General features: G+C 35.2%; 103 protein-coding genes and 1 riboswitch (1 of these 104 running past the window's edge). Of the genes, 30 read left to right on the forward strand and 73 right to left on the reverse strand.

Going from position 1 to position 115,343, the window contains the following annotated elements:
• Positions 1-567: 567 nt before the first annotated feature.
• The gene (locus PSU83_RS12430; RefSeq protein ID WP_300589825.1) at positions 568-1,800 is read right to left on the reverse strand and encodes an FtsX-like permease family protein; all 1,233 of its coding nucleotides are present in this window, start codon (positions 1,798-1,800) and stop codon (positions 568-570) included.
• A gap of 83 nt (positions 1,801-1,883) precedes the next feature.
• Between PSU83_RS12430 and PSU83_RS12435 the strand changes: the two genes are divergently transcribed.
• On the forward strand, positions 1,884-3,164 hold the full coding sequence (locus PSU83_RS12435; protein WP_300589827.1) for a DUF1343 domain-containing protein: 1,281 nt from the start codon (positions 1,884-1,886) through the stop codon (positions 3,162-3,164).
• On the opposite strand, the gene PSU83_RS12440 is transcribed toward PSU83_RS12435, so the two are convergent.
• The gene (locus PSU83_RS12440; protein WP_300589828.1) at positions 3,155-3,565 is read right to left on the reverse strand and encodes a PH domain-containing protein; all 411 of its coding nucleotides are present in this window, start codon (positions 3,563-3,565) and stop codon (positions 3,155-3,157) included. The genes PSU83_RS12435 and PSU83_RS12440 overlap by 10 nt on opposite strands.
• Before the next feature lie 2 nt (positions 3,566-3,567).
• Positions 3,568-4,065: a YkgJ family cysteine cluster protein gene (locus PSU83_RS12445; RefSeq protein ID WP_300589829.1), complete on the reverse strand. Its 498-nt coding sequence runs from the start codon at positions 4,063-4,065 to the stop codon at positions 3,568-3,570.
• Positions 4,066-4,140: 75 nt separating this feature from the next.
• Here PSU83_RS12445 and PSU83_RS12450 point away from each other — a divergent pair, with 75 nt between their 5' ends.
• On the forward strand, positions 4,141-4,839 hold the full coding sequence (locus PSU83_RS12450) for a class I SAM-dependent methyltransferase (protein WP_300589831.1): 699 nt from the start codon (positions 4,141-4,143) through the stop codon (positions 4,837-4,839).
• On the opposite strand, the gene PSU83_RS12455 is transcribed toward PSU83_RS12450, so the two are convergent.
• The 9 genes from PSU83_RS12455 to PSU83_RS12500 form a co-directional block, all read right to left on the reverse strand.
• A complete protein-coding gene (locus PSU83_RS12455) occupies positions 4,840-5,901 on the reverse strand; it encodes a T9SS type A sorting domain-containing protein (protein ID WP_300589832.1) in 1,062 nt (353 codons plus the stop codon).
• Positions 5,902-6,067: 166 nt separating this feature from the next.
• Complete coding sequence (locus PSU83_RS12460) at positions 6,068-6,814, reverse strand: energy transducer TonB (RefSeq protein ID WP_300589833.1); 747 nt, start codon at positions 6,812-6,814, stop codon at positions 6,068-6,070.
• Between the two features lie 5 nt (positions 6,815-6,819).
• Positions 6,820-7,452, reverse strand: a complete 633-nt coding sequence (locus PSU83_RS12465) for a 7-carboxy-7-deazaguanine synthase QueE (protein WP_300589834.1) — start codon at positions 7,450-7,452, stop codon at positions 6,820-6,822.
• Positions 7,453-7,598: 146 nt separating this feature from the next.
• On the reverse strand, positions 7,599-9,356 hold the full coding sequence (locus tag PSU83_RS12470) for a hypothetical protein (RefSeq protein ID WP_363319896.1): 1,758 nt from the start codon (positions 9,354-9,356) through the stop codon (positions 7,599-7,601).
• 5 nt (positions 9,357-9,361) lie between these two features.
• Positions 9,362-10,279, reverse strand: a complete 918-nt coding sequence (locus PSU83_RS12475) for a substrate-binding domain-containing protein (protein WP_300589836.1) — start codon at positions 10,277-10,279, stop codon at positions 9,362-9,364.
• A gap of 233 nt (positions 10,280-10,512) precedes the next feature.
• Entirely contained in the window at positions 10,513-11,304 is a 792-nt protein-coding gene (locus tag PSU83_RS12485; RefSeq protein ID WP_300589838.1) for an energy transducer TonB, read from the reverse strand.
• Between the two features lie 32 nt (positions 11,305-11,336).
• Complete coding sequence (locus tag PSU83_RS12490) at positions 11,337-11,909, reverse strand: biopolymer transporter ExbD (protein ID WP_300589839.1); 573 nt, start codon at positions 11,907-11,909, stop codon at positions 11,337-11,339.
• A gap of 20 nt (positions 11,910-11,929) precedes the next feature.
• Entirely contained in the window at positions 11,930-12,565 is a 636-nt protein-coding gene (locus PSU83_RS12495) for a biopolymer transporter ExbD (RefSeq protein WP_300589840.1), read from the reverse strand.
• 45 nt (positions 12,566-12,610) lie between these two features.
• Positions 12,611-13,432, reverse strand: a complete 822-nt coding sequence (locus PSU83_RS12500; RefSeq protein WP_300589841.1) for a MotA/TolQ/ExbB proton channel family protein — start codon at positions 13,430-13,432, stop codon at positions 12,611-12,613.
• A gap of 578 nt (positions 13,433-14,010) precedes the next feature.
• Here PSU83_RS12500 and PSU83_RS12505 point away from each other — a divergent pair.
• Entirely contained in the window at positions 14,011-15,528 is a 1,518-nt protein-coding gene (locus PSU83_RS12505; RefSeq protein WP_300589842.1) for a helicase HerA-like domain-containing protein, read from the forward strand.
• Between the two features lie 2 nt (positions 15,529-15,530).
• Positions 15,531-15,893 carry a cupin domain-containing protein gene (locus PSU83_RS12510; protein ID WP_300589844.1) on the forward strand — a complete coding sequence of 121 codons (363 nt, stop codon included), beginning with the start codon at positions 15,531-15,533 and terminating at the stop codon, positions 15,891-15,893.
• An 87-nt stretch (positions 15,894-15,980) separates the two neighbouring features.
• On the opposite strand, the gene PSU83_RS12515 is transcribed toward PSU83_RS12510, so the two are convergent.
• Both PSU83_RS12515 and PSU83_RS12520 read right to left on the reverse strand, forming a co-directional pair.
• Positions 15,981-17,321, reverse strand: coding sequence for an NAD(P)/FAD-dependent oxidoreductase (locus PSU83_RS12515; protein WP_300589845.1), 1,341 nt, complete (start codon positions 17,319-17,321; stop codon positions 15,981-15,983).
• Positions 17,322-17,511: 190 nt separating this feature from the next.
• Positions 17,512-19,899 carry a penicillin acylase family protein gene (locus PSU83_RS12520; protein ID WP_300589846.1) on the reverse strand — a complete coding sequence of 796 codons (2,388 nt, stop codon included), beginning with the start codon at positions 19,897-19,899 and terminating at the stop codon, positions 17,512-17,514.
• Between the two features lie 161 nt (positions 19,900-20,060).
• Between PSU83_RS12520 and PSU83_RS12525 the strand changes: the two genes are divergently transcribed.
• Positions 20,061-21,686, forward strand: coding sequence for an amidase (locus PSU83_RS12525; RefSeq protein WP_300589847.1), 1,626 nt, complete (start codon positions 20,061-20,063; stop codon positions 21,684-21,686).
• 52 nt (positions 21,687-21,738) lie between these two features.
• Here PSU83_RS12525 and PSU83_RS12530 read toward each other — a convergent pair whose 3' ends face one another.
• Entirely contained in the window at positions 21,739-22,191 is a 453-nt protein-coding gene (locus PSU83_RS12530; RefSeq protein WP_300589848.1) for an Lrp/AsnC family transcriptional regulator, read from the reverse strand.
• Between the two features lie 384 nt (positions 22,192-22,575).
• Between PSU83_RS12530 and PSU83_RS12535 the strand changes: the two genes are divergently transcribed.
• Positions 22,576-23,778 (forward strand): aminotransferase class I/II-fold pyridoxal phosphate-dependent enzyme, encoded by a 1,203-nt coding sequence (locus PSU83_RS12535; protein ID WP_300589850.1) that lies wholly within the window; start codon positions 22,576-22,578, stop codon positions 23,776-23,778.
• Between the two features lie 79 nt (positions 23,779-23,857).
• Here PSU83_RS12535 and PSU83_RS12540 read toward each other — a convergent pair whose 3' ends face one another.
• The 16 genes from PSU83_RS12540 to PSU83_RS12615 form a co-directional block, all read right to left on the reverse strand.
• Positions 23,858-24,265 (reverse strand): glycine zipper family protein, encoded by a 408-nt coding sequence (locus PSU83_RS12540; RefSeq protein ID WP_300589851.1) that lies wholly within the window; start codon positions 24,263-24,265, stop codon positions 23,858-23,860.
• Between the two features lie 134 nt (positions 24,266-24,399).
• On the reverse strand, positions 24,400-25,488 hold the full coding sequence (locus PSU83_RS12545) for an agmatinase family protein (RefSeq protein ID WP_300589852.1): 1,089 nt from the start codon (positions 25,486-25,488) through the stop codon (positions 24,400-24,402).
• Between the two features lie 285 nt (positions 25,489-25,773).
• Positions 25,774-27,063 carry a kynureninase gene (gene kynU / locus PSU83_RS12550; RefSeq protein ID WP_300589853.1) on the reverse strand — a complete coding sequence of 430 codons (1,290 nt, stop codon included), beginning with the start codon at positions 27,061-27,063 and terminating at the stop codon, positions 25,774-25,776.
• A 300-nt stretch (positions 27,064-27,363) separates the two neighbouring features.
• Positions 27,364-28,413: a tRNA preQ1(34) S-adenosylmethionine ribosyltransferase-isomerase QueA gene (gene queA, locus PSU83_RS12555; RefSeq protein ID WP_300589854.1), complete on the reverse strand. Its 1,050-nt coding sequence runs from the start codon at positions 28,411-28,413 to the stop codon at positions 27,364-27,366.
• A 166-nt stretch (positions 28,414-28,579) separates the two neighbouring features.
• Entirely contained in the window at positions 28,580-29,830 is a 1,251-nt protein-coding gene (gene aroA, locus PSU83_RS12560) for a 3-phosphoshikimate 1-carboxyvinyltransferase (protein WP_300589855.1), read from the reverse strand.
• Positions 29,827-30,153 carry a multidrug efflux SMR transporter gene (locus PSU83_RS12565; RefSeq protein WP_300589856.1) on the reverse strand — a complete coding sequence of 109 codons (327 nt, stop codon included), beginning with the start codon at positions 30,151-30,153 and terminating at the stop codon, positions 29,827-29,829. The genes aroA and PSU83_RS12565 overlap by 4 nt, the downstream gene beginning before the upstream one ends.
• A 51-nt stretch (positions 30,154-30,204) precedes the next feature.
• Entirely contained in the window at positions 30,205-30,567 is a 363-nt protein-coding gene (locus PSU83_RS12570) for a four helix bundle protein (RefSeq protein WP_300589857.1), read from the reverse strand.
• Between the two features lie 58 nt (positions 30,568-30,625).
• Positions 30,626-30,952, reverse strand: coding sequence for a nucleotide pyrophosphohydrolase (locus tag PSU83_RS12575; protein WP_091475526.1), 327 nt, complete (start codon positions 30,950-30,952; stop codon positions 30,626-30,628).
• Between the two features lie 60 nt (positions 30,953-31,012).
• A complete protein-coding gene (locus PSU83_RS12580) occupies positions 31,013-33,001 on the reverse strand; it encodes a DUF3857 domain-containing protein (protein ID WP_300589858.1) in 1,989 nt (662 codons plus the stop codon).
• A 4-nt stretch (positions 33,002-33,005) separates the two neighbouring features.
• Positions 33,006-35,015 carry a DUF3857 domain-containing protein gene (locus tag PSU83_RS12585; RefSeq protein ID WP_300589859.1) on the reverse strand — a complete coding sequence of 670 codons (2,010 nt, stop codon included), beginning with the start codon at positions 35,013-35,015 and terminating at the stop codon, positions 33,006-33,008.
• A 4-nt stretch (positions 35,016-35,019) separates the two neighbouring features.
• Positions 35,020-36,930, reverse strand: a complete 1,911-nt coding sequence (locus tag PSU83_RS12590; RefSeq protein ID WP_300589870.1) for a DUF3857 domain-containing transglutaminase family protein — start codon at positions 36,928-36,930, stop codon at positions 35,020-35,022.
• A gap of 48 nt (positions 36,931-36,978) precedes the next feature.
• Positions 36,979-37,431 carry a D-aminoacyl-tRNA deacylase gene (gene dtd, locus PSU83_RS12595; RefSeq protein ID WP_300589871.1) on the reverse strand — a complete coding sequence of 151 codons (453 nt, stop codon included), beginning with the start codon at positions 37,429-37,431 and terminating at the stop codon, positions 36,979-36,981.
• A gap of 71 nt (positions 37,432-37,502) precedes the next feature.
• The gene (rsgA, locus tag PSU83_RS12600) at positions 37,503-38,480 is read right to left on the reverse strand and encodes a ribosome small subunit-dependent GTPase A (RefSeq protein ID WP_300589872.1); all 978 of its coding nucleotides are present in this window, start codon (positions 38,478-38,480) and stop codon (positions 37,503-37,505) included.
• A 115-nt stretch (positions 38,481-38,595) separates the two neighbouring features.
• The gene (locus PSU83_RS12605; RefSeq protein ID WP_300589873.1) at positions 38,596-39,096 is read right to left on the reverse strand and encodes a hypothetical protein; all 501 of its coding nucleotides are present in this window, start codon (positions 39,094-39,096) and stop codon (positions 38,596-38,598) included.
• A gap of 128 nt (positions 39,097-39,224) precedes the next feature.
• Entirely contained in the window at positions 39,225-40,307 is a 1,083-nt protein-coding gene (locus tag PSU83_RS12610; protein ID WP_300589875.1) for a bifunctional 3-deoxy-7-phosphoheptulonate synthase/chorismate mutase type II, read from the reverse strand.
• A 195-nt stretch (positions 40,308-40,502) separates the two neighbouring features.
• Positions 40,503-41,426, reverse strand: a complete 924-nt coding sequence (locus PSU83_RS12615; RefSeq protein ID WP_300589876.1) for a M20/M25/M40 family metallo-hydrolase — start codon at positions 41,424-41,426, stop codon at positions 40,503-40,505.
• A 119-nt stretch (positions 41,427-41,545) separates the two neighbouring features.
• Here PSU83_RS12615 and gldA point away from each other — a divergent pair, with 119 nt between their 5' ends.
• Positions 41,546-42,448, forward strand: a complete 903-nt coding sequence (gene gldA / locus PSU83_RS12620) for a gliding motility-associated ABC transporter ATP-binding subunit GldA (RefSeq protein ID WP_300589877.1) — start codon at positions 41,546-41,548, stop codon at positions 42,446-42,448.
• 95 nt (positions 42,449-42,543) lie between these two features.
• Here gldA and PSU83_RS12625 read toward each other — a convergent pair whose 3' ends face one another.
• The 5 genes from PSU83_RS12625 to PSU83_RS12645 all read right to left on the reverse strand — a co-directional run bounded on the left by PSU83_RS12625 (position 42,544) and on the right by PSU83_RS12645 (position 49,826).
• Positions 42,544-43,293: a head GIN domain-containing protein gene (locus PSU83_RS12625; RefSeq protein WP_300589879.1), complete on the reverse strand. Its 750-nt coding sequence runs from the start codon at positions 43,291-43,293 to the stop codon at positions 42,544-42,546.
• A gap of 8 nt (positions 43,294-43,301) precedes the next feature.
• Complete coding sequence (locus tag PSU83_RS12630; protein ID WP_300589880.1) at positions 43,302-44,393, reverse strand: acyloxyacyl hydrolase; 1,092 nt, start codon at positions 44,391-44,393, stop codon at positions 43,302-43,304.
• Between the two features lie 240 nt (positions 44,394-44,633).
• The gene (metF, locus tag PSU83_RS12635) at positions 44,634-45,590 is read right to left on the reverse strand and encodes a methylenetetrahydrofolate reductase [NAD(P)H] (RefSeq protein ID WP_300589881.1); all 957 of its coding nucleotides are present in this window, start codon (positions 45,588-45,590) and stop codon (positions 44,634-44,636) included.
• 81 nt (positions 45,591-45,671) lie between these two features.
• The gene (locus PSU83_RS12640) at positions 45,672-48,755 is read right to left on the reverse strand and encodes a vitamin B12 dependent-methionine synthase activation domain-containing protein (protein ID WP_300589882.1); all 3,084 of its coding nucleotides are present in this window, start codon (positions 48,753-48,755) and stop codon (positions 45,672-45,674) included.
• A 75-nt stretch (positions 48,756-48,830) separates the two neighbouring features.
• Positions 48,831-49,826, reverse strand: coding sequence for a homocysteine S-methyltransferase family protein (locus tag PSU83_RS12645; protein WP_300589883.1), 996 nt, complete (start codon positions 49,824-49,826; stop codon positions 48,831-48,833).
• A 200-nt stretch (positions 49,827-50,026) separates the two neighbouring features.
• A riboswitch (SAM riboswitch) is annotated at positions 50,027-50,133 on the reverse strand.
• A 286-nt stretch (positions 50,134-50,419) separates the two neighbouring features.
• Here PSU83_RS12645 and metK point away from each other — a divergent pair.
• Positions 50,420-51,670, forward strand: coding sequence for a methionine adenosyltransferase (gene metK / locus PSU83_RS12650; RefSeq protein ID WP_300589884.1), 1,251 nt, complete (start codon positions 50,420-50,422; stop codon positions 51,668-51,670).
• 53 nt (positions 51,671-51,723) lie between these two features.
• Here metK and PSU83_RS12655 read toward each other — a convergent pair whose 3' ends face one another.
• From PSU83_RS12655 to PSU83_RS12665, 3 genes are read right to left on the reverse strand one after another with little or no spacing between them, the layout of a single operon-like run.
• Positions 51,724-54,453 (reverse strand): carboxypeptidase-like regulatory domain-containing protein, encoded by a 2,730-nt coding sequence (locus PSU83_RS12655; protein WP_300589885.1) that lies wholly within the window; start codon positions 54,451-54,453, stop codon positions 51,724-51,726.
• A gap of 27 nt (positions 54,454-54,480) precedes the next feature.
• Positions 54,481-55,317: a GLPGLI family protein gene (locus PSU83_RS12660; protein WP_300589886.1), complete on the reverse strand. Its 837-nt coding sequence runs from the start codon at positions 55,315-55,317 to the stop codon at positions 54,481-54,483.
• 17 nt (positions 55,318-55,334) lie between these two features.
• A complete protein-coding gene (locus PSU83_RS12665) occupies positions 55,335-56,228 on the reverse strand; it encodes a GLPGLI family protein (RefSeq protein WP_300589887.1) in 894 nt (297 codons plus the stop codon).
• Positions 56,229-56,395: 167 nt separating this feature from the next.
• Between PSU83_RS12665 and PSU83_RS12670 the strand changes: the two genes are divergently transcribed.
• From PSU83_RS12670 to PSU83_RS12685, 4 genes are all read left to right on the forward strand, one after another.
• The gene (locus PSU83_RS12670; protein ID WP_300589888.1) at positions 56,396-57,700 is read left to right on the forward strand and encodes a DUF389 domain-containing protein; all 1,305 of its coding nucleotides are present in this window, start codon (positions 56,396-56,398) and stop codon (positions 57,698-57,700) included.
• Between the two features lie 80 nt (positions 57,701-57,780).
• A complete protein-coding gene (locus tag PSU83_RS12675) occupies positions 57,781-58,575 on the forward strand; it encodes a hypothetical protein (RefSeq protein WP_300589889.1) in 795 nt (264 codons plus the stop codon).
• On the forward strand, positions 58,575-59,189 hold the full coding sequence (locus PSU83_RS12680) for a deoxynucleoside kinase (protein ID WP_300589890.1): 615 nt from the start codon (positions 58,575-58,577) through the stop codon (positions 59,187-59,189). The genes PSU83_RS12675 and PSU83_RS12680 overlap by 1 nt, the downstream gene beginning before the upstream one ends.
• Positions 59,190-59,387: 198 nt before the next feature.
• Complete coding sequence (locus PSU83_RS12685; protein ID WP_300589892.1) at positions 59,388-62,861, forward strand: T9SS type A sorting domain-containing protein; 3,474 nt, start codon at positions 59,388-59,390, stop codon at positions 62,859-62,861.
• Between the two features lie 42 nt (positions 62,862-62,903).
• Here the strand turns inward: PSU83_RS12685 and PSU83_RS12690 are convergent, their stop codons facing one another.
• The 20 genes from PSU83_RS12690 to PSU83_RS12785 form a co-directional block, all read right to left on the reverse strand.
• Positions 62,904-65,357, reverse strand: a complete 2,454-nt coding sequence (locus tag PSU83_RS12690; RefSeq protein ID WP_300589894.1) for a glycoside hydrolase family 2 protein — start codon at positions 65,355-65,357, stop codon at positions 62,904-62,906.
• The gene (locus PSU83_RS12695; protein WP_300589895.1) at positions 65,350-66,030 is read right to left on the reverse strand and encodes a copper homeostasis protein CutC; all 681 of its coding nucleotides are present in this window, start codon (positions 66,028-66,030) and stop codon (positions 65,350-65,352) included. Before PSU83_RS12695 ends, PSU83_RS12690 begins: the two co-directional genes overlap by 8 nt.
• Before the next feature lie 25 nt (positions 66,031-66,055).
• Positions 66,056-67,054 carry a N(4)-(beta-N-acetylglucosaminyl)-L-asparaginase gene (locus PSU83_RS12700; protein ID WP_300589896.1) on the reverse strand — a complete coding sequence of 333 codons (999 nt, stop codon included), beginning with the start codon at positions 67,052-67,054 and terminating at the stop codon, positions 66,056-66,058.
• 1 nt (position 67,055) lies between these two features.
• Positions 67,056-69,314, reverse strand: a complete 2,259-nt coding sequence (locus tag PSU83_RS12705) for a family 20 glycosylhydrolase (RefSeq protein ID WP_300589897.1) — start codon at positions 69,312-69,314, stop codon at positions 67,056-67,058.
• A 122-nt stretch (positions 69,315-69,436) separates the two neighbouring features.
• Entirely contained in the window at positions 69,437-72,004 is a 2,568-nt protein-coding gene (locus PSU83_RS12710) for a sodium-translocating pyrophosphatase (RefSeq protein ID WP_300589898.1), read from the reverse strand.
• A 105-nt stretch (positions 72,005-72,109) separates the two neighbouring features.
• On the reverse strand, positions 72,110-72,640 hold the full coding sequence (locus tag PSU83_RS12715; RefSeq protein ID WP_300589899.1) for an inorganic diphosphatase: 531 nt from the start codon (positions 72,638-72,640) through the stop codon (positions 72,110-72,112).
• 266 nt (positions 72,641-72,906) lie between these two features.
• The gene (locus PSU83_RS12720; RefSeq protein WP_300589901.1) at positions 72,907-75,396 is read right to left on the reverse strand and encodes a DUF5686 and carboxypeptidase-like regulatory domain-containing protein; all 2,490 of its coding nucleotides are present in this window, start codon (positions 75,394-75,396) and stop codon (positions 72,907-72,909) included.
• Between the two features lie 140 nt (positions 75,397-75,536).
• On the reverse strand, positions 75,537-76,514 hold the full coding sequence (locus tag PSU83_RS12725) for a pyruvate dehydrogenase complex E1 component subunit beta (RefSeq protein ID WP_300589902.1): 978 nt from the start codon (positions 76,512-76,514) through the stop codon (positions 75,537-75,539).
• 219 nt (positions 76,515-76,733) lie between these two features.
• Complete coding sequence (locus PSU83_RS12730; protein WP_300589904.1) at positions 76,734-76,949, reverse strand: hypothetical protein; 216 nt, start codon at positions 76,947-76,949, stop codon at positions 76,734-76,736.
• Positions 76,950-76,972: 23 nt separating this feature from the next.
• A complete protein-coding gene (locus tag PSU83_RS12735) occupies positions 76,973-77,314 on the reverse strand; it encodes a hypothetical protein (RefSeq protein WP_300589905.1) in 342 nt (113 codons plus the stop codon).
• A gap of 66 nt (positions 77,315-77,380) precedes the next feature.
• Complete coding sequence (locus PSU83_RS12740; protein ID WP_300589906.1) at positions 77,381-78,472, reverse strand: alpha/beta fold hydrolase; 1,092 nt, start codon at positions 78,470-78,472, stop codon at positions 77,381-77,383.
• Positions 78,473-78,511: 39 nt separating this feature from the next.
• A complete protein-coding gene (locus tag PSU83_RS12745; RefSeq protein WP_300589908.1) occupies positions 78,512-79,786 on the reverse strand; it encodes an NAD(P)/FAD-dependent oxidoreductase in 1,275 nt (424 codons plus the stop codon).
• Between the two features lie 35 nt (positions 79,787-79,821).
• Positions 79,822-81,204, reverse strand: a complete 1,383-nt coding sequence (locus PSU83_RS12750; RefSeq protein WP_300589909.1) for an NAD-dependent succinate-semialdehyde dehydrogenase — start codon at positions 81,202-81,204, stop codon at positions 79,822-79,824.
• Between the two features lie 55 nt (positions 81,205-81,259).
• The gene (locus PSU83_RS12755) at positions 81,260-81,757 is read right to left on the reverse strand and encodes a pyridoxamine 5'-phosphate oxidase family protein (protein WP_300589910.1); all 498 of its coding nucleotides are present in this window, start codon (positions 81,755-81,757) and stop codon (positions 81,260-81,262) included.
• 249 nt (positions 81,758-82,006) lie between these two features.
• Positions 82,007-82,354 (reverse strand): hypothetical protein, encoded by a 348-nt coding sequence (locus PSU83_RS12760; protein WP_300589911.1) that lies wholly within the window; start codon positions 82,352-82,354, stop codon positions 82,007-82,009.
• Positions 82,338-83,270 (reverse strand): DnaJ C-terminal domain-containing protein, encoded by a 933-nt coding sequence (locus tag PSU83_RS12765; protein WP_300589913.1) that lies wholly within the window; start codon positions 83,268-83,270, stop codon positions 82,338-82,340. Before PSU83_RS12765 ends, PSU83_RS12760 begins: the two co-directional genes overlap by 17 nt.
• Before the next feature lie 57 nt (positions 83,271-83,327).
• Positions 83,328-83,840 carry a hypothetical protein gene (locus PSU83_RS12770; protein WP_300589915.1) on the reverse strand — a complete coding sequence of 171 codons (513 nt, stop codon included), beginning with the start codon at positions 83,838-83,840 and terminating at the stop codon, positions 83,328-83,330.
• Between the two features lie 101 nt (positions 83,841-83,941).
• Positions 83,942-84,244: a cupin domain-containing protein gene (locus PSU83_RS12775; RefSeq protein ID WP_300589916.1), complete on the reverse strand. Its 303-nt coding sequence runs from the start codon at positions 84,242-84,244 to the stop codon at positions 83,942-83,944.
• A gap of 20 nt (positions 84,245-84,264) precedes the next feature.
• Complete coding sequence (locus PSU83_RS12780; protein ID WP_300589917.1) at positions 84,265-84,957, reverse strand: type 1 glutamine amidotransferase domain-containing protein; 693 nt, start codon at positions 84,955-84,957, stop codon at positions 84,265-84,267.
• A 29-nt stretch (positions 84,958-84,986) separates the two neighbouring features.
• Entirely contained in the window at positions 84,987-85,445 is a 459-nt protein-coding gene (locus tag PSU83_RS12785; protein ID WP_300589918.1) for a universal stress protein, read from the reverse strand.
• A gap of 284 nt (positions 85,446-85,729) precedes the next feature.
• Here PSU83_RS12785 and PSU83_RS12790 point away from each other — a divergent pair, with 284 nt between their 5' ends.
• The 5 genes from PSU83_RS12790 (at position 85,730) to PSU83_RS12810 (ending at position 90,280) form a co-directional block, all read left to right on the forward strand.
• Entirely contained in the window at positions 85,730-86,476 is a 747-nt protein-coding gene (locus PSU83_RS12790) for an electron transfer flavoprotein subunit beta/FixA family protein (protein ID WP_300589920.1), read from the forward strand.
• Between the two features lie 89 nt (positions 86,477-86,565).
• Positions 86,566-87,534: an electron transfer flavoprotein subunit alpha/FixB family protein gene (locus PSU83_RS12795; protein ID WP_300589922.1), complete on the forward strand. Its 969-nt coding sequence runs from the start codon at positions 86,566-86,568 to the stop codon at positions 87,532-87,534.
• Positions 87,535-87,794: 260 nt separating this feature from the next.
• On the forward strand, positions 87,795-88,421 hold the full coding sequence (locus tag PSU83_RS12800) for a bifunctional nuclease domain-containing protein (protein ID WP_300589923.1): 627 nt from the start codon (positions 87,795-87,797) through the stop codon (positions 88,419-88,421).
• Between the two features lie 74 nt (positions 88,422-88,495).
• The gene (locus PSU83_RS12805; protein WP_300589925.1) at positions 88,496-89,320 is read left to right on the forward strand and encodes a thymidylate synthase; all 825 of its coding nucleotides are present in this window, start codon (positions 88,496-88,498) and stop codon (positions 89,318-89,320) included.
• Positions 89,321-89,329: 9 nt separating this feature from the next.
• Entirely contained in the window at positions 89,330-90,280 is a 951-nt protein-coding gene (locus PSU83_RS12810) for an energy transducer TonB (RefSeq protein WP_300589927.1), read from the forward strand.
• A 71-nt stretch (positions 90,281-90,351) separates the two neighbouring features.
• On the opposite strand, the gene PSU83_RS12815 is transcribed toward PSU83_RS12810, so the two are convergent.
• On the reverse strand, positions 90,352-90,648 hold the full coding sequence (locus PSU83_RS12815) for an isoamylase early set domain-containing protein (protein WP_300589929.1): 297 nt from the start codon (positions 90,646-90,648) through the stop codon (positions 90,352-90,354).
• A gap of 238 nt (positions 90,649-90,886) precedes the next feature.
• Here PSU83_RS12815 and PSU83_RS12820 point away from each other — a divergent pair, with 238 nt between their 5' ends.
• From PSU83_RS12820 to PSU83_RS12835, 4 genes are all read left to right on the forward strand, one after another.
• Positions 90,887-91,225: a 2TM domain-containing protein gene (locus tag PSU83_RS12820; protein WP_300589930.1), complete on the forward strand. Its 339-nt coding sequence runs from the start codon at positions 90,887-90,889 to the stop codon at positions 91,223-91,225.
• The gene (locus PSU83_RS12825) at positions 91,222-91,704 is read left to right on the forward strand and encodes a dihydrofolate reductase (protein WP_300589932.1); all 483 of its coding nucleotides are present in this window, start codon (positions 91,222-91,224) and stop codon (positions 91,702-91,704) included. Before PSU83_RS12820 ends, PSU83_RS12825 begins: the two co-directional genes overlap by 4 nt.
• Before the next feature lie 116 nt (positions 91,705-91,820).
• Positions 91,821-92,552 (forward strand): bifunctional demethylmenaquinone methyltransferase/2-methoxy-6-polyprenyl-1,4-benzoquinol methylase UbiE, encoded by a 732-nt coding sequence (gene ubiE / locus PSU83_RS12830; RefSeq protein WP_300589934.1) that lies wholly within the window; start codon positions 91,821-91,823, stop codon positions 92,550-92,552.
• Between the two features lie 23 nt (positions 92,553-92,575).
• Positions 92,576-93,286, forward strand: coding sequence for a porin family protein (locus PSU83_RS12835; RefSeq protein WP_300589935.1), 711 nt, complete (start codon positions 92,576-92,578; stop codon positions 93,284-93,286).
• 4 nt (positions 93,287-93,290) lie between these two features.
• Here the strand turns inward: PSU83_RS12835 and PSU83_RS12840 are convergent, their stop codons facing one another.
• On the reverse strand, positions 93,291-94,022 hold the full coding sequence (locus PSU83_RS12840; RefSeq protein ID WP_300589936.1) for an RNA methyltransferase: 732 nt from the start codon (positions 94,020-94,022) through the stop codon (positions 93,291-93,293).
• A 37-nt stretch (positions 94,023-94,059) separates the two neighbouring features.
• Here PSU83_RS12840 and PSU83_RS12845 point away from each other — a divergent pair, with 37 nt between their 5' ends.
• From PSU83_RS12845 to accD, 3 genes are all read left to right on the forward strand, one after another.
• A complete protein-coding gene (locus tag PSU83_RS12845; RefSeq protein WP_300589938.1) occupies positions 94,060-96,606 on the forward strand; it encodes a BamA/TamA family outer membrane protein in 2,547 nt (848 codons plus the stop codon).
• 71 nt (positions 96,607-96,677) lie between these two features.
• Complete coding sequence (gene fbaA / locus PSU83_RS12850; protein WP_300589939.1) at positions 96,678-97,745, forward strand: class II fructose-bisphosphate aldolase; 1,068 nt, start codon at positions 96,678-96,680, stop codon at positions 97,743-97,745.
• Positions 97,746-97,819: 74 nt separating this feature from the next.
• On the forward strand, positions 97,820-98,674 hold the full coding sequence (gene accD / locus PSU83_RS12855; RefSeq protein WP_300589988.1) for an acetyl-CoA carboxylase, carboxyltransferase subunit beta: 855 nt from the start codon (positions 97,820-97,822) through the stop codon (positions 98,672-98,674).
• A gap of 165 nt (positions 98,675-98,839) precedes the next feature.
• Here the strand turns inward: accD and PSU83_RS12860 are convergent, their stop codons facing one another.
• The 12 genes from PSU83_RS12860 to PSU83_RS12915 form a co-directional block, all read right to left on the reverse strand.
• Positions 98,840-99,541 carry a VIT family protein gene (locus PSU83_RS12860; protein WP_300589940.1) on the reverse strand — a complete coding sequence of 234 codons (702 nt, stop codon included), beginning with the start codon at positions 99,539-99,541 and terminating at the stop codon, positions 98,840-98,842.
• Between the two features lie 283 nt (positions 99,542-99,824).
• A complete protein-coding gene (locus PSU83_RS12865) occupies positions 99,825-100,319 on the reverse strand; it encodes a DUF2231 domain-containing protein (RefSeq protein ID WP_300589941.1) in 495 nt (164 codons plus the stop codon).
• Between the two features lie 12 nt (positions 100,320-100,331).
• Positions 100,332-101,048: a ferritin family protein gene (locus PSU83_RS12870; RefSeq protein WP_300589942.1), complete on the reverse strand. Its 717-nt coding sequence runs from the start codon at positions 101,046-101,048 to the stop codon at positions 100,332-100,334.
• A gap of 13 nt (positions 101,049-101,061) precedes the next feature.
• A complete protein-coding gene (locus PSU83_RS12875; protein WP_300589943.1) occupies positions 101,062-101,286 on the reverse strand; it encodes a hypothetical protein in 225 nt (74 codons plus the stop codon).
• An 89-nt stretch (positions 101,287-101,375) separates the two neighbouring features.
• Positions 101,376-102,752, reverse strand: coding sequence for a HAMP domain-containing sensor histidine kinase (locus PSU83_RS12880; RefSeq protein WP_300589945.1), 1,377 nt, complete (start codon positions 102,750-102,752; stop codon positions 101,376-101,378).
• Positions 102,749-103,426: a response regulator transcription factor gene (locus PSU83_RS12885; RefSeq protein WP_300589947.1), complete on the reverse strand. Its 678-nt coding sequence runs from the start codon at positions 103,424-103,426 to the stop codon at positions 102,749-102,751. The genes PSU83_RS12880 and PSU83_RS12885 overlap by 4 nt, the downstream gene beginning before the upstream one ends.
• Before the next feature lie 27 nt (positions 103,427-103,453).
• Positions 103,454-103,927 (reverse strand): DUF2231 domain-containing protein, encoded by a 474-nt coding sequence (locus tag PSU83_RS12890; protein WP_300589949.1) that lies wholly within the window; start codon positions 103,925-103,927, stop codon positions 103,454-103,456.
• A 267-nt stretch (positions 103,928-104,194) separates the two neighbouring features.
• Positions 104,195-104,380 carry a DUF2892 domain-containing protein gene (locus PSU83_RS12895; protein ID WP_300589950.1) on the reverse strand — a complete coding sequence of 62 codons (186 nt, stop codon included), beginning with the start codon at positions 104,378-104,380 and terminating at the stop codon, positions 104,195-104,197.
• 5 nt (positions 104,381-104,385) lie between these two features.
• Complete coding sequence (locus PSU83_RS12900; protein WP_300589951.1) at positions 104,386-104,697, reverse strand: hypothetical protein; 312 nt, start codon at positions 104,695-104,697, stop codon at positions 104,386-104,388.
• Between the two features lie 38 nt (positions 104,698-104,735).
• Positions 104,736-107,930 (reverse strand): efflux RND transporter permease subunit, encoded by a 3,195-nt coding sequence (locus PSU83_RS12905; protein WP_300589953.1) that lies wholly within the window; start codon positions 107,928-107,930, stop codon positions 104,736-104,738.
• A gap of 58 nt (positions 107,931-107,988) precedes the next feature.
• The gene (locus tag PSU83_RS12910; RefSeq protein WP_300589954.1) at positions 107,989-109,080 is read right to left on the reverse strand and encodes an efflux RND transporter periplasmic adaptor subunit; all 1,092 of its coding nucleotides are present in this window, start codon (positions 109,078-109,080) and stop codon (positions 107,989-107,991) included.
• 48 nt (positions 109,081-109,128) lie between these two features.
• Entirely contained in the window at positions 109,129-110,442 is a 1,314-nt protein-coding gene (locus PSU83_RS12915; RefSeq protein WP_300589956.1) for a TolC family protein, read from the reverse strand.
• A 548-nt stretch (positions 110,443-110,990) separates the two neighbouring features.
• Between PSU83_RS12915 and cyoE the strand changes: the two genes are divergently transcribed.
• From cyoE to PSU83_RS12945, 6 genes are all read left to right on the forward strand, one after another.
• Entirely contained in the window at positions 110,991-111,893 is a 903-nt protein-coding gene (gene cyoE / locus PSU83_RS12920) for a heme o synthase (RefSeq protein ID WP_300589958.1), read from the forward strand.
• A gap of 6 nt (positions 111,894-111,899) precedes the next feature.
• Positions 111,900-112,481: a cytochrome c oxidase subunit 3 gene (locus tag PSU83_RS12925; RefSeq protein ID WP_300589959.1), complete on the forward strand. Its 582-nt coding sequence runs from the start codon at positions 111,900-111,902 to the stop codon at positions 112,479-112,481.
• A 43-nt stretch (positions 112,482-112,524) separates the two neighbouring features.
• Positions 112,525-113,553 carry a cytochrome c oxidase subunit 3 gene (locus tag PSU83_RS12930; RefSeq protein WP_300589961.1) on the forward strand — a complete coding sequence of 343 codons (1,029 nt, stop codon included), beginning with the start codon at positions 112,525-112,527 and terminating at the stop codon, positions 113,551-113,553.
• A 19-nt stretch (positions 113,554-113,572) separates the two neighbouring features.
• Entirely contained in the window at positions 113,573-113,932 is a 360-nt protein-coding gene (locus PSU83_RS12935) for a cytochrome C oxidase subunit IV family protein (protein ID WP_300589962.1), read from the forward strand.
• Between the two features lie 86 nt (positions 113,933-114,018).
• Complete coding sequence (locus PSU83_RS12940) at positions 114,019-114,678, forward strand: hypothetical protein (protein WP_300589963.1); 660 nt, start codon at positions 114,019-114,021, stop codon at positions 114,676-114,678.
• A gap of 10 nt (positions 114,679-114,688) precedes the next feature.
• Positions 114,689-115,343, forward strand: the 5' portion of a protein-coding gene (locus PSU83_RS12945; RefSeq protein WP_300589964.1) for an SCO family protein. It continues 29 nt past the right edge of the window; 655 of the gene's 684 nt are visible here — the first part of the coding sequence; the start codon lies at positions 114,689-114,691; its stop codon lies off the right edge, out of view.

Consider the following 115,343-nt stretch of genomic DNA (forward strand, 5'->3'; position numbering starts at 1 on the left):
CCTAAAACTAGTTCAGATTAAATCGCTGCTCTTTCGGTTAGCGGGTGCAAAAGTAGTCGTTTATTTTTAACTGGCAAGCTTTTTAAAATAATTTTTGATTTTATTTTCTTAGGCTTGTGTTTCAGTCTCTCAATGAACTCCCTTTATTGCGGGGTGCAAAAGTAATTATTATTTATTAACCGGCAAGCTTTTTTGAAAATATTTTTAAGTTATTTCTTTTGCTATTCTATCCGGTTTGTCAATGAACTCCCTCTCTTGCGGGGTGCAAATATAAGAACACTAATTCTTTCAATCCAAATAAAAAACAACGTTTTTTTGTCTTTTTTTTAATGTCTTGATAACATAGATTTTACACGGAACGTTTTGTAACATGCACCCATTTTTCTACCGAGATTGAATCCCTACGGGATTACAGGAAGATGAAATTTAGGTATTTATTTGTCCTGACGAAGCCAAAAATGGTCTTTAGCCCCGATAGTAGTGGCATCCTTTTTCCTCTTTTAAGGAAAAAGATAGAACGGAGAGCGGGACGAGTGTTGTTAAAGAAGGAAATGGTTGTGCTCCTAATTATTCGAAACGAATAGATTTAGATGGTGTAATTTTGGTAATAATATAAGAAGGAATCAATAAAACGACTAGACAGATCACGACGGTTCCGATGTTGAGTAGTAAAATGTAGAACAAATTGATGTCAACTGGGGCTTCGTTTACGTAATAACTTTCGGGATTAAGTTTGATGATACCAAAGTACTTCTGGAGGAGTAATAACCCAATTCCGATTCCATTTCCCCAGAGTAACCCTCGCGCGATCAGGTAAGAAGCGTTGTACAGAAATATTTTTCGAATGGACCAGTTGTTGGCGCCTAGCGATTTTAATATTCCAATCATTTGAGTTCTTTCGAGAATAAGTACCAATAAAGCTACGACCATATTGATTGTTGAAACCGCTATCATCACTATTAAAATAACAATGATATTAAAATCGAAAAGTTTGAGCCATTCGAATATGTAATAGAATTTGTCGACGATAGTTTGAGAGTCGAGTGTGGACGATGTTTCTTTATAGACTTCCTTGCCTTTGCTTTCAATTTGGGTGAAATCATCGACAAAGACTTCAAAAGAACCTATTTGGTCTGACTTCCATTTATTGATGCGTTGCACGTGGCGAATATCTCCGATTACAAAATTGGCATCGAATTCTTGAAAACCTGAATTGTAGATTCCGACAATCTTGAAATTACGCAGGTTATAGCCTTCGCTATTTTCCTTTATGAAGTAGGTTACGAATTTGTCACCAAGTTTTAAAGCCAATCGGTTGCATAAATACTGAGAGATTAGCACTTCTTCGTTAAGATTTGATTTGAAATTGGGCATTCTACCTTCTACAAGATATTCCTGGAGATTTTTGGTTTCAAAATCTTTTCCGGCCCCTTTAAAGATGATTCCTTCGAAATCGGTATCGGTTCTTATTAATCCATCTTTACTAGCAACTGCTTGAATGTGACTTATTCCTTCAACTTCTTTAAATTTTGGATAAAAATTTTGGTTAATGGAAATAGGTTTGGTACTGACGTCTGAATTGTTGTCGTTATATCCTGAAATTATAATGTGTCCGTTAAAAGCAGAAACTTTCTGGCGGATTTTTTGTTGCAACCCAATTCCTGTCGCAATGGAAACAATCATCATAATCATTCCAAGTGCAATGGCGGTGATGGCAATTTTTATTATTGGCGCAGAAATACTACTTTTATGATCTTTAGCAGTAATAAGTCGTTTTGCTATAAAATATTCTAATTTCAAATTTTGGAATTATAGTTGCGGCAAAGGTAAAGAAAGTTTTCGCCACAGATTACACAGATTTTGACAGATTAAAAAAATTATTTATGCGTTATTTTATTAAAATTGGGCTGTTATTTATGATAGTGACTTCATGCAAAGGTCAAACTAATTCGTCGAAAGCTGAAAAGCCGAAGGCAGCAATTGGACAAGAGACGGCAGAAAGCAGAAGGCAGAATTCAGGAATTCAAACTGGCGCTGATAACACAATTGCCTATTTACCATTATTAAAAGACAAGAAAGTTGGAATTGTTACGAACCAGACAGGAATTATTAAAATTGAGACTGAGGAAAATGTTGTGACTAGTTATGGTGTAAAACAAGACAGAAGAATGTTTAACAATGTTAGTGTTGTTGATTTCCTTTTATCCAAAAAAATCAACCTAACAAAAATATTCGCTCCTGAGCACGGTTTCCGTGGAACTGCTGATGCTGGAGAACATGTTGTGGATGGAAAAGATACCAAAACGGGTTTGCCAATCATTTCACTTTATGGCGATAACAAAAAACCAAAGGCGGATCAATTAGCCGGATTGGATGTTTTAGTTTTTGACTTACAAGATGTTGGTGCGCGATTCTACACTTATATTTCTTCGCTACATTATATTATGGAAGCTTGTGCCGAAAACAATATTCAACTCATTATTTTGGACCGACCGAATCCGAATGGCGGAATTGTTGATGGACCGATATTGGAAAAAGAATTTACTAGTTTTATTGGGATGCACCCGATTCCGACCTTACACGGAATGACGATTAGCGAATATGGCAAAATGATTAATGGTGAAAAATGGCTGAAAAATGGAATGCAATGCGAGCTGACTGTGATTCCATGTTTAAATTACAAACGGGAAATGAACTATAGCCTTCCAATAAAACCTTCTCCAAATTTGCCGAATGACCAAGCGATAAATCTATATGCGAGTTTGTGTTTGTTTGAAGGAACGAACGTCAGTTCGGGCCGTGGCACCGAAAAGCAATTCCAAATTTATGGTTCACCATTCATGCCAAAAGTTGGTTTCAGCTTTACGCCCGTTTCTAATTTTGGCTCCAAAGACCCAATGAACAAAGGTTTACTTTGTTATGGCGAAGACTTAAGTAAAGCTCCGAAAGTAAATCAATTGGAAATAAAATGGCTGATTAAAGCTTATACTGAAACGTCGGATAAGATGAAATTTTTTACTTCGTTCTTTACCAAATTGGCCGGAACCAAGAAGCTACAACAGCAAATAGAAGCAGGAACATCGGAAACTGAAATAAGAAAGTCATGGGAAAAAGGATTGGCTGACTTCAAAATGATGCGTAAAAAGTATTTGATTTACGAGTAAATCTTCATTTCGATACTCGGATTGTGTTTAAGCAAGTCTTCTATAAAATCTTTTCGTTCTTTGGGTGAAATATAAACTTCATCATACTTATTATAAAAAATAGCAATTCTATCTAATGAAAGCGCCGGAGAACTTAAGATAGAATTTGTCTTTTCGATTTTTCTAATTTTTGAAATGTCAATTGTTTCGTTTACAATCCACATACATTTTACAATCAATTGGTTTCCCTTTATGATATACCGAGTTGTTTTTGAAATAAATAAAACTACCCCGACGACAAATCCTATACCAGCAAAACCATACATCCATTGTCCTTTTACAAGACTGGCAACACTGAGGTAAATTGGATATAACAAAAGCAACCCCAACCAATAATCAATTTTTGATTTATATATTTTCATATTTATAAAGGTAATCTTTTCTTCATTTCTTCCACAATATTATAGGCTGCTGGGCAAATAGCGACATTTTTCAAAGTCAGATCGGATATTTGCTGAAACTTCTTTCTGTCGGTGTGTGGAAATTCGCGACAGGCTTTTGGACGCACTTCATAAATCATACAATAATTTTCATTATCTAAAAACGTACACGGAACACTTTGCAACACATAATCTTGATCTTCATCAACACGCAGGTATTGGTCAATAAATTGTTGTGGTTTTTGTTTCATATGCTTTGAAATCCGCTCAATATCGGCCAAAGTAAATAGCGGTCCAGTAGTTTTACAGCAGTTGGCACAATTGAGACAATCGGTTTTTTTGAATTCGGCATCGTGCAAATCCTGCATCACATAATCCAAATTTTTAGGCGTTTTCTTTTTGAGCTTATCGAAATACTTTTTGTTTTCGATATGCTTATCTTTGGCTAACTTTTGTAATAGGTTTATTTGTGGATTTGTCAATTTGGTTATTTGATAATGAACTGCAAAATTACACAAAACCAATAACCAAATACACGAATAACCAAATAAACTCGCATGAAAGACCTTTTCGGAAAAGCCATCCTCGATTATCAGACCAATAATTCGCCAGAAGATTTAGTGACTGAAACCAATATTTCGGAAGCCGATGAAATGAGCGTAGACTATTTGTTCCGAAGCTTCGATGAGATGCCAAAACTGGAGCAGAAAGCGTTGCAATTAGCCAAAGGAAAAATTCTTGATGTAGGCTGTGGCGCTGGAAGTCATGGGTTGTATCTTCAGCAAAAAGGTTTAGATGTTACTGCTATTGATATTTCGCCGAATGCTATTGAAGCTTGTCGTCTTCGCGGATTGAAAGATGCTAGAGTTCAGAATATTTTGGAATTAAAAAACGAAAAATTCGATACAATTCTGTTACTTATGAATGGAACCGGAATATTCGGCACCTTAGCAGCAACTTCAAGTTATCTGCAAAAACTAAAATCAGTATTAAATCCAAATGGACAAATTTTGATTGATAGTTCAGACATCATTTACATGTTCGACCAAGACGAAGAAGGAAGTTATTTGGTTCCGGCTGACGGATATTATGGCGAATTGACGTTTACCGTTTCTTATAAAAATGAAACCGAAGACACTTTCCCTTGGCTTTATATGGATTATAACACTTTACAGAATGCGGCTCATGCTAATGATTTGCAATGTGAACTTATTCTGGAAGGCGACCATTTTGATTATTTGGCGCGTATTTTCTAATTAATTACTAATCAATAAAGGAATCGTTTTAGCATTTTCATTTGCCGTAAATCTCAGAAAATAAAGTCCCGTCTTTAATTTTGAAGTATCAACTGTAATAATTCCGTTGGTTTGATATTCGGCTACACTATTTGCGTTAACAATCTTTCCGTCTGTGCTTAAAATCTGATACGAAATAGCCATCGGTGTACCTATTTCAAACTTTACAAAAGCTTCTGCCTGGGCTGGATTTGGATAAACCGATACCGATTTCAACCAATTAAATTCGGCAGTAGCTAAAGTTAAATCTAAATAAGTTACGGTATTGTTTCCAGAATTTGGTATCGCAAGGACATTCGTTGCAGTATTATAAAAAATATCGGCCGGACTACTCAAACCTGCTGCTACAACCGCAGGAGTATTTGCAAACGCCGCATCATATTTTATAACATTTTGTCCGCCCCAAGTCGATACATAATAATTTCCAATAGCATCTCTAGTTATTCCATCACAATTAGCATTAGCAGTAGAAAGTACGGTGGTAACCATATTAGTAGTTAAATCAATGGCTTTTATTGGTGCATTTGAACCCCAATTCACAAAAACACAGCGATTATTGGCTTGGTCAAAAACGATTCCGTTTGGTGATTGTACTAAGGAAGTGGCAATCGTTGAAAAAGTTTGCGCGGCAATATTAATTTTAATTATTTTTTTGGCACTGAAATCTGTGGCATAAAGATTCCCAGAATTATCATGGGTCATTCCATTCAAAAAAGAAGCACCAACATTCAAATTAAACACATTGGCGCCCGTTGTTAGCGAATATCCTTTAACAGACGCTCCACTGCAGCAATATAAAATATCATCCACAATTTCAATTCCATAAGGTCCAGAAACTAATCCAGTGGCAAAAACAGTTAAAACTCCAGCGCTACTTCGAGCTAAAACCTCATGAGAGGTAGTGTTTGCAATTAACCAACGGTTGTTCGCATAATCAAATTCTGCGCTTTCTGGACCGCTGTAGTTTTGCGCAAAAGTCATCAAAGTAAAAAGAAAAAAATATAAAGCAGTAATTTTTCGCATGTGCTAGTTTTTTGTAAATATATAAAAACTATTCATTTATATTTTTTTATAAGCTATTTCCAGCTATCCACTATATCTTTTATAGCTGTCAGTTTTAAAAAACAGACAACTATAAAAGGATGCCGTTCCTATCTGGGCTAGGGTTTTATGATAACTAACAAATCTGTTATTTACTGGGTTTTATAACAATTGGTAAAGCATATAATACTCTGACTTTTTTACCATCTTGTTCACCAGGTATCCAATTGGGAGAATTTTTCAAAACTCTAATTGCTTCTTCTTTTGTCCCATAACCAATATCCCGAAGTACTTTAATATCAGTAACACTTCCATCCTTCTCAATTACAAAAGTTACAACTACCTTCCCAGACAAACCTTTAACATCTGGAGTTTTGAAATTTTGACTTATATAGTTGTAAAACGCTTTTAATCCACCAGAAAAATCAGGCTTTTTCTCTACGCTAGCCGTATTAAAAATTGGTTCTCCACCAACTTTATTTTCTGCTGGACTCACAATCAATGATTCATTATTTTGTTTGTCCCTGAAAACCATCGGATACTTTATCTCAATACTGATTGGTTTTCCATTGCGCATTGCCGGTTTCCATTTGGGGCACAGTTTCAAAACCCTAATAAATTCGGTTGCCGATTCCATATCTAAAACCTGAATAATTCGTATTTTGGTTACGCTTCCCGTTTCGTCAATGGTAAATGCTGCTTCTAATTTTCCGGATTTTGTAACTTTGGAATAATCAAATTGTTCATTCAAATATTTACTAAATTTATCAATTCCGCCGCCATTGAATTGTGCATCAATTAACTCACCCGTAAGATAGACTTCTCCATCGCCTTGTATTTGGGAAAATCCAAAAACAGGCAATAATACAATCAACAAAAATTTAATTAGCTTCATAATAGTTAAGGAATATTCAAGTATTTATGGGTTTGTAGAGATACTCTCCACTTTGGATTATTCATTACATAATCCACAATTAATGGCGTCATTTCTTCTTTTTTACTCCATTCTGGTTGTAGAAAAAGAATCGCATTTTTGTTGACTTTTGTAGCTTGTTCTTCGGCAAAAATGAAATCGTGTTTGTTATAAATGATAACTTTCAACTCATTGGCAATTGCATAGGCATCAGCAACGGGCAACTTATTTTTCTTTGGCGAAAGGCAGAACCAATCCCATGTTCCCGAAACTGGATAAGCACCCGAAGTTTCGATATGAACTTTTAATTTGTTTTCTTTTAATTTCTGGGTAAGTGCAGTCATGTCCCAGGTCAATGGTTCACCACCTGTTACGACAACTGTGTCAGCATATTTCTTTGCATTGGCAACAATATCTTCTATCGCTGTTGGCGGATGCAATTCGGCATTCCAACTTTCTTTCACGTCACACCAGTGGCAACCCACATCACAGCCTCCGATTCGAATGAAATACGCAGCAGTTCCTGTATGAAATCCTTCGCCTTGAATCGTATAAAACTCTTCCATTAACGGAAGCATTTCTCCTTTTTCAACGGCTAATTGTGTTTGTTTTGTTAACATTATTTTTATTTTATCCCGAAGTTTCGGGAGGCAAAGATACTTAATTTAGCTTCGTACTGTTCGGATTTTATCCTTGGGAAAATCCTTTTTAAATAAAAAAACCGCTCCAACATTGTGGAACGGTTTTAAGAATATTTATTTTAAATCTATTTTAACGATTTAATAGAACTTTGAGCATATTCATTTGTTGGGTCAAGTGCCAACGTCTTATTGAAATATTCAATAGCTTTCGCTTTATTTGTATTCGCATAAACAGCAGCAATGTTATTGTAAGATTCAATTAATTTTGGTTTAACTTTATCTAATTCGGCTTTATATATTTCGAAATTGGCATCTTTCAAAGTTCCCTTATAAAGCTCTAAAACTTTAATATCATCTAATACTTTATTTGCATCTAACAACGAACTCTCCCATTTTTTTGAAACAACATCAACATACTGTTGGTAATACTTAGCAATCATTTCATCATTTTCCATCAACTTATTTATTCTAGCTCTGAAAATATACGCTTCTTGAGTTGCTGGAGAAGCAGTAATTACGTTTCCGTAGGCAATATCTCCTTTTTGAAGTTGAACTTTATCTACTTTAGCGCCTTGAAAAGTACTGTTGTAGTATATTGCATTTCCTAAATAAAAATTATCAATTAAATAATTTTTAGATTCTGGATTAGATGTAGCGATTTCAAATACAGCAGCAGCTGCTCCAAACAATTTCATCTCGTACAATTTTTTACCAACTTCATTTAATTCATTTACTGCTAAAGGTTCCATTTCGATCCCTTTTTTCAAATCCGCAATTCCTGATTCTAACTGAATTGGATCAACTGATTTTCCATCAGCACTTACTCCTTTTTTGATTTTGGCTTGACCTAAATATAAATAATCACGTGCAATAATCTTATTTGATGGGTTTGCAGTATAATCTTGCAATGATTTCAATGCGATATCAACATTTCCGTTCTCATATGCTGAATAACCTAAATAACGTAGAATTCTTGGATTAACTCCATCTAATTCTTTCATTGTATTAGCTTCTAATTCTAAGGCCTTATAATCTTTAGCTAGGATTAAAAAGTCAGCGTGACGCATACGTGAAGTAATAGAGTAATCGGTTAGAGTCAAATATTTTTCGTAAAAACCTAATGCTTTTTTAATATTCTCTTCGTAGGATTTTGGCACGTTATTACCCCATAAATAGTGAGTTTCAGCTAACTCACGATAAACAGGACCATAATTCGGATTGATTGCAATCACTTCATTATAAGCTTTAACCGCTTCCGTGTATGCCTTGGCTCCTTTTAATAAAACACCTAACTGCATTTTGGCTCTAATTAGGGTATTGTCTGACTGATAAGCGTTTCTATAGGCAACATACGAATCGTTTTGATTTTTGTCACCATAATAAGCATCCCCTAGAGCCAATTGTACTTGAGCATCCGTTGGATTTAGTGTCGCAGCTTTATTCAAAACGGTTATGGCACTTTTATAATCTGGCTTATCAGAATTCATATATGCACGAGCTATATATACATATTCTTCAATATCTTTCTTTTTAAGTTCTTTAGTTACCATATCAAATTTGGCTTGAGCTGCAACTTTATTGTCGGTATCCAAATCAATTTGTGCAAGTCCGATAGTATTAAATCTTGCACCCTCAGAACCTGACAATCCTTTTTGGAAAGCTATTTTAGCAGAATCGGCTATATTTTGTTTTAGATAAACTGTACCTAGAAGGAATGCCGCTTTACCATTTGTTGGTTTTGCTTGTATAAGTGATTTTAATAGCGATTTTGCTTTCTCAAATTGTTCAGCATCAATAGCCTTTTTCGCTGGTTCTAAATCTTGTGCATTGGCAATAGTTGTTGCAACTAATGCTAAGCTGAGTATTTTAAACTTGTTCATCATCCTAATTAATTTTTATCTTTAGTAATTGTATTTCGTATTATTATTTTTCTTCCGGGTGTGCGTACGGGAAGCAATCCTGATTTTAGTACTATGCGTTGTCCTCGTTCACCTGTAATGAAGGAACCAAATCCCATTCCTAATCCGGAGTATCCTTGACAATTGACAATATACAAATCGCGTGCCAAAGGATATTTTCCTAATGCAAGATTATCTTGTGTTGGAAAAAAATACTGTTGTTGATCAACACCTTTTACAGCTAAAACATTGACTTTGTCTACGAAAGGCTGTAAATCTAAAGGTGGCTGAAAAATCCAATTCATGCCAATAATACCAATCATGCCCTCATGCTCTGCCACATATTTGATAACTTCTTCATTAGTTTTTAATGAAAAAACGTTTTTTTGATTGGTCACTAGTACTCCAGAAACTTCATTAATGTATCTCACCGTACTTGAATTGGGATTGTCAAAAACCAAGCCTTTGATAGTTGGAATAGATTTTCCTTTTAAAAAATCAATTACATCTTGCAATGCAATTAGTGTGTCTTTTGCTGTTTTTCTTTTTATAAAGGCAACCGCATCTGTTGCAAATGGAGTAGTTCTTGGCCTTATTTTTTTTGATTGAAAAACTTCCAACTCTTTTTCACTTAATGGTCTAGATAGTATTGCAATTCTTGCGGTATCACTTAATAATGAATTGACAATTTCTTTTTCTGATTTGGAAACCAAAAGCAGTTTTGCAGTGTATTCTGTTTCGAAAACAGCTTCTTGATCTTCGATTATTGGCAGTACAGATTCATCAACATAAACCGTTGCTTTTCCTGCAATAATTGTATCCATGATTTCATTTTTGTTTTGACAAGAAAAAACAAAAATCAAAGTAATCAAAATAAAGCCAATAAACGTTTTAGTTAATTTATTCATTTCTAATTTTATTCTTTATTAAAGAAGCGCAAAAACCGTATAAAGGAATAAACTATTAGCAAAACTCCAAAAGCAATTCTATATTTATATTCTAACGCTAAAGGTAAGGACTTCCAAAATATGATTATGAGGCCTAATGTTAAATAAATCAAAAAAAACAAGATCCCTATAACGAGAAGAAACCGCTCTTTAAGCGATTTCTTCTGAAAATTTTCTATGAAAGGTGAAATCATCTATTCTGATTTTGGGAAAACAATTGGTAAAGAGTATAAAACTCTAACCTTTTTACCATTTTGCTCACCAGGAACCCATTTCGGACATTTTCTCAAAACTCGTTCCGCTTCTTTTCCTGTTCCGTAACCTGCGTCTCTTATGATTTTGATATCTGTAAGGCTACCGTCCTTTTCAACAACGAAACTGACGAATACTCTACCACCAGGAAAATTCTCATCTTCTACAGGTTGAAATGTTCTTTGAATGTAACTGTAGAACTTTGCCATTCCACCTGGGAAATCTGGTTTCACCTCAATACCCGCTGTGTTGTAGATGGTATTGTCTTCTCCCACAACTTCACTTGGACCTTTCCCAACAGGCTCAATGGACAAGGGAGCGTCGGGATCACCTTTAATTGTTTCAGCTCCAATTTTCTTTTCTTTTATTTCAACGATTTTTGGTGGCTCTTCAACAATTTCCTCTGTTTTTGCCACTACGGGCTTAACAAATTTTACCTGGTCCACTTTTGGAGGAGGAGGTGGCGGTGGTGGAAGATCTTTGGGAAGCTCTTTTGGTGGTAACTTTACCGTCACAATCTTTTGATCCATGTTTACCTCTTCTTTTGACATATCAGGAATCAAACTAATAATAAGCGGTGCGCTTACTGCTAGTCCAAAAACTAATGCTCCAATGATAAGTGCACGAACCGAGGTTTTTGAATTTTCCTGACGTAACTCATAAGCGCCATAGGCTTTATTACGCCCTTCAAAAACGATGTCTATCCACTGTTTATTAAATAAGTCTAACTTCATTTTTTAGTATATTTTTGATTAACATTGGAACATTACTTGTTCATTTCGTCAATTAATTTTTGCTCTTCGGGAGTAATGTCATTTACAATGGCATACGTTGGCACTTTTGATATTGCCATTTCATCCAAAACATCAACTAAATTTCTATAGGTAGATTTTTTAGAGGGTTTGATAATAACAATCAACCCATCACCTTTTTTGTTATTTGGTCTTGTTTTACAATATTCTTCAACCGATTTTACTCTTTTCAGGATTTCTTTACGAAGCCCATTTTTGCCGTAAACCGCATCGGTAGGTTTCCCATTTGGTTCAGGTGCTTCAAGAAGTCCGTGATACCATTTTATTTGGTTATCCTTTCCCATGATAATGGTCATAGTTCTTCTTTGATCCGTTTTCATAGGTTTTTGTTTAGTCTTATCATCCTCTTTATCTGGCAATCCTAAATCCATGGATTGAGGTTTTGATAATGAGGTAGTCAACATAAAGAACGTAATTAATAAGAAAGCTAAATCCACCATGGCAGTTAAATCTACCTTTGCATTGGATTTTTTACTTCTTACTTTGCCACCTTTACCACCGGAGTCCCCAGTATTTAATTCAGCCATTTTATATTATTATTATACAATTAATAATCTTTTCCTCTTAAACCAGTAACTAAATTAAAGCTATTGATTTTTTGGTCTTGTAAAATATCCATAACTCTTTTGATTTGGGGATATTCTTCTTTAGCATCGCCTTTGATTGCAAACTGCAGCTCTTTATCAGCGCCGTTATCAATATTTGCTTTTCTTGCGTATTGTATCCAATCTTTCAATTGGTTATTGTCTCCAATAGAATCAACAGGAATTCCTGATTGCATTCCATCTTTAACTCGGTCAGCGCCTTTCAAAGCCAATATTCGCTTCAATTCTCCTATCGGCACACCAAATTCATCCATTAGCATAAATTCTTGTTTTTCTTTATCGGTAAAAGGAACTTTATACATCTGAGACATATAATCAAGAGCACCCTTACGAATTACTCTGTCCTTCATTCCGATAAAAACTTGCTCTTTTCCATCTTTTTTTCCTACTGTGATGGTTACCAATCCTGTTTCAGGCAATTTTGTTTGCACTGTTGAAGAAGGTGTATCGACCGGAAGGGGTTCGGGCATTTTTGCCGTTGCCGTTAAGATAAAGAAGGTAAGCAAAAGGAAAGCCACGTCACACATTGCCGTCATATCGATGGATGTTGACTTTTTGGACATTTTTATTTTACCCATTATTTATTTGTTTTTTATCAATTAATAGTGAATCAATTAATTGAATTAATTTTTTAAACTTCCTCTGAATTTTCTGTATGCATTCACGATTGTTGAACCCGCTTCATCGATAGAATACGTCAAGGTATCAATTTTAGAAGTAAAGAAGTTGTAAGTTACAATTGCTAGAGCAGAGGTAGAGATTCCTGTAGCTGTATTAATCAAAGCTTCCGAAATACCATTTGCTAATGCAGCTTGATCTGGAGTTCCTGTAGAGGCTAATGCACCAAACGCTTTAATCATCCCTGTTACTGTTCCTAACAAACCTGCAAGTGTACCAAGAGACACTAAAGTGGAAAGAATTGTTAAGTTTTTCTCTAACATTGGCATTTCAAGAGCTGTAGCTTCTTCAATTTCTTTATGAATGGTTTCCGCTGCTTCTTCACTATTGAAGCCTTCCTTTTTAACATCCTGATATTTAACTAAAGCTGATTTTACTGCATTTGCAACAGAACCTTCTTGTTTATCACAAGCAACAATAGCCTCTTCGATATTACCACCTTTGATATCAGCTGTAATTTTTCTCATGAAAGTATCTAAGTTTCCTTTTCCAGCTGCTTTTGAAATAACCGCAAAACGCTCAAATGAAAATACAACTACCATCAGCAATAACCCTAACAAAACTGGTACAATTGGCCCACCTTTATATACCATTGCCAAATAATTTCCTGAAATTGGATGTCCAGTATTCACACCGCCTTCAAAGTTAGCGCCATTCCCCATAATAAATTGCCAAATTAACCATCCCACAAAAATACATGCTACAATGATGATTCCTGAAATCATTCCTACGCCTTTTGAACCGCCTTCTTTTTTAACGTTTGCCATTTTTTTAAATTTTAAAAGTTTTAATAAATTATAAGTTATAGTTGTTTATAAACTTGATCAGGAGCAAATTTAATTTTTTACTTTAAATAAAAAAATTTTTTTTGCTTTTAATAACACTTAGCTTTAAATAGAGTAATACAATAATTATATACATTTTAAACTATTAGTAAATATTGAAGGAGAATATTATTATTTTTAATGTTTTCACTGCAATTATTATAACTATAACGCTAAAAATGTTAAATATGTATTTAAAAACCATGTTTTCTTTCGAATGTTAAATTTATGTAAAGAAAAAGCATCTCAATAAAAAAAACATAGTGATTTTAAGTACACAAGTTTTAAATTGGAATATTTTAACTGATTCTTTCATTTTTTAAGTTTAAAAAACAAACCAATTATTAAAGTTTAAAGCTAATCCATATACAATAAAACATTTTATAGATTCCATAAAAACAAAACTGACATAATCAACCACACAATAATTTTAAGTATAAACTGTGGACCATCAAATAACACTTGATGCTTTTAAAAAAAAATAGTATTTTGCAATATCTTTATAATCTAAAATATATTTAATGTCAACATCCACAGAATTTAGTAATTATATAAACGAAGGCTACACATCAAAAGGGGACAGTATTATTCTTGGCGGAGCCATTTTAAATGGAGAAGCACTAGCGGATACTTATATAAAGATTCCTCTAAAAACCTTGAATCGCCACGGATTAATTGCTGGCGCTACCGGAACTGGAAAAACAAAAACCATTCAAGTACTTTCTGAACAATTGTCTTCATTTGGGATTCCGGTGTTGATGATGGACATTAAAGGTGATTTTTCAGGAATTGCTAAAGAAGGCGAAGAAAAACCTTTTATCACAGAACGTCATGCTAAAATAAATCTACCTTATACTACCGCTTCTTTTCCTGTAGAATTAATGTCGCTTTCACAACAAAATGGTGTACGCCTTAGAGCTACAGTTTCTGAATTTGGCCCCGTATTATTTTCAAGAATATTAAATTTGAATGATACGCAGACTGGTGTTGTTTCGGTACTATTTAAATATTGTGACGACAATAAAATGCCATTGTTGGATTTAAAAGACATCAAAAAAGTGCTGAATTATATCACCGAGGAAGGCAAGGAAGAAATTGAGGAAAACTACGGAAAGATTTCTACGGCAACTACTGGCATTATTTTGCGTAAAATTATCGAATTAGAACAACAAGGCGGTGATATTTTTTTTGGAGAAAAGTCGTTTGAAATTGATGATTTGATGCGAATAGATGAAAATGGGAAAGGCTATGTAAATATCATCCGCTTGACGGATATACAAGATAAGCCAAAACTATTTTCCACCTTTATGCTGAGTTTGTTGGCGGAAATATATCAACAAATGCCCGAGAAAGGTGATGCCGACCAACCCGAACTTGTTATTTTTATTGATGAAGCGCATTTAATCTTCAATGAAGCCAGCAAAGCATTACTAGAACAAATTGAAACCATAATCAAATTAATCCGTTCAAAAGGAATTGGTGTTTATTTTGTTACCCAAAACCCAATGGACGTTCCAGCAAGTGTTTTGGCACAATTAGGATTAAAAATTCAACATGCTTTGCGCGCTTTTACTGCAAATGACAGACAAGCCATCAAGCAAACTGCCGATAATTATCCAACATCCAAATACTATAAAACAGATGAAATGCTGACGAGTTTAGGAATTGGAGAAGCCTTTGTAACAGCGTTGAACGAAAAAGGAATTCCGACACCGTTAGCCGCAACGATGATGCGTGCACCAATGAGCCGAATGGATGTTTTGGTTGAAACTGAAATATCAGAAATCAATGCCAAATCAAAATTGGTTCGGAAATATGCTGAAGAACTTGATCGCGATAGCGCTTACGAAATGTTAAACAAAAAGATTAATGATGCCATTCAGCAAGCGGAGACCGAAGAGGAAACCAAGGTTCAGGAGCGCAAAAGCAGCGAACCCAGCACAGCTACTGTCATTACAAAATCAGTTGTAAAAGTGGTTACAAGCGCAAGTTTTATTCGTGGTGTTTTCGGAGTTTTGAGTAAAATGTTTAAAAAGTAATTATGAAAAAATACCGCATACAAAAATCGCCGTTTGTAGTTCCGACTACTGATGGAAAAGTGATTGAAGAACATCACGGAATTCCGACTACCGACAACCATGAAATCTCTATTGCGCACATGATTGCTCCGCCAAAATGGAGTGAGCCATATCAAACACCAGAGTTTGAAGAATACACTTATATCATTTCAGGTAAAAAACAATTTATAATTGAAGGGGAAACTATAATCTTAGAAGCCGGACAATCTATTAAAATCGAAAAGAATACTAGAGTTCAATATTCGAATCCGTTTGACGAACCGTGTGATTATATTTCTGTTTGTAAACCCGCGTTTGATTTTACTAAAGTGCATCGGGAAGAATAGAGCTTCAATAGCAATAACAATAGCAATGACAATCAAAATGTTCAATTTTTGAAATTGAAATTGACTTTTGAAATTGATATTGAAAACTTATTTCAGTAAAGAAATTATTTTATTTTCAACTTCTGCGCTATTCCATTTTTCTTGAATATTTTCCATTTGCATTACTTCTTCCATAATTTTATTTTGAAGATCGCCAATGGCTAAAGCTTCGGAATAAGGTTGCAAGCTGAATGTAACTCTGCTATATAATGGCATCCATTTATCGGGATGTTTATCTGAAAACCACTTTTCTATTTTCTTTTGTAATAAGAAATTCTCATCTGCAGTTTTGGAACTCATTTCCATAAAATTTCTGAAAGAAAGTTCGGCAATAGCATCAGCATTGGGTTTTCTGGAAATTTCGTATTCTTTAAAAATTGTTTCCCAATCATCACCGTATTTGGAAATCATTTCGCTTAAAATCGTAATATCCTCAAAGCCAGCATTCATTCCGTGACCATAAAAAGGAACAATTGCATGAGCCGAATCGCCAATTAGCGCGACATTATCGCCATGTGTCCATGGAAAACATTTGGTCATTACTAAATAACTGGTTGGATTCTTAAAGAAATCTTCGACCAGATCCGGAATTACTTCTTTGGTATCCGGGAAAAATTCGGCAAAGAAAGTTACTAACGTGGCTTCATCTTTTAAATGCTCAAACGAATTTTCGCCTTCAAACGGCATGAATAAGGTACAAGTAAAAGTTCCATCCAAATTGGACAACGCCATTAGCATAAAATTTCCTCTTGGCCAAATGTGTAATGAATTCTTGTCTATTTTATGTGTTCCATCAGGATTTGCGGGAATATGCAATTCTTTGTAACCCATTTTCATGAATTCTTGCGAGTAGTCAAACATACTTTGACGTTGCATTCTGTGGCGAATTCTAGAAAAAGCACCATCGGCACCAAAGCATTTGTCGTATTTGAGTTCAGTCCACTCGCCTCTTTCGGTTTCCCCAATATGCAAAGTGGCATCCGCTAACGTAATGTCCCAAATTTTATGTTCAAAAAAGAATTCAACTCCTTCGGCTTCAGCCAAATCAATCATTCTTCTGTTCAAAATTCCACGAGACAAAGAGAAAATTGCTTCACCATCTTTACCGTAATTCTGATAATTCAGCTTTCCATCTTTTAAATGAATCGCTCGTTTGTCAACTGCAATACCAATTTTGCGAATTTCATCATCAAGACCAACGTCTTCCATGGCTTTCCAACCGCGGTTTGACATTACTAAATTAATGGAACGACCAGAAAATTCAACTGTTCTGATATCGGGACTTCGGTCAAATACGTGAACGGTATGACCTTGCTTTTTGAGATAGATTGCTAACAATGTTCCGACTAAGCCCGAACCTACAACAGCAATTTTTTGAGGACTTTGCATTTATTTATACTAAACGGTTTTGCAAATTTAATTATTTAAACGCAGATTTCGCAGATTAACAGAGATAAAGGAACACAGCTGCAATTAGAAACACAGATTTCACAGATTAAAACAGATAAATTCGTTCAAAACCAATGTGCCTTCTAAAAAAATAATTTGTGCCAATATGTGCCAATCTGTGCAATCTGTGTTAGCTTTTCGGTTTGAAAACGAGTTTGGTTGATGTTTTGATGATCTCTTCCTTATTCAATTTCATTTTCCTGAATTTTCCTTTGACAAACATATCGGACTGATCTCTATAGTGTTGACTCATCGGGTTGCCGGATTGTCCTGTTGGTAAGATGCTCCAACTGTTTTCAATATCCGAAAAATCAATTATTCTTCTTGTTGACGGACCGCCTTTTACTTGAATTTGGGCATCATCAGAATAGGTAAACAATTGATTATTGATTACTTCATTGGTTCCCGAAATTCCAAACGTATCAACATTAAAAAACTTACTGAATAGTTTTACTTTCCCAATAGGATGCTGGAATTCCACTTTATGTACTTTCTCCCATTTCCATTGACTGACATCCGAACCCAATTGACTTTCTAAGGAAGCGACGGCTTCTTTAAAGGATTTTGTTAGTATTTCAGCTTGCGTTTCTGTTTTATTTTTGGTTGAAACATTATCCCACCAAGGCGAGACTGCATTCTGAGTTTGGGCCTCAATCATTTGCTTGACAATGTGCGTGCCCAATAATAATTTGAAATTTTCTTCGCCCAATTCATCTTCAAAAGTATCTTTCAAATAAAAGTAGAACCATTTGTTGTAAATGCTTGGCGCGATATCTTCTAAATCATGTGTTCCTTTCCATTGTTTTAGAATGCTTAACGCTTGCTTTTCGTTTTGTGAAAATTTGGATGTATCCAATGGCTTAGTCATATTTGCCACTATAGTTTGAGCTGTAGCCGATGTATTATCAACTATCATTTTAGAAACATCTTCTTTGGTCCAATCATTTTTTGGAGCTAACAATGCGTCAATTCGCATGGCTCTGTCTTTTGGAAGATAATATCCTGGGTACAAATAGCCGTCAATAGCTTCAGGTTGGTTATTGGAAGTATACACATAATTCCATGTTGGATTAATAGCGGCTGGATTTTTAGCAAACGGAAGAAACTCTTTCTTATCGTCAATGCCGTTGGCTCCGTTTAAGATGAAGTTGGTGTTGACCGATTTATCTACTTTATACAACTTTCCAGAAGTGATCCAAGCAATATTACCTTTGGCATCGCCATACATAATATTCAATCCTGGCGCTTTGATTAGTTCTATGTTTTTATGAAAATTTTCTAAATCTTTGGCGTGCGATAATTCATAAACGGCATCCAGAATTTGATTTTTTTGTTGGGTATAAATCCATGACATCGCAACGGATTCATTTGGTTTCAAACCATCTAATAAGCCGTTTACTATTGGCCCGTGTTGGGAAGTTTTGACATTTAGTTTGTAATCCGCACTATCTTTAACCTTGATAATTTTTTGTTTATAAGTGTAGTTTCTATATCCTTCAACCGTTTTATATTCCTTTTCATTGTTTGGATTGTTCACTTCTTCAAAGAAATCTAAGTCGTCATTTTCAAACATTGTTAGTCCATAAGCGTACTTGCGGTTGTGTCCTAAAAGCGGAAATGGCGTTCCCGCGATGTAGTGGCCGTACATTTCATAATCAGGACAAACGATATGCGCTTCATACCAAGTTCCGGGTTGTGAATACATGATGTGGGGATCATTTGCCAAAATCACTTTGCCGTTTTTTGTTTTGTTTCCACCAATAACCCAACTATTACTTCCTATAAAAGCGGGCACAGGCGCATTTTCTAATAAACTCGCAACTGATTTTGCTATTGTTGTATATTCTTTGTATTTGCCCTTATTCGTTTTTAATTGTTTTGTTGCCAATGAACCATCGATTCCAAAATCTTTTAAATACTCCATTCCAAAACGATCGCGAATTTCTGTTAGCAACGGATCCGTTTTTTGTGCCATGGCAAAGCTGAATGACATATATCCGAATATATTATAGACATCGTTCAAGGTAAATTTTTCTTGTTTGATTCCTAATAAAGTAATTTCCACTGGTGTTTTTCCTTCTTCGATGTACTGATTGATTCCGTCAAGATAGGCGTTTGCCAAAATGTAGGTTTGAGAATTTTTATCCATAGCGGCGACAGCTTTTTTAGAATTTTCCTCTATTCCAATTCCAGCAAAAAATTTATCCGTTTTCAATGCGGGATTTCCGAAAATTTCTGAAAGTCGCCCAGGTGCAATACGACGCATGAGTTCCATTTGCCAAAGTCGATCTTGCGCATGCACATAGCCTAAAGTTACCATGGCATCTTTTTGTGTAGCAGCATAAATATGCGGAACACCATACTCATCAAAGTAGACAGTGGTTTCGGTACTGAGGTTTTTTAAGTTTTCTTCGCCTTGATAATTGGGTTTAGTATATTGGAGGTATGCAAATAAGGATAGTGCGATGAGTATTATTATGGATAATAAGCCTAAAAGCAGTTTCTTAAAAAATTTCATAGAGAGGATGTTTCGTAGACAAATATAGTAAATTGTGTCTTTCAATAGGATTAGAATGACATTGCCTTTTTATTGTTTCTGATTAAATATAATTGCAACAAGATTTTTGTACTTTTAACCATCTAATAAACTTTATCCCTACATCTTAAAAAATATCATTTATGAAAAGAAGAGCTTTTTTAACCAATAGTAGTCTGGCGGCTGCCGGATTGACCACTACTCTATTTGCTGTGGCTGCTTGTTCTGATAAGAAAACAGAAACAGCAACGACTACTAAAACTGATAGCGCAGAAGATAATTTCGAATTGAATGAAATTACCGTAGCTGAACTTCAAGATAAAATGGTAAAGGGAGATTACAGTTCGGAACAAATCACCAAATTATACCTAGACCGAATCGAAGCTATAGATAAAAACGGTCCAAAACTAAATGCTGTTATCGAAATCAATCCCGATGCTTTGGCAATTGCAAAAACAATGGACAAAGAACGCAAAGAAGGAAAAACAAGAGGAGCATTACACGGAATTCCCATTTTAATAAAAGACAACATTGACACTGCCGATAAAATGATGACCACTGCAGGTGCGCTTGCTATGCTTGGACACCAAGCAGAAAAAGATGCTTTTATTGTAAAGCGATTGCGAGATGCGGGCACGGTTTTATTAGGAAAAACCAATTTGAGTGAATGGGCCAACTTTCGTTCTACGAATTCCTGTTCGGGTTGGAGTAGTCGCGGTGGACAAACTAAAAACCCTTACATATTGGATCATTCACCTTGTGGCTCTAGTTCGGGCTCGGGTTCAGCTGTGGCAGCAAATTTATGTGCTATTGCGATTGGTACAGAAACGGATGGATCAATTACTTGTCCCGCTTCGGTAAGTGGAGTGGTTGGAATTAAACCCACTGTTGGCTTAGTAAGCCGCTCCGGAATAATACCAATTTCGCATACACAAGATACGGCTGGCCCACTAACTAGAACCGTTACTGATGCTGCGATACTTTTGGAAATTTTGGCAGGCATTGATGAATCTGATGCTATTACGAAAGAAAGTGCTGGAAAAGTAACGAAATACACAAAATACCTTGATATCAATGGATTGAAAGGCAAAAGAATTGGAGTCGAAAAGAAAAAATACACCAATCAGTTTTTGAACCACTTACAAGAAAAAGCAGTAAACGTTTTAAAACAACAAGGTGCTGTTATAGTAGAAATTGAATACTTAGACCGCGTTAATGCCTTGGGTGCTGATGAGCTCGTAGTACTGAAATATGAGTTTAAATATGGTGTGAATAAATATCTTTCGAATACTAATGCTAAGGTAAAAACAGTAGCAGAAGTTATTGCCTACAACAAACAAAACGAAGACAAAACCATGCCCACGTTTAAACAAGAAATTTTAGAAATGTGTGAGACCAAGAACGGTTTGGATACTGCCGAATATACTGCTGCCTTAGCTAAAAGTCATAACGGTACAAAACAAATTCTGGATACCGTTATGCAAAAAAATAATCTCGATGCTATAACGGGATTAACTATGGGACCATCGTGCAGCATTGACACTATTTATGGTGATCGTTGGGGCGATGTGTTTTTGACCGCTCCTGCGGCAATGAGTGGTTATCCTCATATTAGTGTGCCGTGCGGAAAAGTATATGAGTTGCCTGTAGGACTATCATTTTTTAGTGGTGCTTATCGTGAAGGTGAAATAATCGCTTTGGCCTATGCCTATGAACAAGCCACTAAACATAGGATACAGCCAGCGTTTACCAGATCATTCATTATGTAATAAGCAACTTAGGTTAAAAATGATTTTCTTTGATTGCGTTTTTTTTAGAAATTTAGATGGTAAAAGCGGTAGTATTTTTGACTTCACCTATCACAAATGTGCTGTGTGTACTGCCAATATGCTGCAAGGATGTAAGCTTTGTAACCATAAACTCTCTGTATTCTCGCATGTCTTTTACGCAGATTTTGAGGATGTAATCGTAATCGCCACTGACGTGAAAACATTCTAAAACTTCGTTTAGTTTTACAACTTCTTTTTCGAATTGATTGATGAATTCTTTGGTGTGTTGCAATAACTTTAAATGACAGAAAACGACAAATCCTTTGTTGATTTTATTCCGATTTAACAAGACGACGTACTTTTCGATGAAGCCTTCGCGTTCTAGTTTTTTAACACGTTCGTAGACTGCCGTTACCGAAAGGTTGAGTTTTACCGAAAGTTCTTTGGTGGTTTTCTTGGTGTCGTGTTGCAGTAATTCAAGTAACTTTTTATCGGTGGCGTCCATGGGTTGAAGTTGCGGTTAAAAAATCGGCATAATTAATTATTGTATTTCAAAAGTAGTTAATATTTCTATTAAAATTAATAAATATAGTTTTATAATCTATTATTTTGATTTTATGTTGACATTAAATCTGATATTTTGTTTTTTTGATGATTGTTACAAGGTAACGAAAAACCCTAGCCCAGATTACCTAAACAAGTTTATATTTATTAATGGTGTTCGGTGAACACTCCGTGTTTGCAATGAAAATCCTTTTTTAGGATTGCCCTGTAGTGAAGCGAAAGGGAAAGCAATCCTGAAAAAGATTGCAGTGGGAAGCTGGAATTAGCTTCAAAAAATAAAACTAATTGAGGATGCGATTGTTTCGTTCCTCGCAATGATACAACTATGAAAGACTTTAATCCTGCAGACAATATTCAAGATTTACAATATTTTGGCGAATTTGGTGGTGTGAATCCATCGATTTCGGACAGTTCGACGTATACTTTTTTATCGGCTAAAACGATGTTTGACACGTTTGAAGGTAATGCTGAAGGCTGTTATTTGTATTCGAGACATTCGTCACCGAGTAATTTATATTTAGACAAAGCCTTGGCCGCTATGGAGGGAACGGAGACTGCAAATGTTTCTGCTTCTGGAATGGGTGCTATTACGCCGACACTTTTACAGTTGTGCAGCAATGGTGACCACATTGTTTCGAGCCGAACGATTTATGGCGGAACGTATGCTTTTTTGAAAAACTTTACGCCACGATTTGGCATCAAAACGTCGTTTGTAGACATTACAAAACTAGATATTGTTGAAGCTGCCATCACTCCGGAAACGAAAGTTCTTTACTGCGAAACAGTAAGTAATCCATTATTAGAAGTTGCAGATATTGCTTCGCTGGCTAAAATTGCCAAAAAATACAAGCTTACTTTAGTAGTTGACAATACTTTTTCGCCTTTATCTGTAGCGCCGATTTCATTAGGTGCCGATATTGTGATACACAGTTTGACCAAATATATTAATGGAAGTAGCGATACGGTTGGCGGTGTTACCTGTGCTTCGAGAGATTTTATCAATAGTTTGAAAGATGTGAATTCGGGTGCGAGCATGTTGCTTGGACCAACGATGGATAGTATGCGAAGTGCGAGCGTGATGAAAAACCTGAGAACGCTTCACATTCGAATGAAGCAGCACAGTTATAACGGTTTGTATTTGGCTCAGAAGTTTGAAAATGAAGGCATTAAAACGGTATATCCTGGTTTGGAAAGTCATCCGAGTCATGCATTGTATGCTTCGATGATTAATAAAGAATATGGTTTTGGTGGAATGATGACTATTGATGTGGGGACTTTGGATAAAGCCAATGAATTGATGGAATTGATGCAGGAGCGAAACTTAGGGTATTTGGCGGTAAGTTTAGGTTTTTATAAAACGTTGTTTAGTGCGCCTGGGAGTTCTACCTCTTCTGAAATTCCACTTGAAGAACAAAAAGCGATGGGATTAACGGATGGTTTAATTCGTTTTTCAATAGGATTAGACAATGATATTGAAAGAACGTATCAGTCGATGAAACAGTGTATGAAAGAGTTAGGGATTTTATAACGTAATTCAATCCAATAAAAAAACGAGTTAACACCATCCCTGCCGTTAACTCGTTTTACCAAAATCATTATGTACCTTTTTATTTCTTCTTACTATCATCAATAATTGCACCTGTACCAGCTCCTAATCCTGCGCCCGCCAAACCACCAATAATAGCTCCTTCTCCTTTTTTCTTACTTATTGCAGCGCCTGTTATAGCACCTACTCCGGCTCCGATTACGGCTCCTTTAGCAGCACCACTCCATTTTTTTCTTGCCGGAGCTGCAGCAGCAGGTTGTTGATTATTTACAATCACTACTTCTTTTTGTTTCTCTTGCGCTTTATAAACTGTATTCATTGAATCAATGATATATTGTTTTTGAGCTACTGTCTTCATAGAATCAATAGTCACTTGACGCGCTTCATCAACTACTACTCCTTGCTTGTCTGTATTTTTACACGATACAATTACAGCTACAGTGGCGAAAATCAATAGTACCTTTTTCATAATTCAATAGTTATTAGTTACAAGGCAAAGTAACGACAACCATTTGATGTTGGGGTTATATGATTTAGCGCAAAGTTTATAGAATTACGGTTCTGCTTGCAATAGTGGTGGATTCTAATGGATTTGAAAATGAATTATTTTCTATCAAAAAGTATTTTATTTCCAACATTCAATCCGTTATTTTTAGCTAAAACACCACACATATGGAATAACATTCGGGCGCCTACATTGCCGTCCCAATCGTCATTCTCGCCTGGTGCTACTTCAACTAAATCAAAACCTATGATTTCTTTTCCGCTTGCGGCTAGTTTATTGAATAGATAAGTGGCTTGTTCGAATGAAAATCCACCTGGAACCGGAGTTCCCGTATTGGGGCAATACCAAGGATACATTCCGTCGATATCAAAACTGATACACACTTTATGAGGCAAACTTGCCATAATTGCATCGCATTGTTGTGCCCACGTTTTCCCTTCAAAAGATTCGGCTTTTAAATCCGCATCGGTATTAATTAAAACTCTTCCTTTAGATTCTTTTGCCACAGTAACTTCTTGTTCGCAGAAATCGCGAATTCCCACTTGAACAATCTTGGATATTTGTGGAATTTGTAATGCATTGTACATTATTGACGCATGCGAGAACGTAAAGCCTTCGTAGGCAATTCGCAAATCCATGTGCGCATCGAGATGCAGGATTCCGAAATTATCGTGAATTGAGGCCAAGGCTTCATAATAGCCTAATGGTGTAGAATGATCTCCACCAAGAAGCACTACTTTTTTCCCTTGATTCATCCAGAATAACACTTTTTCTTTTACTTCTGTATGCAAATCGCGGCATGCTTTATTTATGGTTACCAAATCGGCTACTAAAGCGGGATGATGGTTCAACTCTTCTCCTTTTTCTAATGCATGAATGATAGGCTGAGCCAACGTTTTATAGGAATTGGAATTGATTTTCCAATGTTCTGGCGCGTTATCATAGTACATTCCGAGTTTCCATAATTCGGGAAAATCTTGGTGATTTAAATCGACTTGAAACGACGCGTCTAAAACCGCTTCGGGGCCATCAGATGCACCAGAGCCGTAACTTACGGTTACTTCCCACGGCACTGGAATGATTATAATTTCGGATTGTTCGGCTGAAAAGGGTAATCCAAAAATGGTTGCATCAGCTAAACCGGGTTGACTTGGATCGAAAGTGTCTATGATTTGTTGTTTGGTCATTTTGTTTTAGATTATCGGATTATGGATTTTTGGATTACAGATTTGATAAATGAATTAAGTTAAACAGTTAGTACAATTTTATAGTAGCGCCAATTATTTGCAGTTTGTCACACTGAGCTTGTCGAAGTACTTTAAAAAAGGTCTTCGACAAGCTCAGACTGACATTGTTTTTCTAATTGAACTCAAAATAAGGTAAAAATCTATTTTTCATTAAACTAATGATAATTGCATCAATGGGTTTATTTATAAGTATTTATAACCTGAAAACCTCTAACCCTTCTTAAATTATCCTTTTAAAATTCCTTGTTTTAGTATTTGTCCAAAGTTATACATGTCTTCGTACGAGCAGTAAAATGGTGCTGGTGCAAAACGAATTACGTTTGGTTCGCGCCAATCGGTGATTACTCCGTTTTTCATTAGGTAATCAAATAAACTTCTACCTTGTCCGTGGAGTAAAACCGATAATTGACAGGCTCGTTCTTCTTGATTTGTTGGCGTTATGATTTCGAATTCGGTTCCGTCGATTTCTTTGTCGATTTCGCGTAATACGAATTCTAAATAGGCTGTAATTTGATTTCTTTTTTGGATTAGTTTATCCATTCCGACTTCTGCGAATAATTCCACCGAAGCCAAATAAGGCGCTAAAGACAAAATCGGTAAATTACTTATTTGCCAACCATCGGCTCCGTGAACAGGATCAAACGTTGGTTCCATTTTGAAACGACGTTCTTTATTGTGTCCCCACCAACCTGCAAATCTTGGTAAATCGGCTTGATGGTGTTTTTCATGGATGAAGCAACCCGAAGCATTTCCCGGGCCAGAATTCATGTATTTATAAGAGCACCAAGCCGCAAAATCTACGTTCCAATCGTGCAATTCTAATTTGATGTTTCCGGCAGCATGCGCTAAATCAAAACCAACTACAGCTCCGGCTTTGTGACCGACTTCGGTAATGGCTTTCATATCGAAAACTTGTCCAGTGTAATAATTCACTCCACCGATTAATACCAATGCTAATTCATCACCAACTTCATTGATTTTAGCCAAAATGTCTTCTAACCGAATGTTGTGTTCACCCTCTCTACGTTTGATTTCAACTATTGCATCCTCTTTATTTATCCCGAAGTTTCGGGAATGAAAATCCACCTGACTTTGAAACATATATTGATCAGACGGAAAGGCTTTTTCTTCACAGATGATTTTGTAACGTGTTTTTGTTGGACGATAAAAGGAAACCATCAGTAAGTGTAAATTTACTGTCAACGTATTCATCACCGTAATTTCTGAAGGCTTTGCTCCAACCAATTTACTTAACGGATTCGCAAAACGTTCGTGATAATCCCACCACGGTTTTTCGGAATAGAAATGACCTTCAACGGCAAGATTTGCCCAATCATTCATTACATCGTCAACATATTTTTTAGTGCGTTTGGGTTGTAATCCTAACGAATTTCCGGTGAAATAGATCACCTCTTTTCCGTTGTGCTGTGGAAAAATGAATTCGTTTCTGTAGTCTTTTAAATCGTCTTGAGCATCGAGTTGCTGCGCAAATTCGAGTGTATTTTGAAATGTCATTGGTGTATTTATTTGTGTTGTAAAAGTAGAAAAAAAGGGAAAAGTAAAAAGGGAAAAGTAAAAAGAAATTTAACTATAGATTGTATTTAGCCCTGATGGCAGTGGAAATCCTTTTTTTATTTTATGAAAGCATCTCGAGTGCGCTCGATGTGACAAAAAAAAGATTGCAACGGACAGCAGGAATAGGGTTTATTGAAATGCCCGAACCATTCGCTCCTAAAAAAAAATCCCAATCTAGTTATTGACTAGATTGGGACTACTATATAAGCACTTCGACTGCGCTCAGCGTGACAATTCAGATTAAATAATCAACATGGCGTCTCCGTAAGAGTAGAAACGGTATTTTTCTTTGATTGCTTCTTCGTAAGCTTTTTTCATCAAATCGTGACCACAGAAAGCAGAAACCATCATTAACAATGTCGATTTTGGTGTGTGGAAATTGGTCACCATACAATCAGCGATACTGAAATCGTAGGGTGGAAAAATGAATTTGTTGGTCCACCCTGAGAAGGTATTCAACGTTCTTTGTGATGAAACGGCACTTTCTATGGCACGCATAGAAGTGGTTCCGATACAGCAAATTCTTTTCTTTTTTACTTTGGCAGAATTCACAATATCACACGCTTCTTGAGTAATGATTAATTCTTCTGAATCCATTTTGTGTTTTGATAAATCTTCTACTTCCACTGGATTGAACGTTCCTAAACCAACGTGTAACGTAACTTCAGCAAAGTCAATTCCTTTGATTTCTAATTTTTTCAAAAGGTGTTTTGAGAAGTGTAAACCTGCAGTTGGTGCAGCTACAGCCCCTTCTTCTTTGGCATAAATAGTTTGGTAACGCTCCGCATCTTCAGGCGTTACTTCACGACTGATGTATTTTGGTATTGGTGTTTCTCCAAGCTCCGTCAATTTTCTTCTGAATTCTTCGTACGAACCATCGTAAAGGAAACGCAATGTTCTTCCGCGAGAGGTCGTATTGTCGATTACTTCGGCTACTAATGAATCATCATCACCAAAATATAATTTGTTCCCAATTCTGATTTTACGTGCTGGATCAACCAATACATCCCAAAGACGTTGCTCAGCATTTAATTCTCTTAATAAGAAAACTTCAATTCTGGCTCCGGTTTTTTCTTTGTTTCCGTACATACGAGCTGGAAACACTTTGGTATTGTTCAAAATCATTACATCTCCGTCATCAAAATAGTTAATGATGTCTTTGAACATTTTGTGTTCTATGGTTTTTTCTTTTCTGTTAATAACCATTAATCTGGCTTCGTCTCTATTTTCGGCTGGGTATTCTGCTAATAATTCGGTCGGAAGATTGAATTGGAAATGAGATAACTTCATTTAATATTAGATTTTAGATATTAGATTTCAGATAAATACACCTGAAATTTGAACGATTGCAAATATACGATTGTCAAATAGGCGTTGTCAAGTGTTTTACTGTTTATTTTCAGAAAGTTGCAAAATCTAAGAGTTTCAAAGCTTCAAAGTCCGAGAAGCAATGAGTTTACTGGATTTTCTGAAGGTCAAAACCTATTGCTTTCAAATCGTCCCAAAAGCTTGGATAGGATTTTGAAACTACTTCCGCATCTTCAATAATTATATTCGTTTTTAAAGCCAAAGGCGCGAAAGCCATTGCCATTCGGTGGTCTTGATAGGTTTTAATTTTTACATCTGAATTGATTTTATCGGATGCTTCTAAAGTCAGGCTTTCATTGGTAACCGTGACATGTGCACCTAATTTTTCGAGCTCGATTTTAAGCGCTACTACTCTATCGGTTTCTTTTATTTTCAACGTATGCAAACCTTTTAAATGGCAACTAATTCCGAGTCCGAAACAAGTCACAGCGATGGTTTGAGCTATGTCGGGAGCGTTGTTTAATTGACAATTGATAATTTGTGATTGACAATTAGAAACTTTTTGTAGCTGGATTGTATCCTTTAGAAAAACAGTCACAACTCCAAAATTTTCATAGATTTCAGCTAAAACAGAGTCGCCTTGTAAACTGTTTTGTTTGTAATTGGATAAAGTAATTTCCGTTCCGATTTCGGATAATGCTACGATTGAATAAAAATAGGAAGCCGAGGACCAATCGGATTCAATTAATAATTGATAATTGATAATTGATAATTTTGGTTTTACTATAATTATGTTGCTCACAAAAGACGTTTCAACTCCGATTTCGTTTAGCAAAGCTAAAGTCATTTTGATGTACGGAATGGATGTGACTTTGCCTTCTAAAGTGAATTCTAAACCATTTTCTAATTTGGGTGCAATGAGTAAAAGTGCCGAAATATATTGACTGCTAACATTTGCGGCAAGCGAAACTTTGTTCTGAATTAATTTTTTTCCTTTGATTCTGATTGGTGGAAAACCATCATTTTCTTCGTAGCTGATTTCGGCTCCAAGTTGGCGTAAAGCATCAACTAAAATTTTGATTGGACGCTCTTTCATTCTGGTTGAACCTGTAAGTACAACTTCATTATTTTCTTGAATGGCGAAATAGGCTGTCAGAAAGCGCATAGCTGTTCCTGCGTGGTGAATATTGAATTCCCTCGACTGCGCTCGGGATGACAAATCATCTGTCAATGCTTGCAGCATCACTTCTGAATCATCCGAATTTGAAGCATTTTCCAATTTTAGATTTGGATATAAAGCCTGAAGCAATAACAATCTGTTCGTTTCCGATTTGGAACCCGTAATTGTAACTTTTAGCTTTTGACTTTCGACTTTCGACTTCTGTAAATAGAGCATCATTCTGAAACTGCTTTTAAACCAATAACTGAAATTATTAAGGTACTGATAAAAAATACACGCCAAAAAGTTGCAGGTTCTTTAAAGATAAAAATCCCGACCAAAACACTACCTACTGCTCCAATTCCGGTCCAAACTGCATAAGCTGTTCCGATTGGAAGCTCTCTAGTGACTTTAACCAACAATACCATGCTGATGGTTAAGCAAATCAGAAATCCAACATACCAGATATAAACCATATTCCCTGTTGCTTCTTTGGCTTTGCCTAAACAAGTCGCAAATCCGACTTCGAACAATCCGGCGATAATTAATAAAATCCAGTTCATTTTTTTAATGGTGAATTGTAAATGGTGAGTTGTGAACGTAATAGTGAACGTTTATTGCTTTCCAATCTTCTGTTTTGTTGTGATGATAATTGATGCTAAAATTTTATTAATTTCAACTATATCATTTTTTAGTGATTGAAATTGTGATTTATCTAAATAGTCTGACTGAAACAATAATTCTAACCAATAATCAGATTCGTTAGCTTCCTTCTGAGCAATTGCGAGCTTATGTATAAAGTCTAATTTGCTTTCTGCTTGCTCAGCCTCACGAACAAGAGCACCTACAGCTGTTCCACTTCTTAATAATTGCTTACTGATTACAAATTCTTTTTTTTCTTTACAAAGATATTTATACAAGTTAACAATCCTTAATGCAAAAGCAAATGATTTTACTTTAATTATATTTTCAGCCATACTATACTTTTAATGGTCAATGAATTACAATTCAAAATTTACCATTCACAATTTACAATTATTTCAGTTTTTCATTATTGTGATGACGATCGTGATCGCGGTTGGTTTTTAAATCTAGTTTTTTATCAAACGCAGCTTGTAAGTCAATTCCCGTTTGGTTTGCCAGACATAGAACTACAAAAACTACGTCGGCTAATTCTTCACCAAGATCTTTGTTTTTGTCGCTTTCCTTTTCGGATTGTTCACCATATCTTCGGGCAATAATTCGGGCTACTTCACCAACTTCTTCCGTTAGTTGCGCCATATTGGTTAATTCGTTAAAATAACGAACTCCGTGATTTTTAATCCAATTGTCAACTTCTAGTTGGGAGTTTTTTAGATTCATTGTTTTTGTAGCTTATTAAATTCAGTAAGCCAAAGATACAATTCCGAAATAATAAAACGGCTAAACTTTTTTCAGGACAATTTTTTCTGTTTGTTTACTGACGATTTCCTTAAAGAAATTTTTTAGCGCTAAATAATATTCCGCTGGGATAACTGCTTGATTTAAATCCAACGTATAAAGCACCTGAATCTGATTTCCCGTAGTAGAAATAACGTATTTGAAACTCCCTAGATTATCTGGCAAGGCTACTGCTTTTGACTCTGGAAGTGTTTCAACTGTATAACCAGCTGGGAAAATTAAACTGATATTAAACTTGTCCTGATTGGGAAACATAAAATCTACAGGATATTCACGTACCTCTTGCTTGAACGGATTGTCACTTCTTGCAAAAAATAAAAACGGTGAAACATACATTTTATCACCAATTCCTTCAACGGAATTAGTCGAAGTAAACGAATAATTCTCGATAATTGGCAAAGCAAAATCGGTAGTATTCTGAACATCATATTCCGATATGTTCAGTCCTGTACTTCTTTTTTCAAGTTTTTCGATATAACTTTCTTTGGCAATTCCGCTGTATCTTTCTCTAAAAACTAACGCATTATAATCAAAATATTGTTCTCTGATTTTTCCTGAAACTTCGCCTTGTGGTGAAATAGTGGCCATAATATTGATTACCTCCTTTGAATTCGATTTTGGCATAAGATCAATATCCGCAGAACTTCCGTCTTTCTTGATTAATCGTCCTGAAGTATTTAAATCTCGAACAGGCAAAATGTTTAGATCCGCGTACTTGCTCGTGGCATCTAAAAGAATCGTTTTTTCATCTATATTGACAGCAGCGATTACGTAATTAAAAAGTGTTCTGTTCGGAAATAAAGCTACGCCATTATCTCTTGTACTCACTAAAACCGGATTGGCTTCAACACCAGCCATTCTTAACATTGCAACTAATAGTAAATTAATTTCGGCAACATTGCCCACTTTATTGGCGTAAGCTACCTCCATTTTTGTTCTCGGGTAATAGCCATATTTTCCATTCCAATTCATTCTGTTTTTAACAAAATTGAATACTTTTTGAGTGTTTTCTTCTGGCGTTGCTCCAGAGTTTATAAACAGTCTCGCATCATTTAAAAAATAGTCAAATTTGCTTATCGCAGTATTGAATTCTTCTTCTTCAAAAATTGATTTGGCAACCGCTTCCCAAGTTGTGGCAATTTGCTTAACTGGTTGATCAGGCATTCTTATCAATTGTAATTCATGCACTATTTTACCGAGATAATTATCGATGTTATTTACATAACTTTCCTCTTTAATTGCTGGTATGTCTTTAACCTTGTATGTTGTCTTAATCTGCTTAAAACTTATCCATTTGGTTTGATTGTAGACATCATTAAGTGCTTGTGATGTACTTTCTATTTTTTCTTCTTTAGCAACATCAACAAAGCCAATTTGTATTCCTTTATAGATATACATTTCAGGAATTTCGGTGACGAATTCAACCGTATTGACCGGAATATCATATTGGAATTGAAAATCGGGTAAAGTGGCGATATTTTCCGTTTTTAATTCGTACTCCAGCTCAATGATTGATCCTTCCTTTACATTGGGAAAGGTTAACGATTTTACTTTCCAAAACTGATTACTATTTTCTACAAATTTCCCTTCATCGCTAACTTTGGCTTTTACCACTTTATCGTTCTCTAAATTATAAGTGTAGGCACTTTCAATCTTTACTGATTCATCATTAAGATTATCATAACCAACATAATAAGGTATTTTGAAATTAGCCCATTTAAGCCCTTCTTTTTTATAGATTTTAAGTTTTATTTGGAATTGTGTATATGAAACAAACTTACTTTCGCTTAATAAAAATTTAAATGTTGTCTTTCCCTTTTTAAATAAAATTGCCGCCGAAGCACTAGTGTCTTTCTGACTTTTCTTCTCGACCAGTTCTTCTTTTGTGACTCTATCCAATTCTAATTTTTGCGCAGTTGCATGGAAGGAGACCATGACAAAAAGAAGAAGAGAAAAACTTAATTTGATCATATTTTTATACTTTTTTAAGCACGATTTTTTCAGTCTGTTTGCTTACTATTTCTTTATAAAAGCCTTTTAATATTTCATAATATTCTGAACCAATTATAGCCTGATTGATGTCAAGCGTATAAAGCACCTGAATTTGACCTGCGTTATTAGAAATAATATATTTTAAACTTCCCATATTTTCAGGCATTGCAATAGCTGCTGCTTGAGGCAAGGTTTCCACAGCATAGCCTTCTGGTATTTTTATACTGATATTGTATTTATCTTGGTTTGGATACACGAAGTCAATAGGATATTCACGGGTTTCTTGCTTGAATAGGTTTTCTGTTGCAGCAAAAAATAAGAAAGGGGAAAAATACATTTTATCGCCAATAATCTCAACAGAATTGGTGGCTTTAAAATCATAATTTTCGACAACCGGCTGCGATAAATCATTTTTATTCTGAACATCATATTCCCCAATTTCTAACCCTTGATGTCTCTTTTCTAATTTTTCTATGTAGCTGTCTTTCGCAATTTCATTGTTGTTCTGTCTGAAAATAAAAGCATTATAATCAAAATATTGTTCTCTAATTTTTCCGGTGACTTCGCCTTGTGGAGAAATGCTTCCCATGATACTGATTACATCTTTTGAATTGGTATTCGGCATTAAGTTAATCTCTGCTGAACTTCCGTTCTTTCTGATTATTCTACCAAACCAATTTAGATCTTGAATGGGTAAAATATTGGCTTGTGAATATTTACTAGTCGCATCAAATAATACAATCTGATTATTCAATTCAAGTCCAGTAATTACATAATTATAAGCTGATGAACTTGGATATAAATAAATTCCATTTGAGCGCGTACTAATTAAAACGGGATTGGCTTCAAAACCAACATAACGCAAAATTGCCGTTAGCATAAGGTTGATTTCTGCTGCATTTCCTTTCTTATCTAAATATGCTTTTTTAACTCCTGCATCACACGTAATTCCAGTGAAATTAGTCCAATTCATTCTTGATTTTACGAAGTTGAAAATAAGATTTATTTTTTCATCCGAAGACGTTTTTCCTTTCAACAAAGCATCTACATCTTTCTCAAAGTAACCCGTCTTAATTAATTCGGGACCAAAATTATCATTATCGTAAATTAATTTTGCGACTGATTCCCAGTCGGTGTTAAAACTTTGGCTTGGTGAATTCGGAAATCTAGTTCCTGATCGTTCGTATGAAATTTTAGACTGATAATTACTAATGTTATTTACATATCCTTCATCTTTTAAGGCGGGAACATTTTCAAGTTTATAAGTAACTTTATTTTCTTGAAAATTCATTAATGTATTTATTCTTCTTGGTGCAGATGACATCATTCCCCCAACTTTATCTTCAGTATAACTGAAATTAATTGATCTTTGAGCAGATGATTTTTCAGTTTTAGGTGCATAATACCCTTTCATGTGCGTATTATAAATAAAGTATTCAGGTATAAGAGCTGAATACTCTGAATAGCCTACTGGAATTTCTTTTTGAAATTCCCATTCTGGAAAGTTCCAGGTATAAGGTGATGAAATCGTAATTTTGTATTCAATGATAGAACCTACTTTTACATTAGGCATAGTTATCTTTTTTCTATTCCAAAATTTATTTACTTTTTCAGTGAATTCTCCATCACTACTCAATTTAGATTTTTCAATTTTATCTCCAACTAAATTATACGTTATTCCTCTAGAAACAAGCACTTTTTCGTTTCCGTTACCACCAACATATATTCTTTCGGAATGGTTGGCAAAATCGTACCCTTCTTTTTTGTAGACCTTAATTTTGGTGCTGATTTCGGTTATTAATTCAAATCCATCATCTCCAGAATAGTTAAAATAGGTTTTTCCAACATTAAACAATACAGCCGCAGCAGCCGAAGTATCCGTTGGACAAACTTTTTCTTTTAGTTCTTCAACAGTTACTTTTCCTAATTCGTGATTTTGTGAAAAGACGACGGTGGATAGCCCTAGAATTAAGATGGTAAAGATGTTTTTCATAAGGTTAGGCTTTTGCTAGTACTACTTTTGAGTTGTCGGTTTTGGCGATGGTTTCTAAAAACTTTCTAAAGTTTTCGTATTTGGATTTATCGTAAATCCCTTTTTTTAGGACTAATTTTCGTTTGCATAAAATTTTGGTTGGACTTAGTGTAGTGAATTCAATTTTATAATATCCAAACTCCGTATCTTGTTCTAATCCATTCGGCTTGGCTTCAACCACAAAACCCTCTGGAATCGTGATTTCAATCTCGTCTTCATTGGTATATCCGCGTTCTCTTTGAAACGGAAATTCACGTGTTCTATACTTCTTAGGAACATACGAATTTTGATCAAACGCATTGAGGGCAAACATTAACTTTCCTCCTGAATTTTGGGCATATCCTTCTGCTTGCAACTCCAAAGTTTCCGTAAAATCAATTGTTTTGGAATCATTATTGAAATTAATTTTCTTTATAGTCAAATTATTGATGTTGCTAAATTGTTCTTTATAATATTTGATTTGGTCTTCCCTGCTCATTCTTTCCTTCTTAAACTCATTATCATATTGCAGTCCTTTTGAAGAAATTTTTAAACTCCCAATAAGATCTCCATTTTCAGTAATTTGATATGCTCCTTTTATAATCTGCAGATTGTCTTTTTCGGTGAACGTTTTGGTTTTAACGATTTCTCCGCCTTCTGGCTTTATTAATAAAACGTTTCTATCATCTGTAAAATCCCCTTGAAAACCAAAAGGCTGAATTTGACTTGTGCATTCCAACCAAATCAATTGATCCTCAACGGGTAAGGTCAAAATAACATGATTTCCTTGAATCGAAGCAAAATCAGCTTGAAGGTCTTTTGTCTCATTAGTTCCCGCATAAACAACTGTATAATATGAAGGAACTCCAACTACTTTTAATAAGGAACGCGTATAATTTGTCAAAGCTTTACAATCTCCATAGCCCAACTTATCAACGTCTTTTGCCAACATAGGTTTCCATCCGCCAATACCCACTTGAACACTAACATATCTGGTTTTTTCTTGAACATATTTGTAAATAATCCTAGCTATTTCTAACGGATTTTTTTCATTCCCTACTAACTGCTTAATCTTATTTTTAGTGTCCTCCGGAATTTCTTCTGTATCAGCTAGAAGTGCATTGTAATACCATTTTCCGAATTCTTGCCAGTTGGTTGCAGTTCCGTCAACATTTTCCAAACGGAAGTTTTCTAACGCAAAATATACCATCGGGAAAACATCTGTAAAACCAGGACTTAGCTCTTCTCTTTTCTTGGCTACCAAATTTTTTGCGCTGTAGCTAATTGACGACGCTGTTTCCGTCTTGTAGATTGGATATTTTGCTGAGAAATTAACTTCTTTATTTTTTAGATTTAATTCAGCTTTGAAATTAATGGTCAATAAAGAAGTTTCGGTACTCACATTATAACCATCCATTGGGCTCCAAGGTGGAATAAATGCGGTATTTGAGGTTTCCAAAGTAGTTTCAAAAACTAAAGTAAAAGGATAGGTTATAGGTGTATAATCTAAATATAACGCTCTATTATCATTAAAAATAGAAACACCATCGGCAACGCTAGTATCTTTAAAATCTTTTCTTTTGAATGTTTTTAAAAATTTGCCAAAAGCATCATAAACCGTAGCTTCTATTGACGTAATTTTTCTATTCTTATCATAATTCTCAGATAAGTCAAGATTTATCAAACCTAATTCATTTAAAACTGATATCACTTGAACCGACTTATAAGTCATCGCCTTTTGAGAAGCAATAGTTACATCTAACTGACTCAAACGCACCACGGCATTGGCATTTTGCTTTAAACTATCGGAAATGTTTGAAATGGAATATTCTGATTTTTGTCCAAAAACGGAAACAGAAATTAACAGAAAAAGTAATGGAAAAAGAGATATTCTCATCAAATGTAATTTTTCCAAATATAAAAAATTAACTTACAATTAACGATCTTACTCTTTGTTTTTTGTGTCGATAATAATAGTCACCGGACCATCATTTACCAAGGCAACTTTCATGTCGGCACCAAACTGACCGGTTTGTACTTTTTTGCCTAATTCACTTTCCATTTTTTGGATAAAAGACTCGTATAACGGAATGGCGATTTCTGGTTTTGCGGCTTTTATGTACGAAGGACGATTGCCTTTTTTAGTTGATGCATGTAACGTAAACTGACTTACGATTATCATTTCGCCGTCAACATCCTTTAGCGATAAATTCATAACGTGATTTTCATCATTAAAAATACGAAGATTAGCGATTTTTGAAACCATCCAATCTAAATCTTCATTGGTATCAGCAGCTTCAAATCCGACCAAAACTAATAATCCTTTTTGGATGTTAGCAACAATTTGATTATTAATGGTAACTGAAGCGGAAAATACTCTTTGAATTACGGCTTTCATATTCAGGTTTATTTTATGGCACTTCGACTGCGCTCTGTGTGACAGTTAAACTAAAGACTATTTACTGAACACTATTTTCTCGTTTCATCACTCGCAATTCGGTCCTCATTAAACGTGTCTTGACGGTAATGTTCGTCGTCGCCTTGTAGAATTTTGAGATAACTATTGTAACGCGACCAAGCGATTTTATTTTCTTCTAATGCTTTCTTGACAGCACAATTGGGTTCGTCTTTGTGCAAGCAATTATTGAATTTGCATTGGTCTTTCAATTTGAAAAACTCTGGAAAATAGCCGCTAATTTCTGCGGGTTCTAAATCAACAATTCCGAAACCTTTTATTCCAGGCGTATCAATAATTCGGGCATCAAATGACAAATCATACATCTCAGCAAAAGTCGTGGTATGCTGTCCTTGCTTGCTTTGTTCCGAAATATTTTTGGTTTTTAAATTTAAAGTGGGTTCCAATGCATTGACTAAAGTCGATTTTCCCACGCCAGAATGTCCCGAAAACATACTCACTTTTCCAATCATCATTTGCTTCAACTCCTCCAATCCCACATTTCCAATAGCCGAAACTTTCAACGACTTATAACCAATTTGAGAATAAATATATTGCAAATACAATTGTTCTTCTACCATTGCTTCATCGAAAGTATCAATCTTATTGAAAACAAGAACCGCTTCAATTCCGTACGCTTCTGCAGTAACCAAAAATCGGTCAATAAAACTTGTAGTCGTTGGCGGATTATTTATGGTAATCAGTAAAAAAACAATATCAATATTCGAAGCAATAATATGCGTTTGTTTCGATAAATTAACCGATTTTCTGACGATGTAATTCTTTCTTTCGTGAATGTTGTGAATCGTTCCAGTAACAGCATCTGAGTTTTCATCCAAATCAAAATCTACTACATCACCAACAGCAATTGGGTTTGTACTTTTGATGCCTTGCATTCGGAATTTCCCTTTAATGCGGCATTCAAAAAACTGGTCGTCTTCCGTTTTTACGGTATACCAACTTCCTGTAGATTTATAAACTAGTCCTGTCATTTTTTTAATTTAGATTCTGCAAAGGTAAAAAAATTGAAACTGGTATTTAATTTAAAATTGCCACAAAAAAAAGTTGCCATTTCTGACAACTTTTTTTAAGTAAGAACTAAAAGATTTAGTATTTGTATGCAACTCCAGTTTTAATAGCTTGCGAACCACCTAGTGAATTAGAACTTGCTCCAACAGTTGTTTTATCCGCTATTTGTAAAACAAATGGGCAGCCCATTTTAGCAGCATCCATTTTTAATTTTTTAGCTGCTTTTTTATCTCCTGTATTTCCAGTTTGAAAATTAATCAAGCCTGTTTTTCCGCGTACTTCACCAACTTTTTTCAAGCCAGCGATATATCCTTTATCTTCAAGGATTACAACTTTTTCCCAGTCATCTTCACCATTGATAACAATTTTTTCAGTTACATCTTCCTGTCTTTTTGTTTTTCCGTAAACGATTTTCTCTACCGCATACTTTCCGATAGTGTTTTCTGCATCTTCACCATCATACTTAAAAACGATAGTGTACTCGTCAAGACGAATGACCTTTCCGTCAACAATTTCGCCACTGTGTTTGTAGATTTTGTCAGTTTGTGCGTTTGCAACATTCAAGCCAAGTGCAAACACAACGATTAAAATGATTTTTTTTATTTTTTTTTAAATTTAAATTAGTACTAGATTATTTTTATTGTTGCGCAATAATACAAAAAAAACCCATGACAAAATCATAGGTTTCAATTTTAATCTATAAGAAATCAACTATTAATAACTTTCTCCTGATGGGCTATACTTTCTTGGTGTATCGCCTTAAAAATTCTAAGAATAAATTCTTCGCTTAGCCCTCTTTCATCGCCATCCAAAATCATTTTACCTAAAATTTCATTCCAGCGTTTATTTTGCAAAACAGCTACATTTTTTTCTTTTTTCAGCGCTCCAATTTGTTCGGCAACTTTCATTCTGTTCCCTAAAATTTCCAACAATTTACTATCCGCTATATCAATGTTCGCTCTTAGTTTTATCATGCCTGTGTTGTAGTCACCATCTTCTGTAGATATTTTTTTTACTTTTAAATCTTCAAAAATCTGTTTTAAAACAGTTGGTGTAACCTGTTGTGCGGCATCACTCCAAGCGTTATCAGGATCGGTGTGCGTTTCAATAATTAATCCGTCATAATTCAAATCCAATGCTTGTTGCGATACTTCCTGAATCATATCTCTTCTCCCTGTAATGTGAGAAGGATCGCAAATTAATGGTAAATCAGGGAAACGACTTTGCAATTCGATCGCAATTTGCCATTCCGGAATGTTTCTGTATTTTGTTTTTTCGTAAGTCGAAAATCCTCTGTGGATTACACCTAGTTTTTTAATTCCGGCATTGAACAAACGCTCTACACCGCCAATCCACAAAGATAAATCTGGATTTACCGGATTTTTAACCAAAACAATTTTATCAGTTCCAGCCAAAGCATCTGCAATTTCCTGAACCGCAAACGGATTCACCGTTGTTCTAGCTCCAATCCAAAGAACATCGATATCGTATTCTAACGCTAATTTTACGTGAGCAGCATTTGCGACTTCCGTAGCCATCAACAAGCCAGTTTCTGCTTTTGCTTTTTGCAGCCATTTTAAACCAATTGCTCCAACACCTTCAAATCCGCCCGGACGCGTTCTTGGTTTCCATATTCCAGCACGGAAAATACTAACATCTGAATTCTTTAATTCGTGTGCGATTTTTAAAACTTGCTCTTCCGTCTCAGCGCTGCATGGTCCGGCAATTACTAGTGGATGACTTAATTTGAAATCGTCTAACCATTTTCTGTTTTCTTGTGTAATATTCATAGGGCTTTTTCTCCTGCAAAATTAGTGTCTTTTACCGAAAATCTGTGGACTATCTCTTGTATTTTTTCTTAAATAACGCAAAGCTAAAATCGGATATCCTTTAAACTTTGTGTTTACTATTTGATTGCAAACAAATGACTTCATTCTTTTCGGTCACATGCCTTGGGACGCTATCGATTGCGTAAAAAGTGCTTTCTATCGCTTTTCCACTCGTCTCGGCGTGTCTTCGCCTTTAATGATACTTTCAGAACTGATGGCAATCGCTTTAATTATTTCGGTCATATTATCTAAATCTAAAGTCGAAACTTCATCGCTTAGCTGATGGTAATTGGCTTCTGAATCCATTTTTGATGTTGAAATAGTATGGGCCGGAACACCGTAAGCGGCCAAAGTAGCGTTGTCAGAACGGTAAAAAAGATTTTCCTGAGGATAAGGATCTTCGTAAAAGTTGAAATTAGTTCCTTTCAAATTTTTTTGTAAAAGTGTGCCAAAATCAGATTTTTCAAAACCTGTTACATAAGCCGAATTTTTGCCCCATTTACTTTCGGTTCCAATCATTTCTATGTTAAACATGGCAACAACCTCATCTGGATTTATATTCTTAGAAAAAAACTTCGAACCATATCCACCTATTTCTTCAGCAGTAAAAGCAACAAAAATAATAGTGCGTTCGTTACTATCCAAAACCTTGAAATAGTTTGCCAAAGCAATTACAGCAGTAACACCAGAAGCATCATCATTCGCCCCATTATACACCTTATCCTTGCCTTCTTGCTCAGTTCCTAAATGGTCGTAATGCGCAGAAAAAACAACATATTCATTCGGTTTTGATTTTCCTAAAAGTATTCCGATGACATTATTGGCACTTTGATTTCTTGAAGTGAATTCTTGTCTGTAGTTTTTCAATTCTTTATAATAGTCCAGACCAACTTTGGTAAATTCTCTTTCGATGAATGCTGAAGCGGAATCAATACCGGCCGTAAAAACTTTTCTGCCCTGCATTTCATCAGAAGCTAGTGTTGTTTCAATTCGGATAATTTCTGAGTTATGAATAGCAGCCTTTTTCTGCGCATTGATTACAGATCCCGACAATAGCAATAGGAAGACAATTTTTTTCATCGTTCTAGATTGGTTTAGTTGTAAAAGTAAGAATCAAAAATTAAAATAAAGTTACAGGAAATCTAAAAATTACGGACACACCATTTTTTCTGTTTACATTTGCTTTAAATAGTTCCATTATGTCAATAGAAGTTCAGAATGTTTCAAAAAGTTACGGTACCCAAAAAGCCTTAGACAACATTTCCTTTTCGGTTAAAAAAGGAGAAATTGTTGGTTTTCTTGGTCCAAATGGCGCCGGAAAATCTACTTTAATGAAAATATTGACCACTTTTATTAATGCCGATGAAGGTACTGCAAAAGTAAACGGAAGTGATGTAACTGAAAATCAAAAAGCCGTGCAACTTTCAGTGGGCTATCTTCCCGAACACAATCCGTTATATCTTGATTTATATGTGAGAGAATATCTGGCTTTTAATGCCGATGTATATAAGGTCTCGAAATCCCGAATTGAAGAGGTAATCCAACTAACGGGTTTAGCATCCGAAAGCCATAAGAAAATCGGGCAATTATCAAAAGGATTCCGTCAGCGTGTTGGATTAGCAACAGCCTTACTTCACAATCCCGATGTTTTGATTTTGGACGAACCCACAACAGGTTTAGATCCGAATCAATTGGTAGAAATAAGAAATGTGATTAAGAATGTGGGTAAAGACAAAACCGTTTTCCTTTCTACACACATCATGCAGGAAGTGGAAGCGATTTGCGACCGCGTAATCATCATTGACCACGGAAAAATTGTTACCGATAAAAAACTAGATAAATTGGTTTCTGAAGAAACGGAGCAAATCATCGAAGTAGAATTCGACAAAAAAATCGATGAATCATTATTAGCAAACTTCCCAAATATTAAAACGTTCAGTAACACAACAGACAATCTTTGGACATTAACCTTCTCTACCGAAGAAGACATGCGTCCAAAAGTATTTGACTTTGCTCATGATAACGGATTGAAAACACTTCAAATCAGTTCGAAAAGCAAGAATTTAGAAGAGATATTTAGGGAAAAAACGAAGAAGAAATAGAGTTCAGAAGGCAGAAATTAGAAATTAGAAATTAGAAGTTAGAAATTAGAAACTCACTTTAACTGATTACTAAAAACTGAACACTGAATACTTTTTTACGGGTAAACAACACTACCATTATACAACTGCTGAACCTCAACTAGTGGCGGCACATTTTTCAAAACAAGATTTCCAGTGCTGTTTAAAACTCCGGTAATACTCTGAATCGGAAACACCATCATATCGTTTGATCCACGATGGTAAACGGTTATATTTTGTGCAATTAAGTTTTCGGCTTCTATTCGGCCATCGCCAAAATAAAAATTAAAGCTTGCCGTATTAGTCTGACCTGAAAGAAAAAATCGGGAAACATTGTTATTGTTTATCGTAATGGAATTGGTATCCAAATTCATTAAAAAATCGCCCGTTCCTGCACCACTTTCGCCATCCGCATCTTTATCAAAAGCTGTAATTACCAAATTTGGAAAACTCAAAACACCATTCGAACTAATATTTCGATCTGTTTTTGAATAAATCTCTTCTAATGTTGGCGTTGTAATTAAAATTTTAGTCTGTCCCGATTCACGCACCCAATTACAACTCGTTTCATCTTTAAAAATGAGTTGATCTCCAATTTGTTTTACCTGAACATTATCTATGAAATTCGAACCGGCTTGAATCTGAACCTGATAATTAGCGCCTTGAGTAATGACAACTTCAATTCCTTTAAAGACTTTTATGCGCTTAAATGCCGTCACAGGAACATCTTTAGTAACCGTAACACCGAGGCTTTCTATACAATCACTTGGCTTTTCACACGAGGCAAAAACCAAAAATAGCACTATCACTATAAAACTCTTTTTCATAACACTTTTTATAATCGGTAACCTACACCAAACTCTAAAGCTTCGGCCAAAAACAAATGCGTTTTAATCGCAAAAGAAGCAAAAATCCTGTTTGAAATATAATAGTTCATTCCAACTCTATCATATATCACAGTATCTTTTTTAAACGGTTGATACACATAATAACCCAACTGCGCGTTGAGCGAAATTCTATTGATAAATAATTCATATCCGCCAAAAATGCCGACACGTTTGTAATCTATATTGGGATCGGAATTAAATTCAGGATAAGCAACTGAGTAATATTTAATATAATCTTTAAACGAATTGGTCAGAAATAAATCGGCTCCTAATTGCAAACCCGATTTTCGGTTCAACCTCTTATCCGCATAAAATCCCAAGTGGTAAAAAGGTTTCTGTCCACTTCGAATAATTGGACTCTCATTGACACCCGTTCTAAAAACAAAATTGTAATGAATAGGCTGACGATAATTTTTGAAATCGGTTTTAGTTGTATCATTCTTGATACTTCGTTCCTCAGCAAAGTTATAATTCAAACCAGCGCTCAACATATACGTATTGATGCCGCTGTTCGGTGATTTCACGCGTCCGTTAGAAAAATGAGTAAACATCACTCCCGCATTGATTCCGATATGCTTGAACAAATTTTGATTCGTATAACTCAATCCAATATTCGTATTATCTAAAACACGCGTACCAAAAGCCTTATTCTTGCTGTTCTCAACCTTATTATACGGATTTGTAGTCACCGCAAGACCTTCTGCCAAACGCAGTTGCAAATGACGGTTCAGAAAATAAAAATTGTACAACACGCCTACAGCATATACTTCGCCAAGTTGTGGACTTTTAAAATCTTGGTACATAAAATAACCACCGTAATCAGGAAAATCATATACTTTTTGCCACTCTTCACTACCGTGCGTTTTATTCAAAAAACTAACCGTTACCCCTTCCGGATGCCCATTAATTAAATGGTAAATATCTTCACTATGAGGCAATACATTTCCTCTCAAAAATGACAGCTCAACAGCATAAGTATCTTTCTGCTGCGCAAATACACAGCCAGATATCAATAAAAAAATACAGAAAAAATTCTTCATCCTAAAACTTAAAAGCGCACAAATATAATGGAATATCTTTAGGAGCGAACGGCTCGGGCATTTTAGTTCTCTTTATTCCTGCTTTCCGCTACCCTATCTTTGTCAAAGTTTTAGACTTTAACAAAGATGATTTTCACTCCAATCAGGGCTAGTCTGGATTTATCTTTTGTGAAATTTAGGTACTTAAATCAACGCTAAACCCAATCAAAACCCCTTGTCACTCAGAGTGCAGTCAAAGGACTAAAAAACCTCTTTTGCAATCGCCTTAATATTCTCCGCTTTTCCCATTGAATAGTAATGTAGCACAGGAATTCCAGCCGCAACCAACTCCTTACTTTGTTGCGTACACCATTCGATTCCGATTTGTTTCACATGGTCATTATCTTGTGCCTTCACTACAGCCATAATCAAATCATCAGGTAATTCTAAAGAAAACCGGTGCGGAATCAAATTCAGTTGTTTCTTCGTAGCAATAGGTTTCAACCCCGGAATAATCGGAACCGTAATTCCAGCTTTCCGACATTTATCCACAAAATCAAAGAACTTCTTATTGTCAAAAAACATTTGTGTGATTATATATTCTGCACCATTTCTGATTTTTTCTTTCAAAAAATGAATATCGCTATCCAAACTCGGAGCTTCCATGTGTTTCTCGGGATAACCCGAAACTCCGATACAAAAATTCGTTTTCGTTGAATTTTGCAAATCTTCATCCAAATAAATTCCGTTATTCAAGTTCGAAATTTGAGTAACCAGTTCACTGGCAAATTGATTTCCTTCCTTTTCGGCTTTGAAATAAGTTTCGCTTTTCACAGCATCCCCCCGAAGCGCAACCACATTGTCAATTCCTAAAAAATCCAAATCAATTAGTAAATTCTCAGTATCTTCCTTCGTAAAGCCGCCACATAAAATATGCGGAATAGCATCAACCGAATATTTATTCTGAATTCCAGCACAAATACCAACCGTTCCTGGTCGTTTTTTTACAATTTTCTTTTGCAATAATCCGCTAGGCAATTCTTTGTATTCATACTCTTCACGATGATAGGTGACGTCAATAAATGGTGGATTGAATTCCATCAACGGATCAATGCTATCAAAAATCGACTGGATGTTTTGGCCTTTCAAAGGCGGTAAAATCTCAAACGAAAACAAAGGTTTTCCGTTGGCGTTTTGGATATGTTGGGTTACTTTCATTTTTTTTAAGTTTCAGGTTTGAAGTTTAAGGTTTCAGGTTCTTAACGTTGAACTTGAAACCTTAAACTTGAAACATTTTTTTTAATCTGCTATATTCGGCGAAAGCCATTTTGTTGCCATTTCAGTAGAAATTCCTCTACGTTTGGCATAATCTACTACTTGATCTTCTTTAATTTTTCCGAGACCAAAATACTTGCTTTCTGGATTTCCAAAATAATATCCCGAAACGGATGATGCGGGCCACATTGCCATGCTTTCGGTTAGTGTTACTCCTATTTCTTGTTCAACGTTTAATAATTTCCAAATCGTTGGTTTCTCTAAATGGTCTGGACATGCCGGATAACCTGGCGCAGGTCTAATTCCTTTATATTCTTCAGCAATTAAGTCACTATTTGATAAATGTTCGTCAGCTGCATAACCCCAAATTTCTTTACGAACTTTTAGGTGTAAATATTCAGCAAACGCTTCGGCTAAACGGTCGCCCAATGCTTTTACTAAAATGGAATTGTAATCGTCTAATGCTTCTTCAAATTTCGCTGCTTTTTCATCCACACCAAAACCTGTGGTAACGCAAAAACATCCGATGTAATCTTGTATTCCGCTGTCTTTTGGTGCGATAAAATCCGCCAAGGCAATGTTTGGTGCACCTGCTGTTTTTTGGGATTGTTGTCTTAAAGTCAGGAATTTAGTTATTGAAGGCACTTCGACTGCGCTCAGTGTGCCAATTTCAATATCGTCGTCGTTTACTGTATTCGCTGGAAATATTCCGACAATTCCTTTAGCGATTAACCATTTTTCATGAACTATTTGGCTCATCATTTCTTGAGCATCGGCAAATAAACTCGTCGCTTGTTCGCCTACAACGGCATCTGTTAAAATCGCCGGATATTTTCCGTACAATTCCCATGAACTGAAAAAAGGTGTCCAATCAATAAAATCAACTAACTCTGAAAGTTCAACTTCAATCGTTTTTGTTCCGATGAAATTTGGTTTTATTGGCGTGAAAGTATCCCAATCCAACTTATTTTTATTTTTACGTGCTTGTTCAATCGACAAATAATTTTTATCGCGACTTCTGTTCAAATAACCTTCCCGTAATTTGTCATATTCCTCCCGAATGGCTTTTACATAACTTCCTTTAGTTTCTGCTTGCAGCAAATTACTCGCAACAGTTACCGCACGTGAAGCATCGTTTACGTGAACTACGGTTTGTTTGTATTCGGGTGCAATTTTCACAGCGGTATGCGCTCGCGAAGTGGTTGCACCACCAATCATAATGGGAATTTTGATGTTTAGTTTGTCCATTTCTTTGGCGAGATATACCATTTCGTCAAGCGATGGCGTAATCAATCCGCTTAAACCAATAATATCCACATTATGTTCAATAGCTGCCGCAATAATTTTTTCTGGCGGAACCATAACACCCAAATCAATGATTTCGAAATTATTACAACCCAAAACTACGGCTACAATATTTTTTCCAATATCATGCACATCGCCTTTTACGGTTGCCATTAAGACTTTTCCTGCCCCCCCCGCCCCCGAAGGGGGAGCTACCAAGTTGGCGGATATTTTAGTTATAACCTTTTCAAGCTCAAATAAAACTTCGTTATTTTTGAACCTTATAACTCTATATCCTTCGCTCAGAAGCCATTTAGTTCTTTCAGCATCACTTACTATATTTTCTGGCAATTGATGAATAGACCCATCAACCTCAATAATTAAATTTTGTTTTAAACATATAAAATCGGCTATATAATTTCCTACTATGTGTTGTCTTCTAAACTTATACCCATCAATTCCTTTGTTGCTCAAAACATTCCATAATATTTGTTCGGCATCCGTTGGTTTGTTTCTCATATCAAAAGCAAATTTCTTCAACAACCCATAATTGTATGGATTTGCAGTCTGCCAATGTTGTGAGGTTTTAACTCCCCCTTCGGGGTTTGGGGGGCTTATAAATGGCAACAAATAAGCCACTGCTTTTTTCATTACTCGAGCCGATTTTACGACTTGAGGCAAAAACATTTTTCCGCTTCCAAATAAATCGCCAACCACATTCATTCCAGCCATCAGATTGACTTCGATAACTTCGATTGCTTTTTCAGAATTTAAACGTGCTTCTTCAACATCAATTTCGATAAATTCGTCAATTCCTTTTACTAAGGAATGGGTTAATCGTTCTTGAATTGTGCCGCTTCGCCATTCTTGAATTGCTTTTTCATTGACTTTAAAATCGCCTTTGAAGGTTTCAGCTAAATCCAACAATCTTTCCGTGGCATCTTCTCTTCTATTCAGCAAAACATCTTCGACGTGTTCCAGTAAATTTTTATCTATTTCATCATAAATTTCGAGCATTTCCGGATTTACAATTCCCATCGTCATTCCGTTTTGAATCGCATGATATAAAAATGCCGAATGCATGGCTTCGCGTACTTTGTCATTGCCTCGAAACGAGAACGAAACGTTACTTACGCCTCCAGAAATATTAGCAAATGGAAGATTTTCACGAATCCATTTTGTAGCTCTGAAAAAATCTAATGCGTTTAGTTTGTGTTCGTCCATTCCGGTTGCCACTGGAAAAATATTGGGATCAAAAATGATGTCTTGTGCTGGGAATTTCACAACATTCACCAGAATATCATAACTTCTTTTGCAAATTTCTATACGTCTTTCATAAGTATCAGCTTGACCATTTTCATCAAAAGCCATAACAATTACGGCAGCGCCATATCGCTTTACCAATTTGGCATGATGAATGAAGGTTGCTTCTCCTTCTTTTAATGAAATAGAATTGACAACACCTTTTCCTTGAATCACTTTAAGTCCGGCTTCGATAATTTCCCATTTGGAACTGTCAACCATAACTGGAACTCTGGCGATATCGGGTTCAGCTGCGATTAAATTAAGGAATTTAGTCATCGCATAAACGCCGTCCAACATTCCTTCGTCCATATTGATGTCGATGATTTGGGCGCCGCCTTCCACCTGTTCTCTAGCAACCGAAAGCGCTTCATTGTATTTTTCTTCTTTTATTAAACGCAGAAATTTACGGGAACCCGTTACATTGGTTCGTTCGCCAACATTCACGAAAATGGATTCCTCGTTAACGAAAAGTGGCTCTAAACCAGATAACTGTAAATTTATTTTATTTGTTCTTGGCATATTTTCATTGCGAGACACGTAGTACTCTCGGCTTGTTTTTACTTTTATTTTGAACCATTAAGAAATTAAGATTCATTAAGGGTAAATTATTGTTTCTATTTTTCTTGGTTTGAATTGCGCTGCAGCTTCTGCGATTAATTTTATATGTTCTGGAGTTGTTCCGCAACAACCGCCGATGATGTTTATTAAATCATCTTTTAAATATTCTTTGATTAAAGTCTGCATTTCTTCTGGTGTTTGGTCGTATTGTCCGAAGGCGTTGGGTAAACCAGCATTTGGATGCGCTGAAATATTGAGTTGTGTATTATGAGCTAATCGTTTTAAATACGGTTTTAATTGATCGGCACCCAAGGCACAATTGAAACCAATACTTAACAAGTCGATGTGCGCAATAGAAATTAAAAATGCTTCTACGGTTTGGCCTGAAAGTGTTCTTCCTGAAGCATCGGTAATTGTTCCGGAAACCATTACTGGAATATCGATATTGCGTTCTTCTTTTACTTCTTCGATAGCGAAAAGTGCTGCTTTGGCGTTTAAGGTGTCGAAAATAGTTTCCACTAATAAAACATCGCAACCGCCGTCTATTAAGGCTTCTACTTGCTGTTTGTAAGCGATTCGCAAATCGTCAAAAGTTACGGCACGAAATCCAGGGTCATTTACATCGGGAGACATGGATGCGGTTCGGTTGGTTGGTCCGATGGAACCGGCTACAAAACGCGGTTTATCGGTGAATTCGTCGGCAACTTCACGCGCGATTTTGGCAGATTGGTAGTTTAGTTCGTATACCAAATCTTCTAAGTGATAATCGGACATTCCTATTGTGGTTCCTGAGAATGTATTGGTTTCAACAATATCGGCACCCGCCTGAAAATACAAACGGTGGACTTGCTTAACCGCTTCGGGTTGTGTGATAGAAAGTAAGTCGTTATTCCCTTTTAATGGATGTGGAAAATCTTTGAATCGTTCTCCTCGGAAATCTTCTTCTGAGAAGTTGTAGCGTTGCAACATGGTTCCCATAGCTCCGTCGAGGACTAAGATTCGTTGTTGGATTGCTTGTTGAATTTTTGACATAAATATTAATTTCACAGAGATACACAGAGTTTTTTAGCCCTGATGGAAGCGGCATCCTTTTTTGTTTTAGAAAAAGCCCTTCGACTGCGCTCAGGGTGACAAAACAAAAAAGATATAGCGTACAGCAGGATTAGCTTCTGAAAATTCAGAAGGTTCTTAAAAAAATATAGGTTATCGTGGAAAGTGAGAAGAATTTCTCGGGGTTATCTTTGTCTGAATAAATTCGGACTAGAATGTAGCACCTTCTTTTGGTAAAGGGTTGCTAAGCTTTCAACGGGTCTATTCCCTCCAGCTTTCGTGATAACAAGCAATAAATTTATGAACACTGCAAAGTAATGACATAGAAATTTATTTTGCAACAGTTTTTTTAGAATACTAAAAAATAAGTTAGAATAATTTGAAATTCAATTACATTTTATACATTTGCACTCGAGAATAATAAGAGGAAAAATTTGAACTGATTGCAACCTCGTTAAAAAAATGCTAAAGCAGCAACTCTCCTTTAGTACCCTTGCAATCCACTTTTTTTCTTTTTACACTAATTAAAATAACAGATGCTGAACTAAATTCAGCATAAAAATTAAACTATAGTTATGGCATATTTATTTACGTCGGAGTCAGTGAGTGAAGGACATCCAGACAAAGTTGCAGACCAAATTTCTGATGCATTAATTGATAACTTTTTGGCTTTTGACGCTGATTCGAAAGTGGCTTGCGAAACTTTAGTAACTACGGGTCAGGTAATTTTGGCTGGAGAAGTAAAATCAAGTACGTATCTTGATGTACAGCAAATTGCAAGAGAAGTAATCCGAAAGATTGGATATACTAAAAGTGAGTATATGTTTGAAGCGGATTCTTGTGGTGTACTTTCTGCGATTCACGAGCAGTCTGCTGATATTAATCAAGGTGTAGACAGAGCGAGCAAAGAAGAGCAAGGTGCTGGTGACCAAGGAATGATGTTTGGTTATGCAACTAATGAAACGGAGAACTACATGCCTTTGGCTTTAGATTTATCTCATGCTTTGTTGATTGAATTGGCCAACTTAAGAAGAGAAAATAAAGAAATAACCTATTTGCGTCCGGATGCAAAATCTCAAGTTACTTTAGAGTATTCTGATGATAACAAACCGGTTCGAATTGATGCCATTGTAATTTCTACGCAGCATGATGATTTTGCCGCTGAAGCTGAAATGTTAGCTAAAATTAAATCCGATTTAGTTTCAATTTTGATTCCAAGAGTTAAGGCAAAATATCCTCAATACGTTCATTTATTTAACGACAAAATTACGTATCACATCAACCCAACTGGAAAATTTGTTATTGGTGGTCCACACGGAGATACCGGTTTAACAGGGCGAAAAATTATTGTGGATACGTATGGTGGAAAAGGAGCTCATGGTGGTGGCGCTTTCTCTGGAAAAGATCCGAGTAAAGTGGATAGAAGTGCTGCTTATGCGACAAGACATATCGCTAAAAACCTAGTTGCTGCAGGAGTATGTGATGAAATTTTAGTTCAAGTTTCCTATGCTATTGGAGTGGCAAAACCAACTTCGATCAACGTAGTAACTTATGGAACTTCAAAAGTGAACATGACTGATGGCGAAATTAGTAAAGTGGTTGAGAACGTATTTGATATGCGTCCGTACTTTATAGAACAACGTTTGAAATTGAGAAATCCAATTTACAGTGAAACTGCTGCTTATGGTCACATGGGAAGAAAACCAGAAACGGTTACTAAAACTTTTCAATTACCAAACGGCGCTCCAAAAACCGTAACTGTTGAGTTGTTTACTTGGGAAAAATTAGATTATGTAGCTCAAGTAAAAGCGGCTTTCGGATTGTAACATCTGAAACCCTTAATTATAAAAAAACCAGCTCAATGAGCTGGTTTTTAGTTTTATAGATTGTACTTCAAACTAACTATTAAATAGCGAGGTTGAATGGTGTATTGCGAGTCACTGGTAGCAAATTGGGAGAAACTATTGTCTTTTAAAACTTTTGTATTTAGCAAATTGGTTACACTCGCTTTATATTCCCAATGACTGTCTTTTGTTTTTTGGAAAATCAAACTTGCTGACAGAAAATCGTACTCGTTTTCAACTGATTTGTCATTGTTGTAATAATGAAAGTATTCGTATTCACTCACAAACGAAAAACTTTTCAAGAAAAAATAATCCAATTTCACATTTGGCCTGTCGGTAAAAAAAGTGTCGTTTGGATATTGATTTACAGAATAGCCATACCCTACTTCAATATTTGGATAGTCTTTAAAATTAGTTGAAGCGGTTAAGTTATAGTTTTGGGTAAAACTTTCATTGGTGATTAAAACATCCTGAAACGTAAATCGGTCCACTTGAATATTATTAAATTTTGACCAGTTCAAATTAGCGCTCAATGAAGCTTTGTAATATTTAAAAAATGATCTTCCGTATCTTAACAAGCCTGAAATGCTTTCGTCTGCAAACTGAGAATTAAATGGGGATGAAACTTGATTTACATTATTAAACAATGCCCTGTTTTTAATAGCGTCAACAGATCTATCATAACTGGCAAAAGCTGTAATATTCTCAAAATTGAACATGTTGTATTTAAAATAGCGTAATGAATGGGATTGTTGAATGGAGTTTTCCAGTAGTCTGTTTCCTCTGGATAAGCTGTTGTAATTATTCAACACAAAACCTTCGGCCAAATTATTAATATCTGAAAAATTGTTGTTAAATGAAAAATTATAGGTTAACGACTCTGCTTTTTTAATTTGATAAATCGCTAAGAAATCAGGAAGAATTCTATTGAAATTTAATTTATAGTTGCTGCTTAACTGTTCGTTATCCAAAGAATAGTTATGAACACTGAAACCTGGTGTAAATGTAAATTTTCCGGTCAATATCTTATAATGCAGCCCTATAAAAGCATCATTAAATCTGTAAGTGACGTCGTTTTTGTTTTCTGGATTATTTAAATCATTTACAGATTCGTTATCTAATAGCTGAAAAATCTTTGAATTAAAGTTTTGATATGAATTTGTATTTCCGAGTGTTACATTGATATTGCTTTTTGGCGTTAGCACGTAGTAATAATCTAATTTGGCGTCTAGTTTATTAGTTTTTACAAAACGCTCTTGATTGATGTCATTTCTATTTTGACCCGAAATATAACCGGACAAATTAAACGGTTGTGTCTGTAAATTGGCATTGTAAAACGGATCTTCTTCTTGATACAAATGTTGCATTTCAAATGCAAAAATATGCTTAGAAGTAGGCGTATAATAAAAACTTAAATTCTGGTTTATCGTTATTGGATTCTGATTTCTAGTACTTAAAATATTTTCAGTATTTGAATTACTATTTTCATCTATAACTTCTCTCAACAAAGAATTGTTTTCATCTTGATTTGAAAATCTACTCAAAATATCGTAGTCCATTTGAAAATAAGCATTTGGCTTATACAATGAACTTAATTTTACCAAAGCCAAATTGCTGTTTTGATTTGCTATTTGATTCGTGTTTTGGGTCGAAGCAACTTCGGTTGAATTAGGTTTTAAAAAATTAGTATTCGTGATTGTTTCCGTATCAGTTACGGAAGAGGACACAATTGCAAAGCCACTCAAGGTCCATGTTTTTGTTGGATTATAAGAAAAGTTGGTCGCCCCAAATTTGGTGTCAATTTCCTTTGCCCTGTTATTTCGCAATAATGAAATCCCTAAATTATTACTGGAGACATTGAAATTAGAACCCCCTTTGGACATCATATTTCTAAATCCGCCAGTGAATTTAAAATAATCTTGCACCGTTAAGGGCAGTTCACCGATATTATTGAAATTAGAAATTACATTGATACTGTATTTTGGATTGTAATAAAAAAGTTTTGGATTAATGATAAAGCGATCGAACTTATTTTTATCATCCATTCCTCCGCCGGCGGTAACATCACCAAACCAAAAGCTTTTCTTTCCACTTTTAAGTTTGATGTTCATGGCCAAATTATCTTGATTGTTTTCAACGCCTTTTAAAATTGAATTTTCATTATAATTTCGGAGTACTTGAATTTTATCAATAGCATCGGCAGGAATATTTTTTACCCCAAGTTTGGTATCGCCATCAAAAAAATCCTTGCCTTCAACCATCAATTTTGAGACTTTTTTGCCTTCCACTTCTATCTCGCCATCAGCGTTTACTTCAACTCCGGGCAGTTTTTTTAAAACATCTTCCAGTTTTCTTTCGGTGCCATTTTTAAAAGAATCGGCATTGTAAACAATGGTATCACCTTTTATAGAAACAGGCATTTCGCGAACAATTTCAACGCCTTCGAGTTCAATTCCGCCACTTTCTAACGTTATGTTTTCAGTAATGTTTTCCGTTTTTGTAATTACGGTTATTTCCTTATTTTGCATTCCAAGATAACTCAACTTGATAGTGTAAGTAGCATTTGGCTTTAAATTAAGGATGAATTTTCCTTTATCGTTGGTAATCGCATAGGCATCCATCCCTTTCGTGCCTTGGTTGATTGCCATCACGTTTGCCATTTCAAGTGGCGCTTTGTCATTGTCTTGAACGACACCTTCAAAACGGATGTTTTGTGCAAATGAAAAAGATGAAAAAAGCAGCAAAAGGTAAAATGATTTATTCATTTTTGGGCGTATAAAATATTTAGTTAATTATTCTTCTCTTGAAAAAATGATAACACCATCTTCATTTTTCATACTATCACTCTTTTTCTTTTGAATTTCATCAAATTTATTTTGACTTACCTTTTCTCCATTTTTAGGTCTTTTAATTTCCGATTTCGCTTTGGAATTTAATGTAACTTTAGAACATAGGATGATCTGGTTTTCTTCATTTATTTCTAAAATTAATCCTGGCAAACCCCAATAATTATTTGGGCCAAAACTTACTGGAATTTCTGGAGTATACCAAGCGGTAACAACATTATCTTTTGGTTCTTCTTGTTTGAATAATGCTGGCTTTTTTTCTTCTTTTTTCAGATACTCTTGATAATCATCTTTCTGCTTTTGGGTTACTGGAATAATTAATTCCGCTTTGAAACAAGTATAATCACCAATTTTTTTAGATTCCTCCTTTAGATTCCAACTGGGCTGTGTTAAAGGTTCTTCAATTAAGAATTCTTTGCCAAAAATTTCATCCTCAGCAAGTAAAATTTTTTCTTTAGTATTAATGTATTTCTTACCAGCTCCCGACATTTTTATCGAAATACTCATTCCGCCTGTTGCTGCATTAGGTTGTTCTAATACTTCATTTTCTTCATAAACGGCATCGATCTTAGAAAACGTTAACAAAAATGATTTCTGAGAAGATTTATTAAGTGCTTCTTTGATAAGTGCTGACAATTCGAGATCGTCATCAACTTTATCCTCTATTGTTTTATCTTTTTTAAAAATATATTTAGAAAAATATTCCGCTTTTCCTTGAAATTCTTGAGCCGAAGTCGTTAAACCCAAAATAAGTAATGCAATTGAAAAAGTAGTTTTTATCATAGTTGTAAATTTTAAAATTATCTCCCCATTCTGATTTGCATTCCTTCTCTTCCCTGATTCATTTCTCTCATCTCTTCCATCTTCTTCATTACGGTTTCATCGTAGCCTTTTTGGGTGACGATTTTACCATTTGCAGGTGCTTTAATTTCTGCTTTTTCCTTTGCATTCATCACAACTTTTGAACATAAAATTGTAGTTTTTCCGTCGTTTACTTCCAAGATTAGACCTGGTAATCCCCAATAAGTTTCAGGGCCTTGATTTACTGGAATTTCAGGAGTATACCAAGCGGTAATAGTGACTTCTTTTGGAATTTCAACCTCATCCATGAAATTGGTTTTCTTTGTAGTGTCCTCTTTTTTTCCTTCACCTTCTTTACTTTCGTCTTTCTTTTTCAATCGGAAATTTTTAAAATCAGATTGACTGACTGGTTGAACAGCAGTTGCTTTAAAACAAGTATATCCGCCAATCATTCTAGTTTCACTTTCCATTTTCCAGTTTAATTTTGGCAATGAATCTTTAACCAAAAACTCTTTTCCCATAAACTCTTTGTCCACGGTATAGGTTTTGTCTTTTACGTTTTTATAATAGGTTCCGCCACCGCCCATCATATTGGACATCATTTTCATTCTTCCGCCGCCTTGCGTACCTGGAGCTTCAAGTTTTTCTTCTTCTTTATATATAGAGGCTGATTTATCAAAGTTCAGAATGAATGTTTTTTCGAACATTTTCTTCATATTCTCTTGAATCATTTTCTGAATTTCGGGAGTAATTTCTTTATTTCCTTGCATTCGGGAAGTAAAATCGGAGGTGCTGGTTTTGGATTCATAAACTGCCATTCCTTGAAAATCTTTTTGGGCGTTTGAAATACTAAATACTATTAAGAATAATGAAGTAAAATAGACCTTTTTCATTTTTTTTTATTTGAATAGCAAATATGACGAAACTTCATCGTTTATGTTACCAATCTAATGTTAAAAAATGGCATTTAGAGGCAAATGGCATAAATGCTTGTTATAGCAGCATTTGTTTCAAGTGCAATTGAAAACAAAATTGTTATATTTGATACAAATCAAGCGGTATGAATAAATTTTTAGATTTTATCAACCTAAGCAAAGGCGAGGATAATAAAAAAGCGGTTTTAGAAAATGTAAAATCTAATATTTCTTTTCGAGGCGCCAATCTTTGGATTCTTGCTTGTGCAATTGTAGTAGCATCAGTTGGTTTAAATGTAAATTCGACTGCCGTGATTATTGGCGCCATGTTAATTTCACCGCTTATGGGACCAATTGTTGGAGCTGGCTTTGCGTTAGGGATCTACAATTTTGAACTTCTTAAAAAGTCTTTAAAAAATTTATTCATTGCTACTATTGTTGGATTGGCGGTATCTACACTTTATTTTTATTTGAGTCCGTTTAAGGAAACGCAATCGGAATTGCTTTCCCGTACTTCACCCAACATTTATGATATTCTAATTGCTTTTTTTGGTGGATTGGTCGGTGTAATTGCCATAACTCGAAAAGAAAAAGGAAACCCAATTCCCGGAGTAGCCATTGCCACCGCTTTGATGCCGCCACTTTGTACTGCAGGTTATGGATTGTCCATTGGAAATATGCGTTTTTTTGGCGGTGCGATTTATTTGTACACTATAAATTGCGTTTTTATTTGCATCGCGACCTTTCTTATCGTCAAGTTCCTGAAATATCCGCGGTATATGCAATTTGAAAAAGCACGTGAAAAACAAATTACCGTCATGATTTCGATACTGACCTTAATATTGCTTGTACCTAGTATTTATTTTGCCTACACCTTATTTGAAGAAAGAAAATTTGACCAAAAAGTGAATACGTTCATCCAAAATGAATTTACGGATAAAGGATACACGATAATTTATAAAAAAGTCAATTACAAATCAACTCCGAGTGCGATAGAATTGGCATTGCTCACAAAACGCTTTACGCATCCGGAAACGGTAGAAATTAAAAACAGATTAAAGAATTATGGATTACGTAATGTGAATTTTAAAATCAGGCAAGATACAACTAACCTGAAGCAAGATATCTTGAACCAAATTAAAAATGACAAAGTAGGCGTAGATAAGAAGGACGCTATTATTGCTTCCTTAAGAAATGAAATACAAGACAATAACTATGACAATGAATCGTTGCTGAGTGAGGCCAAAATACTTTTCCCAACGGTGAATGATATTTCTATATCTAATCATCCTTTTAATACTAAAGAAGACAAATCAACCATCGTTCCCGTTGTGATTTACACTAGTGAAAAAACTTTAAATAAAGCAGATTCAAAACAGTTAGAGTTGTGGATTAAAACGAGAATTAAAAAAAATACAGTGGAAGTTTTCTGGAAAAAATCTGATAAATAAAGAAGTCTAATCTCTTCAACAATTCTTGAATTACAATTTTTTGACGCCGAAATTAAATCCATTTGCCGTAAATTAGCGCTATGATTAAAAGAATGTTTTATTTCCTATTACTTTTCAACTTCGTGCTTGGTTTTTGTCAGAACAAAAAAGTAACCACCACGGCAGTAAGTACAGCTCTACTTGAAAACAAAACGTATATTGGTTTTGATGGTTTGGGCAATAATTACTACATCAAAGACAATGTTTTTATCAAACAAAACGAAAGCCAAACTTGGGAATACAAAAACGTAGCCCTGGGCAAAATCACCTCTGTAGATTATGTTAATCCGTTGAAGGTTGTTGTTTTTTATGAAGATTTTAATACAATAATCACACTTGACAATCAGCTAAACGAAATACAAAAATTCAATCTCTTTGATATTGATGGTAGTATTTTTGCTTCTAAAGTTGGAATGGCTTCTCAGGATCAGTTTTGGATTTACAATTCGCTGACGCAGCAGATACTTCTTTTTGATTATTTAAAAAACACTTTTAAGAACATTGGAAACCCCATTCAGGAAGCGATAAAATACACGGAATCTGATTTCAATAATTTTTATTGGATTGATGAAATTAACAATTGGTACGCCACGGATATTTTTGGCAAAGTAACCTTGCTAGCTAATATTCCACCATTTGAAAAAATTCAGATAATTGACCGTGATAAGCTTTTGTTTTCGAGAGACAACATTCTGTATTGCTTGAATAACGTGACGAAAACGGTTTACGAAATAGAAATTGTTGAGAAATCGTTTCAAAATTATTACTACAAAGACCAATTTTTGGCTATTTTTACCAACCAACAAATTAAGAATTATAAAATAAAATTACCATAATGCACATAGCAGTAGCAGGAAACATCGGAGCTGGAAAGACAACTTTAACTAAATTTTTGGCCAAACAATTCAAATGGGAACCTCATTTTGAAGACGTAGTTGACAATCCGTATCTAGATGATTTTTACCATCAGATGGAGCGTTGGAGTTTTAATCTTCAGATTTACTTCTTAAATTCCCGTTTTCGTCAAGTATTGCAAATTCGTGAAAGCGGGAAAAATATCATTCAGGATAGAACGATTTACGAGGATGCACACATTTTCGCACCCAACTTGCATGCAATGGGTTTGATGACCAATCGTGATTTTGAGAATTACTCCGATTTATTTCAGTTGATGGAGGGTTTGGTTGGCGCTCCCGATTTATTGATTTATTTGAGAAGTTCTATTCCTAATTTGGTTGCGCAGATTCACAAACGCGGACGTGATTATGAGAATACGATTTCAATTGACTATTTAAGCCGTTTGAACGAACGATATGAAGCCTGGATTCATACCTATGACAAAGGAAAACTCCTAATAATTGATGTGGACAACATTGATTTTGTAAATAACCCCGAAGATCTAGGAGAAATTATAAACAGAATAAATGCCGAGATAAACGGATTGTTCTAAAATACTACAAAAAAATTAAAAACGCCTTTCAATCGAAGGGCGTTTTTGTTTGTTTATCGTTAATAACCTCAAAGACAACGATATTTTTACATACTATTTATTTTAAATATCTATTTTTATCAAAATAGTTTAAACAATAATTCTTTAGAGTAAAGAATTAAAGTCGATTTTATCGTCCCAACAAAAAGATCAAATCTCATGCAAAAAAATTACCTACAAAAAAACCTTGTATTATCGTTCTTGTTATTCGTATCATTTAATTTAAATGTTTCCGGTCAATCTAGAGGTGGAAAAGATTCAGGAAAACACAGTGATTTTTCAAAAAGAACTTCCATTAAAAACGCATCACGTACAACACAACCCGCACAACCAAGTACACAAGCCACAGCTACTATTACCGCTTGTGATACGTATACTTGGTCTGAAAATGGACAAACCTACACTACAAGTGGCATCTATACTTCAGGTGGTGGAATTACCCAACTTTTTTCAGATCAGACCGATTGGAATACTTCAGCTACAACGAACGGGGCGACTATTTCAACAAATAATTTAGCTGGAATTCCTGCTACAGCATCCATAAACTTAACTTTAGGTTCTGTAAACATAAGCATGAATGCACCAAGCGGTATGTATTCTAGCGGAAGTGCTGTTGGTGCCAACAATCCAAACGAAGCGGTAACTATTACTTTTAGTCCCGGTGTTTATGGTGTTTCTGCCAATTATTTTACTGCCGATGTGAATGACAATATTATATCGGGAAACATTACTGCAACCTATTCTGACGGTCAGACTGATAGTCGAACGGTAACTACCGATACCGAGGATTTTGGCTATTTCGCCGTTACACCTATAACAAGTATCGTTCTTTCATCAACAGATATTACACGATATATTTCGTTGAAAAACTTAAGCATTGCTACTAATCCAACTTCTACAGAAGTGTTGGATTTGACAATTAATCCTATTGTAATCCCAACATTTGCAGTAATTAATCCAATTTGTCTCGGAGATAGTTTATTACCATTACCGACAACTTCAGTTAATGGAATTCCTGGAACTTGGGCTCCAGCATTAGATCCAACCACTACCACAACTTATACCTTTACACCAGATAGCGGCGAGTGCGCCTCAACCAAAACCGTCACTATTATTGTAAATCCGATTTCTACTTACACAGATCCATTTGTAGCCTGTACAAGTTACACCTGGCCTGTAAATGGACAAACGTATACAACAAGTGGTTTATATTCTACATCGATTGGTCTTACTGATACTCAAGAAATTGATGATTTAGCATTATGGTTAGAGCAGGGTTATTCCTTTAATTCGACTATTAACGGAGATAGCTTAGAAAATCAAAATTCAGGCAGTCAAATAATTGTGCCTTTTGGGCCCATAGCAGCTACTTTGACCGCTCCAGGCGGAATGTATTCAAGTGGCGATTTTGTTGGGACTCTTAATCCAAATAACACTTTGACAATAAATTTCAGCTCACCTGTTTATGGTGTTTCTGGAGATTATTTTACAACCGATCTAAATGACAATATTATATCCGGAAATATAACGGTTACTTATTTTACTAATGGCCACGTTCAAAGCAGAACAGTTACAACGGATAGCGATAGATTTGGCTATTTTGACAACAACTTAATCACTAAAATAGAAATCAGCACAACTACTACTGTGCCTAATCATTATATTGCTATAAAAAATCTAATTATTGCCTCTGATCCTCATAGTTGCAGTACGGACACTTTAGATTTGACTATCAATAACGGACCCGCTCCGGGAGATACTTTAGCAACAGCAGTAGACGTTGTCGGAACTAATTATAATACTATTGGAAATAACCTAGCCGTAAATTGCTATACGGATACTGGCGGAGAATTATCACCAGATGTTTGGTATAAAGTAACTTTGAGTCCGTGCGCGACGGCGCTAAGTGTTGATACTTGTACCGGCTCCAATTTTGATACGATTTTGACGGTATTTGCAGCAGATGGATCAACAGAATTAGCCTATAGCGACGATGACTGTCCGAATGTGAATAGTTTTCAATCTGCCATAAACGACTTAGATGTTACAAGTGAAGATGTTGTTTATGTTAAGGTAGAAGGCTATTTTGGTTTAAATAATGAGCAAGGAACTTTCGGGCTAAATATTATACAAACCTTGTCCACACAAGAAATAACAACCTTTGATGCCGTTGCGCCAATTTGTAACGGAGATACTTTATCGGCATTGCCAACAACATCAACTAACGGGTATACTGGAACTTGGTCTCCAACGTTAGATAATACGCAAACTACTACTTATACTTTCACTCCTGATTCAGGTCAATGTGCTACAGATGCTTCATTAACGATTACCGTAAATCAAAAAATAACGCCAACCTTTACTGCCGTAACGCCAATTTGTAACGGAGATACTTTATCGGCATTGCCAACAACATCAACTAACGGGTATACTGGAACTTGGTCTCCAACGTTAGATAATACGCAAACTACAACTTATACTTTCACTTCTGATTCAGGTCAATGTGCGACAGATGCTTCATTAACGATTACCGTAAATCAAAAAGTAACGCCAACCTTTACTGCCGTAACTCCAATTTGTAACGGAGATACTTTATCGGCATTGCCAACAACATCAACTAACGGGTATACTGGAACTTGGTCACCTGCTTTAGATAATACGCAAACTACAACTTATACTTTCACTTCTGATTCAGGTCAATGTGCGACAGATGCTTCATTAACCATTACCGTAAATCAAAAAGTAACGCCAACCTTTACTGCCGTAACGCCAATTTGTAACGGAGATACTTTATCGGTATTGCCAACAACATCAACTAACGGGTATACTGGAACTTGGTCACCTGCTTTAGATAATACGCAAACTACAACTTATACTTTCACTTCTGATTCAGGTCAATGTGCGACAGATGCTTCATTAACCATTACCGTAAATCAAAAAGTAACGCCAACCTTTACTGCCGTAACGCCAATTTGTAACGGAGATACTTTATCGGTATTGCCAACAACATCAATAAATGGATATACTGGAACTTGGTCTCCAACGTTAGATAATACGGCTACTACAACGTACACATTTACTCCTGCTTCAGGACAATGTGCTGGAACGACAACTATCACGATTACAGTTCACACAACAGCAACTCCAACAGGAAATGCTTCGCAATCTTTTGATGTAACTGATTTAAATAATGCAACAATTGCTGATCTTGTGATAAGTCAACCTAATGTGAATTGGTATGCATCACTTGCGGATGTTCTTTTATTAAATAATCCTTTACCACTTTCTACTGTTTTAAACAATGGAGCCACTTATTATGCAGTCGCTTTTTCTGCAACTTGTCCAAGTCAACCCTTTGCGGTTACGGTTACAGTTACTTTAGGAGCTGGTGAATTTGATGATTTACATTTCAATTATTATCCAAATCCAACCTCATCTGTTTTGAATATTAGTTATTCGAAAGTCATTACTAAAGTTACTTTGATCAGTATGCTTGGCCAGATTTTAATGAGTCAGGATGCTAATGCAACTGAAGTTCAATTGGACTTATCGCGTTTGGCTGATGCAACTTATTTTGTAAAAGTTTTTGCAGATGATAAAGAGAAAATGATCAAGATTATCAAACAGAGATAGTTTTATTAAATAGCAAAAGGCTGTCGTTACTGACAGCCTTTTTTAGTTTAATGTATCAAATAAAGATTTTACTTTTATCTTTTGAATTGGATTGGAAAGTTTAATTTGTACTTTTAGATTTGGAAGTACATCAAAATAGTTGTCACTAAAAAAAGTGTATTGTTCCGATGATAAATAAACATTTTTAGCTAAAACATCCGAAGAAACTTCATAAGTCAATTCGTCAATTTTTTTTATTTGGATAGTTGGTTTACTTAGTTGTAAGTCTCTTGGTTTACCAAAGAAATAATTAGAAGTTGCATCTCTAAACTGAACATTTAAAACAACTTCTTGCAAATCGAATTTTGAAAAATCAGCTTTAGGAATTTGAAATACAATCGAACTAGTATTATCTTCTACGTAGATTTCTTTTGAAGCATTCCAAAGTAATTTTCCATCCAACGAGGTCAATTCTAAAACTATTTTATCTGAATATTTTTGTAAAGTATCGTTTACGAGATAAACTTTATAAAAATCATCTTCTTCATTTACAGAAAGAAGCATGTTTTTATAACTCCGTTTCACTTGATACTGAAAGGCTTTCCAATGGCCATAATAATCTACCGAACTCCACGAAGTTACTGGCCAACAATCGTTGAATTGCCAATATAACGTTCCCATACAATAAGGTTTCGCTCTTCGATGCGCTTCGATTGCTGTTTTCATTCCATCCGCTTGAAGCAATTGCGAAATATAATTATAATCCTCAAAATCCTTTGGAACATTGTAATCACGGGCCATGTATTCGTTGATGGTTTCGTACCCTGTTGGATGCTTTTGATGGTTCTTAATCGCTTCCGAAGTTAAATTCAAATCGTTTTGAGGAACAACTTTTTGCAAGGTTTCCAAATTTGGCATTCCTTGAAAACCATATTCACTCATGAAACGCCCGACTTTCTTTTTATAGATTTCAAAAGGTTCTTTTCCCCACCAAACTCCCCAATAATGCGAATCGCCTTGTGACATGCTTTCCTTTTTTCCCCAACCAATCGAAGGTGATGAAGGCCAATAAATTGCCTTGTTTTTGGGCGATAAACTATCCAATGTTTTTGGAATAAGTTGATGAAACAACTTCTCATAATCGTTCCAAACTTTAGTAGAATCGGCTCTGGAATAATTGTATTGTTTTTGCCAACCCCAGTTTTTCCAACCTTCATCGTTTTCATTATTACCACACCAAATGGCTAACGAAGGATGATTTTGAAGACGAGTTACGTTATCAATTACTTCGCGTTTTACATTCGCTAAAAAATCGGTATCGCCTGGATACATAGCACATGCAAACATAAAATCTTGCCAAACCAGAATTCCTTTTTTATCACATTCGTCATAAAAAGCATCCGAAGCATAAACTCCTCCACCCCAAACCCGAAGCATATTCATGTTAGAATCAACCGCAGTTTTAATTCTCGTTTTGTAAATGGAATCGGTAACTCTTGGCACAAAACTATCGTCTGGAATATAATTGGCACCTTTCATAAAAACAGGAATTCCGTTCAATTTGAAATAAAAACCAGTTCCGATTTTGTCTTTTTCTTGAATAAGCTCAATGGTTTTAAGTCCGATATTTAGTTTTTTTACCGAAACTGTCTTTTTTTGATCAATTAAACTAATTTCAAACGGATACAAATGCGCTTCTCCTAATCCGTTTGTCCACCAACGTTTTGGATTATTAATTTCATAGTTCATGCTGATTATATTCAACCCTTTTTTCAGATTAAAAGTTTCAAGAATATCATTAATTTTTAATTTAATTGTACTTATTCTATCTACTTTAATTTCTGTTACAAATTCTAAAATAGCTTTCTGATCGTTTAATTCCAATTGATTGTACGATACGTTTTCGATAGCTAGGTTATTCCAAAAAATCAGATTGACATCTTTCCAAATTCCTGCGGTTACCAATCGGGGTCCCCAATCCCATCCGTATTGATATTGGGCTTTTCTAGTAAAAACTTTTTCATCGCCCGGAAGCGAGTAAGTCAATTTTTGTGCTTCTGATTTTCCTTTTAGAACTGCTGATTTGAATTTGATTTCGATAGTATTTTTTCCTTCAATCAGATTATTTTTGACTTGAATTTTCCATGTTCGAAACATATTATTGGCTTCTAAAATTGGTTTACCATTGAGAAGAACCGTTGCATACGTATCCAAACCTTTAAGTTCTAATTCTATATTTTTAAATTTCAATTCCGATTTTGCGATAGTAAACGATGTTTTGTAGTTCCAATTTTCGTTTTCAATCCATTGCAGTTGTTTTTCATTAGTTCCGAAAAATGGATCTTCAATTACTTTATTGGATAACAAATCGGTGTGAACGGTTCCGGGAATTTTTGCTGGTAGCCAATTTTCTTTATTCTCTTGTTTGAATTTCCAATCTTCATTATTTAAGCTGCGTTGACTGTTCTGACTCATAAGAGTCAATGGAAAAAGAAGTAGAATTACAAAATTACGCATAAAGAATTGCTTTTAATTTTTGAATTTCTTTGGGATTTGCTACTTCGGAATTATCTGTAATTGCAGACGAATGAAAATAAATGGCTTTGGCTTTTTGCTGAATTGCTTTACCATTTGAAGAACGCAATCCGCCGCCTGGCATAATTACTATTCTATTATTCGCTTTTTGAACTAAAAGTTCCAATTGATGGATTCCTTGACTAACATCTGGAGCATTTCCAGAAGTTAAAATAGTTTGAAACTCACAATCAATGATTTCTTCAAGCGCTTGCAAAGGATTTAAAACCGCATCAAAAGCCCGATGAAAACTGCACGGAATTGGATTTGCCAATTGTACTAATTCTTTATTCTGTTCAATATTAATTGTATTATCTAAGTTCAAAATTCCGAAAACAAAACCATCAACATTTAGTTTTTTAATAGTTTGAATATCTTCTTTCATCTTTTGAAATTCATCAACAGAATAAACAAAATTTCCGCCTCTTGGACGAATCATTATGAACAAATCAATTGTTAATTGCTCCTTTGCTTTTAGGATAATTTCAAGTTTTGGCGTAATTCCGCCAAGGGTTATTTCATCACAAAGTTCTACTCTATCGGCACCGTTTTGTTGTGCAATTAAAGCCGATTCTAAATTGAAACAAGCGATTTCTAGTTGAGGATTCTTAACCATATAAGTCATTTAAGTGCATATAAACCTATTTCAGAAAGTATTCCGAATTTATTAATTTGTTACCTGTAGTATCATTCACGGCAAAATTGAATCCGTCTTGAATACAATACGCACCATATTCGCCTTTTTTATTTAAAGCGATAAATCCAACTTGAATATCTTTTAGGTTTTTATTGCGATTTTTAGTCAATTTTACTATTCGAGCAACGGCTTCTTCACACGCTTTTTGTGGTGATTTTCCTTGACGCATCAATTCGACCACCAAATGACAACCAACAATTCGGATAACTTCTTCGCCATGTCCTGTTGCAGTTGCCGCACCGATTTCGTTATCTACATATAATCCAGCGCCTATTATGGGAGAATCGCCAACGCGTCCGTGCATTTTGAAAGCCATTCCGCTGGTCGTGCACGCGCCTGAAAGATTTCCGTGAGCATCTAAAGCAATCATTCCGATGGTATCGTGATTTTCGATGTTGGCTTTGGGTAAATATTCGCTTGTTTTAAGCCATTCTTTCCATTCTTTTTCCGAATCTTCTACTAGTAAATTTTCTTTTGGAAATCCTTGTGACAAAGCAAATTGCAATGCGCCATCGCCTACCAACATAACATGTGGCGTTTTTTCCATCACTGCTCTCGCTACAGAAACTGGATGTTTAATATTTTCCAAACAAGCTACGGAACCAATATTGGAAAATTCATCCATGATGCAGGAATCAAGTGTTACTCGTCCATCACGATCTGGTCGTCCGCCATAACCAACACTTCTTTCGGTTGGATCACCCTCTGGAATTTTGACTCCGGCTTCCACTGCATCTAAAGCGCGTCCGTTATTTTTTAGAATTTCCCACGCAGCACCATTCGCTTTTACACCAAAATTCCATGTGGAGATTACGATGGGTTTGTTCGTTTTTCCGGTATTGATTGGCTCATCGATTTCATCCGATTTTCTACTAAACGATTGAAACGCTAAAGCTGCCGAAGCCAAAGCTGTTGTTTTTAAAAAATTTCTTCTGTTTCCCATATTATTCTACACTTATTTCATCAATAAATAACCAACTTTGTGAACCTGCACCAGGAAATCCGTCAGCAATAATTCCGTTATTTATTGCAATTACTTTTACGAATTGTGCACCTGTTTTTGGAAAATCAACTTCAATTCTTCCACCTTTAGCAACTACTTCTTTTTGACTGATGGTTTGAATTGATTTGAAATTTTTACCATCCGAAGAAACTAAAAACTGAATTTCTTTTGGAAAATAAATCCAACTTCCTTCACCTAACAAGGTGTTTATTTTAATTTTTGAAATCGTTTCCATATTCCCTAAATCGATGGTTGCATTTAAATCTTTACCCCAAAATCCTAACCAATCTCTACCGTATTTCGACGGGTTTCCAACCATTCCATCGACCAAAGTAAAAGGGCCACCAATACTATAATTTTCGTGTGGTGGATTTACCAATTCAATCCTTTTTCCAGCAGATTTGTTGATAAAAAAAGCTTGTTCGATGGTAGCGCTTTTGGCTTTATCGTCTTCAAAATAATTTGCTTTTACTGTTGTATTTTCAGTAACAACAATTGGTTTTGTATACGATGCTGAACTTAAAATGGGTTCTGAACCATCGGTTGTATATCGAATACCTGTTGGATTTGGCGATTTTAATTCGAAAGCCACTCCTTTTTCATTTGGATGAACCGCAGAAGTTACTTCAAAAATAGCCTTGCTGTAATTGATTCCTTGTTTATCATAAAAGTCAAAATGTTTGACGATTCTTTTTTCAAATCCTTTATAGTTTTTTGGATTTGAAGTTCCCCACAACACTTCTGAAAGCGCTGCCATTCTTGGCATAATCATGTATTCTACTTGCTGCGATGTTGGAATATATTCCGTCCAAACGTTAGCCTGTGCTCCTAAAATAAACTTGGCTTCTTCAGCAGTTAATTCATCTGGAATGGGATTGAAAGAATAGACTTTTTCCAAAGTTGTATATCCGCCAATCGCTAAAGGTTCGTTTTTGGGTTCACCTTGATAATGGTCAAAATACACATGAGAGCCTGGAGTCATTACTACATAGTGTTTTTCTTTTGCCGCTGTGATTCCACCTTCGGTTCCACGCCAACTCATAACCGCTGCATTTGGTGCTAATCCGCCTTCTAGAATTTCGTCCCAACCGATTATTTTTCGGCCTTTACTATTGACAAATTTTTCTATTCGTTGAACGAAATAACTTTGTAGTTCGTGTTCGTCTTTCAATCCTTTTTCCTTCATTAATACTTGACAATTCGGACAGTTTTTCCAGCGTGTTTTTGGACATTCATCGCCTCCGATGTGAATATATTCAGACGGGAACAGTGTCATAACTTCGGTTAAAACATCTTCTAAAAAGCTAAATGTTTCTTCTTTTGGACAAAACACATCATCTAAAACACCCCATTGTTTCGCTACTTCAAATGGTCCGCCTGTGCAGGAATACTGAGGATAAGCTGCTAATGCGGCGACAGCATGACCTGGCATTTCAATTTCAGGAACTACGGTAATATGACGTTGTGATGCATAAGCCACGACCTCTTTAATTTGGTCTTGAGTATAAAATCCGCCATAGCGAATCGTGTCAAATTTTTGGTCGTTGTAATGTCCTGTCATTGATCCATTTCGCCAAGCACCAACTTCTGTTAATTTTGGATATTTTTTGATTTCGATACGCCAACCTTGATCATCCGTTAAATGCCAATGAAAGGTGTTAAATTTATACATCGCTAAATAATCAATGTACTTTTTGACAAAAGAAACTGGAAAAAAGTGACGCGCGCAATCGAGGTGCATTCCGCGCCACTTAAATTTTGGTTCGTCTTCAATTAAAACAAAAGGTAATTTAATATCATTATTTTTCTCGGATGGAATTAACTGAAGTAACGTTTGAATACCATTAAAAAAACCTTCGCTATGAGTTGCCCAAATTGCTATACTTTTATTGACAATCCCAAATCGGTAACTTTCTTTGGAAGAATTCTTGTTATCAACATCCTGTATTAGTTTAATTTTATTTGCTTTGATATTATCAGGAACAATTTTCAAGTCCAAACCAGTTCGTTGCTTTATAGATTGCTGCAAATAGAACACTTCAGGCATATTGTTATCACCTTGAATTACGGTTTGTTTGTTTAGTACAAAAGTACCCTTTTCAATTTCTACCATTTTTGGCATCGGAATCAGAGGCAATGCGTTTTGAGCAAATCCAATGGTAACAATAAATAAAGATAACACGGAAAATAGTTTAGTCATAAAAGTATTTTTTGTCAGTACAGCGTCAGTTCGCTGCACTTGTGTGGCTAAATTTACAAAAATTTGGACAAAAAAAATGCCCCACTTTCGTGAGGCATTCCTTGTATATCAATTTTTGAAAATTATTTCAAAGCATCCACTTTCGCTTGAACTTCAGCTTCAGTTCCTTCGAAAGTTTCATTTGTTGAAGTTCCTCCAACGGTAGTTGTAATGGTTGCTTTAGCTTTACCATCAGTATTGGTAATAACCACTTTTACATTTTTTTCAGCGCTGCTTGGAGCAATAGCTCCTTTTTTTGCACAACAGTCCATTTTTTTATCAGCGATGAATTTTCCATCAGCATCATAGTGAGAAAGACACGCTTCTTTTTGAGTAGCATCACACCCTAAAGAATCGCACATTGCTGCACACTCTTCTTTGGTCATGTCCTTGCATTTGCTCATATCGCATTTGCCCATCATCATATCACCTGCACATTCCATTTTCATACCTGATTCTTTAGTTCCACCTTCGTGACCTGCGCCTAAGATTGGAGCAATAACTAATCCAATAAGACAAGTCAATTTGATTAAGATGTTCATTGATGGACCAGAAGTATCTTTAAATGGATCTCCGACAGTATCTCCAGTTACAGCCGCTTTGTGCGCATCAGAACCTTTGAAAGTCATTTCACCATTAATCATAACACCCGCTTCGAAAGATTTCTTAGCGTTATCCCAAGCACCACCAGCGTTATTTTGGAACACAGCCCAAAGCACTCCAGATACAGTAACTCCAGCCATATAACCCCCTAACATTTCAGCGATTAATTGGTTGTTGTCTGAGTATATTAATTTACCTAAAAGTACAATTGCAATTGGGAAACCAATCGTCATAATTCCAGGCAACATCATTTCGCGTAAAGCAGCTTTTGTAGAAATATCTACACATTTAGCATATTCTGGTTTTCCAGTTCCTTCCATAATTCCTGGAATTTCTTTAAACTGACGACGTACTTCGTATACCATATCCATGGCTGCTTTTCCCACAGAGTTCATTGCTAAAGCAGAGAACACAACTGGAATCATACCCCCAACAAATAACATAGCTAATACTGGCGCTTTGAAGATATTGATCCCATCAATTCCGGTAAAGGTTACGTAAGCAGCAAATAAAGCTAATGAGGTTAATGCAGCAGAAGCGATTGCGAAACCTTTTCCTGTTGCAGCGGTCGTGTTACCGACAGAATCTAAAATATCTGTACGAGTACGCACTTCTTTTGGCAATTCACTCATTTCAGCAATTCCACCTGCATTATCAGAGATTGGTCCGAAAGCATCGATTGCTAATTGCATTGCTGTTGTAGCCATCATTGCAGAAGCCGCAAGAGCTACTCCGTAAAAACCAGCTAAAGCATATGTTGACCAGATTGCTCCAGCGAATAATAATACGGTTGGGAACGTAGAAATCATTCCGGTAGCTAAACCAGCAATTACATTAGTTCCGGCTCCAGTTGATGATTTTTGTACAATGGCCAAAACTGGTTTTGTACCTAATCCTGTGTAATATTCTGTTACTGAAGAAATAGCTCCACCCACAAATAATCCAATTAAAGTAGCATAGAAAACACGCATTGAAGAAATATCTTGTAATCCTTCACCGAAGAATGACATTTTCATTGTTGCAGGCAACATCCATTGAACTAAGAAGAAACAAGCTACAGCAGTCAATACAATAGAAACCCAGTTTCCGATGTTAAGTGCTTTTTGAACTTGAGCTTCTTTAGCCGTATCGCTAGAAATTTTAACTAACATAGTTCCGATGATCGAGAATAAAATTCCGAAACCAGCGATAGACATTGGCAATAAGATTGGTCCAATTCCACCGAAAGCATCATTTATCATTCCGCCCATATCTTGAATCACATAGTTACCCAAAACCATTGCAGCCAAAACTGTTGCTACATAAGAACCGAATAAATCAGCACCCATTCCGGCAACATCACCAACGTTGTCACCAACGTTATCTGCAATTGTAGCAGGATTTCTTGGATCATCTTCTGGAATACCCGCTTCTACTTTACCTACTAAGTCAGCACCAACGTCAGCAGCTTTAGTATAAATACCACCACCAACACGTGCAAACAATGCAATAGATTCAGCTCCAAGAGAGAAACCAGCTAGCGTTTCAAGAACTACAGTCATATCTTCAGTGTTTGTCCAAACACCGCCCATGAATTTTTGAAAAAGTATGATAAAGAATCCAGTTAGACCTAAAACGGCTAAACCAGCAACTCCTAATCCCATTACCGTTCCACCACCAAAAGAAACTTTTAAGGCTTGTGGCAAACTAGTACGAGCAGCTTGAGTTGTTCTTACATTAGTTTTTGTTGCGATTTTCATTCCCATGTTTCCGGCTAAAGCTGAAAAGAAAGCTCCGAAAATAAAAGCAACTACAATTAATAAATGCGTTTTAACACCTGGTATAAAAGTAATACCCGCTAAAGCTATACTCGCAATAACTACGAAAATGGCTAATAATCGGTATTCTGCTTTTAGGAAAGCCAAAGCACCTTCATAAATGTAATCTGAAATCTCTTTCATCTTACCGTCTCCAGCGTCTTGTTTTAATACCCAAGATCTTTTGATTGCCATAAAAGCCAATCCTATTAATGCCATAACTATTGGCACATAAATCATCATTGATTCCATAAAAATAATTTTTGTTATAAAATTTATCGGTCGCAAAAGTAACAAAACTTTAACAAAAAAGGCACTATTCTACTGAATAATGCCTTTTTTAGCGTTTGCCCCTAATTATTTAATACTAAATAAGCCTTCGGGTCTATTTTCAATAGCGTCAAAACGCTCTGTACATGCTTTAATGATGGCATAGGCTTCTTTAACATTGCCCCATCCTTCTACATCAACTTGTTTGTTTTCTAAATCTTTGTACACTTGGAAAAAATGCTCAATTTCTTTTAACAAATGAGGATTCATATCGCTTAAGTCGTTTAGTTTATTCCAAATTGGATCAGAAACAGGAACACAAATAACTTTTTCATCTGGTCCATTATCATCGGCCATGTGGAACACTCCGATTGGTTTTACTTCCATGACACACCCTGGAAATGTGGGTTCTGTTACCAATACTAATACATCCAATGGATCGCCGTCAAGTGCTAGTGTTTCTGGAATGAATCCGTAATCAGCTGGATACATCATTGATGAAAACAACATTCTATCGTAGCGTATTTTTTTTAATTCAAAATCATATTCGTATTTATTTCTACTTCCTTTTGGAATTTCAATTAATACATCGAATGTTGACATTTTATCTGCAGTCATTTTCTCTTTATTTTTAGGAGTGCAAAGGTACAAATTCTATTATTTTAACCAAGAAAGAAATACAAAGACATTTCAGCTTCAAAGTATCCTAATGACTAAGTGAACGTTTTTTTGTGTTTTACACGTAGTTTGTGTTAGCGGTTGAAACGGCATCCTTTTTTGTTCTTCCTTACAATTTTCTAGAAATGAACACGACGTGAAAGAACAAAAAAGATATAGTGGAAGACGCGACTCTCGTTTTTTTCTAACGAGAGTAACACCGCAATTTAAAAATTAAATCCGAACGTACCTTTTACAGTAAAGTTATTGGTATCGGGGACATCTCTATAATTGCCTCTCCACGCAAAATCAAGACGGAAAACTTTAAAAATGTTTCCGATTCCAGCGCTGTATTCCCAGTACGGTTTTTCTGGCGCTTGATAAATTAATCCAGACGCATTGATTAGTCGGTTTTGATCGGAAACTGTTCCGTAAACTCCTTTTATACCAACAATTTCTCTAAGATTTAATTTTCTTAACAACGGAATACGAGCAAATATTTTTCCTTGAAAATTGTGGTCCCACTTAGCAGTTACATACTGATCGGCTACAAATTCGTAAAAATTAAGATTGTTGAACGTATTGTCAATGATAAATAAAGTTTGGTTACCGGGAACGACACTCATTAAACCTAGAGGAATGGTACCAAATGTTTTTCCTAACTCCAGAGTAAAATTTGAACGACCAAGAGGTCCAATGATGATTGGTTGCTTGTAATATAACTGTACTTTTTGATAGCTAAAATCACTGTTAATAAATCCTTTTAGTCCTTGACTGTAGGTAATAAAAATTCGACTGAATGGGGAATCAATGTCGCGTCTTTCAACACCGTAACCAATAGTCTTTTTCTTTGGTGTTAGTTCAATTTGTAAATTTAGTTCAGATTGTTTTACATCACTTTTTGTGTTAGTTTGAGTAGCATCGGTGAAATAATCCAATTTAAACGTATCGGAAGCGGACTCCAAAGTTCGGTATGAAAATCCTACTTGGAAAATGATGTTTTTAATAGGCTCAATTTCTGCTGCTATTGTGGTGAGGTTGATGTTGGTCAACTTACCGTTAGCGCCGGTGGTGAATAATCCTGACGACGCATAACTTCTTCCTAAAACATCATTTGTTGTAGTAAGACTGGCACCGATTTGTTCAACATCTCGTCTATTTCCGCCCGAAATGATAACTCGGCTCTTTTTGTCAACCATCCATTTTCCGGAAATTCCATATTTGAATTTATTATCCTTAAATCCGTAAGCTGTATAGCCTTGCATACGCCAAAGATCATTTGGTCCAAAATAAGTTCTGGCACCAGCTCTAAGGCGCCATCCTTCCACTTCGTTATTTCCAATGGTTGAAAATATTGGGCCGTAATCTAAATGTAATTTTGGAATTTCAATATAACCACTTCCCAAAATGGAAACCAAGCTGTAAAGTCGTTTAAACTTCTTGACCGTTTTGAGCGTGTCAATCATTTCATAGATTTTCTTTTCGTCTTTGTTTAGCTTTTCGAATCGGTTCTCGTCCCAATATTCATCAGTTTTACCGTAAACTTCGTTGTTGATGAAATTGATTTCGCTTTTGTAAAACTTATCAGGTTTCTTTTCATCAAATTTGAAATTTCTGTACAAAGTGGTACGTTTTCCATAAACACCTTTTGATTCTTCTTTTTTTCTCAAAGCAAAATCAGACATCATATAATCTCGGGTTGGGAGGAAAACCGAATCGTTTAACACGTCGAATTCCTGTTCAATATAAATATCTTTTACCCAGTTAATATTGGCGCTTTTTGTAATGGCCATGTTTATTTTCTTGATGGCAAAAGTGGTATCGTTTACCCAAAAATCTCCTTTGAAAGTCAACTCGTTTTTACGTCTTGGATAGAAAATGACATTATAGCAAACCTTGTTATCTATAACGGCTGTATCGGCCAAAATATAGTTGTAAACATCGATTCCGGTGCGCGATAATGGACTTGTAAAACTCTTATCGAAGAAATTCAGATAATTATCATAAATGTCAAAATCACTATACAAATCTTTGATAAACATATTCACACCATCGCCGCTTCCTAATCCCGAATTTTTGTTGGCTTTTAGCACTTCTTTTACTCGTTTGCTTTCGTTATCACCGTAGACATCTGACAGAGCTTCATTGATAAAAATTGGCAAATAGGTCTTTCCAGTAACTTTAGAGGTATCGATATTCTTGAAAACGAATTCCATGCCTTTGAAAATTTTATTTTTCATAAAAGCACTGTCGATGGTATTCATATCAAATTCTACCTTTTCGTACTTTTCATATTCATATTGCTTGAACATCTTCAAACCGTTCTTTCTTCTTCTTTCCCAAATTTTTCTTAGGATATCTAAAGCCGGATTGCTTTTTTTAGAAGTCTTTCCAGAATATATTCGGACTTCCTTTAGCGCGTTACCTTCGGTCATTACAACCTTAAAATCATAATTGACTAGTTTTGGAAGCTTTATAGTTTTATCGGGGAAACCGACGTAAGACACTACTAGTTCGGTATAATTATCGGGAGATTCTATATAAAATCTGCCGTCTTCATTGGATACAACTCCAATGTTTGAACCTTTGAAAACTAAATTGGCATAAGGAATTGGCTGATTTGAATTATCTACAATAACCCCACTAACTTTGGTTTGGGCAAGAGTATAATTTGATAGAGCAAAAAACAGAGTGAGGAGCGTAATTATCTTTTTCATAGCAAAAAAAACTTCATCAAAATTGTCTTGATGAAGTTTCAAATATAGGTATTTAGATTGTTAGATTATTAGACATTTTAGACTTCTTAGATTTTTTATGTTTATCTAATACTCTAAACTATTTAAGTGGTCTGACTAATTTATTTGTAAGTTACTTTTTTTACCGCTTTGATTACATCTTGTGCGTTTGGCAACCACTCTTTTAAAAGTGTTGGCGAATAAGGCGCAGGTGTATCGGCTGTGGTGATTCTTTGGATTGGCGCATCAAGATAATCGAATGCTCTTTCCTGAACCATATAGGTAATCTCAGAGGCAACGCTGGCAAATGGCCAAGCCTCTTCAAGAACTACCAATCGGTTTGTTTTTTTAACCGAAGTGATAATCGCATCGTAATCCATTGGACGAACTGTTCTCAAATCGATAATTTCGCATGAGATTCCTTCTTTTGCCAGTTCTTCAGCAGCGATGAAAGCTTCTTTAATAATTTTTCCGAATGAAACAATCGTTACATCTGTTCCTTCTCTTTTAATATCGGCAACACCAAGTGGAATTGTGTATTCTTCTTCTGGCACTTCTCCTTTATCTCCATACATTTGCTCTGATTCCATAAAAATAACTGGATCATTATCACGAATCGCAGCTTTCAATAACCCTTTTGCATCATATACGGTTGAAGGCACTACTACTTTCAGTCCCGGAGTATTGGCAAACCAGTTTTCAAACGCTTGTGAGTGTGTCGCTCCCAATTGCCCTGCCGAAGCTGTAGGACCTCGGAAAACCATCGGCATTGGAAATTGTCCTGCAGACATCTGACGCATTTTGGCAGCATTATTTATAATTTGATCAATTCCCACTAAAGAGAAATTAAAGGTCATATATTCTACAATCGGACGACAACCGTTCATGGCAGAACCTACTGCGATTCCGGCAAAACCTAATTCAGCAATTGGTGTATCGATGATTCTTTTTGGACCAAATTCATCCAACATTCCTTTTGATGCTTTGTAAGCACCATTGTACTCGGCAACTTCCTCACCCATTAAATATACAGTCTCATCGCGACGCATTTCTTCACTCATTGCCTCACAAATCGCTTCTCTAAATTGTATTGTTCTCATACTTTAATTTTTTTTGTCATCCCGGCACTTAGTCTACGCTCAGCATAAACTGAAGTCGAAGGAAATTTTGGTTAGCAAAAGTAAAAATTTAAAATGACAAAAGTATTTTTTTAAGATAATTTGTAGTTTGTTTTTAACGCAAACGATGTAATGAGATTCATATAGCAATAAAGGCATCATTAGAAATAATGATGCCTTCATCGCTAGTACTTTAATTCTTTAAAATCCGTGATGTTGCTTAACTTCTTTTTCACATTCTACCGCTTGATCACTTTGTTGTAACGCTGTTTTTGCGCTCTCATTGGCTTGAATTTCTTCTCCACCAGCATGATATTTTGCAGCTTCAAGATGTGATTTGGCAGCTTCTTGATGGTATAATGCAGCATTTTTGTGGCTTTCAACAATATTTAATGTTGATTCGTTATGGGTTTCCATGGTTTCTAGATTTATTTAAATAATTATCCGTTGTCTTCTTCGAGGTCATTGTGATTGTCTCCGCCAATGCTATAGCCGTTGTTTTCTTCATCTTCGCTTCCGATATCTTCTTGTTCATCATCCAATTCGGAACCCGGAATATCTAAATCAGAACCCGACTTATCTTGATTGAAGTTTTTTTCATTAAACTTACCGTCATCTGAATGAGAAGGTTTTTTTTTGGAAATATCTTCCGGATCTATTTCCGTTTCTTCGTTAGCATTGTTGTAAATATCCTCGCTTGGTGGATAAACTGGATACGCTGGGAAAGTTTTGTTGATGTCTTCCGTGGTTTCCTTTTTTGGTGTTTTGATAATTTTTTTCATGTTTTTATAGTATTTTTTAATTTGTCACATAGTATTTTCTTGACTACTCATTTTCAAATGACGTACTCATTTTGTGCCTGAATGTAAAGAATTTAGGAATTCTACTAAGTATTCATTGAACTCATCTGGATGTTCAAGATTAGAAACATGTCCAGCATTATCAATAATTTTCAAACTTGACCCTTTAATATGCTCTTGCATAAATTGAGATTGTACCAGTGGCGTTACTTCATCTTCTTTCCCGCAAATAATTAGTGTTGGAACAGTAATAAATTCTAAACTAGAACAAGTTTCTGAACGCTCTGCCAATGCAGTCAAACCTGCTGTAATAATTTCTTTAGAATTTGCAAATACAATAGCGCGTAAATTTTCAACTAATTCGATTTTATTCGTTATCGAATCAGGGTGAAAAACATTTTTAATAAATTTTTCATTAAAAGCAACTACGCCATCAGTATTAATTTGCTCAATTTTTTGATAACGATTTTCTTTTACTTCAGTTGTATCGGCGATACAATTTGTATCGCATAAAATCAGCGCCTCAAAACGATCAGGGAATCTTTTTATAGCATTCAAAGCGATGAAACCTCCCATTGATAGACCACAAATAATCGCCTTCGTAATATCTAATTTATCCATAAACGATACTAAATCATCAGAAAACAAATCAATGCTTAGCGGCGTTTTCTCATCTGTTGATTTACCAAATCCACGAATATCTATTGCTATCAAACGATGAGAAGATTTTAAACTATCCAATTGACCTTTCCACATCGATTTATCAAATGGAAAGCCATGAAGAAATAAAACAGGAACATTTCCTTCGCCAACATCATTATAGGAGAAACTGCAATTGTTAACTTCTGTCAACAAATTTTGATAAGAATTTTCAAGCTCCATCGTCGTAATTTGGGTTATTGGCAAACTTTCAGCTATCTCAGAAATCACATTTTTAGTAGTATTATCTTCATAATCCTTCAGTAAAACTTTGAGCGATTCGTGGTAATTTGTTAAAGTTAAATTTACTATTTCTGGATTTTCTTCATAAGGAATCGTTATTGGCATTTCGTCCATAAATTTCAACAATTCAGGATGCTTATCCCTTATGTTGTTTGTAATATCTAAAATCATTTCGTTCAACTCTAATTCAGTCTTCATTGTACTTGTTTTAAATAGTTATTGGTAAATAATTTTTTTTCAATTCCCTACTTTCGTTTTGTTTTGTTGCGACAGTATGAGTGCTAATGAAGTGTCTTTAGTGATATAAGCCCAGGCCCAATTGATGAAAATAATGAGTTTATTTTTTACGCTTAAAATCAACATCAAATGCACAAATATCCAAGTTAGCCAAGCAAAATAACCGCTGAAATGTAGAAAAGGCAAATCAACCACCGCTTTATTTCTGCCAATAGTTGCCATAGAACCAAGATCTTTGTATTCAAAGTTTGTTGTAGGTTTATTTTTTTCTATGCGATATAAATTCTTTGCTAACAACTTTGCCTGATTAATGGCAACATTGGCCAATTGCGGATGTGCTTTTGGATATTGTGGCGTCTCCATATAAGCAATGTCACCAAGGGCAAAAATAGTGTCGCTTTCAAAAACTTTATTGATGCGATTTACTTTTAGTCGGTTGCTTGGTGTTATTATTTCAGGATTAAAGCCCTCAATTTTATTTCCTGTAACACCTGCTGCCCAAATGACTGTTTTTGTTTTTATCGTTTCTCCTGTACTAAGCGTTAAAACATTCCCGTCATAATTTTTTACAAATGTTTCGGTATAGATTTTCACCTCCATATTTTGTAAATAATTCCTTGACGCAATTTGTGCCTTGCTGCTCATGCTATTCAATGTGTTCTTTGTTCCTTCAATTAGCATAATATTCAGTCTTGAAAAATCAATTCCACGATAATCTTTTGGCAATACCTCTTTTTTTATTTCGGCAAATGCTCCTGCCATTTCAACTCCTGTTGGTCCTGCACCTACAATTACAAAATTGAACAAACTTTCTTTTTCTTCCTCGCTCGCAGAAATTATTGTTTCAAAAGTTTGTAGTATGTGATTTCGAATGGTGATGGCATCGTAAGTAGATTTTAAAGTGAGTGAATTTTGCTTTATAGTTTCATTACCAAAGAAATTAGTAATACAACCAATGGCGATTACCAAATAATCATAATCAAATTCTCCAATATTAGTAGTGATTATCTTTTGAGTTTTGTCAATACTCAATACCGTTGCCAAACGAATTTGAACATTAGTTTTCTTTTTAAAAATATTGCGTAGCGGAAAAGAGATGCTTGATGGTTCAAGCTGCGATGTTGCCACTTGATAAAACAGCGGCTGAAACTGATGGTGGTTTATTTTATCAATTAAAACAACATCAAACAGTTTTTCATTCAATGCTTTTATAAATTGAATTCCTGCAAAGCCACCGCCTACAACTATTACTTTTTTCTTGCTTGTTGTATTCATTATAGTATTGATGTTTTTAATGACGTCCGATTTGCTTAAAAAGGATCTGACAATTCGCTTATACGGATTAGTTTCTTGTTTACAAACTCATCTATGCCCAATTCAGAAAGTTCTCTTCCGTAGCCAGAACGTTTGGTTCCGCCAAAAGGCAAGTCAGCCTGTGTCCAAGTTGGATGGTTTATAAAAACCATACCTGTATCAATTTGGTCTGCAATCCGTTTTCCTCTTTCAATATCTTTCGTGAATATGGAACCGCCAAGTCCATAAGGTGAATCATTAGCTAAATCAATGGCAGCCTGTTCATCTTTTACTCTAAAAAATGTAGCTACTGGACCAAACAATTCTTCATAGTACACTGGATTTTCAGGCAACATGTTTGTAATAATAGTAGGCTCCATAAAAGCACCTTCTCTGGCTACACGCTTTCCTCCTAACAAAATTGTTGCGCCACCAGCTACTGCTTTTTGAACTTGAGTTGCTATTGTTTTTGCTGCAGCTTCACTACTCATTGGGCCTAATTGTGTTGAAGCATCCATAGGGTCACCAACAACTAGTTCTGAAAGTTTCGTTTTAAATTTTTCTAAAAAAATATCTGCTACACTTTCTACAACAATAAATCTTTTGGAGGCAACACAACATTGCCCATTATTATTGATTCTGCCAATTACAGCCCATTCAACCGTTTTATCCATATCGGCATCTTCAAGCACAATAAAGGCATCGCTTCCTCCTAATTCTAATACCGATTTCTTTAAATGCTTTCCCGCTGCAGCGGCTATACTTGCTCCTGCGGCTTCGCTACCAGTAAGTGAAACTCCTTTAATTCTTTTATCAGCAACCAGTTCAGATGCCCGACTGCCTGATATCAAAAGGTTAGTATATAAACCAACTGGTGCGCCTGCTTCTTTAAATATTTCTTCTATTGCAATTCCGCATTGCGGAACGATGGAGGCATGTTTTACCAAAATGGTATTTCCAATCATAATATTAGGAGCGGCAAAACGGGCTACTTGGTAAAAGGGAAAATTCCAAGGCTCTACACCTAACAAAACCCCAATTGGCGCATGTCGTATTACTGCATCGCCATGTGTTGGATTCAGCACTTTATCAGCTAAAAAACGTTCAGCATTTTTGGCATAGTAATCAAATATTTCAGCACTTAGTTTTATTTCACCTTCAGCATGTGCCAATAATTTACCCATTTCTAATGTTATCATCTTGGCTAAAATACCTTTCTTTTCTCTAAGTAAACCAGCTACCTTGTGCAGTATTTCTGCTCGTTTTTTAAAATCGGTTTGCTTCCAGTTTTCAAAAGTGATTGCTGCTTTTGCTACTGATGCATTAACTTGGTTATCTGTCATCTCGGTAAACGATGTAATGACCTTATTTGTTGCGGGATTAACAGTTTGGATTGCCATTTTTTTATATTTTTTTTTTAATTAATTGATATTGGATGAACGAAATTATTTGGTTCTACAAATTAATTTTTCCATGTTCCCCGTCTGCATACTCTTTTCCTGTTACGATTGCTTTTAGCATATTGAACAGCACGACCATTTTACTTGAGCTGCTGTCCCAATAATTTACTTCGGTGGGAATAACTTTTATTAATGTCATATCTGGATCATCCAAGCCAAGTGGAAACCATGCTTTCATGATGGAACCCCACAAAGCTGCCATTTTTTCCTTGTCATTTACTAAAGTTGCTGTGCCATGAATCATCAAATAATTATTGCTGCTTTCGTTGGTGATTGCAATGGCTACTTTTTTGCTTTCTTCTATTTCGTCAGCTTTATAGGATGAAGCCTTTGTAAAAAACCACATCGTTCCATCGTCATCAATTTTAGTTATACCCATTGGTCTTCCTGAAATATTTTCAGCGTTCTTTTCCATGGTAATAAACATGCAAGTCCGAGTATCTTTGACCATTTCGATAAACTTTTCTAGATTCTGATTGTGTACCTCTTTCATAAAATTTATTTTAAGTTTTAATATGCGACCCCTCTATTAGATAAAATTGCATTTGCTAAAGTTCATCCTTTATACAACGGGAAACGTTACACAATAAAGGAAATGAGTTGCGCTATTCACACATTGTATGAATAGTCTTAGGGTTGCAGAAGTTCCTCTCTGCAATTAAGTTTTTAAAAAGGAAGTGGAAATTTCGAAAACAGAAATTAATGCTTTTAAGATTTGCATTTATCTTTAATTATTCCCGAACTAGTTCATCACAAAATGCAACTGCGCCCTAGCGACAAATTCATTTGTTGGATTGCAATTGATAATAATTAGGTAACAAGCCAACGAAGATATTTTCCAATCGGCTTGGAGATTTTCTCCATCAAAACGATAGATTTTTTGAAAATTAGCAAGCTGTGAAATATGTAGTGCATTACAAATAGCAAACGTTCTATCTAACGAAACTTGAATTTCAACAGCATCATTAATATCCAAAATATTCATAATATCAGTTAAAAAATACTTGAGCTTAAAATTTTTAAACTGTTGGTTTTTATGCTCTTGCAACAAAACATCTAAATAGTCGTAAATTCTAAGTTGGTTTTCCATGATGTAACAGTGCTAGTTCGTTGAATAACTCTAGTTCTTTATCTGATAAATCAGTCGGCATTTTGATGTTTATTGTAGCATACAAATCGCCAAATTCTTCAGGTTTGTTAAAAACGGGCATTCCCATTTTTTTTAAGCGAACTTCTTTTCCGTTGGCAGTTTGTTTTGGAATTGTAATGTTGATTTTTCCTTTCAACGTTTTAATTTCTGATTTTCCACCTAAAATTGCCGTAAACAAATCGACATTTATACTACAATACAAATCGTCTTCTTTTCGTTTGAAAATAGGATTTTCTGTAACCTTAACCGTAATTAATAAATCGCCATCTTGCCCGCCATTGGTCCCTTTGCTTCCTTTGCCTTTGAGTCGTAAAATTTGTCCATCTTTTACGCCAGGTTTTATTTTCATGGACAACTTTTGGGTTTCCAATTGAATTTGTCTTGATGTGCCAGCGAATGCTTCTTCCAACGAAAGTTCCATGGTGGCCGTAAAATCTTGACCTTTATAACTTTGCTGCCTTGATTGCCCATTTCCGTTACCACGACCTCCGAACATATTGGAAAAAAAATCGGCAAAACTATCTTCGTCAAATTGTTGCCCGCCGTAACCTCTGTTTTGATATGAAGCACCTTGATTACGAGAACTTTGGCTGTAACCTTCAAACCCTTGTTTTCCACCAGATTTTTCATAATTTCTATAATCTTCGGCTAAAGAATCATACTCTTTGCGTTTGGTCTCGTCTTTTAAAATCTCATGGGCTTCATTGACTTCTTTGAACTTTTCTTCTGCTACTTTGTTATCTTTATTTTTATCTGGATGGTATTTTACAGCCAGTTTTCTATACGCTTTTTTAACCTCATCTGCAGAAGCCGTTTTTGGTATATCTAAAATTTTATAATAGTCTTTAAAATCCATTGTTGTTTAGTTACTTTGCTCGCTTTTATATGAATAAGTACTTGATTTTTTTTCGTCTCATTTGAGACTATTCACTACTTTAACTCTGACCGGTTCTTTATCGATAGTTATAAATTTATTTGTCATCATTAGCACAAAAGAACTTATCAATGCAATGGTTACCAATTTAATTGCAAAATTATAATGTTTCCCAATTCTTTCAGTAACTAATACATTCAAATTATAAGAATGAATATTTGCTTGAATTTCAAAAAGCAATATTTCTTTTAACGACTTATCCATCAATTTTTGATACTTTATGGTACTAAAAGCTTGGTCGAGCGGCTTTGTTCTAAAGATACTAAGTAACAAGAGAATTGCCCAAATAAATAACAGAATTGGAATCACCGAAACGATTTGGGTTATATAGATATTCCCATCCATACCACTTAAAAAAAATGTAATATACAACGCTGTTGCACCAATAATTGTTCCTGCATAAGAATGTTGCTGACGATACGAATCTACTTGCTTCTCTATAATTTCTTTTGAATTTACAGCAAGGAATTCTAAGTGCTTTAGGTCTTCCATTTTATAGTTTACTCAGTTGTTTTTCCATCAAACACTTCTTCTTTATTTTCTGCCTCTTTTTTGGTTCTTCGCAAAGTGCCGTCCTGACGTTTGGACGGTCTCTATACGGTATAGAATTTGAAAGAAGTAGCACCTGTATTTATACTATTATGTTTTGCACCTGCTGGTACAACAATTGCATCGCCTTCTTTAACAGTGTAATCATTGTTGTCGATAATACATTTCCCTTCTCCGCTTTCAAAACGAAAAAATTGATCACTATTTTTGTGTGTTTCCAAACCAATATCTTCACCAACTTGCAAATTCATCAGTACCAATTGAAGATTTTTACCCGTATAAATTACTTTACGAAAAGTATCATTTCCTAATGTTAGGTTTTCGATATTTCCTTTACATCCTTTCATGTTACCAGTAATTAAATTGATTAATTTGTTTTTTCACCTTTAAGCGTTTTCAAAAGTAATGCTGCAACGGCCTCAGAAGATCCAGGATTCTGACCCGTAATCAATAATCCATCTTGTTGAACAAACGAACTCCAATCCGCTCCCTTACTGTAATGTCCGCCTAATTTATTCAACTCATCTTCCAATAAAAAAGGAACTACTTTTGTTAAACCAACTGCCTCTTCTTCCGTATTCGAAAATCCTGTAACTTTTTTACCTTTTACTAACGGCTGTCCATTTTCTGCTTTAACATTAACCAAAGCTGCAGGTGCATGACATACAAATGCAATAGGTTTTTGAGTATTATAAAAATCTTCTATAAGTTTTATTGACGTTTTGTCGGTTGCCAAATCCCATAACGGTCCATGTCCTCCAGGATAGAATACCGCATCAAAATTAGCTTCTACCATATCACTTAATTTGTGTGAATGGGCTACTTTATCGATAGCTTCGATATCTTTATAAAAACGTTGGGTAGCCGGCGATTGTGCCTCCGGAGCTTCACTTTTAGGATCCACTGGAGGTTGTCCTCCGGCGGGAGAAGCAATAGTTATTTGTGCTCCAGCATCAGCCAAAACGTAATAAGGTGATGCGAATTCCTCAATCCAAAATCCGGTTTTTTCATTTGTTGAACCTAATTGGCTGTGCGATGTTAATACGATTAAAATTTTCATGCGTTATTTATTTTTAAAATGAAGTTTAATTAATAATTTTTAATAGGAACAATAAACATAGGCACGGTAGTTTTAGTTAAAATACTTTCAGTAACGCTTCCCATAACGGCTCGTTCTAACCAATTTTGACTGTGTGAACCCACCACTATGATATCAAAATGTTGCGTAATAGCAGTTTCTAAAATTACCGAAGCAAACTCCCCTCGAACTGCCAACGTTTCTATATCGGAATCTTTTAAATGTTTTTTTATAGATTTCAAAAAATTTAAAGAAGAGTCAATCAGACTTTCTCCATCTATCATATTAAAAAAATCATAACCATAAAAACCCATAAATGGAGCTGAATCCATACTGCTGTAATACGTTTCATCTGCTACAACATGCAACAGCGTAACCTTTGCACTCATGCTTTTGGCTAATTCATATCCTTTATCAGCAATTTTTTGAGCCGAAAGTCCATAATCTAAAGCAATCAAAACTTTTTTCATCTTATTCTATTTTTCAAATGATTTTTATAAAATATAATTGCATAAAGTTAAGAAATCTTAATGCTAATACTGTACATAAAAAAATCTTTTTCTTATATAATTGATACTTTAACTTAGTATTTTAAACATTGTATTTATTGAACAATTGTTAAATGTTGAATTGGTATTCAGTCAATAGTCACGAAATCGATATAATACTAAAAAATATTATGCGCGCATAGTACATTATTCAAATTATTATCCTAATTTTGTGCTTCAAATTTTTCAATAAATACTCATTTCTTATGAAAATATTAGTTTGCATCAGTCATGTTCCTGATACTACTTCAAAAATCAATTTTGTCAATGGCGATACCGAATTTGACACGAATGGTGTTCAATATGTAATCAATCCAAATGATGAATTCGGATTAACAAGAGCTATTTGGTTTCAAGAACAACAAGGGGCGAATGTTACTGTTGTGAATGTTGGCGGTGCAGATGCAGAAGCAACTTTGAGAAAAGCACTAGCGATTGGAGCTAATGAAGCAATCAGAGTAAATGCAATTCCAACAGACGGATATTTTGTAGCGCAACAATTGGCCGAAGTAGCAAAATCTGGAAGTTATGACTTAATCATTTGCGGAAAAGAATCATTAGATTATAATGGCGGAATGGTTCCTGGAATGTTAGCTACTTTATTGGATTACAACTTTGTAAATTCATGTACCGAACTTACGATCGACGGAACTTCTGCAAAAGCAGCTAGAGAAATTGATGGTGGAAAAGAAATTATATCGGCGGCGCTTCCGTTAGTTATTGGTGGCCAAAAAGGATTGGTTGAAGAAAAGGACTTGAGAATTCCAAACATGAGAGGAATCATGACAGCCCGAACTAAAGTATTGACTGTTCTTGAGCCATTAGCTTCTGACACCAATACTAAAGCGGTGAAATTTGAAAAACCTGCTCCAAGATCAGCCGTGAAATTATTTGCTGCAGACGACTTGGACGGCCTAATCAATGCATTGCACAACGAAGCGAAAGTTATTTAATAATTATTATAAATTTTGAATTATAAATTTTAAATTGTTTTAGACTTTTTCATTTATAATTCAAAATTCAAAATTTAAAATAGAAAAAGATGTCAATATTAATATACGCTGAATCAGCAGACGGAAAATTTAAAAAAGTTGCATTTGAATTGGCCTCTTACGCAAAAAAAGTAGCTGATTCTCTAGGAACAAATGTAACTGCGGTTACTGTAAATACAGATAATGTTTCTGATTTATCGAAATACGGAGTTTCAAAAGTACTTATAGTTTCAAACGAGAAACTTAAAAACTTCAACGCAAAAGCTTATGCCGATGTTATAAAACAAGCAGCACAAAAAGAAAGTGCGAAATTGATTTTACTTTCATCAACAACAGATAGTTTGTATTTGGCTCCAATAGTAAGTATCGGTCTAAATGCTGGATTTGCATCCAATGTAATTGGTTTACCAATTAGCACTTCGCCTTTTCAAGTAAAAAGAACAGCTTTCTCAAACAAAGCGTACAACATTACCGAAATCTATACCGATATAAAAATACTAAGCTTAGCTAAAAACTCTTATGGTATTTTTGAAAGTGAAACTTCATTAACAGAAGAAGCATTTTCACCATCATTAAACGATGCTGATTTCAATGTAAAAGTAGAATCAGTAGAAAAAGCTTCTGGAAAAGTAACTATTGCCGATGCTGATATCGTAGTTTCTGGCGGTCGTGGATTAAAGGGCCCTGAAAATTGGGGCGTATTAGAAAATCTGGCTGCAGTTCTTGGAGCCGCAACTGCTTGCTCAAAACCAGTTTCAGATTTAGGTTGGAGACCTCACAGCGAACACGTTGGGCAAACGGGAAAACCTGTAGCTTCCAATTTATATATTGCACTCGGAATTTCAGGAGCGATACAGCACATTGCGGGAATTAACTCTTCTAAAGTGAAAGTGGTAATCAACACCGATGCTGATGCACCCTTCTTCAAAGTTGCCGACTATGGTATCGTTGGTGATGCACTGGATATCGTTCCTAAATTAACTGAAAAACTGAAAGAGTTTAAAGCGCACAACTCATAAAATCAATTTATTAGTTCGTTAAAAGAGCCGTTAGAAAATAAAATATCTAACGGCTCTTTTTTTATGAAAATCCGTTTTAAGAAGCAAAAACTTTTTGTTACTTTGCAATCCGTTTTAGTGTCAAATGAAACGGACAAAAAATAAAAAGTAACGTTATTGCCTTTTGGAAATTCCAAAATGTGAAATCATACAAATAAACATCCAAAAAGGTAGTGATTTCTAAAAATCTGAAATCTACTATCTGAAACCCAATATCTGAAATGAGTTTAGTAAAACTAACTATAAAAGGGATTTCCTACAGCCAAACGCAGAACGGCGCCTATGCGTTGATCTTAAATGAAGTTGATGGCGAACGTAAATTACCAATAGTCATTGGCGCATTTGAAGCACAATCTATCGCTATTGCATTAGAAAAAGAAATAAAACCACCACGTCCGTTAACACATGATTTATTCAAAAGTTTCGCGGATCGTTTTGATATTGTAGTAAAGCAAGTAATCATCCATAAATTGGTTGATGGTGTTTTCTATTCAAGTATTATTTGCGAAAGAGATAAAATTGAAGAGATAATTGATGCCCGAACTTCCGATGCTATTGCTTTAGCACTTCGCTTTGCCGCCCCTATATTTACCTATAAAAATATATTAGACAAGGCTGGAGTGTACCTCAACAATCAAACAGATTTGGAAAACCAAAATACAGATGATGACGGTATCCTTTCTACTCCCGAAACTTTCGGATTGGATGATGAAGTCAACAAGATCATTGACCTATATAAAGCAATGAGCCTTTCTGAACTATATGAAGCTTTGGAGAAAGCGGTGCAAAACGAAGACTACGAAAAAGCGGCACAGATTAGAGACGAAATTTGTAAAAGAGAATCATAAAGTTAATTTGATTGTTTGGCAATTCGGTTATTCGTAACAAATTACCAAATTCACCAATACACAAATAACCAATAATGAAGCAATACCACGATTTAGTGCAACACGTTTTAGAAAACGGCTGCCAAAAAGGAGACAGAACAGGAACAGGAACCAAAAGTGTTTTTGGTTACCAAATGCGTTTTGATTTAAATGAAGGTTTCCCAATGGTAACAACCAAAAAACTACATCTAAAATCGATTATTTATGAATTGCTTTGGTTCCTAAAAGGCGACACAAACATCAACTATCTTCAGGAAAATGGTGTTAAAATTTGGGATGATTGGGCGGATGAAAATGGCGACTTAGGCCCAGTTTATGGTCACCAATGGCGCAATTGGAACAGCGAAGAAATGGATCAGATTACGGAATTGATTGAGACTTTAAAAACAAATCCAAACAGCAGAAGAATGTTAGTTTCCGCGTGGAATCCTTCTGTTTTGCCTGACACCTCAAAATCATTTGCAGAGAATGTAGCCAACGGAAAAGCTGCATTGCCGCCGTGCCACGCCTTTTTTCAGTTTTATGTTGCCGATGGAAAATTATCTTGTCAATTATATCAACGGAGTGCCGATATTTTTCTTGGCGTACCCTTCAACATTGCGTCTTATGCTTTGTTTACGATGATGATTGCGCAGGTTTGCGAATTACAACTCGGTGACTTCATCCATACTTTTGGTGACGCGCACATTTACAATAATCATTTTGATCAATTGGAATTACAGTTATCACGCGAGCCAAAGCCACTACCAAAAATGATTTTAAATACCAACGTGAAAAACATCTTCGACTTTACTTTTGAAGATTTTACATTGGAAGGCTACGAACCTCATCCGCATATTAAGGGAAGTGTCGCGGTATAAAATTCAGCTATGAGAATAAATTTTCTTTTATCCTTTGTTCTTTTTACTAAAATACTTTTCGCTCAGAATACTGAAGAAAGAAAAGTATATTTAGATTCAGTATTTAAAGAAACTGCAGAAATTGATTCTCCTTATTATCGAGTTATAGAGAACGAAGACGAAGTGAAAGAGGAATATAAGTTCAAGATTTTCTACAAATCTGGCAAAGTTTTTAAGGAAGGAAATACCCGTTCAAAGACAAACCTTATTGAAGAAGGCTTAATTACATCCTATTTTGAAAACGGAAACAAAAAAGAAGAACTCACTATTTTAAAAGGTACTACAACTGGAACAAAAACGATGTGGTTTGAGAACGGCAAAACAAAATACATTAAAGATTACTTATTAAAACAAAAAAACAGCTTGCTCCCTACTATCAAGATAATGCAATTCTGGGACAAAAACAACATTCAAAAAATTATTGATGGTAATGGTTTTTTTGAAGATGAAGAAAAAAAATGCTACGAAAAAGGAATGATTGAAAACGGCCTAAAAACAGGAAAATGGATAGGAGAAGATAAATCAAACTCTTTTGAGATTACCTTTATAGAAGAATATAAAAATGGAGAGCTGATAAAAGGGGTTAGTACCGACAAGGCGAATATTGAACACACTTATTATGAAGTAAACGCAGCTCCAAAACCTAGAAAAGGCTACGAACACTTCTACAAATACATTGGAAAAAAATTTGCAGTCAATAAACAGATGGAAGCAACGGGAGGAAAAGTCCTTCTAAGCTTTACTGTAGAAAAAGACGGCAGCATTAATGAAGCAACTGTTTTAAAAAGCGCTGGTGCCGACTTTGACAACGAATCAATACGCGTGGTCAAACAATATCCGGATTGGGAATCAGGAAAATACAGAGGATTGAAAGCTAGAGTTAAGTATGTGCTTCCTATAACAATTCGACCACCTCAATAAAAATAAAATAACCGTCTCTTACGAATAAGGGACGGTTTTTGAGTTTAAACCAATAAACCTAACCAAAAAATTTAAAGGGCTAAAACACTATTTTCTGCTCCAGCAAATTCGTTGTAAGCATAACTATCCGCTTCAGGATCGTTTAAATAAGCACCATCCACTAAATATTTGAATTCAAAAGAATTGTCTTTTGGCAAATCGAAGGTAGCTTTGAAAGTTCCCGTTTTTAATTTTAATAATTCTCCTTCTGCTGGGTTCCAATTATTGAAATCTCCTACTACTGCAGCCGTATTTGCTTCTTTTGCCTCGATTGAAAAGGTAACTTTAACAACCGGTTTTGTTTTTATAACTTGTTTCTTGATAGCCATAACTAATTCATTTATAGATTACTGTGGCAAAGTAAAGCAATAGTTTAATATGATTTACAACTACAATCACTTTTGAGAATTTGCTAATAACTAAGCAGAATACCAAAGGAATATGTAATTAAAAGTGCTTTTAAATTGGCATCTGTAATTAGGAAAACGTTTTCTTATTGCATTATGTTAAAATCATATTTCCGTATTTTAAAAATAAATTTTACCTTTAAGGCACAAATTAGGTCTTATGGAAGTACAGCAACACGAACTATATGAATATGCACGAGATCGAATCAAGCAGAAGAAACGCTTATTTTATCATTTTGTAATTATATGCATTGGAAGTATTTTTATATTCGTTGCCAATAAATGGCTCGGTTTGTACGCAGATAAAATTTGGTGGACTTGGGCAATCGCTATTTGGGTTTTTATCTTTTTATTACACGCCATCAAAGTATTTATAATTGATAGTTTTATGAATAAAAATTGGGAAAGAGATCAAATTGATAAATTAATTCTGAAACAATCCAAAAAAATTGAAAATCTAAAAAACGATTTGGAAAATTCAAAACCATCTACAGAATGATTACACTTATTGCTGCTGTAGCAGAAAACAATGCGCTTGGCAAACACAATCAATTGCTATGGCATTTACCTAATGATTTCAAGAGATTCAAAAGTATCACGACTGGACATTACATTATATTGGGAAGAAAAACTTTTGAAAGTTTCCCAAAACCCTTACCCAACCGAACTCATGTTATTATAACACGTCAAAAGGGATATCATTACGAAGGATGCATTGTTGTTGATTCTTTGCAAAAAGCAATTGACATTTGTCCAAAAAACGAAGAACTATTCATTATTGGCGGTGGTGAAATCTACAATCAATCCATAGATATAGCCGATAAACTGGATATTACCAAAGTACATCACACCTTTGAAGCAGATACGTTTTTTCCATCAATTGATATGGAAAAATGGAAACGCACTTCAGCAGAATTTCATTCCAAAGACGAAAAACATTCATTTGATTTTACGTTTGAAACGTTTTTAAGAAAGTAACAAAGTAAATTTCAAAGTTTATAGCGTAGTTGGTTTGTAAAAAACTTTGAAACTTTGGATCCATGAAACCTTGAAACTTAATCGAAATATTGACTTATATTTGCCAAAAAATAAGCATGTCAAAAAACATCACACCCTATAAAGATTCTTCGTTAGGCAAAAAAGAACAAGTTACTCAAATGTTTGATACCATTTCGGGTAATTACGATGGGCTCAACCGAGTTATTTCGATGGGGATTGATGTAAAATGGAGAGATAAAGTAGTCGCGCTGGTTGCCGAAAAAAATCCGGCAACAATCTTAGATATTGCAACTGGAACTGGAGATTTAGTAATCCTGATGGCAAAAACAAAAGCCACAAGAATTATTGGATTAGACATCTCCTCTGGTATGTTGGAAGTCGGAAAGAAAAAAATTGAAAAAGAAAACCTGACGAACCGAATTGAAATGGTGTTAGGCGATAGTGAGAATATGCCTTATACTGATAATTATTTTGACGCCATCACGGTTTCCTTTGGTATCCGTAATTTTGAAACTCTTGAAAAAGGATTGGCTGAAATTTATAGAGTTTTGAAACCAGGCGGAATTTTTGTGATATTGGAAACATCAATACCAACAAAATTTCCATTCAAACAAGGATATACTTTTTACAGTAAATTTATTTTACCTATTATTGGAAAACTGTTTTCAAAAGATAATGATGCCTACGGTTATTTATCGGAATCAGCTGCAAATTTTCCTTTTGGAGAAACCTTAAACAATATTTTGAGAAAAATTTCGTTTATAGAATGTAAAGCTATGCCCCAAACGTTTGGAGTAGCCACAATTTACACTGCAACAAAAAAATGAAATTGACGTTTTTCAGCACTAATATGAAAAAAATAGTTCTCCTAATCCTACTATTTTCAATACAAGCCAAAGCACAATTGGGCAAAAGTATGTTTACAAAAGATCCGATCGTCAATCTCGAAAATTTTGATGTACAACGCGTATATTGGGGTTACTATTTGGGTTTTAGTAGTTTTGATTTTAAAACCGATTACAAAACCAATGTCGATAATGGGATGAGCATTGACGTGAAAGGGAATACCGGATTTAATGTAGGATTGGTGGGCGTACTTCGTCTCCACGAATATATAGAACTTCGCTTTGAACCAGGACTGTATTATGCTAGTAGAACGCTGACTTATGCTCAGTTTAATACTGAAAGGGACGGTTTGAGAGAAGTAAAAGCAACTTATATTGATTTTCCAATGCTGATAAAATTCTCTTCCCTGAGGACTGGAAATGTTCGCCCATACCTTGTGGGCGGCTTATCTGCGACTTTAAATCTTTCCAGTAATTCGAAATCAAAAGACGATAATTTACAACAAAAATTTAGAGTAAAACCTTGGACACAAAACTATCAATTGGGTTTTGGAATTGATTTATATTTCGAATATTTCAAGTTCTCGCCTTCAATTCGTGGCGTTTTTGGTTTGAAAAATGAACTGATTCCCGATGCTGACCCAAACAGTCCCTGGACTGGCAATGTGGAATCACTGAAGACTAGAGCCGTTTTAATCAACTTTACGTTTCACTAATTTGTTATTGCATAGTTCTTCTGAATTCGCTGAGGAAAATAGCCGTTGCTGTAGCTACATTTAAACTTTCTGTTTGCTGAATAGCACCAAATCGCGGAATAGCAATTCTATTTTTAATGGTCTTTTCCAAATTAGGTGAAATCCCGTTGGCTTCGTTTCCTAAAATTAATATTGCTTCTTTTGGTAATGCTTCGTTGTAAACATTCTTGCCATCCATAAAAGTTCCAAAGACAGGAAGCTGACTTTCGGAAATAAATTTATCTAAATCGACATAACTTACATTCACTCTTTTGATAGAACCCATTGTAGATTGGATAACTTTCGGATTATAAACATCGACAGTTTCTAATGAGCAAACCAATTGTTTTACACCAAACCAATCACAAAGACGGATGATGGTTCCTAAATTTCCCGGATCACGAATATCCTCAAGGACCACAATCAATCCTTGCGTCTCCATTTTGGTTTTTACTGGAATTTTAAAAATAGCCAAGCACGAACTTGGCGTATGCAAAGCAGAAATCCGTTTCATGTCGGGTTCTTTGACCACTGTTTTCCGTGAAAGCGATACTTCTTCAAAAATAGCTTCTGTTACGAATAAATGTTCGAGTACAAAATTTGATTGTAACAATTCCTGTATTACTTTTACACCCTCGGCAATAAACAATTGATGCTCATTTCGGTATTTTTTTTGTTGAAGACTTGTAATTAGTTTTATTTGGTTTTTACTAACCATAAAATACTGTACTTTTGAATTAAATATTTCACCACACTTGAAAAATAGTATCACAAAAATATCATTATTTATTTTAATTGGAGTAATTATCTTTGGATGTAATACCACAAAAAGAGTTCCTAACGGGAAAAGTCTTTTAACCAAAAATGATATTATTGTAGATGGAAAGAAAAACAAGGTAGAAGATGTTTTTAATCAGTTGTATCAAAAACAAAATACCTCGCTACTTGGCTATCGTCTTCGTCTGAATATCTATAATTTGGCCAAACAAAAAACAGATTCGATTTACAAAGCTAAATTTACCAAAAACCCAAGTAAATACAATCGAAAAGTAAAATGGCTTTCTAAAAAACAAGTCAATCGATTAGGCCAGTCCTTTTGGTACTCGGGCATTCATGATTTTTTAAGAAAAACGGGGGAAGCACCCGTTATTTTGGATACGTCTAGTACAAAAAAGTCACTTCGACGCTTGAAATCCTATTACTATTCGCGTGGTTATTTTGATGTTACTGCCAATTATAAAATTGATAGTATTGGTAAGAAAAAAGTAAAATTAAAATACGAAATTGTAAAGGGCAAACCGTATATCATTGATAGTATTGAATCGTTTATTTCGAGTAAACCTTTGGATTCTATTTATCAATTGCGTAAAAAAAATTCTTTGATAAGAACAGGACAACGTCTTAAATATTCTGATTTTGATAGTGAAACAGCTAGGATTACTGAAAGTTTCAGAAACAACGGTGCATTTCGTTTCCAACAGAATTATGTACGCTATGATATTGACACATTAACTAAAAAGCATCTTGCCAATGTCGATTTAATTATAGAAAATGAAACAGTACGAGTGGAAGACAGTTTATATAATGTGCCTTTTCAACTGTATAAAATTAGTAAAGTCAATATTTACACCGATCATAATCCAGCAAACCAAAATGCTGCAATTAATGACAGTACTACCTATAAAGATTTTACCTTATATAGTGTAGACAAATTAAAATACCGCCCAAAGTCTTTAACAGATGGGATTTTTGTAACCAAAGGAAATTACTTTTCAGATTTCAAAACTACGCTTACTTCAAAATACTTGAGTAATTTAAAAGTTTTCAATTATCCTTTAATTCAATATATTCAGGATGAAAAGGACAAAAACGGATTGATTGCCAACATTTATCTGACGCCAAGAAAAAAATATACTTTTGGTTTTTCTGCCGATTTTACGCATTCTAATATTCAGGATTTTGGGATTTCAGGAAACACATTTTTAGGCATTCGAAACATATTTAACGGCGCTGAAACCTTTGAAATTGGGTTTAGAGGAAATATTGGCGCATCGAAAGATTTGGCGAATCCAAATAATAACTTCTTTAACATTTCGGAAATTGGGGTGGATGCCAAACTAAATTTTCCAAGAATATTTTTTCCGTTTAAAACAGATAAAATTATTCCAAAATCGATGATTCCGTACACTACAATTAGTGCAGGATATTCAAAACAAACTAATATTGGATTGGATAAACAAAACTTTACAAGTTCACTCGTGTACAATTGGACGCCAAAAAAAGGCACAAGTCTTCGATTAGATTTGCTGAATGTTCAGTTTGTGAAAAATATAAATCCAAGTAATTATTTTAATGTATATCGATCATCGTTCAACGCATTAAATGATTTAGCAGACATTTACAACACCAACACTAATTATATTGATACTAACACTGGCAAATTAAAAATTGATTCCGGTACCAATGGTTTTTTAAATGATGTTTTGGGTACAACTCCCATTGTCACTCCGAGTGCAAACGATTTAAAAATCATAAGAAGTATTGGGGAACAAAAAACACGATTAACAGAAGACAACTTAATTTTCGCCGCCAGCCTTACGTTTTCAAAAACATCTCAGAAAGATTTAGGAGACAACAATTTTTATGCTTTTAAAGGGAAAATAGAATCTGCCGGGAATTGGATTTCCTTGTTAGCCGAAGCTTCACAACTTACGCAAAACGGTTCGCAAACTGCTTTTGGCGTTGAATTTTCGCAATACATCAAAACCGAATTTGAATTTATTAAACATTGGGATTTAACCCGTAAAAAAATATTGGCAACTAAAGCGTTTGTAGGAATTGCAATTCCTTATGGGAATTCGAACAGCGTTCCTTTTTCGCGAAGTTATTTTGCTGGAGGAACCAATGATATTCGAGCTTGGCAGTCTTATAATTTGGGCCCAGGAAAAACAGGTTCTGTTCAGGATTTTAACGAAGCGAATATGAAACTGTTGTTTAGTACAGAATTTCGCTTTGGTATTTTCCAACAGTTAAATGGCGCTTTCTTTGTGGATGCGGGAAACATTTGGAACGTGAATGATATAGTCACTAACCCAGATGCTATTTTTTCAGGATTAAAATCGTTAGAAAATATTGCGGTTGGATCGGGATTCGGATTCCGATATGACTTTAATTTCTTTGTTATTCGAATAGATTTAGGCTTCAAAACCTACAATCCGGCGAATCCAGAAAATGAAAAATGGTTGAAAGAAATGCGATTTGACAAATCTGTTTTAAATATTGGGATTAATTATCCTTTCTAAAATTAGAAATTATTATTTTTGTAACCCTATCTCGAAATTTCGGGAAAATAGTAACTTAAAAAAACATAACTATGTCTCACAATATAAAACCTGGAGTTGCAACTGGTGATGAAGTTCAAGCGATTTTCAACTATGCAAAAGAAAAAGGATTTGCACTTCCTGCGGTAAACGTAATTGGTTCTAGTACCATTAATGGCGTATTGGAAACTGCTGCAAAATTAAAGGCTCCAGTTATCATTCAGTTTTCGAATGGTGGTGCGGCTTTTAACGCCGGAAAAGGACTTTCTAACGCTGATGAAAAAGCAGCAATTGCGGGAGGAATAGCAGGCGCAAAACACATTCATACCTTAGCAGAAGCTTATGGCGCGACAGTTATCCTTCATACCGATCATTGTGCAAAAAAATTATTGCCTTGGCTTGATGGTTTGTTGGAAGCCAGTGAGAAACATTATGTGGCAACAGGAAAACCGTTGTATTCTTCTCACATGATTGATTTGTCTGAAGAACCCATTCATGAGAATATTGAAATTTGTAAAGCCTATTTAGCTAGAATGAGCAAAATGGGAATGACATTAGAAATTGAACTTGGAATTACGGGTGGCGAAGAAGATGGTGTAGATAATTCAGATGTAGACAGTTCCAAATTATACACGCAGCCCGAAGAAGTGGCTTACGCTTACGAAGAGTTATCTAAAATTTCACCTCGATTTACCATTGCGGCAGCTTTCGGAAATGTGCATGGGGTTTACAAACCAGGAAATGTAAAATTGACTCCAAAAATTCTTAAAAATTCTCAGGATTATGTGCAGAATAAATTCAATACTGGAAATAATCCAGTTGATTTCGTTTTTCATGGCGGTTCTGGTTCTACATTAGAAGAAATTAGAGAAGCAATTGGATATGGTGTAATTAAAATGAATATTGATACCGATTTGCAATTTGCTTTCACAGAAGGAATTCGTGATTATATGGTAAATAATATTGACTATTTAAAAACACAAATTGGAAATCCTGATGGAGCCGATTCACCAAACAAAAAACATTACGATCCGAGAAAATGGATACGTGAAGGTGAATTAACTTTCAACAAAAGATTAGAGCAGGCTTTCGCCGATTTGAACAACGTGAACACATTATAATTAACAATTAACAATTGATAAGTGATAATTATGAATTGTCAATTATCAATTATCAATTATCAATTAAAGAAACTATGGCTTGGTTTAAAAGAACAGAAAAAGGGATTACTACCGCAACTGAAGATAAAAAAGACGTTCCAAAAGGACTTTGGTATAAATCGCCAACCGGTAAAATTATTGACCAAGATGAATTGGCAAGAAACCTTTGGGTTAGTCCCGAGGATGACTTTCATGTTAGAATTGGTAGTAAAGAATATTTTGAAATCTTGTTTGACAACAATGAATTTAAGGAACTTGATGCTAAAATGACTTCTAAAGATCCTTTAGGATTTGTGGATACCAAAAAATACTCCGACCGTATAAAAGACACCATAGAAAAAACAGGATTGAAAGATGCGGTGAGAACCGGAGTTGGAAAATCTAAAGGAAAAGATTTAGTAGTTTGCTGTATGGATTTCGCTTTTATTGGCGGTTCAATGGGCGCAGTAGTAGGTGAAAAGATTGCACGTGGAATAGATTATTCTATCAAAAAGAAAGTACCATTCGTGATGATTTCAAAATCTGGTGGAGCCCGTATGATGGAAGCTGCCTACTCGTTAATGCAATTGGCAAAAACTTCTGTAAAATTGGCTCAGTTGGCTGAAGCTAAAATTCCATACATATCACTTTGTACTGATCCTACAACTGGAGGAACAACGGCTTCCTACGCCATGCTTGGTGACGTTAACATTTCTGAACCTGGCGCATTGATTGGTTTCGCTGGTCCAAGAGTAGTTCGTGATACCACCGGTAAGGATTTGCCAGAAGGTTTTCAAACGGCTGAATTTGTATTAGACCATGGTTTTCTTGACTTCATTACACCAAGAAAAGAATTAAAAGACAAGATTAATTTATATTTAGATTTGATATTAAATAAGCCTATTCGATAGTAGTATTCTAACATAAAACTAGTAAAGTCCATCTTGAAGATGGACTTTTTTGTTCGCTTTATTTCTATCCATAGATTCTAAATCTGGTGTTGATTTGTATTGGATAAAAGATCAATTTCTATTCTACTATTCGTTAACGGAATTTAAATTTCTTTGAATTAAAAATTACAATTTAATACCAAAAATATATCCAACTACAGCCGATAAACCCATGGCAATTGTTCCCCAAATCGTTATACGAAAAATAGCTTTTTTGACACTCGAACCTCCTGTTTTAGCTGCAATTCCACCTAAAATAATTAAAGCAATTATGGTGAAGCCATACAACCAGTATTCCATTCCTATTACGGGTGCAAAAAACACTGCCAAGAGTGGTAAGATTCCTCCAATCGTAAATGCTGCACCAGAAGCTAGTGCTGCTTGAATTGGATTTGCTTGACTAATTTCGTTTATGCCCAGCTCATCTCTAATATGTGCACTCAATGCATCTTTCGCAGTAAATTCGACAGCAACTTGCATTGCTGTTTTTTTGCTGAGTCCTCTTTTTTCATAGATTTGCGCTAATATTTGTAGCTCTTCCTCTGGCATTTCCTTCAGTTCTTTTATTTCTCGTTCAATGTCTGCCTTTTCAGTATCGGTTTGCGAACTCACCGAAACATATTCACCAGCAGCCATTGACAAAGCTCCAGCTACAAGACCTGCCACGCCAGCTAAAACAATAGGTTCTCTAGCTGAACTCGCTGCCGCAACACCTATCGCCAAACTAGAAATGGATATTATTCCATCATTTGCACCTAGAACCGCAGCTCTTAACCAATTACTTCTGTGTATGTAATGACTATCTAAATAATTATCAATTGTTACCATTTTTTTATTATTTTATAATTAATTTTAACGCTGATGGACGCTTGTTACAATACCTAGTAAAACTTGAGATTAAATATATAATATTAGATTTAATAAAAGTTATTATCTGTCATTTAAAAAATACTACTATCAAAACCGGTTCGAGTAAAAACTATCCAACAGATTCTTACCAATTTACAATCATATCTGTATCTTGAATTATTTAGTACTACTAAAAAAGCGCTTCGTTTGGAAGTCGCTTTTTTGAAATCTTAAGGTAATCACTGATGCGTGAAAATTTTGTTTAATCGTCATCGCCCTCTTCTTCTCCGCCTTGTCCTGCTCCATTTTGGACGGCACCGGATGCAATTTCAGTATGTCTAATCTGTCCACCTAAGTAGCCAGTACGAGCTACCAATCCAAAACTGATTAACGCTAAAAATAAGGTTGCTATAGCGATAGTTTTTGCAAAGGTACTTTTGATGTGAACGAAGTAAATTCCAATTAATGAAAATACACCAACTATACTTAATCCTATTAAGGCATAGACCGCAAAGTCGGCATGTTGTTCAATAACTGTTTCAGAAACACCTTGAATGTTTTCTACGGTTTCCTCGGCACCTTCCCCAGTAAGATAAGCAATTGCGGCTCCAATTGCTGAAATAACCAACATATAGTAGGCCGCAAGAGTGGTGCTGTCACTTTTTTTCCAGAGGGCATATCCCAACACAAAAGTTCCTAATAGTGATCCAAAAATGGGTAAGTGTGTAATTAATAAATGCAAATGAGTTTGGTCCATGATTTCTATAGTTTAAAGTGCATTAATTTTGATGAATTTTTCACCGCTAGTCATTGAGATACCGCAACGTTTTGGTGCTGTAGTTTCATAAGTATTTCCGCATGTTGGGCAAACAAAATAAGTTGTGGCTAATGTGTTTGTCTTGTTGTCAATTAGAGCAGCTAATGCTTGTTCATAGAATTCTTTGTGTTTTTTCTCTGTTTTGTAGGCATAATTTAAGCTAATTAGTGCTAACTGGTTTCCAGCGGCATTGGCATCTTTAAGAAAGTTAGGATACATGGTTGTAGCTTCGTAGGCTTCTCCTTTGATGGCAAACTCTAAGTTCTCTTTAGTAGAAAGTACTTTTACATCAATAACAGCAGGTTTTACGGCAACACCCATTTCTTCTAGTACTGCTTTATGATTTCCTGCGTGAATTTTTTCAGCTAATGATGCGGCTTTAAACAACAGTGCAATTTCTTTATACCCTTCCTCAGCCGCTTTTTTAGAAAAGGCAGCATAACGAGCTGTGGCATTAGATTCTCCATTAAAAGCATCTTGTAAATCGGCACTGGTTTTAGCTTGGGCCTCCGCCACTGAAAGTGAACCAATAGTAGTTGACTTAGCACTAATAGCCATAGTTTCAATTGGATTTTTCATTTCGGTTTTGTTTTCTTCTGCATTCTTGCAAGAATATAAGGAAACTCCAGTAGTGATTGTCAAGGCAATTAAGATTACATTTTTTTTCATGATTTCTATTTTTTTATTTATCGTTTTTTTCATTCTCTTCTTTTTCTTCTTTTCCGTTTTTTTCTGTGGATTTAAGAGAATCTTTAGTGGTAGTGATTTGCTGCAGCGAGACAGAATCAGCTGCAGAAGCTGCTACTTCAGTAACGGGCTTTTCGGTTGCTGGTGTTTCGGTGTTTTTACAAGAAGTAAGAATCAGGGCAAAAAGGAGTAAACCAAAGGTGATGCTTTGCGTTTTCATAAGATAAGTGTTTAAGATTTATAACAATGTAAAGGTCAGCCGAGGTGCCTTTTCCTTTTCTTAGTACAATCTTAAAATCAGCTAAAATTTTAGTCAGGAAATTCCAATTGAAACGTAGTGCCTTTCCCTTTCTCACTAGTAACTGAAAGGGGAATATTTTGTACATCACACAACCGTTTGGCAATAGACAGCCCCAATCCATTTCCGGGAATTTGAGAGCTTCTGGAATCATCGGCTCTAAAGAAACGGTTGAACAGCAAGGGTAATTGATTGGAGTCAATTCCGATGCCTTCATCTATTATGCTCAGCGTTTTGGTAGCCGTTTCCCAATTAAAAATGAGGACTCCGTTTGTTTTATTGTATTTAATCGCGTTGGAGATTAAATTGTCTAGAATCATTTCTAATAATAAAGCATCTGCAAGTATTACGGCATCAGATGGAACCCTGTTGTATATTTTGATTCCGTAACTTTTAATTAAATCATCATGGGTTTTGACTATCTTTCTGATTATAGCATCCAGCACTACCGGTTCTTTCTTGGCTACCAAAACAGAAGATTCTAAGCGGGCCAACTGCAATAATTGGTCGTACAATAACGATAGACGGTTGGTTTGAACCAATACTTCATGCATTTTTTCCTCGTAGCGTTCGGCTGTTCGGGGTTTTCTTAAAAGCACTTCGATGATTCCCTTTATAGCGGCTAATGGAGTTTGCATTTCATGGGACGCATCCGAGGTAAATTGTTTTTGCTGGTAAAAACTGGTTTCCAATCGGCTTAATAGGTCATTAATTGTGGTGGCCAATTGATGGATTTCATCTTCATTTTCAGGCAAGGGCAAGCGGGAGCTTATGTTGGCATAGTTAATTTGCGAAGCCGAAAAAATCAATTGCTGTATTGGGGCTATGGCTTTGGATGCTACAAAAGTCATGATGAAATATAAAATTAAAATAATAAGAATATAGGTCGCTAACAGCACCAGCATTAAGTTATGCAATACATTATACGATTCTTGTTGGGAAATGCCAATAGTAAGTTGGCCAATTATTTTATGCTTATCATTAAAAACAGGAAACTGCCCTTGTCTTATTTTTTGATGGTTAATCGTTGCATTGTAATAAACCGTTCTTTTATTTTTTGGATTAAAAAGAAAATGGTTTTCTTGAAGATTGGCCGATTTATATACAGTTTTCCCATTCAAATCGACAATCTGGATAAAAGTGGGATTAATTTCAATTTGTTTGTGTTCTGATTCTTCCCATTCAGGCATTTTGTTCATGATGATGGTATCATCTTCCCAATCTAAATTAGAAAACACTTCCGTTTTTTCGGTACTGATGTCGTCGTCTAAGTGTTTATAGGACGTGAAATAGACCACGCCATAAATAGCGCTAAATGCGACAGCTAAAACAGTAGCGATCGCAATTAAATTATAAGTAGCTATTCTTTTTTTAAAGCTTAATCTCATTCCTCTTCGTTAATTCGATATCCGACACCTCTTATGGTTTGAATAAAAGAATCTTGGTTATCTTGATCCAATTTTTTTCGCAATCCATTAATAAAAACATCAATAACTGCGGTGTCTTTGTCAAAATGAACGTCCCATATTTTTTCCATAATTCGGGATCTACGACACACTTTTCCTTTATTGCGCAGCAGCAGTTCTAAAAGTGCAAATTCTTTTTGCGTAAGGCCAATTTGTTTTCCCGCTTTGGTCACTTCGTGCACGTCGACATTCATTTGAATAGTTCCAAAAGAAAAAACGGACTGTTCGCCAGTAATCTTTCGCATCACTACTCTAATTCGGGCTAATAATTCTTCGAACGCGAACGGTTTTTTCAAGTAGTCGTTGGCCCCCGTTTCTAAACCAAATACGGTATCGTCTACCGTATCTTTGGCCGTCAGGAAAATAATAGGTACTTGTTGGTTTACTTTGCGAACATTGCGACAAATTTCAATGCCGCTAACTCCTGGTAACATCCAATCGAGTAGCATGACATCATATTCATTTACAAAATCCAATGCGAGTTCAAAACCCTTTCGTCCATTATCGGCTACATCTACAGCAAAACCTTCCTCTTCAAGTCCTTCTTTTAAGAAACCTGAAATTGCGGGTTCATCTTCTACGATTAAAATTCTCATTTTAGTATTATTAGAAAGACAACACTTCTAATTTGGAGTGTTGTCTGTTTCGTTAAAATCGGGCAAAGCCAATTCTACTCCAGCCCCATGTTTGTAGACCAATTGTCCGCCTAAATAGGCTGTGCGACTAACAGCACCAATCAAAGTAGCCATCACTACTACAGTACTAAATTTTGCCCATTTTTGCTCGTACTTAAATACAACTATTGCACTATAGACTAGACTGGTAACTACCGCCAGCCATAAGGATATAAGAGCCGCTTCTTCGTGCATGCCAATGGCTTTTCCGAGCGTGCCTTCCTCCATGCCTTCGCCAGCGGCACCGCCTGAAAAATAGGCTGCAATAGTACCAAATGTACCTAATATTAACAAGTAAAAAGCAGCTGTGGTAAAAAATGTTTTTTTGAAGAGGAGTCCAATTACTTCACTTAAAAATGCAACAAAAAGTAATGCGATGGGAAAGTGGATTACCATGGCATGTAAGTGGGTTGAAGATATCATAGCTGTTTTATTTTAAGCAAAGGTGCAACCGGTTGTATTTGGAATGGATTAGTATATTCTTAAGATTTCCTAAAGTAGGCTTTGAAGTGCTGCACAGCAACTGTACTATTTACAATAAAACTGCGCTACAGTATTGAAATACGACATCCGTATTTATTTTTCTGTTAGCGCAGTACATAAAGATTTTCCAACTAATTATTTATATTTTCTTGAGCCATTACCAATGACAATTAAATTAAAATAAGTATTGGAATAGATTGTTAAAGATTAATCCTTAACATTTAATTTATTCAATATGGTATCCATCAAACACCATTTGGTTAAAGATGATTGCAACAAGTTCGCTCCAACAAAAGCGGTAAACCACAACCAATTTTGATTTACATAAATGGATAGTAAAACACTAATTAAAATAAAAGTTCCTGCTACAGCTCTGACGATTCGATTTTTCATAATTATTAATTTAGATTGGTTTGTTCAACGTTTAATACTGCAATATGAATATTTGAAAGTGTTTCTTGAGTGGCATTAAATTCATTGATACCTTTAAAAAGTCTATCTACGTTCTCTATCTTTACAAAAGCAAAAAACACTATCGATTCAGTGATATTCATTTCACTAGAAAACCAATTTGTTTCCAATGCATTTTCACTAGTATCAAGAAATCCCGAAACATTTTTAAACGAAAAGGTAGTTACTTCAGCCTTTTTCAATTGCTTTTTAATTTCTGCTTCAAATTCTCGAATGGCAGTGATGATTATTAATTTCATATAAATAATTTTAGTTAATGATTATTGAACACTGATTACTATTTCCCTTCCCATTTTTTTCGTTCCGTTACATAGTAAATAATTGGTACTACCAACAAGGTTAAAACCGTTGAAACTATAGCGCCAAATACTAATGAGATGGCTAATCCTTGGAAAATTGGATCAAATAAAATAATCGATGCTCCAATTACTACGGCACCCGTTGTTAATAAAATTGGCGTAGTTCGTACCGCTCCGGCTTCAATAATAGCTTGTTTCAATGGAACGCCTTCGTTCAATCGGATTTCGATAAAGTCGATGAGCAACACCGAGTTCCGGACCATTACTCCTGCCAAAGCAATCATTCCAATAAATGATGTTGCAGTAAAGAAAGCTCCTAATAACCAGTGTCCAAATACAATTCCGATTAATGAAAGTGGAATTGCCATCATCATCACCATTGGCGTTTTAAAGTTTTGAAACCAACCTACAATCAGCATGTAAATAATCACAATCACGACCAAAAAAGCAACGCCTAAATCGCGGAAAACTTCTAAGGTTATTTGCCATTCGCCATCCCATTTTACCGTAAAATCACTTTCGTCTGACGGTTGATCCATATACAATTCATTGACTTTGTATCCTTTTGGCAACTTCATTTTTTGCAATTTTTCATTCATCCCCAAAATAGCATACACCGGACTTTCTAGTGCTCCAGCCATATCCGCTGTAACATATACAACCCGTTTTTGGTCCTTTCTATAAATCGTTTTTTGCACAGTATCTTGAACTACTTTTACCAAATCACTTACTGGAACTACATTTCCCCGATTGCCTTTTATTTTCAAGTTTTGAATATCTTGTAAGGACGTTTTGTCTTTGTCGTCAAGCGAAAGTACAATACCCACGTTGTCATTTGAATGTTCGTCATACAAATTTGAAATTGGATATTCTTTTAATAAATACGTCAAGTTTCCAACGATTTGTTGAGGTGCGATTCCATTAAGCATGGCTTTCTCTTTATCGACAACCAACTTATATTCGATTTGATTATCTTCCGTCATCCAGTCAACATCCACAATATCAGAAGTAGTTTCCAAAATTCCTTTTACTTGATTAGCGACTGCGATTTGGTCTTTATAATTTGGCCCATAAATTTCGGCTACCAAAGTTGAAAGAACTGGTGGTCCTGGCGGAACTTCAATAATTTTGACATTGGCTCCGTATTTTTTAGCGATTTTTTTTAATTCAGGACGGACCATTTTAGCAATATCATGACTTTGTAAATCTCTATTCTCTTTGTGCAATAAATTAACTTGAATGTCGGCCATATTGCTTCCGCCCCGCATATCATAATGACGTACCAATCCGTTAAACGTTATCGGTGCGGATGTTCCAATATAATTCTGATAATTCACCACTTCGGGAATAGTTGATAAATATTGTGCTATTTCTTGAGTAACGGCTGCAGTTCGTTCTAAAGTTGTTCCTTCTGGCATATCGACCACAATCTGGAACTCATTTTTATTATCAAAAGGTAGCATTTTTACTAAAACGGAATCGGTAAAGAACATAACCACCGAACCGATTAGCAACAACACGGTTACGCCCACTAATAGTCTTCTTTTTTTGCTGCTTTCTAATAAAGGTCTTTCTAATTTGTTGTAGATTTTATAAATCCATCCCGCCTCTAAACCTTGTTCGGCTTTATGCGCTTGTTCCTCTTTTTCTTGTAATAAATGATACCCTAAATAAGGTGTAACAGTCAAGGCAACAAACAACGAAAGTAACATCGCAATCGAAGCGCCAATCGGCATCGGACTCATATAAGGCCCCATCATTCCGGATACAAATGCCATCGGAAGTATTGCCGCAATTACGGTAAATGTTGCCAAAATAGTAGGATTTCCAACTTCGTTAATCGCATATATAGCGGCTTGTTTGAAGGGCAATCGCTTCATCTTGAAATGTCGGTGCATATTTTCTGCGATAATAATACTATCATCTACTACAATACCGACCACGAAAACTAAAGCGAAAAGTGTAATTCTATTCAAGGTATACCCCAATAAATAATACGCAAATAAGGTCAAGGCAAACGTTAATGGCACGGAGAAAAACACGACCAATCCACCACGCCAACCCATCGCCAAAATCACTAAAAGGGTTACGGCAATAATCGCAATAAACAGATGGAGTAACAATTCGCCTACTTTATCAGAAGCCGTTTCACCATAATTTCGAGTAACCTCAATATGAACATCATTGGTGATAATAGTTTTCTTTAATCCTTCAACTCGTTCCAAAATCTTCTCCGAAATCTTCATCGCATCGGCACCTTTTACTTTTCCAATAGAAATGGTAACCGCTGGATATTCCGATTTATCTTTGGCAAATTTTTCATTCGCTTTTCCATAACCAAAAGACACATAACTTCTCGGTGTTGATGGACCATCTTCCACTTTTGCTACTTGTTTTAAATATACTGGCATATTCGCATTGACGCCGACTACTAAATTTTCCACATCTTCTGAAGACGTTAAAAATTCACCTGTAGTAACCAAATATTCTTTGTCGTTATTAACAAAACTTCCAGATTGTGAGCTGCCGTTATTGGCCTGAATCATCTGCATAATTCCCAAAGCATCGACACCGTTTTCGGCCATTTTATCTTTATCCAAAATCACTTTTACTTCGCGATTTCTTCCACCAATTTCTTTCGTTATGGCAACATCTTTGACTTTTTCGATTTCAGAGGTAACTTCTTCCGCAATTTGACGGATTTCAAAATCGTTTAATTTATCACTCCAAAGCGTCAATCCCAGCATCGGAACATCATCAATCGAACGCGTTTTTACCATTGGTTTGGAAACGCCTTGAGGAAACATATTTTCGTGTTTCGCCAATTCGTCATACAATTTCACATACGAACGCTCCACATCCTGCCCAACATAAAACTGAACAATAATCATGGCTTGTCCGTTCATTGCCATACTATGCACATGTTCGACACCTTTGATATTGGAAAGAATTTTTTCTAATGGTTTTACCACGCGGCTTTCCACTTCACTCGGACTTGCACCTGGATAACCAACCATGACGTCGGCCATCGGCACATTAATTTGTGGTTCTTCTTCACGTGGAATTAAGAACGAACTGTACACACCGATGATCATCAAACCAATCATTAATAAAATGGTTAGTTTAGAATTGATGAAAAAATTGGCTATTTTACCTGATATACCTTCTTGCATTTTTTAGATTTTTAGATTGTTAGACTTTTTAGATAGTTAGAATGCTACTACTTAAAATCTAATTAATTGACACTTTTACGCCGTTGTATAATTTCCCTTCGGCCGAAACGATATATTGTTCGTTTGATGATAACCCAGACAAAACTTCTACTTGGTTTCCGAATGTTTTCCCGATGCGCAACCATCTTAAAATGGCAACGTTTCCTGTTCCTATAGTATAAATTCCAGTCAATTGTCCTTGATGCACCAAAGCACTTTCGGGCACTAAAACTTTATCCGATTTTGTGGTTGCTGTAGTTTGTGGTTTGTTAGCTATTGGAAACTGTACATTAACAAACATTCCAGATAACACTTTACTTCCTGCATTATTCAGATTGACTTTTACCAAATATTGTCCACCTGTATTTTTGGCTGAACCACTGACTTCAACGACTTTTCCGGTTACTTCTTGATTGGTCGATTTGATTAAAACTTTTACATCCATTCCGTTTTTGATTGATGTAATGTCACTTTCAGAAACCATTGCGGTTACTTGCAATTGACTTGCACCTTCTATACTCACTAAAGGCATTCCTGGATTTGCCATATCGCCTTCTTTAATGTAGGTATTGGTAACTTCTCCAGAAAATGGAGCCGTAATATTTGAATAAGAAAACTGCGCTAGTACTTCATTACGCATTTGCTTCGCTCCTTCTAAACCTGCCTTTGCCATTTCGTACCGCGAAGTGATATCGTCTAATTCTTTTTGAGACGCACTTTGTTGGTTGAACAAAATTGTAAACCGGTCAAAGTCTTTTTTAGCATTAGTATATCCTGCGGTTGCTGACAAAATTGAAGCATCCACTTGTGCTTTTTTAGCTTGTAAATCGGAGTTGTTTATACTAACCAAAAGTTGTCCTGCGCTTACTTTTTGTCCGACTTTCACATTGACTTTGGTTACATAACCCATCATTCTGGTAGAAACGTTAGCACTATTTTCGGCTTCAACTTTTCCGCTTGCGGTTACAAATTCGCCATTGTTATCGGCAGTTGTTCCGCTTACTTTTACAGCAATTGCAGGTTCGTTATTAATTACTTCTTTCTTGTCTTTTCCACAGGAAATGAACAAAGTAATAGAAAGCGCGATTAGTGGTAAATATATTTTCTTCATCATTATAATTTTTATTGACATTGATTTTTTTGAAATTGTTATTGAATTTTATTTAGTTAAAAACTGCAAATACTGTTTGGTGAAATTATATTCGAATACGGATTGCAAATGCTCTAATTCTTTTTGGATCATTTGGGTTTCCGATTGCAATAAATCAGTTGTTTTTTCTAAACCTTGCGTAAAACGATTTTGTCTAATTCTATAGCCTTCTTGCGATTGTTCGAAAGCTAATTGTGATAAATTGACTTTATTCTCAGCATCCTTGAGTTGTCTATTGGTTTTATTTAATTCCAATTGACTTTGTGCTTTATATTGTTCTTTTTCAGTAGTTGCTTTTTGAGATTCCGCTTTTGCTTTCTCAAATTTTCCAATTGATTTGTACCCATCAAAAACAGTCCATGATAATTGGGCACCTACCGTATATCCTTTTGCAGAAGTTCCGATGAAGTTTCTATCAAACAATTCATAACTTCCAAAAGCATTTAGTCTGGGAAGAAAAGCCATTTTAGAGGACTGAAACAGGGTAACATACGCTTCAGCTGATTTAGTCATAGCTTGAATGTCTTTCCTATTATCTGATAAGGACGTATTTAGTGCTTCCACAGAAATCGCGTTTTCCAGTTGTTCCGTTGGTTTGTATATTTTACCTTTTAAATCTTCATTCAAAAGAAAAGCCAAATAATCCGATGCATTTTCCACATTTGATTTGGCATAGTGCAATTGATTGGAGATTTCATTAACCCGAACTTGAACATTCAATAGATCTGTTTTTTGCAACAACCCTTGCTTGAAATAATTTTCGACTAATTTCAAATTAGATGTGCTAGTCGCAGCTGCTTTTTCTAGCACTTTAACCGCACGATATGCTAATTGCAGTTGCATATACGCTTTGGAAACTTCTAATTCTAAATATTCTTTAGTGCGTTGATTTTGCAATTGAAACGCTTCCATTTTAGATTTGGCTGCTTTTCTTTCAAATAATCCATCCATATTAAGTAAAGGTTGTTGGATTTCAAATTTGGTAGCAAAGTTTTGGGTTTTTACAGGATCATTTAATAAAGCTGGATTAAAATCGGAAGCGGTTAAAACTTCCTGATTTAATTTGGAACCAAAAGCCATCAAAGGATTCGTGGTTGAAATTCCGGTATACGACACATTTATGTTGGGCAAAAAAAGTGCATTCGATTGATGGTAATCGGCCTTAGCAGAACGATAGGTTTTGTCTGCAATTTTGAGCTGTAGATTCTGATCGGCAAGCTTTTGTATCAAATCGCTTTTAGCAATAATCAAAGTATCTTGACTATATCCGACTACTGACATAAAAAGTGTGCCTGTAAAAATGATGTACTTTATTTTCTTCATACTAGTTTTTCTAAATAATGAAGCAAAAGTAGTCTCACAAATCAGCGAAGTCAGTAACAAATGTCACACAGCAAGTACATGTAACATAAAACGAGTGGATTTCCAGTATTTAAACTAAGATAAAATCGTTAACACTATGTTGTATTACAAACGAAATAGTTGTTCTTTTTTTAGATATATAACATTGACGAAGTGTATTTAAACACGTTTGGTGCAATTATATTGTAAAGTCAACTATTTATAGATGTCACACTGAGCTTGTCGAAGTGCTATAAAAAAGGTCTTCGACAAGCTCAGACTGACATTTTTGGTTCTAATTAAATTCGATATAAGCTAAAAATATATTTTTCATTAAACTAATGAGAACAAAACTTATTATTAGAATTTCTTTTTCAACTATTTGATAAAATCCATTTTAATTTTAGTGTAAAGTACTGTGTGTAATTCACACTAAAAATAGCGCTCATTTTTTATGAATTGTTTTTTGCCAAATCATTTTCTATAAAGTATCTTTGCGCAAATTCCGAGAATTCGGAGTAGAAATTTTGATGAACGCTACTGCCCCTACATTTTCTTTTAGACAAATTGCAATTGATTTCAAAGAAATCACCAAAGCTGGTTTAGCTATCAGCGTGGTATTTTCTTCTATTGCGGGATATCTTCTTGGCGTATTAGATTTTCATGATTTAAAACTTACAACTTTATTAATGTTGGCTGTTGGCGGTTACTGCATGGTTGGTGCCTCCAATGCCTTTAATCAAGTTATTGAAAAAGATCTTGATGCTTTGATGGACCGAACTAAAAACCGTCCTGTGGCCTCGGGAAGAATGTCTCCTAATCACGCGCTCTTTATTGCTAGTTTGCTGACTATTGTTGGCTTGATTTTATTGTACCTTATCAATCCAAAATCAGCAATGTTTGGTGCGATTTCTATTTTTTTATACACTAGCATTTATACTCCCCTTAAACAATATAGTTCGCTTTCGGTTTTTGTTGGGGCTTTTCCTGGCGCCATTCCTTTTATGTTGGGCTGGGTTGCTGCAACCGACGATTTTGGAATTGAAGCTGGAACGCTTTTCCTTATACAATTCTTCTGGCAGTTTCCCCATTTTTGGGCTATCGGCTGGTTTTTATTCGATGATTATAAAAAAGCAGGATTCTTTATGCTTCCTACTGGAAAAAAAGATACTTCCACTGCATTACAAACAATATTATATTCGGTTTGGTTGCTAATCGCCTCTTTATTACCGAGTCTCGGTTATACAGGACGATTATACATTTCACCTATAGCGGCAGTGCTAGTATTTTTTCTTGGTGTTTGGATGATTTTTTATGCTGTGAAATTATATCAGCAAAGAACATCAAAAGCTGCACGAACATTAATGTTAGTAAGTGTTTCTTACATATCTTTGCTGCAGCTAGTTTATATATTTGATAAATTTTTAAGATAATTTGGTATGACAATGACCGCCCAAGAATATAAAGAAAGAACTTCAAGATCCTATAAGTTGCTCTTGCTGTTTGCGATGGGAAGTATGACAATGATGTTTGCCGGAATAGTTAGTGCTTTTGTAGTGAGTAAATCAAGGGAAGACTGGATGAAAGATTTTCAGTTTCCGACGGCTTTTTACTACAGCACATTTGCTATAATTTTGTGTAGCGTTACTTTTCATTTGGCAAAAAAAGCAATTCAGAAAGACAACAGGCAAGCCACTACGATTTTTCTATGGTTGACTTTAGGATTGGGACTTTCGTTTGTTTTCTCGCAATTTAAAGGCTTTGAACAACTGATGCAAAGTGGCTATTTTTTCACTGGCCCAGAGAGTAATATTGCCACTACTTTTCTTTATGTAATCGCAACGCTACACTTGGTTCACCTTGCTGGGGGATTGATTTCGCTTTTAATAATAATTTATAATCATTTTAAACAAAAATACAATTCAGGTCAATCGCTTGGAATTGAGCTTGGTGCAATCTATTGGCACTTTCTTGATTTCCTATGGATCTGTTTGTTTTTGTTTTTATATTTCTTTAAATAAGAAAAAAAATCTAAATTTGGGAACTTTTTAACTAATAACTTTTATGGGAGCTACAGTTACTACTGGAAATAATACTGAGAACGGTTGGGGTGGCGGAAATGAGCCAATGGGTGCAGATTATGGCAAATTAATGATGTGGTTTTTTATCGTGTCTGATGCTTTAACTTTTACGGGATTTCTTGCTGCATATGGCTTTTCAAGATTTAAATTCATTGACAATTGGCCTATTGCGGACGAAGTGTTTACACACTTTCCATTTTTGCACGGTGTTGAAGCACCGATGTACTATGTGGCATTAATGACTTTTATTTTGATTTTTTCTTCTGTTACGATGGTATTGGCTGTAGATGCTGGCCATCAAATGAAACAAAGTAAAGTAGCGTTCTATATGTTCTTGACTATAATCGGAGGTGTAATCTTCGTTGGCTCACAAGCATGGGAATGGAAAAATTTTATCAAAGGTGAATATGGCGCTATTGAAACTAAAGGAGGAAGCATTATTCAATTTGTTGATAAAGACGGTAAAAGATTAAAATTAGAACAAGTTGTTGTTCTACTTCCTGAAGAAAGAGAGCAATTAACAAGAAGCAAAGGAAAGTGGTTCATGGAAGAAGGATCTTTACCAACCTACTCTGTAGCTGAAGTTCAAGCTGGTTTCAAGGCACATCCTGATTATTTAATCCGAACAGAAAAAATATACAGAGACACCAAAGAAGATAAAGAAAATAAAGCACTACAACCAGGCTTAAATAAAAATAAACACAGAGAGATCTTAACTAGAGCGGAGTCTGAGAAAATGGTATCTAATGCAGCCATTGTTGTAGAAGGTGCTAATTTGCATCACAACGAATACGGTAGTAAATTATTTGCTGACTTCTTCTTCTTCATAACTGGATTCCACGGATTCCACGTTTTCTCTGGAGTAGTTATTAATTTCATCGTTTTCTTAAACGTTGTTTTAGGAACCTACGAAAAAAGAAAATCTTATGAAATGGTAGAGAAGGTTGGACTTTATTGGCACTTTGTCGATTTAGTTTGGGTATTCGTATTTACATTCTTCTACCTAGTTTAATTTTAGAAAATTATATATTATGTCACACGCACACGGAGAATACGTATCAAACACAAAAAAAATCTGGCTAGTATTTATACTTTTATCTGTAGTTACTACAGTGGAGGTCTATTTAGGAATTTCAAGACCTAGCTTTTTATATATGAATAACTTCATTAGCATGAACTTGCTGAACTGGGTTTTCATTATACTAACACTTTATAAAGCATATTACATTGTATGGGCATTTATGCACATGGAAGGCGAGAAAAGCAATCTAAGATGGGCAGTTGTTTCAACAGTTATCTTCTTGGCATTGTATTTACTATTCATTCTTTTAGTTGAAGCTGACTATGTTTTTGAGGTTTTTAAAAATGCCACCATCAAGTGGAATTTTTAACATTATATTAATTCAAAAAAAGTCCCGTCAAGTTACAGAACATGGCGGGATTTTTTTATTTTTGTAAATCCATTTTTACTATTTAAATGAAAAAAAAAATTGTCCTCTTCGTATTGTTCATTTTGCCCTTAGTTGCTTACCTTTTCTTTGCTTCCGGCGTAAATAGTTTTGTGTCACTTCCAACAATTACCAAAAATATTCCTGAGATCAGTACTTGGAAAACATTGGACAATAAACCCGTTACTTTAACCAATAAAATTACCATTCTAGGGTTTACCGGAAACGAAGTACTCAAGAACAAAGGCAACTTCTTCAACCTTTATGAAATTATTTACACTAAATATAAAGATTTTAAAGACTTTCAAGTGGTGATGATACTTCCTGACGGAACGCAAAGCCAAATACAAGAGTTACTCAAAGTAGATTTAGATCAATTAGGAACTCGCAAAGGATGGAGTTTTGTTTTTGCTTCACCAGCAGAAATAAATTCGTTTTATAACAAACTGGAATTGGTTGATAAATTAGATGCTACATTGGGAACACCAAATGTATATATAGTAGATAAAAAAAGAAACCTAAGAGGACGAAAAGGAGAAGATCAAAAAGGAAAACCAGAATATAAAGAAGGCTATAACACCGTACTTGCCTCTGACCTTTACAATAAAATGATGGACGACATGAAAGTTATTATTTATGAATATCGTGCCGCAATGAAAAGAAACCACAATGCAACAAGGAAAATCTAGATAAAGTAGAATGAAAAATAAATCATACATCGGATTATCATTCATCGTACTGGTTTTCGGAATTATTTTTATTCCAAGAATTATTGAACGATTTAAGAACGGAACCGTAGTTCAGGGAGATCGATTGGATGCTGTTTCAAATCATAAAAATCCAAAAACTGGTCTACTAAAAATTGGTCCCGCACCAAAATTTGAATTAACAGATCAGGATGGAAAAAAGATTACCAATGAAACCTACAAAGGAAAAGTATATTTAGTAGAATTCTTCTTTTCAACTTGTCCTTCTATTTGTCCAATTATGAATAAAAACATGGTAGACATTCAGAATAATTTTTTTGGCAATCCAAATTTTGGAATTGCTTCTATTACGATAAATCCAGAAAATGATACTGTAGCGGTTTTGAAAAAACATGCGGAAGAAATTGGTGTAAAATCGTCTAATTGGCATTTATTAACTGGAGATAAAGAATATATATTCAACATTGCCAACAAAGGATTTAACCTGTACGCAGGAGAAAATAAAAATGTAAAAGGCGGATTTGAACATTCTGGACTATTTGCATTAATTGACAAAAACGGAAATATCCGTTGCAGAAATGATGATTTTGGAAATCCAATTTTGTATTACGACGGATTAGAAAAAAAAGGAGTTAAAGCTGTTAAGG

Source organism: Flavobacterium sp. (genome assembly GCF_029945805.1).
In the GTDB taxonomy this organism is placed as follows: domain Bacteria; phylum Bacteroidota; class Bacteroidia; order Flavobacteriales; family Flavobacteriaceae; genus Flavobacterium.

What these genes read in the sequence shown, in the direction of transcription:
- PSU83_RS12880 (WP_300589945.1), bottom strand. Translation starts at nt 102,752, where the DNA reads ATGAGATTAAGCTTTAAAAAAAGAATAGCTACTTATAATTTAATTGCG.
- PSU83_RS12465 (WP_300589834.1), bottom strand. Translation starts at nt 7,452, where the DNA reads ATGTTAACAAAACAAACACAATTAGCCGTTGAAAAAGGAGAAATGCTT.
- fbaA (WP_300589939.1), top strand. Translation starts at nt 96,678, where the DNA reads ATGTCTCACAATATAAAACCTGGAGTTGCAACTGGTGATGAAGTTCAA.
- PSU83_RS12435 (WP_300589827.1), top strand. Translation starts at nt 1,884, where the DNA reads ATGCGTTATTTTATTAAAATTGGGCTGTTATTTATGATAGTGACTTCA.
- PSU83_RS12715 (WP_300589899.1), bottom strand. Translation starts at nt 72,640, where the DNA reads ATGACTGCAGATAAAATGTCAACATTCGATGTATTAATTGAAATTCCA.
- PSU83_RS12770 (WP_300589915.1), bottom strand. Translation starts at nt 83,840, where the DNA reads ATGGAAGACCTAAAGCACTTAGAATTCCTTGCTGTAAATTCAAAAGAA.
- rsgA (WP_300589872.1), bottom strand. Translation starts at nt 38,480, where the DNA reads ATGACAGGACTAGTTTATAAATCTACAGGAAGTTGGTATACCGTAAAA.
- PSU83_RS12760 (WP_300589911.1), bottom strand. Translation starts at nt 82,354, where the DNA reads ATGGAAAACCAACTTAGAATTTACGACTATTTAGATGTTTTGTTGCAA.
- PSU83_RS12835 (WP_300589935.1), top strand. Translation starts at nt 92,576, where the DNA reads ATGAAAAAAATAGTTCTCCTAATCCTACTATTTTCAATACAAGCCAAA.
- PSU83_RS12670 (WP_300589888.1), top strand. Translation starts at nt 56,396, where the DNA reads ATGAATAAATTTTTAGATTTTATCAACCTAAGCAAAGGCGAGGATAAT.
- PSU83_RS12545 (WP_300589852.1), bottom strand. Translation starts at nt 25,488, where the DNA reads ATGACCAAACAACAAATCATAGACACTTTCGATCCAAGTCAACCCGGT.
- PSU83_RS12725 (WP_300589902.1), bottom strand. Translation starts at nt 76,514, where the DNA reads ATGAGAACAATACAATTTAGAGAAGCGATTTGTGAGGCAATGAGTGAA.
- PSU83_RS12890 (WP_300589949.1), bottom strand. Translation starts at nt 103,927, where the DNA reads ATGATATCTTCAACCCACTTACATGCCATGGTAATCCACTTTCCCATC.
- cyoE (WP_300589958.1), top strand. Translation starts at nt 110,991, where the DNA reads ATGAACGCTACTGCCCCTACATTTTCTTTTAGACAAATTGCAATTGAT.
- PSU83_RS12795 (WP_300589922.1), top strand. Translation starts at nt 86,566, where the DNA reads ATGTCAATATTAATATACGCTGAATCAGCAGACGGAAAATTTAAAAAA.
- PSU83_RS12460 (WP_300589833.1), bottom strand. Translation starts at nt 6,814, where the DNA reads ATGAAGCTAATTAAATTTTTGTTGATTGTATTATTGCCTGTTTTTGGA.
- PSU83_RS12570 (WP_300589857.1), bottom strand. Translation starts at nt 30,567, where the DNA reads ATGGCTGAAAATATAATTAAAGTAAAATCATTTGCTTTTGCATTAAGG.
- PSU83_RS12865 (WP_300589941.1), bottom strand. Translation starts at nt 100,319, where the DNA reads ATGGACCAAACTCATTTGCATTTATTAATTACACACTTACCCATTTTT.
- PSU83_RS12685 (WP_300589892.1), top strand. Translation starts at nt 59,388, where the DNA reads ATGCAAAAAAATTACCTACAAAAAAACCTTGTATTATCGTTCTTGTTA.
- PSU83_RS12630 (WP_300589880.1), bottom strand. Translation starts at nt 44,393, where the DNA reads ATGAAGAATTTTTTCTGTATTTTTTTATTGATATCTGGCTGTGTATTT.
- PSU83_RS12775 (WP_300589916.1), bottom strand. Translation starts at nt 84,244, where the DNA reads ATGAAAGGATGTAAAGGAAATATCGAAAACCTAACATTAGGAAATGAT.
- PSU83_RS12925 (WP_300589959.1), top strand. Translation starts at nt 111,900, where the DNA reads ATGACAATGACCGCCCAAGAATATAAAGAAAGAACTTCAAGATCCTAT.
- PSU83_RS12720 (WP_300589901.1), bottom strand. Translation starts at nt 75,396, where the DNA reads ATGAAAAAGATAATTACGCTCCTCACTCTGTTTTTTGCTCTATCAAAT.
- PSU83_RS12645 (WP_300589883.1), bottom strand. Translation starts at nt 49,826, where the DNA reads ATGTCAAAAATTCAACAAGCAATCCAACAACGAATCTTAGTCCTCGAC.
- PSU83_RS12590 (WP_300589870.1), bottom strand. Translation starts at nt 36,930, where the DNA reads ATGAGAATATCTCTTTTTCCATTACTTTTTCTGTTAATTTCTGTTTCC.
- PSU83_RS12450 (WP_300589831.1), top strand. Translation starts at nt 4,141, where the DNA reads ATGAAAGACCTTTTCGGAAAAGCCATCCTCGATTATCAGACCAATAAT.
- PSU83_RS12740 (WP_300589906.1), bottom strand. Translation starts at nt 78,472, where the DNA reads ATGAAGACTGAATTAGAGTTGAACGAAATGATTTTAGATATTACAAAC.
- PSU83_RS12805 (WP_300589925.1), top strand. Translation starts at nt 88,496, where the DNA reads ATGAAGCAATACCACGATTTAGTGCAACACGTTTTAGAAAACGGCTGC.
- PSU83_RS12535 (WP_300589850.1), top strand. Translation starts at nt 22,576, where the DNA reads ATGAAAGACTTTAATCCTGCAGACAATATTCAAGATTTACAATATTTT.
- kynU (WP_300589853.1), bottom strand. Translation starts at nt 27,063, where the DNA reads ATGACATTTCAAAATACACTCGAATTTGCGCAGCAACTCGATGCTCAA.
- PSU83_RS12500 (WP_300589841.1), bottom strand. Translation starts at nt 13,432, where the DNA reads ATGGCAAACGTTAAAAAAGAAGGCGGTTCAAAAGGCGTAGGAATGATT.
- PSU83_RS12705 (WP_300589897.1), bottom strand. Translation starts at nt 69,314, where the DNA reads ATGACTAAACTATTTTCCGTGTTATCTTTATTTATTGTTACCATTGGA.
- PSU83_RS12765 (WP_300589913.1), bottom strand. Translation starts at nt 83,270, where the DNA reads ATGGATTTTAAAGACTATTATAAAATTTTAGATATACCAAAAACGGCT.
- PSU83_RS12895 (WP_300589950.1), bottom strand. Translation starts at nt 104,380, where the DNA reads ATGAAAAATCGAATCGTCAGAGCTGTAGCAGGAACTTTTATTTTAATT.
- PSU83_RS12930 (WP_300589961.1), top strand. Translation starts at nt 112,525, where the DNA reads ATGGGAGCTACAGTTACTACTGGAAATAATACTGAGAACGGTTGGGGT.
- PSU83_RS12885 (WP_300589947.1), bottom strand. Translation starts at nt 103,426, where the DNA reads ATGAGAATTTTAATCGTAGAAGATGAACCCGCAATTTCAGGTTTCTTA.
- PSU83_RS12485 (WP_300589838.1), bottom strand. Translation starts at nt 11,304, where the DNA reads ATGAAGTTAGACTTATTTAATAAACAGTGGATAGACATCGTTTTTGAA.
- PSU83_RS12780 (WP_300589917.1), bottom strand. Translation starts at nt 84,957, where the DNA reads ATGAAAATTTTAATCGTATTAACATCGCACAGCCAATTAGGTTCAACA.
- metF (WP_300589881.1), bottom strand. Translation starts at nt 45,590, where the DNA reads ATGAAAGTAACCCAACATATCCAAAACGCCAACGGAAAACCTTTGTTT.
- PSU83_RS12690 (WP_300589894.1), bottom strand. Translation starts at nt 65,357, where the DNA reads ATGCGTAATTTTGTAATTCTACTTCTTTTTCCATTGACTCTTATGAGT.
- PSU83_RS12490 (WP_300589839.1), bottom strand. Translation starts at nt 11,909, where the DNA reads ATGGCTGAATTAAATACTGGGGACTCCGGTGGTAAAGGTGGCAAAGTA.
- accD (WP_300589988.1), top strand. Translation starts at nt 97,820, where the DNA reads ATGGCTTGGTTTAAAAGAACAGAAAAAGGGATTACTACCGCAACTGAA.
- PSU83_RS12745 (WP_300589908.1), bottom strand. Translation starts at nt 79,786, where the DNA reads ATGAATACAACAAGCAAGAAAAAAGTAATAGTTGTAGGCGGTGGCTTT.
- PSU83_RS12730 (WP_300589904.1), bottom strand. Translation starts at nt 76,949, where the DNA reads ATGGAAACCCATAACGAATCAACATTAAATATTGTTGAAAGCCACAAA.
- queA (WP_300589854.1), bottom strand. Translation starts at nt 28,413, where the DNA reads ATGAAGTTATCTCATTTCCAATTCAATCTTCCGACCGAATTATTAGCA.
- gldA (WP_300589877.1), top strand. Translation starts at nt 41,546, where the DNA reads ATGTCAATAGAAGTTCAGAATGTTTCAAAAAGTTACGGTACCCAAAAA.
- aroA (WP_300589855.1), bottom strand. Translation starts at nt 29,830, where the DNA reads ATGATGCTCTATTTACAGAAGTCGAAAGTCGAAAGTCAAAAGCTAAAA.
- PSU83_RS12700 (WP_300589896.1), bottom strand. Translation starts at nt 67,054, where the DNA reads ATGGGAAACAGAAGAAATTTTTTAAAAACAACAGCTTTGGCTTCGGCA.
- PSU83_RS12800 (WP_300589923.1), top strand. Translation starts at nt 87,795, where the DNA reads ATGAGTTTAGTAAAACTAACTATAAAAGGGATTTCCTACAGCCAAACG.
- PSU83_RS12870 (WP_300589942.1), bottom strand. Translation starts at nt 101,048, where the DNA reads ATGAAAAAAAATGTAATCTTAATTGCCTTGACAATCACTACTGGAGTT.
- PSU83_RS12820 (WP_300589930.1), top strand. Translation starts at nt 90,887, where the DNA reads ATGGAAGTACAGCAACACGAACTATATGAATATGCACGAGATCGAATC.
- PSU83_RS12710 (WP_300589898.1), bottom strand. Translation starts at nt 72,004, where the DNA reads ATGGAATCAATGATGATTTATGTGCCAATAGTTATGGCATTAATAGGA.
- PSU83_RS12790 (WP_300589920.1), top strand. Translation starts at nt 85,730, where the DNA reads ATGAAAATATTAGTTTGCATCAGTCATGTTCCTGATACTACTTCAAAA.
- PSU83_RS12875 (WP_300589943.1), bottom strand. Translation starts at nt 101,286, where the DNA reads ATGAAAACGCAAAGCATCACCTTTGGTTTACTCCTTTTTGCCCTGATT.
- dtd (WP_300589871.1), bottom strand. Translation starts at nt 37,431, where the DNA reads ATGAAAGCCGTAATTCAAAGAGTATTTTCCGCTTCAGTTACCATTAAT.
- metK (WP_300589884.1), top strand. Translation starts at nt 50,420, where the DNA reads ATGGCATATTTATTTACGTCGGAGTCAGTGAGTGAAGGACATCCAGAC.
- PSU83_RS12470 (WP_363319896.1), bottom strand. Translation starts at nt 9,356, where the DNA reads ATGATGAACAAGTTTAAAATACTCAGCTTAGCATTAGTTGCAACAACT.
- PSU83_RS12475 (WP_300589836.1), bottom strand. Translation starts at nt 10,279, where the DNA reads ATGAATAAATTAACTAAAACGTTTATTGGCTTTATTTTGATTACTTTG.
- PSU83_RS12755 (WP_300589910.1), bottom strand. Translation starts at nt 81,757, where the DNA reads ATGAAAGAGGTACACAATCAGAATCTAGAAAAGTTTATCGAAATGGTC.
- PSU83_RS12585 (WP_300589859.1), bottom strand. Translation starts at nt 35,015, where the DNA reads ATGAAAAACATCTTTACCATCTTAATTCTAGGGCTATCCACCGTCGTC.
- PSU83_RS12455 (WP_300589832.1), bottom strand. Translation starts at nt 5,901, where the DNA reads ATGCGAAAAATTACTGCTTTATATTTTTTTCTTTTTACTTTGATGACT.
- PSU83_RS12505 (WP_300589842.1), top strand. Translation starts at nt 14,011, where the DNA reads ATGTCAACATCCACAGAATTTAGTAATTATATAAACGAAGGCTACACA.
- PSU83_RS12660 (WP_300589886.1), bottom strand. Translation starts at nt 55,317, where the DNA reads ATGATAAAAACTACTTTTTCAATTGCATTACTTATTTTGGGTTTAACG.
- PSU83_RS12665 (WP_300589887.1), bottom strand. Translation starts at nt 56,228, where the DNA reads ATGAAAAAGGTCTATTTTACTTCATTATTCTTAATAGTATTTAGTATT.
- PSU83_RS12905 (WP_300589953.1), bottom strand. Translation starts at nt 107,930, where the DNA reads ATGCAAGAAGGTATATCAGGTAAAATAGCCAATTTTTTCATCAATTCT.
- PSU83_RS12530 (WP_300589848.1), bottom strand. Translation starts at nt 22,191, where the DNA reads ATGGACGCCACCGATAAAAAGTTACTTGAATTACTGCAACACGACACC.
- PSU83_RS12935 (WP_300589962.1), top strand. Translation starts at nt 113,573, where the DNA reads ATGTCACACGCACACGGAGAATACGTATCAAACACAAAAAAAATCTGG.
- PSU83_RS12565 (WP_300589856.1), bottom strand. Translation starts at nt 30,153, where the DNA reads ATGAACTGGATTTTATTAATTATCGCCGGATTGTTCGAAGTCGGATTT.
- PSU83_RS12610 (WP_300589875.1), bottom strand. Translation starts at nt 40,307, where the DNA reads ATGAATATTACACAAGAAAACAGAAAATGGTTAGACGATTTCAAATTA.
- PSU83_RS12520 (WP_300589846.1), bottom strand. Translation starts at nt 19,899, where the DNA reads ATGAAATTTTTTAAGAAACTGCTTTTAGGCTTATTATCCATAATAATA.
- PSU83_RS12615 (WP_300589876.1), bottom strand. Translation starts at nt 41,426, where the DNA reads ATGAAAAAAATTGTCTTCCTATTGCTATTGTCGGGATCTGTAATCAAT.
- ubiE (WP_300589934.1), top strand. Translation starts at nt 91,821, where the DNA reads ATGTCAAAAAACATCACACCCTATAAAGATTCTTCGTTAGGCAAAAAA.
- PSU83_RS12675 (WP_300589889.1), top strand. Translation starts at nt 57,781, where the DNA reads ATGATTAAAAGAATGTTTTATTTCCTATTACTTTTCAACTTCGTGCTT.
- PSU83_RS12525 (WP_300589847.1), top strand. Translation starts at nt 20,061, where the DNA reads ATGAAAAGAAGAGCTTTTTTAACCAATAGTAGTCTGGCGGCTGCCGGA.
- PSU83_RS12815 (WP_300589929.1), bottom strand. Translation starts at nt 90,648, where the DNA reads ATGGCTATCAAGAAACAAGTTATAAAAACAAAACCGGTTGTTAAAGTT.
- PSU83_RS12515 (WP_300589845.1), bottom strand. Translation starts at nt 17,321, where the DNA reads ATGCAAAGTCCTCAAAAAATTGCTGTTGTAGGTTCGGGCTTAGTCGGA.
- PSU83_RS12915 (WP_300589956.1), bottom strand. Translation starts at nt 110,442, where the DNA reads ATGAAGAAAATAAAGTACATCATTTTTACAGGCACACTTTTTATGTCA.
- PSU83_RS12640 (WP_300589882.1), bottom strand. Translation starts at nt 48,755, where the DNA reads ATGCCAAGAACAAATAAAATAAATTTACAGTTATCTGGTTTAGAGCCA.
- PSU83_RS12680 (WP_300589890.1), top strand. Translation starts at nt 58,575, where the DNA reads ATGCACATAGCAGTAGCAGGAAACATCGGAGCTGGAAAGACAACTTTA.
- PSU83_RS12495 (WP_300589840.1), bottom strand. Translation starts at nt 12,565, where the DNA reads ATGGGTAAAATAAAAATGTCCAAAAAGTCAACATCCATCGATATGACG.
- PSU83_RS12575 (WP_091475526.1), bottom strand. Translation starts at nt 30,952, where the DNA reads ATGAATCTAAAAAACTCCCAACTAGAAGTTGACAATTGGATTAAAAAT.
- PSU83_RS12810 (WP_300589927.1), top strand. Translation starts at nt 89,330, where the DNA reads ATGAGAATAAATTTTCTTTTATCCTTTGTTCTTTTTACTAAAATACTT.
- PSU83_RS12750 (WP_300589909.1), bottom strand. Translation starts at nt 81,204, where the DNA reads ATGGCAATCCAAACTGTTAATCCCGCAACAAATAAGGTCATTACATCG.
- PSU83_RS12860 (WP_300589940.1), bottom strand. Translation starts at nt 99,541, where the DNA reads ATGGTAACAATTGATAATTATTTAGATAGTCATTACATACACAGAAGT.
- PSU83_RS12580 (WP_300589858.1), bottom strand. Translation starts at nt 33,001, where the DNA reads ATGATCAAATTAAGTTTTTCTCTTCTTCTTTTTGTCATGGTCTCCTTC.
- PSU83_RS12825 (WP_300589932.1), top strand. Translation starts at nt 91,222, where the DNA reads ATGATTACACTTATTGCTGCTGTAGCAGAAAACAATGCGCTTGGCAAA.
- PSU83_RS12695 (WP_300589895.1), bottom strand. Translation starts at nt 66,030, where the DNA reads ATGGTTAAGAATCCTCAACTAGAAATCGCTTGTTTCAATTTAGAATCG.
- PSU83_RS12655 (WP_300589885.1), bottom strand. Translation starts at nt 54,453, where the DNA reads ATGAATAAATCATTTTACCTTTTGCTGCTTTTTTCATCTTTTTCATTT.
- PSU83_RS12735 (WP_300589905.1), bottom strand. Translation starts at nt 77,314, where the DNA reads ATGAAAAAAATTATCAAAACACCAAAAAAGGAAACCACGGAAGACATC.
- PSU83_RS12910 (WP_300589954.1), bottom strand. Translation starts at nt 109,080, where the DNA reads ATGAAGAAAATATATTTACCACTAATCGCGCTTTCTATTACTTTGTTC.
- PSU83_RS12440 (WP_300589828.1), bottom strand. Translation starts at nt 3,565, where the DNA reads ATGAAAATATATAAATCAAAAATTGATTATTGGTTGGGGTTGCTTTTG.
- PSU83_RS12785 (WP_300589918.1), bottom strand. Translation starts at nt 85,445, where the DNA reads ATGAAAAAAGTTTTGATTGCTTTAGATTATGGACTTTCGGCTCAAAAA.
- PSU83_RS12840 (WP_300589936.1), bottom strand. Translation starts at nt 94,022, where the DNA reads ATGGTTAGTAAAAACCAAATAAAACTAATTACAAGTCTTCAACAAAAA.
- PSU83_RS12900 (WP_300589951.1), bottom strand. Translation starts at nt 104,697, where the DNA reads ATGAAATTAATAATCATCACTGCCATTCGAGAATTTGAAGCAGAAATT.
- PSU83_RS12940 (WP_300589963.1), top strand. Translation starts at nt 114,019, where the DNA reads ATGAAAAAAAAAATTGTCCTCTTCGTATTGTTCATTTTGCCCTTAGTT.
- PSU83_RS12540 (WP_300589851.1), bottom strand. Translation starts at nt 24,265, where the DNA reads ATGAAAAAGGTACTATTGATTTTCGCCACTGTAGCTGTAATTGTATCG.
- PSU83_RS12510 (WP_300589844.1), top strand. Translation starts at nt 15,531, where the DNA reads ATGAAAAAATACCGCATACAAAAATCGCCGTTTGTAGTTCCGACTACT.
- PSU83_RS12625 (WP_300589879.1), bottom strand. Translation starts at nt 43,293, where the DNA reads ATGAAAAAGAGTTTTATAGTGATAGTGCTATTTTTGGTTTTTGCCTCG.